At 72.2% G+C, this 115,343-nt stretch carries 92 protein-coding genes, 1 tRNA gene and 1 other RNA gene (1 of these 94 running past the window's edge); 61 read left to right on the top strand and 33 right to left on the bottom strand.

Going from position 1 to position 115,343, the window contains the following annotated elements; all coding sequences use genetic code 11:
* Positions 1-134 precede the first annotated feature (134 nt).
* From ACZ6Y1_RS23705 to ACZ6Y1_RS23730, 6 genes are read right to left on the bottom strand one after another with little or no spacing between them, the layout of a single operon-like run.
* Positions 135-731 (bottom strand): Uma2 family endonuclease, encoded by a 597-nt coding sequence (locus ACZ6Y1_RS23705; RefSeq protein ID WP_469633153.1) that lies wholly within the window; start codon positions 729-731, stop codon positions 135-137.
* A 47-nt stretch (positions 732-778) separates the two neighbouring features.
* The gene (locus ACZ6Y1_RS23710; protein ID WP_469633156.1) at positions 779-2,092 is read right to left on the bottom strand and encodes a DUF58 domain-containing protein; all 1,314 of its coding nucleotides are present in this window, start codon (positions 2,090-2,092) and stop codon (positions 779-781) included.
* Complete coding sequence (locus ACZ6Y1_RS23715) at positions 2,092-3,090, bottom strand: AAA family ATPase (RefSeq protein ID WP_469633159.1); 999 nt, start codon at positions 3,088-3,090, stop codon at positions 2,092-2,094. The genes ACZ6Y1_RS23710 and ACZ6Y1_RS23715 overlap by 1 nt, the downstream gene beginning before the upstream one ends.
* Positions 3,087-4,457 carry a DUF4350 domain-containing protein gene (locus ACZ6Y1_RS23720; protein ID WP_469633162.1) on the bottom strand — a complete coding sequence of 457 codons (1,371 nt, stop codon included), beginning with the start codon at positions 4,455-4,457 and terminating at the stop codon, positions 3,087-3,089. The genes ACZ6Y1_RS23715 and ACZ6Y1_RS23720 overlap by 4 nt, the downstream gene beginning before the upstream one ends.
* The gene (locus ACZ6Y1_RS23725; RefSeq protein ID WP_469633165.1) at positions 4,454-5,122 is read right to left on the bottom strand and encodes a DUF4129 domain-containing protein; all 669 of its coding nucleotides are present in this window, start codon (positions 5,120-5,122) and stop codon (positions 4,454-4,456) included. Before ACZ6Y1_RS23725 ends, ACZ6Y1_RS23720 begins: the two co-directional genes overlap by 4 nt.
* A gap of 7 nt (positions 5,123-5,129) precedes the next feature.
* Positions 5,130-6,386, bottom strand: a complete 1,257-nt coding sequence (locus ACZ6Y1_RS23730) for a DUF7847 domain-containing protein (RefSeq protein ID WP_469633168.1) — start codon at positions 6,384-6,386, stop codon at positions 5,130-5,132.
* Positions 6,387-6,621: 235 nt separating this feature from the next.
* On the opposite strand from ACZ6Y1_RS23730, the gene mtrA reads away from it, so the two are divergent.
* The 6 genes from mtrA (at position 6,622) to ACZ6Y1_RS23760 (ending at position 13,858) form a co-directional block, all read left to right on the top strand.
* Positions 6,622-7,311, top strand: a complete 690-nt coding sequence (mtrA, locus tag ACZ6Y1_RS23735; protein WP_469633172.1) for a two-component system response regulator MtrA — start codon at positions 6,622-6,624, stop codon at positions 7,309-7,311.
* A gap of 1 nt (position 7,312) precedes the next feature.
* Positions 7,313-9,265, top strand: coding sequence for an MtrAB system histidine kinase MtrB (gene mtrB / locus ACZ6Y1_RS23740; RefSeq protein ID WP_469633175.1), 1,953 nt, complete (start codon positions 7,313-7,315; stop codon positions 9,263-9,265).
* Complete coding sequence (locus ACZ6Y1_RS23745; protein ID WP_469633178.1) at positions 9,255-11,096, top strand: LpqB family beta-propeller domain-containing protein; 1,842 nt, start codon at positions 9,255-9,257, stop codon at positions 11,094-11,096. The genes mtrB and ACZ6Y1_RS23745 overlap by 11 nt, the downstream gene beginning before the upstream one ends.
* A gap of 87 nt (positions 11,097-11,183) precedes the next feature.
* Positions 11,184-11,900 (top strand): ComF family protein, encoded by a 717-nt coding sequence (locus ACZ6Y1_RS23750; RefSeq protein ID WP_469633181.1) that lies wholly within the window; start codon positions 11,184-11,186, stop codon positions 11,898-11,900.
* A 314-nt stretch (positions 11,901-12,214) separates the two neighbouring features.
* On the top strand, positions 12,215-12,910 hold the full coding sequence (gene hpf, locus ACZ6Y1_RS23755; protein ID WP_469633184.1) for a ribosome hibernation-promoting factor, HPF/YfiA family: 696 nt from the start codon (positions 12,215-12,217) through the stop codon (positions 12,908-12,910).
* 189 nt (positions 12,911-13,099) lie between these two features.
* Positions 13,100-13,858 carry a response regulator gene (locus ACZ6Y1_RS23760; protein WP_469633187.1) on the top strand — a complete coding sequence of 253 codons (759 nt, stop codon included), beginning with the start codon at positions 13,100-13,102 and terminating at the stop codon, positions 13,856-13,858.
* 351 nt (positions 13,859-14,209) lie between these two features.
* Here the strand turns inward: ACZ6Y1_RS23760 and ACZ6Y1_RS23765 are convergent, their stop codons facing one another.
* The 3 genes from ACZ6Y1_RS23765 to ACZ6Y1_RS23775 are packed head-to-tail and all read right to left on the bottom strand — an operon-like array spanning position 14,210 to position 16,575.
* Positions 14,210-15,379, bottom strand: coding sequence for a winged helix-turn-helix domain-containing protein (locus tag ACZ6Y1_RS23765; RefSeq protein WP_469633189.1), 1,170 nt, complete (start codon positions 15,377-15,379; stop codon positions 14,210-14,212).
* A 9-nt stretch (positions 15,380-15,388) separates the two neighbouring features.
* Complete coding sequence (locus tag ACZ6Y1_RS23770) at positions 15,389-15,970, bottom strand: GNAT family N-acetyltransferase (protein ID WP_469633192.1); 582 nt, start codon at positions 15,968-15,970, stop codon at positions 15,389-15,391.
* A gap of 20 nt (positions 15,971-15,990) precedes the next feature.
* On the bottom strand, positions 15,991-16,575 hold the full coding sequence (locus ACZ6Y1_RS23775) for a GNAT family N-acetyltransferase (protein ID WP_469633195.1): 585 nt from the start codon (positions 16,573-16,575) through the stop codon (positions 15,991-15,993).
* Positions 16,576-16,814: 239 nt separating this feature from the next.
* Here ACZ6Y1_RS23775 and secA point away from each other — a divergent pair, with 239 nt between their 5' ends.
* The gene (secA, locus tag ACZ6Y1_RS23780; RefSeq protein ID WP_469633198.1) at positions 16,815-19,616 is read left to right on the top strand and encodes a preprotein translocase subunit SecA; all 2,802 of its coding nucleotides are present in this window, start codon (positions 16,815-16,817) and stop codon (positions 19,614-19,616) included.
* A 125-nt stretch (positions 19,617-19,741) separates the two neighbouring features.
* Here the strand turns inward: secA and ACZ6Y1_RS23785 are convergent, their stop codons facing one another.
* Positions 19,742-20,200, bottom strand: a complete 459-nt coding sequence (locus ACZ6Y1_RS23785) for an Rv3235 family protein (RefSeq protein ID WP_469633201.1) — start codon at positions 20,198-20,200, stop codon at positions 19,742-19,744.
* Positions 20,201-20,504: 304 nt separating this feature from the next.
* On the opposite strand from ACZ6Y1_RS23785, the gene ACZ6Y1_RS23790 reads away from it, so the two are divergent.
* From ACZ6Y1_RS23790 to ACZ6Y1_RS23800, 3 genes are all read left to right on the top strand, one after another.
* Positions 20,505-21,005 (top strand): DUF6912 family protein, encoded by a 501-nt coding sequence (locus ACZ6Y1_RS23790; RefSeq protein WP_469633203.1) that lies wholly within the window; start codon positions 20,505-20,507, stop codon positions 21,003-21,005.
* A complete protein-coding gene (locus tag ACZ6Y1_RS23795) occupies positions 21,002-21,661 on the top strand; it encodes an HAD family hydrolase (protein WP_469633205.1) in 660 nt (219 codons plus the stop codon). Before ACZ6Y1_RS23790 ends, ACZ6Y1_RS23795 begins: the two co-directional genes overlap by 4 nt.
* 388 nt (positions 21,662-22,049) lie before the next feature.
* Positions 22,050-27,002, top strand: a complete 4,953-nt coding sequence (locus ACZ6Y1_RS23800) for an NAD-glutamate dehydrogenase (protein ID WP_469633208.1) — start codon at positions 22,050-22,052, stop codon at positions 27,000-27,002.
* A 124-nt stretch (positions 27,003-27,126) separates the two neighbouring features.
* On the opposite strand, the gene ACZ6Y1_RS23805 is transcribed toward ACZ6Y1_RS23800, so the two are convergent.
* Both ACZ6Y1_RS23805 and ACZ6Y1_RS23810 read right to left on the bottom strand, forming a co-directional pair.
* Complete coding sequence (locus tag ACZ6Y1_RS23805) at positions 27,127-27,918, bottom strand: ABC transporter ATP-binding protein (protein ID WP_469633211.1); 792 nt, start codon at positions 27,916-27,918, stop codon at positions 27,127-27,129.
* On the bottom strand, positions 27,911-28,837 hold the full coding sequence (locus ACZ6Y1_RS23810) for an ABC transporter permease (protein WP_469633213.1): 927 nt from the start codon (positions 28,835-28,837) through the stop codon (positions 27,911-27,913). Before ACZ6Y1_RS23810 ends, ACZ6Y1_RS23805 begins: the two co-directional genes overlap by 8 nt.
* A 133-nt stretch (positions 28,838-28,970) precedes the next feature.
* Between ACZ6Y1_RS23810 and ACZ6Y1_RS23815 the strand changes: the two genes are divergently transcribed.
* Positions 28,971-29,603, top strand: a complete 633-nt coding sequence (locus ACZ6Y1_RS23815) for a TetR/AcrR family transcriptional regulator (protein ID WP_469633217.1) — start codon at positions 28,971-28,973, stop codon at positions 29,601-29,603.
* 736 nt (positions 29,604-30,339) lie between these two features.
* Positions 30,340-30,693, top strand: coding sequence for a hypothetical protein (locus tag ACZ6Y1_RS23820; RefSeq protein ID WP_469633220.1), 354 nt, complete (start codon positions 30,340-30,342; stop codon positions 30,691-30,693).
* A 1-nt stretch (position 30,694) separates the two neighbouring features.
* On the opposite strand, the gene ACZ6Y1_RS23825 is transcribed toward ACZ6Y1_RS23820, so the two are convergent.
* The 5 genes from ACZ6Y1_RS23825 to ACZ6Y1_RS23845 form a co-directional block, all read right to left on the bottom strand.
* Positions 30,695-32,992 (bottom strand): bifunctional glycosyltransferase/CDP-glycerol:glycerophosphate glycerophosphotransferase, encoded by a 2,298-nt coding sequence (locus ACZ6Y1_RS23825; protein ID WP_469633223.1) that lies wholly within the window; start codon positions 32,990-32,992, stop codon positions 30,695-30,697.
* A 268-nt stretch (positions 32,993-33,260) separates the two neighbouring features.
* Positions 33,261-34,175, bottom strand: coding sequence for a carbohydrate ABC transporter permease (locus ACZ6Y1_RS23830; protein ID WP_469633226.1), 915 nt, complete (start codon positions 34,173-34,175; stop codon positions 33,261-33,263).
* Positions 34,172-35,482, bottom strand: a complete 1,311-nt coding sequence (locus ACZ6Y1_RS23835; protein ID WP_469633561.1) for a carbohydrate ABC transporter permease — start codon at positions 35,480-35,482, stop codon at positions 34,172-34,174. The genes ACZ6Y1_RS23830 and ACZ6Y1_RS23835 overlap by 4 nt, the downstream gene beginning before the upstream one ends.
* Complete coding sequence (locus ACZ6Y1_RS23840; protein WP_469633229.1) at positions 35,479-36,852, bottom strand: ABC transporter substrate-binding protein; 1,374 nt, start codon at positions 36,850-36,852, stop codon at positions 35,479-35,481. The genes ACZ6Y1_RS23835 and ACZ6Y1_RS23840 overlap by 4 nt, the downstream gene beginning before the upstream one ends.
* A gap of 110 nt (positions 36,853-36,962) precedes the next feature.
* Complete coding sequence (locus ACZ6Y1_RS23845) at positions 36,963-40,088, bottom strand: FHA domain-containing protein (RefSeq protein WP_469633231.1); 3,126 nt, start codon at positions 40,086-40,088, stop codon at positions 36,963-36,965.
* Between the two features lie 427 nt (positions 40,089-40,515).
* Here ACZ6Y1_RS23845 and ACZ6Y1_RS23850 point away from each other — a divergent pair, with 427 nt between their 5' ends.
* Together ACZ6Y1_RS23850 and ACZ6Y1_RS23855 are read left to right on the top strand one after the other, a co-directional pair.
* Entirely contained in the window at positions 40,516-42,270 is a 1,755-nt protein-coding gene (locus tag ACZ6Y1_RS23850; RefSeq protein WP_469633235.1) for a serine/threonine-protein kinase, read from the top strand.
* A 160-nt stretch (positions 42,271-42,430) separates the two neighbouring features.
* On the top strand, positions 42,431-43,684 hold the full coding sequence (locus ACZ6Y1_RS23855) for a serine/threonine-protein kinase (protein ID WP_469633238.1): 1,254 nt from the start codon (positions 42,431-42,433) through the stop codon (positions 43,682-43,684).
* A gap of 635 nt (positions 43,685-44,319) precedes the next feature.
* On the opposite strand, the gene ACZ6Y1_RS23860 is transcribed toward ACZ6Y1_RS23855, so the two are convergent.
* A complete protein-coding gene (locus ACZ6Y1_RS23860) occupies positions 44,320-45,390 on the bottom strand; it encodes an isopenicillin N synthase family dioxygenase (protein ID WP_469633241.1) in 1,071 nt (356 codons plus the stop codon).
* A 314-nt stretch (positions 45,391-45,704) separates the two neighbouring features.
* On the opposite strand from ACZ6Y1_RS23860, the gene prfB reads away from it, so the two are divergent.
* Complete coding sequence (gene prfB / locus ACZ6Y1_RS23865; RefSeq protein WP_469633243.1) at positions 45,705-46,814, top strand: peptide chain release factor 2; 1,110 nt, start codon at positions 45,705-45,707, stop codon at positions 46,812-46,814.
* 90 nt (positions 46,815-46,904) lie between these two features.
* On the opposite strand, the gene ACZ6Y1_RS23870 is transcribed toward prfB, so the two are convergent.
* Positions 46,905-47,099: a hypothetical protein gene (locus ACZ6Y1_RS23870; protein WP_384583702.1), complete on the bottom strand. Its 195-nt coding sequence runs from the start codon at positions 47,097-47,099 to the stop codon at positions 46,905-46,907.
* Positions 47,100-47,337: 238 nt separating this feature from the next.
* Here ACZ6Y1_RS23870 and ftsE point away from each other — a divergent pair, with 238 nt between their 5' ends.
* The 5 genes from ftsE (at position 47,338) to ssrA (ending at position 51,236) form a co-directional block, all read left to right on the top strand.
* Positions 47,338-48,027 (top strand): cell division ATP-binding protein FtsE, encoded by a 690-nt coding sequence (gene ftsE, locus ACZ6Y1_RS23875; protein WP_030771648.1) that lies wholly within the window; start codon positions 47,338-47,340, stop codon positions 48,025-48,027.
* A 17-nt stretch (positions 48,028-48,044) separates the two neighbouring features.
* Positions 48,045-49,016 carry a permease-like cell division protein FtsX gene (ftsX, locus tag ACZ6Y1_RS23880; protein ID WP_469633246.1) on the top strand — a complete coding sequence of 324 codons (972 nt, stop codon included), beginning with the start codon at positions 48,045-48,047 and terminating at the stop codon, positions 49,014-49,016.
* 67 nt (positions 49,017-49,083) lie between these two features.
* Positions 49,084-50,259, top strand: coding sequence for a S41 family peptidase (locus ACZ6Y1_RS23885; RefSeq protein WP_469633249.1), 1,176 nt, complete (start codon positions 49,084-49,086; stop codon positions 50,257-50,259).
* Positions 50,260-50,277: 18 nt separating this feature from the next.
* The gene (smpB, locus tag ACZ6Y1_RS23890) at positions 50,278-50,763 is read left to right on the top strand and encodes an SsrA-binding protein SmpB (protein WP_469633252.1); all 486 of its coding nucleotides are present in this window, start codon (positions 50,278-50,280) and stop codon (positions 50,761-50,763) included.
* Between the two features lie 84 nt (positions 50,764-50,847).
* Positions 50,848-51,236, top strand: a transfer-messenger RNA (tmRNA) gene (ssrA, locus tag ACZ6Y1_RS23895).
* Positions 51,237-51,304: 68 nt separating this feature from the next.
* Here ssrA and ACZ6Y1_RS23900 read toward each other — a convergent pair.
* From ACZ6Y1_RS23900 to ACZ6Y1_RS23910, 3 genes are all read right to left on the bottom strand, one after another.
* Positions 51,305-51,562, bottom strand: a complete 258-nt coding sequence (locus ACZ6Y1_RS23900; protein WP_469633255.1) for a type II toxin-antitoxin system Phd/YefM family antitoxin — start codon at positions 51,560-51,562, stop codon at positions 51,305-51,307.
* 118 nt (positions 51,563-51,680) lie between these two features.
* Positions 51,681-52,943, bottom strand: coding sequence for an SH3 domain-containing protein (locus tag ACZ6Y1_RS23905; protein ID WP_469633257.1), 1,263 nt, complete (start codon positions 52,941-52,943; stop codon positions 51,681-51,683).
* Positions 52,944-53,052: 109 nt separating this feature from the next.
* A complete protein-coding gene (locus tag ACZ6Y1_RS23910; protein WP_469633260.1) occupies positions 53,053-54,354 on the bottom strand; it encodes an MFS transporter in 1,302 nt (433 codons plus the stop codon).
* A gap of 84 nt (positions 54,355-54,438) precedes the next feature.
* Between ACZ6Y1_RS23910 and ACZ6Y1_RS23915 the strand changes: the two genes are divergently transcribed.
* From ACZ6Y1_RS23915 to ACZ6Y1_RS23950, 8 genes are all read left to right on the top strand, one after another.
* Positions 54,439-55,404 carry a LysR family transcriptional regulator gene (locus ACZ6Y1_RS23915; RefSeq protein WP_469633262.1) on the top strand — a complete coding sequence of 322 codons (966 nt, stop codon included), beginning with the start codon at positions 54,439-54,441 and terminating at the stop codon, positions 55,402-55,404.
* Positions 55,405-55,501: 97 nt separating this feature from the next.
* Positions 55,502-56,872 carry a nitrate/nitrite transporter gene (locus ACZ6Y1_RS23920; protein ID WP_469633265.1) on the top strand — a complete coding sequence of 457 codons (1,371 nt, stop codon included), beginning with the start codon at positions 55,502-55,504 and terminating at the stop codon, positions 56,870-56,872.
* Positions 56,873-56,974: 102 nt separating this feature from the next.
* A complete protein-coding gene (locus ACZ6Y1_RS23925; protein WP_469633268.1) occupies positions 56,975-58,144 on the top strand; it encodes a uroporphyrinogen-III synthase in 1,170 nt (389 codons plus the stop codon).
* Positions 58,145-58,148: 4 nt separating this feature from the next.
* Positions 58,149-58,697: a GNAT family N-acetyltransferase gene (locus ACZ6Y1_RS23930; RefSeq protein WP_469633270.1), complete on the top strand. Its 549-nt coding sequence runs from the start codon at positions 58,149-58,151 to the stop codon at positions 58,695-58,697.
* 118 nt (positions 58,698-58,815) lie between these two features.
* Positions 58,816-59,376 carry a CGNR zinc finger domain-containing protein gene (locus ACZ6Y1_RS23935; protein WP_469633273.1) on the top strand — a complete coding sequence of 187 codons (561 nt, stop codon included), beginning with the start codon at positions 58,816-58,818 and terminating at the stop codon, positions 59,374-59,376.
* A 1,693-nt stretch (positions 59,377-61,069) separates the two neighbouring features.
* On the top strand, positions 61,070-63,481 hold the full coding sequence (locus tag ACZ6Y1_RS23940) for a HelD family protein (RefSeq protein WP_469633276.1): 2,412 nt from the start codon (positions 61,070-61,072) through the stop codon (positions 63,479-63,481).
* A gap of 505 nt (positions 63,482-63,986) precedes the next feature.
* Positions 63,987-65,390, top strand: a complete 1,404-nt coding sequence (locus tag ACZ6Y1_RS23945) for an NAD-dependent malic enzyme (RefSeq protein ID WP_469633279.1) — start codon at positions 63,987-63,989, stop codon at positions 65,388-65,390.
* A 382-nt stretch (positions 65,391-65,772) separates the two neighbouring features.
* Complete coding sequence (locus tag ACZ6Y1_RS23950) at positions 65,773-66,054, top strand: HU family DNA-binding protein (RefSeq protein ID WP_007264399.1); 282 nt, start codon at positions 65,773-65,775, stop codon at positions 66,052-66,054.
* A gap of 279 nt (positions 66,055-66,333) precedes the next feature.
* Here ACZ6Y1_RS23950 and murA read toward each other — a convergent pair whose 3' ends face one another.
* On the bottom strand, positions 66,334-67,677 hold the full coding sequence (gene murA / locus ACZ6Y1_RS23955) for a UDP-N-acetylglucosamine 1-carboxyvinyltransferase (protein ID WP_469633283.1): 1,344 nt from the start codon (positions 67,675-67,677) through the stop codon (positions 66,334-66,336).
* A 264-nt stretch (positions 67,678-67,941) separates the two neighbouring features.
* Here murA and ACZ6Y1_RS23960 point away from each other — a divergent pair, with 264 nt between their 5' ends.
* The 16 genes from ACZ6Y1_RS23960 to ACZ6Y1_RS24035 all read left to right on the top strand — a co-directional run bounded on the left by ACZ6Y1_RS23960 (position 67,942) and on the right by ACZ6Y1_RS24035 (position 87,697).
* Complete coding sequence (locus tag ACZ6Y1_RS23960; protein ID WP_469633286.1) at positions 67,942-68,502, top strand: YqgE/AlgH family protein; 561 nt, start codon at positions 67,942-67,944, stop codon at positions 68,500-68,502.
* A 28-nt stretch (positions 68,503-68,530) separates the two neighbouring features.
* The gene (locus tag ACZ6Y1_RS23965) at positions 68,531-68,815 is read left to right on the top strand and encodes a DUF3039 domain-containing protein (RefSeq protein ID WP_030010729.1); all 285 of its coding nucleotides are present in this window, start codon (positions 68,531-68,533) and stop codon (positions 68,813-68,815) included.
* Positions 68,816-68,984: 169 nt separating this feature from the next.
* Positions 68,985-70,625 (top strand): beta-N-acetylhexosaminidase, encoded by a 1,641-nt coding sequence (locus tag ACZ6Y1_RS23970; protein WP_469633290.1) that lies wholly within the window; start codon positions 68,985-68,987, stop codon positions 70,623-70,625.
* Between the two features lie 457 nt (positions 70,626-71,082).
* Entirely contained in the window at positions 71,083-71,922 is an 840-nt protein-coding gene (locus ACZ6Y1_RS23975) for an FAD binding domain-containing protein (protein ID WP_469633564.1), read from the top strand.
* Entirely contained in the window at positions 71,919-74,390 is a 2,472-nt protein-coding gene (locus ACZ6Y1_RS23980) for a (2Fe-2S)-binding protein (protein ID WP_469633293.1), read from the top strand. The genes ACZ6Y1_RS23975 and ACZ6Y1_RS23980 overlap by 4 nt, the downstream gene beginning before the upstream one ends.
* Before the next feature lie 38 nt (positions 74,391-74,428).
* Positions 74,429-76,726: a xanthine dehydrogenase family protein molybdopterin-binding subunit gene (locus tag ACZ6Y1_RS23985; RefSeq protein ID WP_469633567.1), complete on the top strand. Its 2,298-nt coding sequence runs from the start codon at positions 74,429-74,431 to the stop codon at positions 76,724-76,726.
* A gap of 181 nt (positions 76,727-76,907) precedes the next feature.
* A complete protein-coding gene (locus ACZ6Y1_RS23990) occupies positions 76,908-77,387 on the top strand; it encodes a hypothetical protein (RefSeq protein WP_469633296.1) in 480 nt (159 codons plus the stop codon).
* Entirely contained in the window at positions 77,387-78,823 is a 1,437-nt protein-coding gene (locus ACZ6Y1_RS23995) for a WXG100 family type VII secretion target (RefSeq protein ID WP_469633300.1), read from the top strand. Before ACZ6Y1_RS23990 ends, ACZ6Y1_RS23995 begins: the two co-directional genes overlap by 1 nt.
* 27 nt (positions 78,824-78,850) lie before the next feature.
* Positions 78,851-80,032 (top strand): type VII secretion-associated serine protease mycosin, encoded by a 1,182-nt coding sequence (gene mycP, locus ACZ6Y1_RS24000; protein ID WP_469633303.1) that lies wholly within the window; start codon positions 78,851-78,853, stop codon positions 80,030-80,032.
* A gap of 39 nt (positions 80,033-80,071) precedes the next feature.
* On the top strand, positions 80,072-80,497 hold the full coding sequence (locus ACZ6Y1_RS24005; protein ID WP_469633306.1) for a hypothetical protein: 426 nt from the start codon (positions 80,072-80,074) through the stop codon (positions 80,495-80,497).
* Positions 80,498-80,508: 11 nt separating this feature from the next.
* On the top strand, positions 80,509-82,857 hold the full coding sequence (locus ACZ6Y1_RS24010; RefSeq protein WP_469633309.1) for a hypothetical protein: 2,349 nt from the start codon (positions 80,509-80,511) through the stop codon (positions 82,855-82,857).
* Between the two features lie 179 nt (positions 82,858-83,036).
* Positions 83,037-83,558 carry a hypothetical protein gene (locus tag ACZ6Y1_RS24015; protein WP_469633312.1) on the top strand — a complete coding sequence of 174 codons (522 nt, stop codon included), beginning with the start codon at positions 83,037-83,039 and terminating at the stop codon, positions 83,556-83,558.
* Between the two features lie 138 nt (positions 83,559-83,696).
* Positions 83,697-84,122, top strand: a complete 426-nt coding sequence (locus tag ACZ6Y1_RS24020) for a hypothetical protein (RefSeq protein WP_469633315.1) — start codon at positions 83,697-83,699, stop codon at positions 84,120-84,122.
* Between the two features lie 9 nt (positions 84,123-84,131).
* The gene (locus tag ACZ6Y1_RS24025) at positions 84,132-86,447 is read left to right on the top strand and encodes a hypothetical protein (protein WP_469633317.1); all 2,316 of its coding nucleotides are present in this window, start codon (positions 84,132-84,134) and stop codon (positions 86,445-86,447) included.
* Between the two features lie 75 nt (positions 86,448-86,522).
* Entirely contained in the window at positions 86,523-87,191 is a 669-nt protein-coding gene (locus tag ACZ6Y1_RS24030) for a hypothetical protein (protein WP_469633321.1), read from the top strand.
* A gap of 299 nt (positions 87,192-87,490) precedes the next feature.
* A complete protein-coding gene (locus ACZ6Y1_RS24035) occupies positions 87,491-87,697 on the top strand; it encodes a hypothetical protein (RefSeq protein WP_469633324.1) in 207 nt (68 codons plus the stop codon).
* 189 nt (positions 87,698-87,886) lie between these two features.
* Here ACZ6Y1_RS24035 and ACZ6Y1_RS24040 read toward each other — a convergent pair.
* Positions 87,887-87,958: transfer RNA gene (locus tag ACZ6Y1_RS24040), tRNA-Cys, on the bottom strand.
* Between the two features lie 179 nt (positions 87,959-88,137).
* Here ACZ6Y1_RS24040 and ACZ6Y1_RS24045 point away from each other — a divergent pair.
* From ACZ6Y1_RS24045 to ACZ6Y1_RS24060, 4 genes are all read left to right on the top strand, one after another.
* The gene (locus ACZ6Y1_RS24045) at positions 88,138-89,607 is read left to right on the top strand and encodes an MFS transporter (protein ID WP_469633326.1); all 1,470 of its coding nucleotides are present in this window, start codon (positions 88,138-88,140) and stop codon (positions 89,605-89,607) included.
* 885 nt (positions 89,608-90,492) lie between these two features.
* Entirely contained in the window at positions 90,493-92,277 is a 1,785-nt protein-coding gene (locus ACZ6Y1_RS24050) for a DEAD/DEAH box helicase (protein WP_469633329.1), read from the top strand.
* 368 nt (positions 92,278-92,645) lie between these two features.
* A complete protein-coding gene (locus ACZ6Y1_RS24055; protein WP_469633333.1) occupies positions 92,646-93,287 on the top strand; it encodes an IclR family transcriptional regulator in 642 nt (213 codons plus the stop codon).
* A 353-nt stretch (positions 93,288-93,640) separates the two neighbouring features.
* The gene (locus ACZ6Y1_RS24060; protein ID WP_469633570.1) at positions 93,641-94,426 is read left to right on the top strand and encodes a YlbL family protein; all 786 of its coding nucleotides are present in this window, start codon (positions 93,641-93,643) and stop codon (positions 94,424-94,426) included.
* Here ACZ6Y1_RS24060 and ACZ6Y1_RS24065 read toward each other — a convergent pair.
* The 4 genes from ACZ6Y1_RS24065 to ACZ6Y1_RS24080 all read right to left on the bottom strand — a co-directional run bounded on the left by ACZ6Y1_RS24065 (position 94,353) and on the right by ACZ6Y1_RS24080 (position 97,198).
* Positions 94,353-95,651 carry an MFS transporter gene (locus ACZ6Y1_RS24065; protein WP_469633337.1) on the bottom strand — a complete coding sequence of 433 codons (1,299 nt, stop codon included), beginning with the start codon at positions 95,649-95,651 and terminating at the stop codon, positions 94,353-94,355. The genes ACZ6Y1_RS24060 and ACZ6Y1_RS24065 overlap by 74 nt on opposite strands.
* A complete protein-coding gene (locus ACZ6Y1_RS24070; protein ID WP_469633339.1) occupies positions 95,648-95,851 on the bottom strand; it encodes a hypothetical protein in 204 nt (67 codons plus the stop codon). Before ACZ6Y1_RS24070 ends, ACZ6Y1_RS24065 begins: the two co-directional genes overlap by 4 nt.
* Positions 95,852-96,030: 179 nt before the next feature.
* Complete coding sequence (locus ACZ6Y1_RS24075; protein WP_469633342.1) at positions 96,031-96,636, bottom strand: ArsR/SmtB family transcription factor; 606 nt, start codon at positions 96,634-96,636, stop codon at positions 96,031-96,033.
* 85 nt (positions 96,637-96,721) lie between these two features.
* A complete protein-coding gene (locus tag ACZ6Y1_RS24080) occupies positions 96,722-97,198 on the bottom strand; it encodes an Lrp/AsnC family transcriptional regulator (RefSeq protein ID WP_469633347.1) in 477 nt (158 codons plus the stop codon).
* Between the two features lie 130 nt (positions 97,199-97,328).
* Between ACZ6Y1_RS24080 and hppD the strand changes: the two genes are divergently transcribed.
* Positions 97,329-98,483, top strand: a complete 1,155-nt coding sequence (gene hppD / locus ACZ6Y1_RS24085; protein WP_469633350.1) for a 4-hydroxyphenylpyruvate dioxygenase — start codon at positions 97,329-97,331, stop codon at positions 98,481-98,483.
* A 400-nt stretch (positions 98,484-98,883) separates the two neighbouring features.
* Here hppD and ACZ6Y1_RS24090 read toward each other — a convergent pair whose 3' ends face one another.
* Entirely contained in the window at positions 98,884-100,386 is a 1,503-nt protein-coding gene (locus ACZ6Y1_RS24090) for a tetratricopeptide repeat protein (protein ID WP_469633352.1), read from the bottom strand.
* Positions 100,387-100,482: 96 nt separating this feature from the next.
* On the opposite strand from ACZ6Y1_RS24090, the gene ACZ6Y1_RS24095 reads away from it, so the two are divergent.
* Positions 100,483-101,874, top strand: a complete 1,392-nt coding sequence (locus tag ACZ6Y1_RS24095) for an FAD-binding oxidoreductase (protein WP_469633355.1) — start codon at positions 100,483-100,485, stop codon at positions 101,872-101,874.
* Between the two features lie 26 nt (positions 101,875-101,900).
* On the opposite strand, the gene ACZ6Y1_RS24100 is transcribed toward ACZ6Y1_RS24095, so the two are convergent.
* Positions 101,901-102,383 (bottom strand): SsgA family sporulation/cell division regulator, encoded by a 483-nt coding sequence (locus tag ACZ6Y1_RS24100; protein ID WP_469633358.1) that lies wholly within the window; start codon positions 102,381-102,383, stop codon positions 101,901-101,903.
* Positions 102,384-102,659: 276 nt separating this feature from the next.
* Between ACZ6Y1_RS24100 and ACZ6Y1_RS24105 the strand changes: the two genes are divergently transcribed.
* Positions 102,660-104,195 (top strand): RDD family protein, encoded by a 1,536-nt coding sequence (locus ACZ6Y1_RS24105; protein WP_469633361.1) that lies wholly within the window; start codon positions 102,660-102,662, stop codon positions 104,193-104,195.
* Positions 104,196-104,291: 96 nt separating this feature from the next.
* Positions 104,292-105,038, top strand: a complete 747-nt coding sequence (locus ACZ6Y1_RS24110) for an RDD family protein (protein ID WP_469633363.1) — start codon at positions 104,292-104,294, stop codon at positions 105,036-105,038.
* 76 nt (positions 105,039-105,114) lie between these two features.
* Here the strand turns inward: ACZ6Y1_RS24110 and ACZ6Y1_RS24115 are convergent, their stop codons facing one another.
* Complete coding sequence (locus ACZ6Y1_RS24115) at positions 105,115-105,405, bottom strand: hypothetical protein (protein ID WP_469633366.1); 291 nt, start codon at positions 105,403-105,405, stop codon at positions 105,115-105,117.
* 482 nt (positions 105,406-105,887) lie between these two features.
* Between ACZ6Y1_RS24115 and ACZ6Y1_RS24120 the strand changes: the two genes are divergently transcribed.
* The gene (locus ACZ6Y1_RS24120; RefSeq protein ID WP_469633573.1) at positions 105,888-108,242 is read left to right on the top strand and encodes an immune inhibitor A domain-containing protein; all 2,355 of its coding nucleotides are present in this window, start codon (positions 105,888-105,890) and stop codon (positions 108,240-108,242) included.
* A 70-nt stretch (positions 108,243-108,312) separates the two neighbouring features.
* On the top strand, positions 108,313-108,657 hold the full coding sequence (locus ACZ6Y1_RS24125; protein WP_384595964.1) for a hypothetical protein: 345 nt from the start codon (positions 108,313-108,315) through the stop codon (positions 108,655-108,657).
* On the opposite strand, the gene ACZ6Y1_RS24130 is transcribed toward ACZ6Y1_RS24125, so the two are convergent.
* Together ACZ6Y1_RS24130 and ACZ6Y1_RS24135 are read right to left on the bottom strand one after the other, a co-directional pair.
* Positions 108,654-109,256 (bottom strand): isochorismatase family protein, encoded by a 603-nt coding sequence (locus tag ACZ6Y1_RS24130; RefSeq protein WP_469633371.1) that lies wholly within the window; start codon positions 109,254-109,256, stop codon positions 108,654-108,656. The genes ACZ6Y1_RS24125 and ACZ6Y1_RS24130 overlap by 4 nt on opposite strands.
* Before the next feature lie 353 nt (positions 109,257-109,609).
* Positions 109,610-110,938, bottom strand: coding sequence for a nicotinate phosphoribosyltransferase (locus ACZ6Y1_RS24135; protein WP_469633374.1), 1,329 nt, complete (start codon positions 110,936-110,938; stop codon positions 109,610-109,612).
* Positions 110,939-111,018: 80 nt separating this feature from the next.
* Here ACZ6Y1_RS24135 and clpS point away from each other — a divergent pair, with 80 nt between their 5' ends.
* The 7 genes from clpS to ACZ6Y1_RS24170 form a co-directional block, all read left to right on the top strand.
* A complete protein-coding gene (gene clpS, locus ACZ6Y1_RS24140) occupies positions 111,019-111,333 on the top strand; it encodes an ATP-dependent Clp protease adapter ClpS (RefSeq protein WP_376658539.1) in 315 nt (104 codons plus the stop codon).
* Complete coding sequence (locus ACZ6Y1_RS24145) at positions 111,333-111,938, top strand: DUF2017 domain-containing protein (protein WP_469633379.1); 606 nt, start codon at positions 111,333-111,335, stop codon at positions 111,936-111,938. The genes clpS and ACZ6Y1_RS24145 overlap by 1 nt, the downstream gene beginning before the upstream one ends.
* A 399-nt stretch (positions 111,939-112,337) precedes the next feature.
* Entirely contained in the window at positions 112,338-113,777 is a 1,440-nt protein-coding gene (locus tag ACZ6Y1_RS24150) for an amino acid permease (protein WP_469633382.1), read from the top strand.
* Positions 113,778-113,854: 77 nt separating this feature from the next.
* Positions 113,855-114,277: a M67 family metallopeptidase gene (locus tag ACZ6Y1_RS24155; protein ID WP_469633385.1), complete on the top strand. Its 423-nt coding sequence runs from the start codon at positions 113,855-113,857 to the stop codon at positions 114,275-114,277.
* Between the two features lie 77 nt (positions 114,278-114,354).
* Positions 114,355-114,462: a putative leader peptide gene (locus ACZ6Y1_RS24160; protein WP_312847437.1), complete on the top strand. Its 108-nt coding sequence runs from the start codon at positions 114,355-114,357 to the stop codon at positions 114,460-114,462.
* 81 nt (positions 114,463-114,543) lie between these two features.
* Positions 114,544-114,822 (top strand): MoaD/ThiS family protein, encoded by a 279-nt coding sequence (locus ACZ6Y1_RS24165; RefSeq protein WP_469633388.1) that lies wholly within the window; start codon positions 114,544-114,546, stop codon positions 114,820-114,822.
* Positions 114,822-115,343, top strand: the 5' portion of a protein-coding gene (locus tag ACZ6Y1_RS24170) for a PLP-dependent cysteine synthase family protein (RefSeq protein ID WP_469633390.1). The gene runs 429 nt beyond the window's last position; the window shows 522 of its 951 coding nt (coding positions 1-522); its start codon is at positions 114,822-114,824; the stop codon falls past the right edge of the window. The genes ACZ6Y1_RS24165 and ACZ6Y1_RS24170 overlap by 1 nt, the downstream gene beginning before the upstream one ends.

Here is a 115,343-nt window from a genome sequence, read left to right on the forward strand (position 1 = left end):
GGGGACCCTGTGGGAGAGTAGGACGCCGCCGAACAATCATTGTGGGAAAGCCCCGCACCAGCCCTTCAGGGTTCGGTGCGGGGCTTTTCTGCGTTTACGAGCCGACTCGCACGTTGATGGGCTCCGGCGGCCGGTCACCAGTCTGCGGGGTAGCTTTTGAGGCTGCTCGTGTCGAGGGTCCAGCGGCCGGCGGTGACGGTGTCGCCGAAGGCGTAGGGGACCGTCTTGCGGTAGCGGATGCCGTCGGGCCCTGATGTGGGGTCGCTGTGCACCGTGACGGTCTTCTTGTCCTTGCGGGGATCGACGACGACATACAGAGGGACGCCCATCCGCGGGTAGTCGTGCAGCTTGTCACGGATGTCGGTGAGCGAGTTCGTGCGTGACACGACCTCCACCACCAGCAGGACGTCGCGGGAGTTGACGACCTTCGCGCTGTCGTCCGTGTCCTCTTCGGCGATGACCATGAGATCGGGGACCTTGGTCAGGCCGGTTTCGGGATCGCCCATGTTCGTGTCGTTGAGGGCCATGACCTCCGGGGTCTGTGCCTCGATCTGGCGGCGCAACCGCACCACGTTGAGCCCGTGAGGAGCCGTCGGGCTCATCATCGTGAGGAAGATCTGACCGTCGTTCGTCTGCACCTTCCACTGGTCTTCATGGTGCTCGGCCAGCTCCGCGAGCTGCTCTGCGAAGTCATGCAGGCGGCGCATCTGCTCAGGGGTGAAGTCGGCCATGTGTCCTCCTGGTAGGTGCCCTGCCAGCGTAGCCAGGTCGGGGACTTCTAGAGGCGGCCCGCGGCCTTGAGGGACAGGTAGGCGTCGGCCAGGGCGGGGGCCAGGGTGTCCGGGGTGGCGTCGACCACGTGGACCCCGTGGCGGGTGAGCTGGTCCGCGGTGCGGCGGCGCTGGGACTGGGACTGGGTGCCGGCCGCGGCCTCGTAGACCGCGTCGGCGTCGCCGCGGGACGCGGTCATGGCGGCGACATGGGGGTCGGCGACCGAGGCCAGCAGGACCGTGTGGCGGGCCGTGAGCTGGGGGAGGACAGGTAGCAGGCCCTCTTCCACCGGGGCGGCGTCCAGGCTCGTCAGGAGCACCACCAGGGAGCGGCGCGGGGCGCTGCGCAGGATGGTGGAGACCATGGTGCGGGAGTCCGTCTCGACCAGTTCCGGTTCGAGGGTGGCCATCGCGTTGACGAAGGACGGCAGGACGTCGGCGGCCGCCCGGCCCTGGACCTGGGCGCGGGGGCGGCGGTCGTGGGCCAGGAGGTCCACGCGGTCGCCGGCGCGGGTGGCCAGGGCGGCGAGGAGCAGGGCCGCGTCCATGGCGGAGTCGAGGCGGGGGGCGTCGCCGACGCGGCCCGCCGAGGTGCGGCCGGTGTCCAGGCAGATCAGGATGTGCCGGTCGCGTTCGGGGCGCCAGGTGCGGACGGCCACCTTGTTCTGGCGGGCGGTGGCGCGCCAGTCGATGGAGCGGGTGTCGTCGCCGGGGACGTAGTCGCGCAGGCTGTCGAACTCGGTGCCCTCACCGCGTGTCAGGACGCTGGTGCGGCCGTCGAGTTCCCGCAGTCGGGCGAGACGCGAGGGGAGGTGCTTGCGGCTGGTGAAGGGCGGCAGGACGCGGACGGTCCAGGGGACGTGCTGGGAGCCCTGACGGGCGAGCAGGCCAAGGGGACCGTACGAGCGGACCGTGACGCGGTCGGCCTGGCGGTCGCCGCGGCGGGTGGGCCGCAGGCGGGTGGTGAGCCTGCGGCGTTCCCCCGGGGGGACGGTCAGGGCGTGTCGGGAGGCGGGGCCTTCCGTGCCCGGGAGCCAGCTGCTGGGGGGCCACGCGTCGCGGACGCGGGCGCGGAGCGTGCGGCTGCCCGGGTTGGTGAGGGTGAGGTGGACGTCCGCGGTCTCGCCCAGGCGGACCGAGGTGTCGCCCGAACGGGTGAGGAGGAGCGGGCGGACGGACGCCGCGAGGGCGTAGTCGACCGCGCAGGCCAGCGCGAGCGGGGCGTTGACCGCGAGCATCCCCGTCCAGCTCGGTTCGAGGATGCCGACGGGGATGCTGCCGAGGGCCGCCAGCAGGGCGGCGCGTCCGGTGAGGGCCGCCATCAGCGCGGAACGGGGACGTGGGAGAGGATCGCGGTGATGACCGAGTCCGCGGTGACGCCTTCCATCTCCGCTTCCGGGCGCAGCTGGACGCGGTGGCGCAGGGTGGGGAGGGCGAGGGCCTTCACGTCGTCGGGGGTGACGTAGTCGCGCCCGGTGAGCCAGGCCCAGGCGCGGGCGGTGGCGAGCAGGGCGGTCGCGCCGCGGGGGGAGACGCCGAGGGTGAGGGACGGCGATTCGCGGGTGGCGCGGCAGATGTCGACGACGTACCCGGCGATCTCCGGGGAGACGGTGACGTGGGTGACGGCCTCGCGGGCGGCTTCGAGTTCCGCGGGTCCCGCGACGGGGCGGACGCCCGCGGCGTGCAGGTCGCGGGGGTTGAAGCCGGCGGCGTGCCGGGTCAGTACGCCGATCTCGTCCTGGCGGGAGGGCAGGGGGACGGTGAGTTTGAGGAGGAAGCGGTCGAGCTGGGCTTCCGGGAGGGGGTACGTGCCCTCGTACTCGACCGGGTTCATGGTCGCGGCGACGAGGAAGGGCTCGGGAAGGGGGCGCGGGGTGCCGTCGACCGTGACCTGGCGTTCCTCCATGGCTTCGAGGAGGGAGGACTGGGTCTTGGGGGGCGTGCGGTTGATCTCGTCCGCGAGGAGGAGGTTGGTGAAGACCGGGCCGTTCTGGAAGGAGAACTCGGCGGTCCGGGCGTCGTAGACGAGGGAGCCGGTGACATCGCTCGGCATCAGGTCGGGGGTGAACTGGACGCGCTTGGTGTCGAGTTCGAGGGAGGCGGCGAGGGCCCGCACGAGGAGGGTCTTGGCGACGCCGGGGACGCCTTCGAGGAGGACGTGGCCGCGGCACAGGAGGGCGACGACGAGACCCGTCACGGCCGGGTCCTGCCCGACGACGGCCTTGCCGATCTCGGTGCGGAGGGCTTCGAGGGAAGCGCGGGCGCTGTCAGCGGTCGAGGCCGGGGCCGGGGCCGTGGACTCGGTGGCCGGGTACGTCATGACGTACGGACCTCTCTTTCGAGGGCGTCGAGGTGGTCGGCGAGCGCGACGAGTGCCGCGTCGTCGGAGGGTGCGGGGCCGAAGAGCAGGCCGGTCACGTCGTGGGTGGCGCCGGGGAGCCGGGCGGAGACCGCCGGGGCGAGGGCGGCGGGGTCGTGGGCCTGGGTGTGCGCGACGCCGGTGAGGGCCGCGAGGCGCTCGCGGGCGGCGGCGCGGAGCACGGTGGCGGCGCGGTCGCGGGCGCGGGCCTTCCGGTACAGGCGGGCGCGGCCCTCGGTGGCCTCGGAGGCGCGGATGGCGACGGGGAGCTTCTCGGTGACGAGGGGGCCGAGCCGGCGGGCGCGCCAGAGGGCGGCGATCGCGGCGGCCAGGAAGAGCTGGAGCAGGGCCCAGGACCAGCCGGCGGGGATGAGGTCGAGGAAGTCCGGGCGTTCGCCGGCGGCGCGGCTGTCGGCGTCGGAGTCCTCCAGGGTCGGCATGTACCAGACGAGGTCCGGGCGGGAGCCGAGGAGCTGGAGGGCGAGGGAGGCGTTGCCTTCCTCGGCGAGGCTCTGGTTGAGGAGGACGCCGGCGGAGCCGAGGACGACGGTGTCGCCGCCTTTGGTGCCCGTGGGGAGCACGAGGAGGGTGGGGTGGCCGCCGGAGGGATAGCAGGCGGTGGCCCCGGCCGCGGCGGTGGTGTAGCGCAGGCCGTCGCCGAGGGCGGCCCGGCCGGCGGTGGCGGCGGCGGGGAAGGCGCAGGAGGGGTCGAGGTTCTTCGCGCCGGCGTCGCCCTTGGTGTGGACGCCGGGTGCGAGCTCGGTGAGGGAGTGGCTGGTGGGTTCTATGAGGATGGTGCGGCCGCCGGAGAGGTCGGCGGCCTGGTGGAGCCGGCGGCGCTGGGTGGCGCCGAGCCGGTCGGGTTCGGTGACCAGCAGGGTGGTGCGGGGGCCGGCCGCGGCGGTGGCCTCCCGGGCGGTGGTGACGACGCGTGTGGTGACCCCGCGCTCCTTGAGCAGCTCGGAGACGGCTCGGCTGCCGTAGGGGTCGGGGGAGCGGGGGTCGAGGAGGCCGTGGCGGGTGCCGGAGTTCAGGGCGGCGAGCACGGTGACGCCCGCGGCGAGCACGCCGAGGAGGATCAAGCCGGTGCGGATCCGCTGCGCTCGGCTCCGGCGTGGGGGGCGGGCGGCCTGCGGGCCGCCGGGGGTCTGCGGCGGGCTGGGCGGGGATCCGGCGGGGCCGGTGGGTGCGGGGGCCGGCCCGCCGGGGGTGTGCTTCCCGGTGGGAGCGGGCCGGGGCGCCGCCGCCCCGGGCGCCGGGGCGTTCCCGCTCCCGGCGGGACCGGGGGTTGCGTTGACCTCGGCCGGGGGCTCGTTGGGCGGGGTCATGCGGCGGGTCCCGTCAGGAGGGGCTTGGTGCGGGTCAGGGTGGTGTCGAGGGCGCGCAGGCGGGCGTAGGTGTCGGCGTCGGCGGTGCGGCCGCCGTAGGTGACGTCGTCGAAGACGCGGGCGGCCGCGCGGAGCTCGGCGGTGTGGTCCGGGAGGGATGCGGCGGCTTCGGCGGCGGCTTCGTCGGCGGTGCGGCCCGGGCGGGGTTCGAGGAGGGTGCGTTCCTCCAGGGAGCGGACGACGGCGCGCATGCGTTCCTGGACGGCTTCGGTCCAGCGGCCGGCGGCGGCGTGGGCCTCGGCGGCCGAGCGGTGGTCGGCGGCGCTGCGGATGCCGTCGTCGAAGAGGGCGCTGGTGGAGGTGGCGGTGCGGCGGGGGGTGCCCAGGCGCCACCACAGGGCGCCGACGGCCAGGAGGACCAGGACGGTGATGGCGAGCAGCCCGAAGCCGCCGCCGGGGGAGGCCCCGGAGGCGGAGGCGAGCAGGTCGTCGACCCATTCGAAGAACTTGCGCAGGGCGCGGTCGAACAGGCTCGGGTCGTTCTGGTGGTAGAGCGGCTTGGACAGTTCGCGTTCGGCCGCCTCACGGGCGGGGTCGCGCGGTGTCGTCACCGGTGGTGTGGCCGCGGTCGCCGCGGCGGTGATGAGGCCCCCCGTGCTCATCATCTGCGGGTCAGCCTCCGTAGTTCTCTACACCCGCCGCGCGGGCGAGCTCCAGGTCGAGGCCTTCGCGGCGGATGCGCTGGTCGACGTAGAGGAGGACGGTGACGCCGGACTGGATCGGCAGGACGACGGCCTGCGCGACGATCGCGCCGATGGCGGTGAGGACCAGCGGCCCCCAGGCCATCTGGGCGAGGGGGTCCTGCATGGCGGACAGGCCGTCGCCGAAGAGGGAGAAGCCGAGCATCTGCAGGGGAAGGATGATGATCGCCGCGAAGATGCCGGTGATGATCATGGTCAGGAGGGTGATGCCGAAGATCCGCCACCAGGCGCCGCTGACGAGCTTGGAGGAGCGGGCGAGGGCCTTGAAGACCGTTCCCCGCTCCAGCATCAGGGCGGACGAGGCCAGGCTGAACTTGATCCCCAGCCAGAGGAACAGCCCGAGCCAGACGAAGGCGGCGAGGACGATCAGGCCGACGTTCTCGGCGAGGGCGACGGGCACGATGAGCACCGCGCCGAGGACGACGGCGCCCACGCCCAGCAGCAGGGTGAGGCCGATCAGGCGCAGTACCTGCGGGCGGGCGTCGCGCCAGGCCTCGGAGATCGAGGAGTCCTGGCCGAGCACCGCCCGGCTGAAGATCATCGTGAGCATCGCGGTGACCACGATCCCCCCGGCGAAGTCGAGGAGCTGCACGGCGGCGCTCACCGGGAGATTGCTGCCCATGGTGCTGAGCACGTCCTCGGGCGTCACCCGGCCCCGGTCCAGGGAGAGGGCCAGGTTGTCCATCATGAACTTCTGCAGGAGCAGGCTCAGCACCTGGACCACGGTGGCCACGACCAGGGTGATCGGCAGGACCGAGCGCCAGTGGGCGCGCATGGTGGCGACCGCGCCGTCGAGGATCTCACCGAGGCCCAGAGGGCGCAGGGGGATGACTCCGGGCTTGGCGGCGGGGGGCTGGCCCCACTGGCCGGGGCCGCCCGGGTAGCCGTACTGGCCGCCGTACGGGGGCGGCTGAGGGGGATATCCGCCCCAGCCGCCGCCCTGCTGGGCGGGCGGCGGGTTCTGGCCGGGGGCCGGGCTCTGCCACTGGCCCGGCGGGGGGTTCTGGCCGGGGGCCGGGCTCTGCCACTGGCCCGGCGGGGGCTGCTCGGCGGACCACTTCGGTGCGTCGGCGGGCTGTGCGGGAGGCTGCGGCTGCCCGGCTGACGGGGCCCCCGGGCGCTCGCCGTCGGAGGACCCGGGCGTGGCCCAGCCCGGAGAGTCGTTCATCGTCGCTCCTTCACGTGCACCTGCTGTGGCGGGGGCGCTGGTCGGCTGCCATCGTGCCATGTGGGGTCCACGAACGGACCGGCCGTCCCCCCGGATCTCCGGCAGCCCGTACCTTCAATTGTCACCCGGATCCGGGGCAGACTGGTCGACCTGATCTCCACGCAGGTCCGAGGGGCGATTTCCAGCCCTTTTGGCTGTGGGACAGCTCACCGCCGGGTAACGATTAGCTAATGGGATGATGTCAACCATGAAGGGACGCGTCCTTGTCGTCGACGACGACACCGCGCTGGCCGAGATGCTCGGCATTGTGCTGCGTGGAGAAGGTTTTGAGCCGTCGTTCGTAGCGGACGGTGACAAGGCACTTGCTGCCTTCCGGGAGGCGAAGCCGGACCTGGTGCTGCTCGACCTCATGCTTCCGGGTCGGGACGGCATAGAGGTCTGCCGCCTGATCCGGGCGGAGTCCGGCGTGCCGATCGTCATGCTCACCGCCAAGAGCGACACGGTGGACGTGGTCGTGGGCCTGGAGTCCGGGGCCGACGACTACATCGTCAAGCCGTTCAAGCCGAAGGAGCTGGTGGCCCGCATCCGGGCCCGCCTGCGCCGTTCGGAGGAGCCCGCGCCCGAGCAGCTGGCCATCGGTGACCTGGTCATCGACGTGGCCGGGCACTCGGTCAAGCGTGAAGGCGTCTCCATCGCCCTCACCCCGCTCGAGTTCGACCTGCTGGTCGCGCTCGCCCGCAAGCCCTGGCAGGTCTTCACCCGTGAGGTGCTGCTGGAGCAGGTCTGGGGCTACCGGCACGCGGCGGACACCCGACTGGTCAACGTGCACGTGCAGCGACTGCGCTCCAAGGTCGAGAAGGACCCCGAGCGCCCCGAGATCGTCGTGACGGTGCGCGGTGTCGGCTACAAGGCCGGACCGAGCTGACGTGCAGTCCGGCAAGGCCCGGAGCGGTTCCCGGTGGGGAGCGCTGCGGGGCGGCAGGCTGCTCCAGGACGGGGCGCCCGGCGGCCCGCTGCTGCGGCTGTGCGTACGCCTCGTACGCCGGCCGCTGCTCCCGGCTGTCCGGCTGTGGCGGCGCAACATCCAGCTGCGGGTGGTCGCCGCCACCCTGCTGATCTCGCTCTCGGTGGTCCTCGCGCTGGGCTTCGTCGTCATCGCCCAGGTGAACAAGGGCCTCCTCGACGCGAAGGAGGAGGCGGCGCAGAGCCAGGCCGCCGGAGGCTTCGCGGTCGCACAGGAGAAGGCCAACGCCCCCGCGACCGTGGACGGGACCGACGCCGCCGACAGCAAGGTCGGGCGGGACGCCAGCACCTGGATGAACTCGCTCGTCAAGCAGCTCGCCAGTGGCGGCCAGACCGCCTTCGAGGTCGTCGCGCTCGGCGCGGGCACCGGTGAGCAGGCGCTGCCGGGCGCCCAGGGCGTCAAGGGCGCCAGGGCCTCCGGCAACGTGGACCCGACCGTCAGCGTCCCGCTGTCGCTGCGGCGCGCCGTCAACCGCGGCACCGGCACCTTCAAGACGTTCTCGCAGATCCGCTACACCAGCGGGGCCGGACAGAAGGCCCCGGAGCCCGCGCTGGTCGTCGGCAAGCGCCTCACCGACATCAACGGCGACCCGTACGACCTGTACTACCTCTTCCCGCTGACCCAGGAGGAGGAGTCCCTCACCCTGGTCAAGAGCACGATCGCCACCGCGGGCCTGTTCGTCGTCGTCCTGCTCAGCGGCATCGCCTGGCTCGTCGTACGGCAGGTCGTGACGCCGGTGCGGATGGCCGCAGGGATCGCCGAACGGCTCTCGGCAGGGCAGCTCCAGGAGCGGATGAAGGTCACCGGCGAGGACGACATCGCGCGCCTGGGCGAGGCCTTCAACAAGATGGCCCAGAACCTCCAGCTCAAGATCCAGCAGCTGGAGGACCTCTCCCGGATGCAGCGCCGCTTCGTCTCGGACGTCTCGCACGAGCTGCGCACCCCGCTGACGACGGTGCGGATGGCCGCCGACGTCATCCACGACGCCCGCGTCGACTTCGACCCCGTCACCGCGCGGTCGGCGGAGCTGCTCGCCGGACAGCTGGACCGCTTCGAGTCGCTGCTGGCGGACCTGCTGGAGATCTCCCGCTTCGACGCCGGCGCCGCCGACCTGCAGGCAGAGCCCATCGACCTGCGGGACGTCGTACGCCGTGTCATCGACGGCGCCGAGCCGCTGGCCGAGCACAAGGGCACCCGCATCCGGGTGCTCGGCGACACCCAGCCCGTCATCGCCGAGGCCGACGCCCGGCGCGTGGAGCGGGTGCTGCGCAACCTCGTCGTCAACGCCGTCGAGCACGGCGAGGGCCGCGACGTGGTGGTCCGGCTCGCGTCCGCGGGCGGGGCCGTCGCCGTGGCCGTACGGGACTACGGCGTCGGGCTCAAGCCCGGCGAGGCCACCCGCGTCTTCAACCGCTTCTGGCGGGCCGACCCGGCGCGGGCCCGCACGACCGGCGGTACCGGCCTCGGCCTGTCCATCGCCGTCGAGGACGCCCGGCTGCACGGCGGCTGGCTCCAGGCGTGGGGCGAGCCCGGGGGCGGCTCGCAGTTCCGCCTGACCCTGCCGCGCACCGCCGACGAGCCGCTGCGCGGGTCGCCGATCCCGCTGGAGCCCGAGGACTCGCGGGCCAACCGGGCCAGGGCCGCCGCCGAGGCGGCCGGCAGCGCGGCGCCGGCCAGGCCCGGCGAGGGCGGCGACCGGTCGGCGATCCCGCCCCGGTCGCCGGTGGCCGGGGCGGTGCCCGTACCCGCCGATCCGACCGCGCTGCCGGGGAACGGGGCCCGCGTCGTGGCCCGGCCCGCCGAAGAAGCCCCTGCCGAGCATGCGGAGATGGAGGACGGACCCGATGGACGCTGAGCCCAGGGGCGCGCGCATCGTACGGACGGGCGCCCTCGGCGGGGCCGCCCTGCTGCTGGCCGGCTGCGCCTCCATGCCCACCCACGGGGAGATCCGCTCCGTGCAGGGCTCGCAGGGCGTCGATTCGCAGGTGCGGGTGTTCGGCGTGCCGCCGGCGGACAAGGCCGGCGCGGCCGAGATCGTCAAGGGCTTCCTGGAGGCCATGACCAGCGACGACCCGCAGCTGGAGACGGCCCGCAAGTACCTCACCGAGGCCGCCTCGAACAGCTGGAGGCCCGGCTCCACCGTCACCGTGCTCAAGTCCGGCCTCGGCCGCTCGCAGGTCACCGGCGAGAAGGACCCCGACGGGCCCCGCTGGAAGGTCACCGGCGAGAAGCTCGCGACCGTGGACGAGCGCAGCGCGTACCAGCCGGAGACCGGCGGTCGGACCTACGACTGGGTCCTCCAGCTCGTCCAGGAGAACAAGCAGTGGCGGATCGCGAACCCGCCCAAGAGCCTCGTGCTCAGCGAGTCCGACTTCCAGCGCATCTACATGCCCGTCAACAAGTACTACTTCGCGGGCGGCGCGCTCGTCGCCGACCCCGTCTACGTGCGCCAGCGCGCCGACCCGGACTCGCGGATGGACCCGACCACGCAGACCGTGCAGTCGCTGCTCTCCGGGCCGTCCAACTGGCTCGGCCCGGTCGTCGAGTCCAGCTTCCCGACGGGCACGGAACTGCGCGAGGGCACCAAGTCCCTTTCGTACGACGGCCAGAACACACTGCGCGTGCCGCTCAACGAGAAGGCGGAGAACGTCACGCAGCCGCAGTGCAAGAAGATGGCCACCCAACTCCTGTACTCCGTCAAGGACCTGACGGGCTCCCGGCTCGACCAGGTCGAGCTGCTGCGCTCCGACGGCAAGTCCTCGCTGTGCTCCGTGAACGAATCGACGGCGGCCACGATCGCGGGGCGGCCCAGGGCCCCCGAGTACCAGTACTTCGTCGACAACGAGAAGCGGCTGGTCCGCATGAAGCTCGACGTCGCGAGCGAGGACCAGCAGCCGAAGCCCGAGCCGGTGCCGGGGCCGCTGAACACCCCCGCCGCCCCCTTCGCGGTCGGCTCGGCCGCCGTGACGTACGACGAGAGGCGCGCGGCCGTGGTCTCGGAGGACGGGCACGGCCTGTACGTGGTGCCGATGTCCGGTGTCGGCCCCATGCCGCAGGTGCCGGTGGTCACGAGCAAGGGGACCAGGGCGGCGGACACCCTGACCGCACCCAGCTGGGACGCGGCGGGCGATCTGTGGGTCGCGGACCGCGACCCGCAGCACCCCGGGCTGTGGCGGGTCCCGGGCGGGACCGGCACCCCGGAGAAGGTGCAGGTGGCGGGGCTCGGTGACCGGAAGATCACCTCGCTGAAGGCCTCCGCGGACGGCGTGCGGATCGCGCTGCTCCTGGAGGAGGGAGGCCGCAAGACCCTGTGGGTGGGGCGGATCGAACGGCCCGACGCCAAGACGGGCGCGGAGGCGGTGTCGGTGCGCGAGCTCCGCTCGGCGGCGCCGCAGATGGCGGACGTGACGGCGATGAGCTGGGCGCCCCGCGGCCGGCTGCTGGTGGTCGGCCGGGAGAGCCGCGGGGTCGTGCAGGCCCGCTACATGCTCGCCGACGGTTCGATGGTCGCGGCGACCCTGCCCGGGGCGGCCGGGCTGGAGCAGGTCGCGGTGGCCGTCTCCGAGGAGGAGGCGAAGCCCAAGCCCGTGGTCGGCCACTCCAGCGATGGCATCGTGTGGCTGCCGCCGGGGGCGCAGTGGCGCACGGTGGCGGCGGGCGGCCAGGCTCCGGTGTATCCGGGCTGACCCGGCTGCCCGGTCGCCGCTGCGGGCTGCGTGCCGGGGCCGTCCACAGGGGTGGCGGGTGGCGTCGGGCTCCGGCAGGGTGGATCCATGCGGGGGTGGTGGCAGGAGCTGGCCGGGCTGGTCCTGCCGGACGACTGTGCGGGCTGCGGCGCCGCCCGGGTGCTGCTGTGCGCCCGCTGCCGGGAGGCGTTGAGCGGGGCCGGGGCGGGGCGCGTACGGCCCTCGCCGGCGCCGCGGGGGCTGCCGGTGGTGCATGCGGCCGCCGTCTACGAGGGGCCCGTGCGGGCGGTGCTGCTGGCCCACAAGGAGCGCGGGGCGCTGCCGCTGGCCGGGGTGCTGGGCCATGCCCTGGCGGCGGCGGTGCTGGCGGGCGGAGGCGGGCCGGGCGAGGGCGAGCTGGCCCTGGTGCCCGTGCCGTCGGCGCGGCGGCAGGTCCGGGCGCGCGGGCACGATCCGGCGCGCAGGATCGCGCTGGCCGCGGCGGGGCGGCTGCGGCGGGCCGGGGTCCCCGCGCGCGTGGCCCCCGTACTGGGTCTGCGGCGGGCGGTGGCGGACCAGGCGGGGCTGGGGGCCCGGCAGCGCCTGGAGAACCTCGCGGGGGCGCTGGAGGTGCGCCGGGGCGGGGTGCGGGCGGTGGCCGGCGCGGGCGTCGTCCTGGTCGACGACCTCGTGACCACCGGGGCCACGCTGGCGGAGGCGGCCAGGGCGCTGCGGACGGCGGGGCTGGGGGCGGCGGGAGGTGCCGCGCGGGCCGCTGTGGTCGCTGCGACGGCAGGCTACTCGAAGAGAGCAAAAGTCCTGTGAATAGATTTGGAACTGCTGGGGAAGGCCCATCGTTGCAGGTAGTAAGAGAGATCAGTGACGGGATCGGAAGAACGTCCCGGTAGCGGGTGCCGACAACCGTCATAGAGGGATATGTTCGGTTGTAAGGACTGGCGAGCCTTGGGCCCCACGCATCGCGGTCTCTCGACTCCGAAGTCGGTGGGGTGTAGATCTTGCCGATGGGGGAGGAGGAGGTGGAAGTCGCCAAGTCCGTGGCTCCGGCCTTCACCGGAGCCTGGTGCGAAAGGGATGCGCTTCGCCCCATGAGGCGGAGCTGTCCGGGAACGGAGTTCTGCGTGGACATCGTCGTCAAGGGCCGTAAGACCGAAGTGCCCGAGCGGTTCCGCAAGCACGTGGCCGAGAAGCTGAATCCTGAGCGGATCACCAAGTACGACGGCAAGGTGATCAGCGTGGACGTCGAGGTGTCCAAGGAGCACAACCCGCGTCAGGCCGACCGTTCCGACCGCGTGGAGATCACCCTCCGCACGCGGGGCCCGGTGATCCGTGCCGAGGCTGCGGCCACCGACCCGTACGCGGCGCTGGACCTGGCTCAGGACAAGCTGGAGGCCCGGCTGCGCAAGCAGCACGACAAGCGCTACACGCGCCGCGGCAGCGGACGTATCCCGGCGGCGGAGGTCGCCGACGTCGTACCGGGTGCCGCAACACTCAACGGCAGTGGCCAGCCGGTCGGTGAGGAGAAGACGAACGGGGTACCGATCACCCGGATCGGATCCATCGAGGTGCAGGGCGAAGGCCCCCTCGTCGTCCGCGAGAAGACCCACTCGGCCGCACCCATGTCGCTCGACCAGGCCCTCTACGAGATGGAACTGGTCGGCCACGACTTCTATCTGTTCGTCGACGCCGATTCCAAGCTGCCCAGCGTCGTCTACCGCCGTCACGCCTACGACTACGGCGTCATCCACGTGAACCCCGACGGGGCCTCCAGCTCGGAGGAACCGCGCGGCGGCGCCGGCGGCGCGCTCGGCGGCTGACACCACCCTTCGTTGCCCCTGCGGTTCGCTCATGCGTCCGCAGGGGCACCTGTGTGACGGGTATGCGCCACGCATGGCCGTCCGACGCCCCCGGGTCGTGGCGCGGGCATGGAATCATGGCGGTCAGTCAACCGATGGCGGTGTTCGTCCGGTTGGTCCGGCGGTTGAGCACATGCAGGGGGTGGAACGATGGCGGACAGCTTCGGGCCGGTACGCGGTGACGGCGGCGCGGACTGTCGTGACGCGGACGGGGCGGCTGCGGGGGAAGCGGCCGGTTCGCGGGGCGGGGAGCCCATCCGGGTGCTGGTGGTCGACGACCACGCGCTGTTCCGGCGCGGGCTGGAGATCGTCCTCGCGCAGGAGGAGGACATCCAGGTCGTCGGCGAGGCCGGGGACGGGGCGGAGGCCGTGGACAAGGCGGCCGACCTGCTGCCGGACATCGTGCTGATGGACGTACGGATGCCCCGGCGCGGCGGGATCGAGGCGTGCACCTCGATCAAGGAGGTGGCGCCCTCCGCGAAGATCATCATGCTGACGATCAGCGACGAGGAGGCCGACCTCTACGACGCGATCAAGGCGGGCGCCACCGGGTACCTCCTGAAGGAGATCTCCACGGACGAGGTGGCGACGGCGATCCGCGCGGTCGCGGACGGACAGTCGCAGATCAGCCCGTCGATGGCGTCGAAGCTGCTCACCGAGTTCAAGTCGATGATCCAGCGGACCGACGAGCGGCGGCTGGTGCCGGCGCCGAGGCTGACCGACCGGGAGCTGGAGGTCCTGAAGCTGGTCGCCACCGGCATGAACAACCGTGACATCGCCAAGGAGTTGTTCATCTCGGAGAACACCGTGAAGAACCACGTCCGCAACATCCTGGAGAAGCTGCAGCTGCACTCCAGGATGGAGGCCGTGGTCTACGCGATGCGGGAGAAGATCCTCGAGATCCGCTGATCGCCTCCGGCGCGGATCGCCTCCGGCGCGGTGGGCGGTGGGCGGTGGGCGGTGGGCGGTGGGGCGGCGGATCGGCCGACTCCGGATCCGCGCCGGCCCGCCCGCGTCGGGCCGTGACCGGGCTCGCGCCGGACCGTGACCGGGCTCGCGCCGGGCCGTGACCGGGCTTGCTCCACGCTGGGCCCGGGCTCGCCCCGGGCCGTGCCGGTCGGGGATCCTCCTGGTCCGGCCGGGCTGGGCTTGCCTGCCCGGGGATGACGGCGGTCAGGTCAGCAGGGCCAGTTCGGCGGTGACCGCCGCGGCCTCGGAGGTCCGGCCGGGCTGGGCTTGCCTGCCCGGGGATGACGGCGGTCAGGTCAGCAGGGCCAGTTCGGCGGTGACCGCCGCGGCCTCGGCGGGGTTCTGGGCGCGTTCCACGCGGACCGCGTCGCAGCCCACCCACTCCGCGGCCTCCCGCAGGGCCCGCGCCATGGCGGGGGCCGCCTTGGGCGTGGTCAGGGAGAGCTGCCGGGCGACCAGGGTGCGGCCTTCACGGGCCGGGTCGACGCGGCCCTGGAGCAGGCCGCCCGCCAGCAGCGGCATCGCGAAGTACCCGTGTATCCGCTTCGGCTTGGGGACGTACGCCTCCAGGCGGTGGGTGAAACCGAAGATCCGCTCCGTGCGCGGCCGGTCCCACACCAGGGAGTCGAACGGCGAGAGCAGCGTGGTGCGGTGGCGGCCGCGGGGGACGGTGGCCAGCGCCGCCGGGTCGGCCCACGCCTGCTTGGCCCAGCCCTCCACCTCGACCGGGACCAGCCCGGAATCCGCGACCACCGCGTCGAACTGCTCCCCCTTCAGGCGGTGGTAGTCCGCGATGTCGGCGCGGGTGCCGACACCCAGGGACTGCCCTGCCAGCGCGACGAGTCGGCGCAGGCACTCGCGGTCGTCGAGGTCGTCGTGGAGCAGGGCGTCGGGGACGGCCCGCTCGGGCAGGTCGTACACCCGCTTCCAGCCCCGGCGCTCGCCGCACACCACCTCACCGGTGTCGAGCAGCCACTCCACCGCGATCTTGGTCTCGGACCATTCGAACCACTCTCCGCCGTTCTTGGCGCCGCCCAGCTCGGTGGAGGTCAGCGGGCCGTCGGCCTTCAGGCGGTCCAGGACCGCCCTGGTCGAGGCCTCCTTGTCCTGGAGGTGGTGCCAGCGGTGGCCGCGGGCCCGGCGGGCGCGGCGCCGGAAGGCGAAATGCGGCCATTCCTCGATGGGCAGGATGCAGGCCGCGTGCGACCAGTACTCGAACGCGTGCCCGTCGGACCAGTACGCCTTCTCGACCGCGTCCCGGCCGACGGCGCCCAGGCGCGCGTACGGGATCAGCTCGTGCGAGCGGGCCAGGACGGAGATGGTGTCGAGCTGCACGGCGCCCAGGTGGCGCAGCACGCCGCGGACCCCGCCGCGGCGGTCGGGAGCCCCGAGGAAGCCCTGCGCGCGCAGGGCGATCCGGCGGGCCTCGTCGGCGGACAGCGAGAGCGGGGTCGAGGTCATCTCCGGAGCCTAACGGCGGCCACCGACAGCGGGCAGGTACGCCAGCCGGGACGGCAGACCCAGGTCCGAGGGGAGCAGGGCGCCGGCCCAGCAGTCGCGCAGGGTGCCGCGGTGTTCCATGCCCGCGCGCCGGACGCCCTCCACGACGAAGCCTGCCTTCTCGGCGACGGCACGGGAGGCGGTGTTGCCCACCCCGGCCCGCCAGACCAGGCGGACGCAGCCGGCTTCGGTGAAGGCCCAGCGGGCCACGGCCCGCAGCGCCTCCGTGACGTAGCCGTTGCCCCGGTGCCCGGCGACGGCCCAGTAGCCGACCTCGTGGGCGTGCGCGCCGCGCGGGACGACGCCGAGGGCGGCGACCAGCGGGCCGTCGGCGCCGAGGCGGACGGCGAAGTTGAACTCGGTGTCCTCCCGCCAGCCGCGCGGGACCGTCTCCGTGACGAAGGCGCGCGCGTCCTCGTGCCGGTACGGCAGCGGGACGGGGATCCAGCGCTGGATCTCGGGGTCCTGGCAGGCGGTGTGCACCTCGGCCGCGTCCCCGGGGGTGTGGGGGCGCAGCACGAGGCGCTCGGTCGTCAGCGTGATCGGCTCCATGACCGGCGGGTGCCCCGGTACTAGGCGGAGGCCGACGGCAGGTACGGCCGGTGGGAGGGCAGGCCGAGGTCGGAGGGGAGCAGGCCGCCGATCAGGCAGTCGAGCATGGCGCCGCGGTGCTCGATCCCGGCGCGCAGGGTCCCCTCCAGGCGGAAGCCGGCCTTCTCCGCGACGGCCCTGGAGCCCGCGTTCTCGACCTGGGCCCGCCATTCGAGGCGGGGCGCGCCGACCTCGGTGAAGGCCCAGCGGGAGACGGCGCGGACGGCCTCGGCCATGTATCCGCGGCCCCGGTGCTCCTTCGTCGCCCAGTAGCCGATCTCGTACGCGCGCACGTCGAACACCTTGTGCACGTGGACGCCGACCGCCGCGACCAGCGGCCCTCCGGCGCCGAGGCGCACGGCGAAGCTGTAGCCGGTGTCCGCACGCCAGCCGGCTGGGACCAGCTCGTTCACGAAGGTCCGGGCGTGCTCGCGCGCGTAGGGGGAGGGGACCGCGGTGTAGCGCTGGATGTCCGGGTCCTGGCAGGCCGCGTACACCTCGTCCTCGTCGGCGGGGAGGAACGGGCGCAGAACGAGCCGGTCGGTGGTCAGTGTCGTGGGCTCCATGAGCGGATTCTGCTGCCATCGCGCGTCGCCGGGCGAACACTTTTCGGGAATCTCGCGGGGGAAGCGGCACCTTCCGTGTCACCCGTACGTTCTCAATACGGGCACCCGCGCCCTCGCGGGTACGGCGGACCTCCCGGCGCGACCACGTCCTCGCTTACGATGGCCGTTGCGGTGGGGCCCACCTGCCGTGCCCGTGTACGTACAGTGCCCAGGCCCGACCGGCAAGGAGACAAACCTCGGTGTCCGTCTTCAACAAGCTCATGCGTGCAGGCGAAGGCAAGATCCTGCGCAAACTGCACCGCATCGCGGACCAGGTCAACTCCATCGAAGAGGACTTCGTCAACCTCTCCGACGCCGAGTTGCGGGCGCTCACTGACGAGTACAAGCAGCGCTTCCAGGACGGCGAGAGCCTGGACGACCTGCTGCCCGAGGCCTTCGCCACGGTGCGCGAGGCCGCGAAGCGCGTGCTCGGCCAGCGTCACTACGACGTACAGATCATGGGTGGCGCGGCGCTGCACCTCGGCTACGTGGCCGAGATGAAGACCGGTGAGGGCAAGACCCTCGTCGGCACGCTGCCCGCGTACCTGAACGCGCTGTCCGGCAAGGGCGTCCACCTGATCACGGTGAACGACTACCTGGCCGAGCGCGACTCCGAGATGATGGGCCGCGTCCACAAGTTCCTGGGCCTGTCCGTCGGCTGCATCCTGGCGAACATGTCGCCGGCGCAGCGCCGCGAGCAGTACGACTGCGACATCACCTACGGCACGAACAACGAGTTCGGCTTCGACTACCTGCGCGACAACATGGCCTGGTCGAAGGACGAGCTCGTCCAGCGCGGCCACAACTTCGCCGTGGTCGACGAGGTCGACTCGATCCTCGTCGACGAGGCCCGCACCCCGCTGATCATCTCCGGTCCGGCGGACCAGGCAACGAAGTGGTACGCGGACTTCGCCAAGCTCGTGACCCGCCTGACCAAGGGCGAGGCCGGCCAGCCGCTCAAGGGCATCGAGGAGACCGGCGACTACGAGGTCGACGAGAAGAAGCGCACCGTCGGCATCCACGAGGCCGGTGTCTCCAAGGTCGAGGACTGGCTCGGCATCGAGAACCTCTACGAGTCGGTGAACACGCCCCTCGTCGGCTACCTGAACAACGCCATCAAGGCGAAGGAACTGTTCAAGAAGGACAAGGACTACGTCGTCATCGACGGCGAAGTCATGATCGTCGACGAGCACACCGGCCGTATCCTCGCCGGCCGCCGCTACAACGAGGGCATGCACCAGGCGATCGAGGCGAAGGAAGGGGTGGACATCAAGGACGAGAACCAGACCCTCGCCACGATCACCCTGCAGAACTTCTTCCGCCTGTACTCGAAGCTGTCGGGCATGACCGGTACGGCCATGACCGAGGCCGCCGAGTTCCACCAGATCTACAAGCTCGGCGTCGTCCCGATCCCGACGAACCGGCCGATGCAGCGCGTGGACCAGGCCGACCTGATCTACCGCACGGAGGTCGCCAAGTTCGCCGCCGTCGTCGACGACATCGCGGAGAAGCACGAGAAGGGCCAGCCGATCCTCGTCGGTACGACGTCGGTCGAGAAGTCCGAGTACCTCTCCCAGCAGCTGTCCAAGCGCGGCATCCCGCACGAGGTCCTCAACGCCAAGCAGCACGAGCGCGAGGCCGCGATCGTGGCCCAGGCCGGCCGCCGCGGCGCCGTCACCGTCGCCACGAACATGGCCGGCCGCGGTACCGACATCAAGCTCGGCGGCAACCCGGACGACCTCGCCGAGGCCGAGCTGCGCCAGCAGGGCCTGGACCCGGAGGAGCACATCGAGGAGTGGGCGCACGCCCTTCCCGCGGCGCTCACCCGGGCCGAGGCGGCCGTGAAGGCCGAGTTCGAGGAGGTCAAGGCCCTCGGCGGGCTGTACGTGCTGGGCACGGAGCGCCACGAGTCGCGCCGTATCGACAACCAGCTGCGCGGCCGCTCCGGCCGACAGGGCGACCCGGGCGAGTCCCGCTTCTACCTGTCGCTGGGCGACGACCTGATGCGCCTGTTCAAGGCGCAGATGGTCGAGCGCGTCATGGCCATGGCCAACGTGCCGGACGACGTGCCGATCGAGAACAAGATGGTGACGCGCGCGATCGCGTCGGCCCAGTCGCAGGTCGAGACCCAGAACTTCGAGACGCGCAAGAACGTCCTGAAGTACGACGAGGTCCTCAACAACCAGCGCGAGGTCATCTACAGCGAGCGCCGCCGCGTCCTGGAGGGCGAGGACCTGCAGGAGCAGGTCAAGCACATGATGGACGACACGATCGACGCGTACATCGCGGCCGAGACGGTCGAGGGCTTCGCCGAGGAGTGGGACCTGGAGCGCCTGTGGGGCGCCTTCAAGCAGCTCTACCCGGTGAAGGTCACCATCGAGGAGCTGGAGGACGCCGCGGGGGACCGCGCGGGCATCACCGCCGAGTTCATCGCGGAGTCCATCAAGGACGACATCCACGAGCAGTACGCGGCGCGCGAGAAGGCGCTCGGCTCCGACATCATGCGCGAGCTGGAGCGGCGCGTGGTGCTGTCGGTGCTGGACCGCAAGTGGCGTGAGCACCTGTACGAGATGGACTACCTGCAGGAGGGCATCGGCCTGCGGGCGATGGCCCAGAAGGACCCGCTGGTCGAGTACCAGCGCGAGGGCTTCGACATGTTCAACGCCATGCAGGAGGGCATCAAGGAGGAGTCCGTCGGCTACCTGTTCAACCTGGAGGTCCAGGTCGAGCAGCAGGTCGAGGAGCTTCCGGTGCAGGACGCGGCGCCTTCGCTGACGAAGGAGCCGGTGCCGGCGGCGCGTCCGGAGATCCGGGCGAAGGGGCTGGACGCTCCGCAGCGGCCGGACCGGCTGCACTTCTCCGCCCCGACGGTGGACGGTGAGGGCGGGGTCGTCGAGGGCGACTTCGACGATGCCGGTGGCGACGGCTCGGGTGACGGTCTGACGCGGGCGGAGCGGCGGAAGGCGGCCAAGGCCTCCGGCGGGCGTCGCCGCAAGAAGTGACCCCTGCGGGGTCGAGCTCGTCGGCCGGGGCCGGACACCACTCGTGGTGTCCGGCCCCGGCCGCGTTGCGTTCCCGCCCCTCCGCGGCGCCGTTGCCGGGGGCGCTGCCCCCGGACCCCCGGTCCTCAAACGCCGGACGGGCTTGTTTTTGTGGCCGGACCCTGGAGTTCCACCGCCGCGCAGCGCCAGCGGAGGTCCGGGCCCTGTTCCAGGCGGAAGGCCATCGCCGTGATGCGGTCGCCCGTCGCGATGCGGGCGAAGGCCTCGATGACGCCCGGGCCGGGGGTGAAGCGGCCGCACTGGCGGATGACGGGGCTGAGGCGGGTGCGGAGGTGGTCCGCCGGGGCCAGGGCGATCAGCTGCTCGTAGGCGGGGCCGACGGTGTGGCCGAGGAGCGAGTGGACCGGGCGGCGGCCGCTGACCACCGCGAGCAGCAGGTCGGCGAACCAGTGGTGCGGGCCGGGCCGTACGGTGCGCGGAGGGCGGCGCTGGTCGCTGCGGCCGGCGGGGCGGGTCCGGGCCCGCGCGCCCGGGCGGCGGCGGGCGGCGTCCCCGCCGATCGTCGTGCGCAGCGTGGTGTCCATGGCGATCTGCCCCCGTCAGGCCGGGCCCGGTGCGGTACCGGGCGGTAACTTGATGGGGATCTTCTACGGCCGCCGATCACGGTCCGCAATCGCACGGGGTGCCGGGGGGCCGCCCGGCCCGGTTCACCTATCCGAGTGCGCGGCGGTGCCCGGCTGCGCCGCGGCCCGGGGCCGGGGCGGACGGAGGTGGACGCGTGGGGGCCGTGCCGCGACGCCCCGAAGGGGTACGGCGGCCGTCCCCCACTCGGACGCAGGGCGACAGCCGTATCCTGGGGGCGTTTCCGACTACCGAAAGCAGCCGGCCATGCGCGTGTACGTCCCCCTGACCCTCCCCGGGCTCGCCGAGGCGCACAAGGCGGGTGAGCTGGGGCCCGCCCCGCTGCGTGCGTACGCCGTCACGCCCGGGCTGCGCGAGTGGTACGTGTCCGACGACATCGAGGAGCTGGAGTACGCCGCCCTCGGCCGGGCCGCCGCCGCCTCCCTGCGGATGCTGGCCCAGGACGAGGAAGCCCCGCGCAAGCGGGTCGTGGTCGCGCTCGACGTGGACGACAAGGCCGTCACCTCCACCCCCGGGGTCGACGAGGCCACCCTCGGGCAGGTCGGCCTGGCCGCCGCCGTGCGACTGACCGTGGCCGCCGCCGTGCACGTGGACGCGGATGACGCCCGGGACGACGTCGCCGCCGCCGCGGCCGCGCTGGAGGCCGCCGACGGCGGGGACGACGACGCGCAGTTCACCGTGGACGGGGCCGAGGACCACGAGCTGCTGTGGTTCGGAGTGCAGGAGATCCCGGGGCTCCTGCGATGACCAGCCACATCGTGTGGGACTGGAACGGGACGCTGCTGCACGACATCGACGCCGTCATCACCGCGACCAACGCCTCCTTCGCCGAGCTCGGCTTCGCGCCGATCACCCTGGAGACGTACCGCGACCTGTACGTCGTGCCGGTGCCCAAGTTCTACGAGCGGCTCATGGGGCGGCTGCCCACCGACGAGGAATGGGTCGTCATGGACGACACCTTCCACCGGCACTACTGGGCCGCCGCCGAGGACTCCGGGCTCGCCGAGGGCGCCCGCGAGCTGCTCCGGGACTGGCAGCGGGCCGGGCTCACCCAGTCCCTGCTGTCCCTCGCGCCCCATGAGAAGCTCGTCCCCCTCGTACGGGCGCACGGCATCGACGGGCACTTCCTGCGCGTCGACGGCAGGACCGGCCCCTCCCACACCTCCAAGGCGGGGCACCTCGTACGCCACATGGCCGCACTGGACGGGACGGGTGTGACCGCCGGGCGTACGGTCCTCATCGGAGACGCCGTGGACGACGCGCTCGCGGCCGCCCACGTCGGCGCCAGGGCCGTGCTGTACACGGGCGGGTCCCACAGCCGCGCCAGTCTGGAATCGGCCGGTGTACCCGTCGTGGACACCCTGGCAGAGGCCGTTCGGACAGCTCGGGAACTGGCCGAATAGCGTCTGGACAGCACCGGTGCGGGACACCTGCACGGACTCCCGTCGCAGTCGCTGGCCAGAGTGTCAAAGTTCCACCCCGAGATTTGTACAGATGCAGTGAATGACGACCTGGGGGTGGGGCGAGATAGCCTAGTACCCGTGATCAGCGCGATAGTCATCGGCGGCACTGGAGCCTCCGGCATGCGCCCGGCGTACGACCGTACCCGGGCCTTCGCTGATTCCCGCTGCCGGGACCTCCTGCCGAACGTGGCTGATTCCCTCCCGGCAGCCTCCCCCGACGACCTAGCGTCGATATCGATCACTGACGGACATCCCGCCCCCGAGCGGCACTCCGTCATTCCTTCCTTCACCTACGTCACGCAATGGCGCGCGACAGGAGCCAGAGGACATGCAGACCAAGCTGGACGAAGCAAAGGCCGAGCTGCTCGCACGGGCGGCCCGGGTAGCTGAGAACAGCCCGGCCGGGGGGCTACTTCCGACTGGGTCCGAGCAGGGAGAGCGTGCCGACAGGGACACGGTGCTCTCCTACCTCCAGCGCTACTACCTGCACACGGCCCCAGAGGACCTCACGGACCGCGACCCGGTCGACGTGTTCGGGGCGGCGCTCTCGCACTACCGCCTCGCCGAGAACCGTCCGCAGGGCACCGCGAACGTACGCGTGCAGACCCCCACGGTGGAGGAGAACGGCTGGACCTCCAGCCACTCGGTCGTCGAGGTCGTCACCGACGACATGCCCTTCCTCGTGGACTCCGTCACCAACGAGCTGTCCCGCCAGGGCCGCGGCATCCACGTCGTGATCCACCCGCAGGTCGTCGTCCGCCGTGACGTCACCGGCAAGCTCATCGAGATCCTCGGCCCCGACTGCGACGCGCACGGCCCCCGCACCGCGCGCCCCCACGACTCCCTCGTCGAGTCCTGGATCCACGTCGAGATCGACCGCGAGACCGACCGCGCCGACCTCAAGCAGATCACCGTCGACCTGCTGCGCGTCCTGTCCGACGTCCGCGAGTCCGTCGAGGACTGGGAGAAGATGCGCGACGCCGCGCTGCGCATCGCCGACGGCCTGCCCGAGGAGCCCACCGCCCCGGACCTGCGCGAGTACGAGCTCGAAGAGGCCCGCGAGCTGCTGCGCTGGCTCGCCGACGACCACTTCACCTTCCTCGGCTACCGCGAGTACAACCTCGTCGACGGCGACGCCCTGTCCGCCGTGCCCGGCACCGGCCTCGGCATCCTGCGCTCCGACCCGCACCACAGCGGCAAGGACGACGGCCACCCGGTCTCGCCGTCCTTCAACCGGCTGCCCGCGGACGCCCGCGCCAAGGCCCGCGAGCACCGCCTGCTGGTGCTGACCAAGGCCAACAGCCGCTCCACCGTGCACCGCCCCTCGTACCTCGACTACGTGGGCGTGAAGAAGTTCGACGCGGACGGCAACGTCGTCGGCGAGCGCCGCTTCCTCGGCCTGTTCTCCTCCGCCGCGTACACCGAGTCCGTGCGCCGCGTGCCCGTCATCCGCCGCAAGGTCGCCGAGGTCCTGGAGCGGGCCGGCTTCTCGCCGTCCAGCCACGACGGCCGCGACCTGACGCAGATCCTGGAGACCTACCCGCGCGACGAGCTGTTCCAGACCCCGGTCGACCAGCTCCAGTCCATCGTCACCTCGGTCCTCTACCTGCAGGAACGCCGCCGGCTGCGGCTGTACCTGCGCCAGGACGAGTACGGGCGCTACTACTCGGCCCTCGTCTACCTGCCGCGCGACCGCTTCACCACCGGCGTCCGGCTGCGGCTGATGGACATCCTCAAGGAGGAGCTCGACGGCATCAGCGTCGACTTCACCGCCTGGAACACCGAGTCGATCCTCTCCCGCATCCACTTCGTCATCCGCGTCCCGCAGGGCAAGGAACTGCCGGTCCTGACCGAGGGCGACGTCGAGCGCATCGAGGGCCGTCTCGTCGACGCCGCCCGCTCCTGGGCCGACGGCTTCTCCGAGGCCCTGGTCGCCGAGCTCGGCGAGGAGCGCGCCGCCGAACTGCTGCGCCGCTACGGCACCTCCTTCCCCGAGGGCTACAAGGCCGACCACTCGCCGCGCGCGGCCGTGGCCGACCTGTGCCACCTGGAGAAGCTCTCCGCCAGCGACCGCCCGTTCGCGCTCTCCCTGTACGAGCCGGTCGGCGCGGGCCCCGGCGAACGCCGCTTCAAGATCTACCGGACCGGTGAGCAGGTCTCGCTGTCCGCGGTCCTGCCCGTGCTGCAGCGCCTGGGCGTCGAGGTCACCGACGAGCGCCCGTACGAGCTGCGCCGCTCCGACCGGGTCAGCGCCTGGATCTACGACTTCGGTCTGCGGATGCCGCTGCCGACGGGCAACGGGGACAACTACCTCGGCGACGACGCCCGCGAGCGGTTCCAGGAGGCCTTCGCGGCCGTGTGGACCGGCGACGCGGAGAACGACAACTTCAACAGCCTCGTGCTGAGTGCCGGGCTCACCTGGCGGCAGGCCGTCGTCCTGCGCGCGTACGCCAAGTACATGCGCCAGGCCGGCTCCACCTTCAGCCAGGACTACATGGAGGACACCCTCCGCAACAACGTCCACACCACCCGGCTGCTGGTCTCCCTCTTCGAGGCGCGCATGTCGCCCGGCCGCCAGGCCGCCGGCAGCGAGCTGGTCGACGCCATGCTGGAGGAGCTGGACGGGGCCCTGGACCAGGTCGCCTCGCTCGACGAGGACCGCATCCTGCGCTCCTTCCTGACGCTGATCAAGGCCACCCTGCGGACCAACTTCTTCCAGCTGAACGACGCGGGCGAGCCCCACTCGTACGTGTCGATGAAGTTCGACCCGCAGGCCATCCCGGACCTGCCGGCGCCGCGACCGGCCTTCGAGATCTGGGTCTACTCCCCGCGCGTCGAGGGCGTCCACCTGCGCTTCGGCAAGGTCGCCCGGGGCGGCCTGCGCTGGTCCGACCGTCGCGAGGACTTCCGTACGGAGATCCTCGGCCTGGTCAAGGCGCAGATGGTCAAGAACACCGTCATCGTCCCCGTCGGCGCCAAGGGCGGCTTCGTCGCGAAGAACCTCCCGGACCCGTCGGTGGACCGCGACGCGTGGCTCGCCGAGGGCATCGCCTCGTACAAGATCTTCATCTCGGCGCTGCTCGACATCACCGACAACATGGTCGCCGGCGAGGTCGTGCCGCCGAAGGGCGTCGTCCGCCACGACGAGGACGACACCTACCTCGTCGTCGCCGCCGACAAGGGCACCGCCACCTTCTCCGACATCGCCAACGGGGTCGCGGAGTCCTACGGCTTCTGGCTCGGTGACGCCTTCGCCTCCGGCGGTTCGGCCGGCTACGACCACAAGGGCATGGGCATCACGGCCCGTGGCGCGTGGGAGTCCGTCAAGCGGCACTTCCGCGAGCTGGGCCACGACACGCAGGCCCAGGACTTCACGGTCGTCGGTGTCGGCGACATGTCCGGCGACGTGTTCGGCAACGGCATGCTGCTCTCCGAGCACATCCGCCTGGTCGCCGCGTTCGACCACCGGCACATCTTCCTCGACCCGAACCCGGACGCGGCCGTCTCCTACGCCGAGCGCCGCCGCCTGTTCGACCTGCCGCGCTCCTCGTGGGCCGACTACGACACCTCGCTGATCTCGGCGGGCGGCGGCGTCCACCCGCGCAGCGCGAAGGCCGTCCCGATCACCGCGCAGGTCCGCGAGGCCCTGGGCATCGAGGCGGGCGTCACCAAGATGACCCCGGCCGACCTGATGAAGGCGATCCTGCAGTCCCCGGTGGACCTGCTGTGGAACGGCGGCATCGGCACGTACGTCAAGGCCACGGCCGAGACGCACGCGGACGTCGGCGACAAGGCCAACGACGCCATCCGCGTCAACGGCTCCGAGGTCCGGGCCAAGGTCATCGGCGAGGGCGGCAACCTGGGCCTGACCCAGCTCGGCCGGATCGAGTTCGCCCACCACGGCGGCAAGGTCAACACCGACGCCATCGACAACAGCGCCGGCGTGGACACCTCCGACCACGAGGTGAACATCAAGATCCTGCTCAACGCCGTCGTCGCCGACGGGGACATGACCGTCAAGCAGCGCAACAAGCTGCTCGCCGAGATGACCGACGAGGTCGGCTCGCTCGTCCTGCGCAACAACTACGCGCAGAACACGGCGCTGGCCAACGGTTCGGCGCAGGCCCCGAGCCTGCTCCACGCCCAGCAGCGCTTCATGCGCCGCCTGGAGAGCGAGGGGCTGCTCAACCGCGAGCTGGAGTTCCTGCCCACGGACCGCCAGATCCGCGAGCTGCTCAACACCGGCAAGGGCCTGACCCAGCCGGAGCTGGCCGTCCTGTTCGCCTACACCAAGATCACCGTGGCGGACGAGCTCATCCACACCGAGCTGCCGGACGACCCGTACCTGCGCCGCCTGCTCCACGCGTACTTCCCGGGCGCCCTGCGGGGGAAGTTCCCGGAGCAGATCGACGCGCACGCGCTGCGCCGCGAGATCATCACCACGCTCCTGGTCAACGACACCGTCAACACCGGTGGTTCGACCTTCCTGCACCGCCTGCGCGAGGAGACCGGGGCGTCCCTGGAGGAGATCGTCCGGGCGCAGCTCGCCGCGCGTGAGATCTTCGGCCTGGCCGAGGTGTGGGACGCGGTGGAGGCGCTCGACAACAAGGTCGCCGCCGACGTCCAGACCCGGGTGCGGCTGCACTCGCGCCGTCTGGTCGAGCGCGGTACCCGCTGGCTGCTGAACAACCGGCCGCAGCCGCTCCAGATCACCGAGACCGTGGAACTCTTCCAGGCCCGGGTGGAGCAGGTCTGGGCCGAGCTGCCCAAGCTGGTGCGCGGCGCCGACCTGGACTGGTACCAGTCGGTGATGGACGAGCTGACCGGCGAGGGCGTGCCGGAGGAGCTCGCGGCGAAGGTGGCAGGGTTCTCCTCGGCCTTCCCGACGCTGGACATCGTCGCCATCGCGGACCGCACGGGCGTGGACCCGCTGGGTGTCGCCGAGGTCTACTACGACCTCGCCGACCGCCTGGACATCACCCAGCTGATGGACCGGATCATCGAGCTGCCGCGGTCCGACCGCTGGCAGTCCATGGCCCGCGCCTCCATCCGCGAGGACCTCTTCGCGGCGCACGCGGCCCTGACCGCGGACGTGCTGTCGGTGGGCGACGGGGACGCGACTCCCGAGGAGCGCTTCAAGGCGTGGGAGGAGAAGAACGCGGCGCTGATCGGGCGTGCGCGGACGACTCTGGACGAGATCCGGGGGTCGGACGACTTCGACCTGGCGAACCTGTCGGTGGCGATGCGGACGATGCGGTCGCTGCTGCGGGCGCACAGCTAGTCGGAAACGGCGGGCGGCCCCGGACCACGGTTGGTCCGGGGCCGCCCGTCTTCATGTCCGGATGCGGCGCCGCTACGGGGGCTCCGCCCCGGGCCCCGCGCCTCAATCGCCGGCGGGGCTGGATTCAGCGGCCCGCGGTGAAGGCCTCGTACGCGTCGCAGACTTCGGCGGCGGGGCCGTCCATGCGTATGACGCCCGCCTCCAGCCAGATCGCGCGGTCGCAGGTCTCGCGGACCGTGCCGATGCCGTGGCTGACCAGGAAGACGGTGCCGGCGCGTTCGCGCAGTTCCTCGATGCGGGCCTGGCTGCGCCGCTGGAAGGCGGCGTCGCCCGTGGCCAGGGCTTCGTCGATCATCAGGACGTCGTGGTCCTTGGCGGCGGCGATGGAGAACCGCAGGCGGGCGCCCATGCCGGAGGAGTACGTGCGCATGGGCAGCGAGATGAAGTCGTCCTTCTCGTTGATTCCGGAGAAGTCGACGATGTCCTGGTAGCGCTGCTTGATCTGCTCGCGGGTCATGCCCATGGCGAGGCCGCCGAGGACGACGTTGCGTTCGCCGGTCAGGTCGTTCATCAGGGCGGCGTTCACGCCGAGCAGGGACGGCTGGCCGTGAGAGTAGATGCGGCCCCGGGCCACCGGCTGGAGGCCGGCGATCGCGGCCAGGAGGGTGGACTTGCCCGAGCCGTTGGTGCCGATGAGGCCGATGGCCTCGCCCTCGTACGCGGTGAAGGTGACGCCCTTGACGGCGTGCACCTCGCGGATGCCGGGGGCCGGCGTGCGGGAGAAGATCCGGCTCAGGGCCGCGGTGGCGCCGCCCTTGCGGCCGCCGCCGTTGACCTTGTAGACGACGTGGACCCCGTCGGCGATGACGGTGGGCACGCGGGTGCCGGTGGTGGGGGTGGTGGTGAGCTCAGCCACGGCCGTACTCCTCCTCGGCCTTCCAGAAGTAGACGAACCCGCCGGCTCCGGCGAGCAGGGCCCAGCCGATGGCGATCAGCCATGCGTGGTGGGGGAGCGAGTGCGCCTGGAAGCTGTCGATCAGCGAGAACCGCATCAGGTCGATGTAGACGGCCGCCGGGTTGAGCTTGAGTGCCATCGACACCCAGTGCGGGAGGCGGTCCGTGCTGAGCATCTGGTCGATGGACCACATGACGCCGGACGAGTACATCCACGTCCGCAGGACGAAGGGCATCAGCTGGCTGACGTCGGGGCTCTTGCTGCCGATCCGGGCCATGACCATGGCGACGCCGGCGGCGAAGACCGCCATCAGCAGGAGGGCGGGCACGGCCAGGAGCCAGGCCGGGCCGGGCCTCTGGCCCAGTACGAGCAGCAGGAGGACCAGCGCGCCCATGGTGACGAGCAGCTGCTGGAAGAGCTGTACGACGGTGGAGATCGGCAGGCTCGCGCGGGGGAAGTGCAGGGCGCGGACCAGGCCGAGGTTGCTGTGGACGGAGCGGGTGCCGGCGTTGATGGAGCTGCCGATGAAGTCCCAGACGAAGACGCCGGTGATCAGGAACGGCACGTAGTCGGGGACGCCGTGGCTGGCGCGCATCACGATGCCGAAGATGAAGTAGTAGACCGCCGCGTTGAGGAGCGGGGTCACCAGGTGCCAGACCTGGCCGAGTTTCGCGGTGCTGTACTGCGCCTGCATGCGAGCGGTCGCGTACGCCGTCACGAAGTGGCGGCGGTGCCAGAGCTCCGCGACGTAGCGGAGGAGGGTGGGGCGGGCGCCGCTGAGGGTCAGGCCGTGCGCGGCCGCGAGTTCCGCGAGCTGGGCGGAGGTGGGGCGGGAGGCCTGCGGGGATTCGGGATGCGCGGGTGCCGTCGAGGTGGTCACGAGGGTCGCTTTCGCCGGGGTCGGGGCGTCCGCGGCGATGGAACGGGTCCGTATCGTCGCTACGGCGAGGGTAGGGCGCGGCACGTCGGAACGCAACCGTATCGTCGTTGCGTGGCGCGGTTATGCTCTGTGCATGACCACGGACCCCGCCGCCTCCTCCGCCGCCCCCTCTTCGCCCGCCAGGAGGGCCCCCGCGGGGGCCGCCGTGCTGCGGGAGGACGTGACCGAGGCGATCCGGGCCGCCGTGGTGGAGGAACTGGCCGCGGTGGGCTTCTCGAAGATGTCGATCGAGGGGATCGCGCGGCGCGCGGGCGTCGGCAAGACGGCGGTGTACCGGCGCTGGAAGTCGAAGCTGCACCTGGTGCTGGACCTGGTGGGGGCCTTCGCGGTGGACGGGCTGCCGGTGCCGGCGACGGGCTCGCTGTACGGGGACGTACGGGCCCTGCTGGAGGTCATGTCACACGTGCTGCGGCACCCGGTGGCGTCGGCGGTCATCCCCGACCTCCTGGTCGAGGCGGCGCGGAACCCGGAGATCGCGGACGCGGTGCGGGGGGCGCTGCTGGACGGGCAGAAGCGGATGGCGGAGGGGATCGTCTCCGCGGCCGTCGCGCGGGGTGAACTCGTCGAGGGGACGTGCCCGGACCGGGCGCTCGATCTGGCGATCGGGCCGTTGTACTGGCGGCAGGTGGTCGTACGGGACTCCGTCCCCGGGGGGTACCTGGACGAGCTGGCGCGGTCGGTGGTGGCGGGGCTCCGGGCCGTCTGAGCGGTCGGTCCGTCTGCCCTGCGGGCCGCCTTCCGTGGGGGGCGTCTGACCCGTGCGGGCCGTCTGATCCTTGGGGGCCGTCTGACCCGTGCGGGCGGGCCGGATCGGCGGCCGCCGGGCTGGCCGCTGCGCGGGGCTGGTCCCCTACCCGCCCTTCCACCGTTCCCTGGGGCTCCGCCCCAGACCCCGCGCCTCAAACGCCGGCGAGGCTGGATCGGGGGCCGGCCCCAGACCCCGCGCCTCGAACGCCGGCGGGGTTGGGGCGGGGGCTCCTGGCCCCGCGCCTCGAATGCCGGCGGGGCTGGGGCTGGGGCCGGCCCCAGACCCCGCGCCTCGAACGCCGGCGGGGCTGGGGCGGGGGCCGGCCCCAGACCCCGCGCCTCGAACGTCGGCGGGGTTGGGGCGGGGGTCGGCCCTGGCCCCGTGCTTCGAATGCCGGCGGGGCTGGATCGGGGGGTCCGTCCCAGGCGCCGCGGCGAGGCTGGATCGGGCCGCCACCCGGCGGTAGCGGGGCCCAGCCCCTCCGGCGTTTGAGGAGCGGGTCTGGGCGGAGCCCAGGGGCTGCCTAGCGGCACCTCGGTCGCAACAGTGGCGTCGACGGGTTCTGATCGGCCGATCGGGGGACGAGGGATCGATTCCTCGGGTGCGGGAGGTTGGGGCGCGCCCGGGCCGCGCGGGAGTGTGGCGGCGGATGCGGGCCCGGGTCCGGGTCCGGACACGCCCCCAGGAGCAGTCCATGCGTACGCGCAACGCCGTCGTCGCCGGTCTCGGCGCCCTCGTGCTCGGTCTCACCCTCCCCGCCTCGCCCGCGGCCGCCGCGACCGGCGAGTTCCGGTACACGTACAGCGGGCTCGACGGCCGCCCGCAGACCGCCGTGCTGGAGGACCCCGTGGGCGGTGAGTGCATCACGCTCCCGGAGGTCGCCGACCCCGCCTCCAGCAGCCCCGCGCACTCACCGCGCAACCGCACCGACGCGACGGCGACCGTCTTCACCGGCCCCGACTGCGAAGGCGACTACTTCACCCTCCGCCCGTTCACCGGGTACGGAAGCGCCCGGCTCACGCTGCGGTCGGTCGTCTTCAGCCGCTGATCTACGGCCAGCGCGACGGACTCAGCGAGGCCAGCGGCGGTTCGGGGAGCGGGCCCCCGGTCGCCGCCGGGCAGGGGCGGCGGTCCTCCGGCGGGACGACCGGCGGGACCGCGTCCGGCTGGCCGAGGAAGACGCGGCGGACCACCCGCTCCGCCGCGTGCCCGTCGTCGTACGAGCAGAACCGCGCGCGGAACGCCGCTCGCAGCTGCGCCGAGCGCGAGCCCTGCCAGTGGCCGGTGGTGAAGATGTCGACGAGTTCGTCCTGGGTGCGGGCGATCGCGCCCGGCGGGCAGGCCCGCAGGTCGAAGTAGGTGCCGCGGGCCGCCTCGTACGCCTCCCAGTCGTCCGCGTGGATCACGATCGGCCGGTCCAGCGTGGCGTAGTCGAACATCAGGGACGAGTAGTCGGTGACGAGCGCGTCCGAGGCCAGGCAGAGCTCCTCGACGGAGGGGTGGGCGGAGACGTCGATCAGGCGTGGGTGGGGGTCCGCCGTCCACGGGGCGTCCGCGTACGTGAGGTGGGTGCGGGCCAGCAGCACGAAGCGCGGCCCCAGATCGCGCAGCACCCGCTCGAAGTCGAGGTGGTCGGGGCGGCTGCGCCGGTAGTCGCGGTGCGTCGGCGCGTACAGGACCGCCGTCGAGCCGGCCGGGATGCCGAGGCGCTCGCGCAGCTCCAGGACCTCGGAGCGGGTCGCCCGGTGGAAGGGGTCGTTGCGCGGGTAGCCGTATTCGAGGGTGGTGTAGGAGGCGGGGACCGCCCTCTCCCACACCAGGGTGGAGTGCCGGTTCGCCGACAGCAGGTAGTCCCACTGGTCGGCGCCGCGCAGCAGGCCCGCGAAGTCGGTGGTGGGGGTGGCGGCCGGGCGGTCCTGCAGGTCCAGGCCGACGCGCTTGAGCGGGGTGCCGTGCTGGGTCTGGAGGAGGACCTGGCCCGGCCGTTTGACCAGGGCGCGCTCGAAGTTGACGTTCGTGGTGAGGTACGTGGCCCTGGCGAGGGCGGTCCAATAGGCCGCCGAGCCCGGCCGCAGCGCGGTCGTCTCCCGGGGCAGCGTCGCCTGATGCTCGGGGTCGCAGATCCACGCCGTCCGCATCCGCGGCGCCAGCTCCCGCAGCTTCGCCTCGATGGCCGCCGGGTTGCAGGCGTAGCCGCCGTGCCAGTACGCGGAGAAGACGGCCAGCTCAGGGCGGAGCGGGAGCAGGCGCTGGGTGCGGTAGTGCAGGCGCAGGGCGCTCTCGCGCAGCCCCCGCCAGAGACCGCGGGCGCCGCGGCCCGTCGCCGGCGCGGCCGAGCGCAGCACCGACAGCAGCCGGTACGTGCGCCGCGTGCCCAGCCGCATCAGGGCGTGGCGCAGCCGGTCGGTGCGGGAGAGCGACAACGGCAGCGCACTCGCGCGGACAGGGGCCCGGTAGCGGCGCAGGAGGGCCGAGGCCCGCTGGAAGAACTCGGCCCGCGAGGCGCGCGGGAGGCGGCGCGGGTCGGCGTACAGGGTGCAGAAGTGCTCGGCCATCCGCCGGTGCACGGCGGGGCGCCAGCGCTCCAGCTCGGGGCGGCCGGCGAGGTAGCCGAAGACCCGGTCGTACTGGTCGAAGACGTCGAGGTGGCGGCGGCCGGCCGTGGTCGGGATCGAGCCGCTGCGGCGCTGCCGGTGGTGCACGCAGACCCGGTCCAGGACGGCGACGGACTCGGCTGCCAGCAGCGCCGGGTAGGTCCAGGGGGTGTCCTCGTAGAAGCCGGGCGGGAACTCCAGTCCCTCGCGTTCCGCGTACTCGCGGCGGTAGGTCTTGTTCCACACCACCATCGGCATGCCGAGGAGGGCGGGGCGGTCGGCGAGGCGGAAGCTGGCCGGACCGTCCTCGCGGAGGCGGGGCGAGAGGCCGCTCGGGACCAGCTCGCCCGTCCAGAGGGCGCGCGCGTGGTCGTGGACCAGGACGTCGGGGGAGCCGGTGGCCTTCAGCCGGTCGGTGAGGGCCTGCAGGGCGCCGGGGGCGAGGACGTCGTCGCCGTCGAGGAAGACCAGGTAGTCGCCGGTGGCCCGGGCCAGGCCCGCGTTGCGGGCGGGGCCCGGGCCGAGGTTGTGCGGCAGGTGCACGGCGGTCACGCGCGGGTCCCGGGCCGCGTACTCGTCGATGATGGAACCGCAGGCGTCCGGGGAGGCGTCGTCGACCGCGATCAGCTCAAGATCCGGGTACGACTGCGCCAGGACCGAGTCCAGACTCTCCTGGAGGTAGGCCTGGACCTTGTACGCGGGCACGATGACGCTGAACCGGGGCACGGCACATCCAGGGGTCGGCGCGGGCATATTGCCCAGGAACCCCTGGCGTGGCGACCGGGTTACGCAGAGTGCGGCATTCGGGTTACTCAGCGTCAACACCCCACGTCAACCGGGCTCGTGGTGTTGGGGGATGTGGGACAGAGGCGCCGCCGGACGGGTGGCTCGGACATCAACGGCTCGCGCAGCGTCCCAGGGGTGCGAGTCCCGGCCACCGGCCGGAGGCGGATGCGTGAAGCCCGGAAGCCCGCTCACGCGAGCTGAAGGGAATCCCTGCGGTTCGGCGCGGGGAGGATCGTCACTTGACCGCGCCCGCCATCACCCCCGTCACGAACTGCCGCTGGAAGGCGAAGAAGACGACGAGCGGTACCACCATCGACAGGAAGGCGCCCGGCGCCAGCACGTCGATGTTGTTCCCGAACTGCCGTACCTGCTGCTGGAGGGCGACCGTCACGGGCGGGTTCGCCGAGTCCGCGAAGACCAGCGCCACCAGCATGTCGTTCCACACCCACAGGAACTGGAAGATGCCGAGCGAGGCGATCGCCGGGCCGCCCAGCGGCAGCACCACCCGCGCGAACAGCCGCAGTTCGCCCGCCCCGTCGAGACGGGCCGCCTCCAGCAGCTCGCGCGGGATCTCGGCGAAGAAGTTGCGCAGCAGGAACACCGCGAAGGGCAGCCCGAAGGCGGTGTGGAAGAGCACCACGCCCGCGGTCGTCTCGAACAGGCCGATGGTGCCGAAGAGTTCGGACACCGGGATCAGCGCCACCTGCACGGGGACGACCAGCAGCCCGACGACGACGAGGAACAGCCAGTCCCGGCCGGGGAACTCCAGCCACGCGAAGGCGTATCCGGCGAACGCGCCCAGGGTCACCACCAGCAGGGTGGCCGGGACGGCGATCGCGAACGTGGCCATGAGGGAGTGGGTGATGGTCTCGTCGGCCAGCAGCCGCTCGTAGTTGCCGGTGGTCAGCCGGGCGGGCGCCGTCAGCACCTGCCACCAGCCGCCCTTGTTCAGGTCAGTGGGGGACAGGAACGAGGAGACCAGCAGCCCGAGCGTGGGCAGCAGCCAGAACAGTGCGGCCAGGACGAGGAAGACCCGTACGGCCCCGCCGGCCGCCCGGGCCGCCAGGCCGCCCGCGGTGAGCCCGGTGCGCGTGCGTGACGGTTTCGCCGCTCCCAGGGCAGCCACCGCGGTCGCGCCGGAACGGGTCATCGGGATCCCTCCTTGCGCAGCCGGCGGATATTCACGAGCATCACCGGCACCACCAGCACCAGCAGCAGGACGGCGATCGCACTGCCCAGGCCCGCATCGGCGTCCGTGCCGAAGGAGGTGCGGTACAGCTGGAGCGCGAGGACGTTGGCGTCGTCCTGCACCGCGCCCGGTGCGATCACGAAGACCAGGTCGAAGACCTTCATGACGTTGATGACGAGCGTGACGAGCACGACGACCAGCACCGGCGCCAGCACCGGGACGGTGATCCGGCGGAACACCTGCCACTCGTTCGCCCCGTCCACCCGCGCGGCCTCCAGCAGCTCCCGCGGTACGGCCGCCAGCCCGGCCCCGATCAGCACCATCGCGAACCCGGCCCACATCCACACGTACGCCCCGATGACCGCAGGGGTGACCAGCGCCGGGCCCAGCCACTCCACCCCCGCGTACGCCTCCCGGAAGTTCGCGGCGGGCAGGCGCAGCACGGCGCCGTCGGCCGCCGCGGGCAGCGTGAAGGTGCCGTCGGCGCGGGTCGTCGCCGAAGCGACGACCCTGCCGTCCTTGACCGCCTCGATCCGCATGCCGGAGAACGCCGACTCGCTCGGATCGACCGCGTTCGTCCGCCCGCCCCCGCCCCGCGTGAAGTCCTGCCAGGCCGTCCCCGTGACCTTGCCCGGCTCGGCGGCCGCGGCCTTCGCCGTACGGGTGCCCTCGGGCAGGGACTCCGGGGCCACACCGACCAGCGGGAGCACGGCCGGGGTGCCCGCCCGGACCGGAACGCGGGTCACGAAGGCGCCCCCGTCCGCCGGGACCAGCGGGGAGTCGCGGCCCGGGCGGGCCTTGGGGAACGCCGAGGACTCCGCGAAGGTGTCGTGGACCCCGACCCAGACCGCGTTGGCGATGCCCCGGTCCGGATCGTGGTCGTAGACCAGCCGGAAGATGATGCCCGCCGCCAGCATCGAGATCGCCATCGGCATGAACACCAGCAGCTTGAACGCCGTTCCCCAGCGCACCCGTTCCGTCAGCACCGCGAATATCAGACCGAGGGCGGTGGCCGTCGTCGGCGCCAGGACCACCCACACCGCCGTGTTCTTCAGGGCGGTGCGGATCGTGCCGTCCTGCAGGATCTCGCGGTAGTTGCCCGCGCCCACGAAGGTGTCCCCGGAGCGGTCGAAGAGGCTGCGGTAGACCGAGTAGCCGATCGGATGGACGACGAGCGCGCCCAGCAGTACGAGCGCCGGGAGGAGGAACGCCGCCGCGATCAGGCGGCGGCGCCGGGCCTCCCGCGAGGTGGCCGCCACGGGGATCAGTTCCCGTAGGCCTTGGCCGCGTCCGCCTCCAGTTTCGCCTGCGCGCCCGCCACGTCCGACGGGTTCGCGAGGAAGTCCTGGAGGGCCTTCCACTCGCCCGCGCCCGGGGTCCCGCCGAAGGCGGACGGGGCCTGGTCCGACATGTCGAAGCGGAAGTCGTCGCCCGCCGCGATCAGGGCCTTGGCGATGTCGCGCTGGATGTCGTTGGGGTAGGCGCCCGGGTTCACCGCCCGGTTCGGGGAGACGAAACCGCCCTCGCGGGCCTGGATCTGCGCCGCGTCCGCCGAGGCCAGGAAGGTCAGCAGCGCCTGCGCGCCCTTCGAGGGCTTCAGCGCGACCGCCACGTCACCACCCGAGACCACCGGAGACTTCGCGCCGACCGCCGGGAAGGGGAAGACCAGGGCGTCCTTGCCCACCTTCGCGTCCGTCTGCGCGATGTTCACCGCCACGAAGTCGCCCTCGTAGACCATCGCGGCCGCCGGCCGGTCCCCGCCGGTGAAGGTCTGCGTCACCGACTTCGGGAACTCCGTCGCCAGGGCCCCGCTCGGCCCGCCCGCCAGGAAGTCCTTGCGCCCGAACAGCTCGGCGAGCGTGGTCAGCGCCTGCTTGACGCTGTCGTCCGTCCACTTGATCTGGTGCTTGGCCAACTGGTCGTACTTCTCCGGCCCGGCCTGCGAGAGGTAGACGTTCTCGAACCAGTCGGTGAGGGTCCAGCCGTCCGCACCGGCCACGGAGACCGCCGGGGTACCGGAGGCCGAGAGCGTGTCCGCCGCCGTCAGCAGCTCCTTCCACGTCTTCGGCGGCTGTACCCCGGCAGCCTCGAAGGCCTTCGCGTTGTACCAGATCAGCGACTTGTTGGCGGCCTTGTAGTACACGCCGTACTGGGTGCCGTCGACCGCGCCGAGCTTCTTCCAGCCCGGCGAGTAGTTCGCGTCGAGCTGCGCCTGGGCCTCCGGGCCCACCGGCTGCGCCCACTTGTTCTGCACCGCCGAGACCAGCGCCCCCACCTGGGGGAGCAGCGCCACGTCCGGCGGGGCGCCGCCCGCGATCTTCGTGCCGAGGAAGGTGACGATCGGGTCCTGGGCCGGGACGAAGGTGACCGTCGCGCCCGTCCGCTTCTCGAACTCCTTCAGCACCTTGGTGAAGTTCGCCTGCTCCGGGCCCGTCCAGACGGCCGCGACCTCCAGCTTCTCGCCGGGCAGTTTCGGTAACTGCACCGTCGGCGAGGCCGTCGCGCCCTCGGGGGGATCCGAGGCCCCGTCCTTCTTCCCGGACCCCCCGCCGTCGCCGCACGCGCCGAGCAGGAGCGCGCCCGCCGCGGCAAGCGCCGCCCAGGTGAGTGTCGTACGGCCCGTTCCGTGCTCGCGCATGGTTCTGCCCCCGATGCCCGCTGTGTGTCCTGCAGTGTGTCCTGGACCACAAGGTCTACGCCGATCCGCGCGCCCCGCGCAATACCGCCTCGCGGGGGACGCGGCCGCATCTACGGGGCGGGCGGGAACAGCACGGGTACCGCCGAGACCAGGTGCGAGGCCCGCTCCAGGGCGCTGGCCAGCAGCGCGAGGTCGGTGGGCCCGTTGCCCAGTTCACGCACCGGGCGGCGGGCCGGGGGATCGCCCATCCGCTCCCACTCCACCGGGACCACAGTGGGCCGCAAGGTCGCCGTCCGGGGGATCCGGCCGGTCACCCGGCCCGCCTGGAAGGGCACCGTCCGCCCGTCCGCGTGCCGCAGCAGGCCGCGGCCCGGCCCGGGCTGGTCGGGCGCGTCCAACTCCACCCGAAGGGTCGTCAGCCGGGCGAGGAGGGTGTCCGCGGTCCGGTCCGGACGGCCGGTCGTGGCCACCAGGTGCACGCCGAGCCGCGCGCCCTCGCGGGCCACCGCCTCCAGCGCCCGCACCACCGAACCGGCGGCGGGCCGGCCCGTGGCACCGAGACCCGGCGCGACCAGCGCGTCGAAGTCGTCCACCAGGACCACCAGCCGGGGCAGCGGAGTGGGCCCCGCGGGATCGGTGCGGGTGGCGGAGGAACGCAGCCGCAGCGTGCCCGTGCGCGGCGTGTCGAGGTCACCGCGCAGCTCGCCCGCGCTGGGCTGGCGGGGGGACACCATCCGGTCGGCGACCTCCCGGCCGCCGTACTCCCGGCCGATGCGTTCCCGGGCCGCGTGCCACTCCGAGAACGGCACCCCGTCCAGCAGCTCGGCGCGGCGCTTGAGCTCCGCCCCCAGCGCCTGGGCGAACTCCCGCATCCGCAGCGGGTCGGAGGCCACCAGGTGGGCGGAGACGTGCGGGAGTTCCGTGCAGGGCAGCAGGCCGTCCCCGCGCTCGCCGCCGGCCCCGTCGAGCAGGACCAGGCCGAGCCGGTCGGGCCGGGCCGCCGCCGACAGCGAGGCCGCCACCGAACGCAGCAGCTCCGTGCGGCCGCTCCCGGCGGGCCCCTCGATGAGCAGGTGCGGCCCGTCCTGCACCAGCTCGGCGCCCACGGGCCCGCGCCGGCCGCCGCCCAGCACGATCTCGGCGAGGCCGCCCATGCCCTGCCCCTGGTCGGTGGAGGCGGCCCAGCGCGCCATCAGCGAGGCCGGGGTGGCCCGGGCCAGCCCCAGCTCGTCGAGCAGCCGCGCGGTGGCGGGCAGCGCGGCGGCGGCCGGGCGGTAGGTCTCCGCGGAGCCCTCGGTGGTGCGCAGGGGAGCCAGTGCCCGCGCGAAGCGCTCGGCCCAGGCGGCGGATACGGCGTCGGCGGTGGCGGTGGCCCCGGCGGGCACCGGGCGGCCGCCGCCGGTCGTGAAGGTCCGTACGGCCGTGGCCACGTCCCCGCTGAGCAGGGCGACCGCGCCGCAGTCCCGGAAGGCCGGGGAGGCCGCGCAGGCGGCCTCGTACGTCTCGGTGACCGGGGAGGCGGGGGTCGAGGCCGGGGCCTCGGCGAGCGCGAGCACGTGGATCCCGGCGGCCGTGCCGTGCGAGGCGATCCGCCCGGTGAGGTCCCGCAGCGGGCCCGCGCCGGGATCGCCGTCGACGACGAGCAGGGTGTAGGGGCCCTCGTACACGGCGGCTGCCCGCCGGACCTGGTCGGCGTCGGCGGCGGCCCAGTGCGGGCCGAGCGGGCCGTCGTCCAGGCGCCGGGTCAGTTCGCCCGTGCGGGCGGCCGCCTGCTCGCGGTCGTAGGCGAGGAGCAGCCGGCAGTCCTGGCCGTGCGCGGGCCGTACGTGGGGCAGCCAGCCGAGCCAGCCCCAGTCCCGGCGGCGGTCGGCGAGGGCGCGTGCGCGGTCGGTGGACAGCAGTACGATCTCCAGCTGCCCGGGCGCGTGCAGCGCGGCGAGCTGCGCGATCACCCAGCGGGCGACCCCGGTCAGCCGGGCCCGGGGGCCGGCCAGGCCGAGCCCCCCGACGGCGGGCAGCGACACCCGGCACCCGGCGCCGAGCCCGACCTCCAGCAGCCGGGGGTGGCCGGCCGTACGCGACCACAGGCGCTCGGTGGGCGCCAGGGCGGCCAGCAGCAGTGCGGCGGGGTCGTCCGCGTCGGGCACGGCGGCGGTCTCGGCCGGTTCCTGCGGCTCCTCGGCGACGTCCTCCCCGCGCACCCACTTCCGCGCCCAGGCGCCTATCCCCTTGCGGCGCGCCCTGCCGGGGGGCGTCCCGGGGCCGTTGGCCCCCGCGGTGCCGTGCGACGTCCCGCCCGGTCCGGCCGGCCCGGCCGCGCCCTGCGGCGCACCGCCGTGGGTCCCGGGGCCCGGGACCCGCCCGGCGTCGCCGGAGGGATCCGTGCCACCGGGGGCGTCCGCGCCGCGCGGTGCACCGCCGTGGGTGTCCGGGCCGGCCGCGCCCTGCGCTGGTCCGCCCTGGGGCCCGGGGCCGTGCCCCGTCGCCTGCCCGGCGCCGCCGGGGCCCGCGGGGCCGTTGGCGCCGGGGGCGTTCGGGGGCGTTCCGGCGGGGGTGCCCGAGGGGCCCGGCAGGCCGGGGGCGGGCGGGGCCGACAGGGAGAGGTGGCCCTCCAGGTCCGGGGTGACCTGGCGGGGCGCGGACGCGGCCGGCGGGGCCAGGCGGAGCGTGGACTCGCCGACCCGGAGCAGGGCTCCCGGCGGCAGGGAGACCGGCTGCGGGCCCACCGGGGCGTTGTCCAGCGTGGTGCCGTTCGTGGAGTCCAGGTCGGCCACGGCCACCCGCCCGTCCCGCAGCACCGTTACCGCGCAGTGCAGCCGCGAGACGTCCGGGTCGTCCAGCGGGACGTCGGCGTCGGCGGAGCGGCCGATCCGGATCTGCCCGCTGTGCAGCAGGTGCACCCCGCCCGCGTCGGGTCCGGCGACCACGTGCAGCTCCGGGGCGCCGAGGCCCTCCTCCGGCAGGACGTCCGGCACCGGCACGTTCAGCGAGAGCACCGCCCCGTCGACGAGCGGCGGCTCGCCCAGGACCCGCCGCTGGAGGTCGAGCCGCTCCGAACCGGCGTACAGCACGACCGTGCCCCCGGTGTCGGGTCCGCCCACGGTGGCCGCCAGGCCGGAGGCCACCGCGGCCAGCACGGTGCCGACGGGCGCGGTGACGAGCACGTCACAGCTGGCTGGGGCGCTCGCGGCCTGGTGGCCGCTGCGCGACCCGAGGACGGTCAGCCGGATCTGCATCGCCGTCAGCGGTCCCTTCTGCGCGGGGGGCGCGGTGAGTGCGCCCGGCAGGGGATGGACGGGACGGGCATGACTGCCCGCTCGTCGCCCCCCGCCCGGCACGGACGCGTCGTCCGGTCAGGTCTGCCGGAAGACCGGGCTCCCGTCCCGTGCCTTCCGTACGTGTGCATCCTCGCACCTGTTACGGACAACACGCCCGGCACCCGCCGACAAATGATCTTGATCGATCAGGCGACGGGCGCGACCTGGCCGAATGCAGAGCAAAAACGCCAGGGGCATACGCCCCGTACGTCACCCTTCGTACATACGTGCGGCAACCAACCTCACGTGACCCGCGTCTTGCACAGGGACACCCCCTAGAGTGGGCCGGAAAACCGATCGACAGCAGATCCACCCAGAGATCGACACAGCAGCAGGGAGCGCGAGCGTGCGGCCAGTCGGCAGCAAGTACCTGCTCGAGGAGCCGCTCGGGCGCGGCGCCACGGGCACTGTCTGGCGTGCTCGCCAGAGGGAGGCCGCGGGCGCCGAGGCGGCCGTGGCCGGCCAGCCCGGCGAGACCGTGGCCATCAAGGTCCTCAAGGAGGAGCTGGCCCAGGACGCGGACATCGTCATGCGCTTCCTGCGGGAGCGCTCGGTCCTGCTGCGCCTGACCCACCCCAACATCGTCCGCACCCGCGACCTCGTCGTCGAGGGCGATCTGCTCGCCCTCGTCATGGACCTGATCGACGGCCCGGACCTGCACAAGTACCTCCGCGAGAACGGCCCGTTCAGCCCGGTCGCCGCGAGCCTGCTGACTGCCCAGATCGCGGACGCCCTCGCTGCCAGCCACGCCGACGGCGTCGTCCACCGCGACCTGAAGCCCGCGAACGTGCTCCTCGACGAGCGCGGCGGCCAGATGAAGCCGATGCTGACCGACTTCGGCATCGCCCGCCTTGCGGATTCCCCGGGCCTGACCCGCACCCACGAGTTCGTCGGCACCCCCGCCTACGTCGCCCCCGAGTCCGCCGAGGGCCGCCCGCAGACCTCCGCCGTCGACATCTACGGCGCCGGCATCCTGCTCTACGAACTGCTCACCGGCCGCCCGCCCTTCGCCGGCGGCACCGCCCTCGAAGTGCTGCACCGCCACCTCAGCGAGGAGCCCCAGCGCCCCTCCACCGTGCCCGAGCCGCTGTGGACGGTCGTCGAGCGCTGCCTGCGCAAGGAGCCGAACGAGCGCCCCAGCGCCGTCAGCCTGGCCCGCGCCCTGCGCGTGGTCGCCTCCGGCATCGGCGTGCACTCCTCGGCCGCCGAGGTCGAGGCCGCGCTGGGCGTCGGCGCGCTGCTCGCCCCCGACCCCTCGCCCGCGCCGGTCCCCGAGACCCCGGGCGCCGCCGACGCCACCCAGGTACTGCCCACCGGCGCCGCCGCGCCCGTGGGAGCGTACGACCCGAACGCGATGACCAGCGTCATGCCGCCGGTCGGCGCGGCCGACGCGACCACGGTGCTGCCGGCCGGACCGGCCGGGCCGGGCGCGGGCCCCGGCGCCGACCCGACCTCGGTCATGCCGCCCGTGCAGCGGCCGGACCAGCCGCACCCGTGGCAGTCGCAGCTGCAGGCCGCGCGTGACCGCAACGAGCAGACGCAGATGCACTACCTCGACCCGAGCGAGGACCCGCTGCGCCGCCGTCCGCAGCGCCAGGCGCCCCCGCCGCCGCAGCAGCAGCCGTACCGCCAGGCTCCGCCGCCGCAGCAGCCTCCCCAGTACCGGCAGCCGCAGCAGCAGCAGTACGCGCCCCCGCCGCCGCAGCACTACCAGCCCCAGCCCCAGCAGCAGCGGCAGCCGCAGCCGTACCAGCAGCCGCAGGCGCCGCAGCAGCCCCAGTACCGCCAGCCGCAGCAGCGGCCCCCGCAGGCTCCGCCGCCGCAGCAGGCCCCGCGGGAGCCCCGCGAGCCGCGCCGGCGCAGCGCCAACCCGGTGCGGATCCCGGGTCTCGGCTGCCTCAAGGGCTGCCTGGTGCTGATCCTGCTGTTCTTCGTAGCGGGCTGGCTGATCTGGGAGTTCACCCCGCTCCAGGAGTGGGTCGGCACCGGCAGGGGCTGGTTCGACCAGCTGTGGACCTGGGGCTCCGACGCCGTCGACTGGATCAGCACGATCGGCGACGCGGCCGGCTCCGCGGGGTCCGGTACGCCTCCGGCGCCCTGAACCGGACCCCCGTAGCGCCGACTTCGTGGATTTGTCGACTTCTGGGGCCCGTTTTCGCCCGCAGAAGTGAAGGTCACCGCGAATCTGGGCCCCTGCTGGCCGCCAACCCCCACCCGGCCGCGTAGCTTTGGTGCGTACGCCAGCCGCTGAGGGAGCAGTCGTGGCACGGAAGATCGGCAGCCGGTACACCGCGCACCAGATCCTGGGGCGCGGCAGCGCGGGCACGGTGTGGCTGGGCGAGGGGCCTGACGGGCCCGTCGCCGTCAAACTGCTGCGCGAGGACCTCGCGTCCGACCAGGAACTGGTCGGACGGTTCGTCCAGGAGCGCAGCGCGCTGCTCGGCCTGGAGCATCCGCACGTGGTCTCGGTCCGCGACCTCGTCGTCGACGGCAACGACCTCGCGCTCGTCATGGACCTCGTACGAGGAACGGACCTGCGCACGCGCCTCGACCGCGAGCGGCGGCTCGCCCCCGAGGCGGCCGTCGCGATCGTCGCGGACGTGGCCGACGCGCTGGCGGCCGCGCATGCGGCCGGGGTCGTCCACCGGGACGTCAAGCCGGAGAACGTCCTGCTCGACATGCAGGGCCCGCTCGGCCCGGGCGGTGCGCACCCGGCGCTGCTCACCGACTTCGGCGTGGCCAAGCTGATCGACTCGCCGAAGCGGGCCGCCGGGGTGCGGGCGTCGGCCCCGACGACCCGGATCATCGGCACCCCGGACTACCTGGCCCCGGAGATCGTCGAGGGCCTGCCCCCGCGCGCGGCGGTCGACATATACGCCCTGGCCACGGTCCTGTACGAGCTGCTGGCCGGCTTCACGCCGTTCGGCGGCGGCCACCCGGGCGCGGTGCTGCGGCGGCACGTCACCGAGACCGTCGTCCCGCTGCCCGGCATCCCCGACGAGCTGTGGCAGCTGATGGTGCAGTGCCTGGCGAAGGCCCCCGCGTCCAGGCTCCGGGCCTCGGAGCTGTCGGTGCGCCTGCGCGACCTGCTGCCGCTGCTGGCCGGGATGCCGCCGCTGGACGTGGACGAACCGGACGACGCGGAGCCGGAGCCGGACCCCGCGGAGGACCGGGCCGCTCCGGCCGAACCCGTCCGGCGGCGGGGCGTGGTCCCCCTGGTCCCCGGGTCCGCGACGGACTCCAACCGGGACACCCACACCTCCATGCGGGTGCCCGGGCCGGACGAGCTGGCGGGCGGCGCGCTGGGCACGGCCCGGGTGCCGCGTCCGGCGGGCGGCCACCGGCCGGGCTCCGCCCGGCACCGTGCGGAGGCGGCCCGCAAGCGGAGGCTGGCGCTGTCGGGTGCGGCCGTGGCGCTGACCGCTGTGGTCGGCCTGGGCGCGTGGTTCGCCGTGTCCGGCGACGACCCGGCCCCCCGCCCGGACAACAAGCACTCCAGCACCCGCACCCCCTAACCCTGCGGCCCGCCTCCTGGGGCTCCGCCCCAGACCCCGCTCCTCAAACGCCGGAGGGGCTGAACTCCGCCCCCGGCGGCGCCCAGAACCCGGCGAGTCCGGATCCGCCCCCGGCGGCGCTTCGAACCCGGCGAGGCGGCGTTCGTCTCCGGCGGCGCTTCGAAGCCGACGAGGCCGGGTCCGCCTGCGGCGGCGCCTCAAACGCCGGCGGGGCTGGCTCTGCCTCCGGCGCGCCTGAAATTCGCCCTGCGGCCGGTCCAGCCGCGCCGACTGGGTTTTGCCTCCGGCGGACCCTCAAACGCCGGGGCGACTGGGTTTGCCTCCGGCGCGCCTGAAATTCGCCCTGCAGCCGCGCTTGGCGGACGGCGGAGCGAAATCCAGCCCCTCCGGCGTTTGAGGAGCGGGGTGCGGGGCGGAGCCCCGGGGCTTTGAGCCGCACGGTCCCGCCGCGCACGGGCCGCCCCCGGCACTCCGCGACGGCCGCACGGTCCCCCCACGCACGGGCCCGGGCGGAGCCCCGGTGCCGGGGATGCGGGGCCGGGCCGCCCACGCCACGGGACGGGCGCACGGTCCCGCCGTGAACGGGCTCGGGCGGAGGGCGGTGGCCCGTGGCGGGGGTGTGGGGGACGCCCCCGCTACGCCGGGACGACCAGTTGGGGGTGCCAGCGCCGCGCCACCGCCGGGTGGGCCCGGATCCAGCCCTTCAGCTCGTTGCGGCCGTACTCGGCGTGCAGCGGGTTCGACGCGTCGTGCAGCACCCCCGGCGCCGCCCGCAGGTACGCCCCCGGCACCGTGTCGATCACCGCGTCCAGCCGCGGGTTGTAGAAGAACGGCACCGAATATCGCTCCACCGCCCCCGGCGGGCTGACCACCCGGTGGTCCGTCGCCCTCAGGTAGCCCTCCGTGGCGATCTCCAGCAGCTCGCCCAGGTTGACCACGAACGCCCCCGGCAGCGGCGGCACGTCCAGATAGCGCCCGTCCCGGACCACCTGGAGCCCGCCCACCGAGTCCTGGAGGAGCAGGGTGAGGAAGCCGTAGTCCTTGTGCGCGCCGACCCCCTGGTCCGCGCCCGACGGGGCCGAGCCCGGGTAGCGGATCAGCTTCGTGTGCAGGTGAGGGCGGTCCGCGAAGGCCGCGTCGAAGAAGTCCGCCGGAGCGCCGATCGAGGCGAGGAGCTCCTTGAGCAGCCGGTGGGCCACCGCCGCGAGACGGGACTGCCAGTCCAGGACGACCGTACGGAGCTCCGGGAGCGCGGCCGGCCACTGGTTCGGGCCCTCCAGCCACAGGTACGCCGGGTCGCCCGGCCCCAGCACCGGCGCCGGCCGCTCCGCACCGACGTCCAGCTGGTCACGCCAGTCGGAGGCCCCGCCCGTCAGCTCGTGCCCGATCCGGGTGTAGCCACGGAAGTGCGGCGAGTTCAGGTTGCTCACGGCGAGCCGGTCGGCCTCCGGGAGGGCGAAGAAAGCCCTGGTCAGCTCAAGGATGCGGGCGCTTTCGGCAGCGGTGACGCCGTGCCCGGTCAGGTGCAGGAACCCGGTGTCCCTGGCCGCGGCGTGCAACTGCTCGCGGAAGTCGTCCCGCCGGGCGGGATCGTCGGCCTGGGAGAGGTCCAGGACGGGGAGGGACCGGGTCGGGAGGGACGAGGAGGCCGAGGAGGTAGAGGAGGCCGAGGAGGTCGAGAAGGGCGGAGTGTGCGCGGACGGCATGACGGCTCCGTTTCGGGATGTCACGGGGTCCTGTTCCCCAGAGGTGGCGGGGGCCGCGGGTGGGGTGGGCCGCCGGCAGGGGTGGCGCCGGGGCCGCTGTGCCGCGTACAGGACCAAGTCGGATCGGGGCGGATCAGGCTTGGGACAGGTCCGGCGGCAGACAGCTCGACGTCGTGACACGCATGTGGTCCACATGACGGCGCCTGACGAGAAGAACGGTCATACGCTGAGCGTACGCCCGTGCGACCCGCCGCCGGGACGGGTGATTCGGCCTGCCCGGACGGCCTCCTCCGATGACCGGCTACGCTGGACCCGTGGCAGTCGTCGATGTTTCCGAAGAGCTGAAGTCCCTCTCCTCGACCATGGGGTCGATCGAGGCCGTCCTGGACCTCGACAAGCTGAGGGCAGATATCGCCGTGCTCGAGGAGCAGGCCGCCGCGCCGTCCCTGTGGGACGACCCGGAGGCCGCCCAGAAGATCACGAGCAAGCTTTCGCACCTCCAGGCGGAGGTCCGCAAGACCGAGACCCTGCGCGGGCGGATCGACGACCTCGCGGTGCTGTTCGAGCTCGCCCAGGAGATGGACGACGCGGACACCCTCGCCGAGGCCGAGGCCGAGCTGGTCTCCGTCCGCAAGGCGCTGGACGAGATGGAGGTCCGGACCCTGCTCTCCGGCGAGTACGCCGAGCGCGAGGCCCTGGTCAACATCCGCGCCGAGGCCGGCGGCGTCGACGCCTCCGACTTCGCCGAGCGCCTCCAGCGCATGTACCTGCGCTGGGCCGAGCGCCACGGCTACTCCACGGAGATCTACGAGACCTCGTACGCGGAAGAGGCCGGCATCAAGTCGACCACCTTCGTGGTCAAGGCCCCGTACGCCTACGGCACCCTCTCCGTCGAGCAGGGCACCCACCGCCTCGTGCGCATCTCGCCCTTCGACAACCAGGGCCGCCGCCAGACCTCCTTCGCGGGCGTCGAGGTGCTGCCGGTCGTCGAGACCAGCGACCACGTCGAGATCGACGAGTCCGAGCTGCGCGTGGACGTCTACCGCGCCTCCGGCCCCGGCGGCCAGGGCGTCAACACGACCGACTCGGCCGTGCGCATCACGCACCTCCCGACCGGCATCGTGGTCTCCTGCCAGAACGAGCGCTCGCAGATCCAGAACAAGGCCAGCGCCATGAACGTCCTCCAGGCCAAGCTGCTGGAGCGGCGCCGCCAGGAGGAGCAGGCCAGGATGGACGCCCTCAAGGACGGCGGCAGCTCCTGGGGCAACCAGATGCGCTCCTACGTCCTGCACCCGTACCAGATGGTCAAGGACCTGCGGACGGAGTTCGAGGTCGGCAACCCGCAGGCGGTGCTCGACGGCGAGATCGACGGCTTCCTGGAGGCCGGGATCCGCTGGCGCAAGCAGCAGGAGCAGACCGCGTAACGAAACGCGCGCACGGCCAGGAACGGACGGAGGGCCCGGACACCAGTGGTGTCCGGGCCCTCCGCCATGCACGGCATGTGAGCGCCGGGCCTACGCGGTCTGCTGAGCCACCAGCACGAGCGCCGCCACGAGGATCACCATGAGCACGATGAGCATCGCCGGATTCAGGCCGGAGAAGGGGCCTTCCTGCTGCTGGAGGCGCTCCCTGTTCGCCCGGCACACCGGGCAGCGGCCCTGGCTGACGGGTGCGGCGCAGTTGGCGCACACCAGCCGGTCATATGTCATGCGCTCCTCCTCTCGTCCTCGCGGTCCTCTTACTCGTGTACAACGGCATGAGGAGCCGGTCCGTTCCCCCTACCACTGTGCCAGCTCCGAGGACATTCGGCGCGGCCCGTCCGGGCAATCGCGGTCACAGACCCCCCTGACCCGGGGACATATGGGGCAAGTCCGGTTGCCGGGTCCACACCTCGCGCCCGTTCGCGTATGGTCACGCACACCTACTCCCGGCGACCGTGGTGCACCCGTGATCCGATTCGACAGTGTCTCCAAGTCCTACCCGAAGCAGAGCCGCCCCGCACTCAGAGAAGTCTCCCTCGACATCGCGAAGGGCGAGTTCGTCTTCCTCGTCGGCTCCTCCGGCTCCGGCAAGTCCACCTTCCTGCGGCTGATCCTGCGCGAGGAGCGGGCGAGCCACGGCCAGGTGCACGTCCTGGGCAAGGACCTCGCCAAGCTCTCCAACTGGAAGGTCCCGCAGATGCGGCGCCAGCTGGGGACCGTCTTCCAGGACTTCCGCCTGCTCCCCAACAAGACGGTGGCCGAGAACGTCGCCTTCGCGCAGGAGGTCATCGGCAAGCCGAGGGGCGAGATCCGCAAGGCCGTCCCGCAGGTCCTGGAGCTCGTGGGCCTCGGCGGCAAGGAGGACCGCATGCCCGGCGAGCTCTCCGGCGGCGAGCAGCAGCGCGTGGCCATCGCCCGCGCCTTCGTCAACCGGCCGGCCCTCCTCATCGCGGACGAGCCCACCGGCAACCTCGACCCCCAGACCTCGGTCGGGATCATGAAGCTGCTGGACCGGATCAACCGGACCGGCACCACCGTGATCATGGCCACGCACGACCAGCAGATCGTGGACCAGATGCGCAAGCGCGTCATCGAACTCGAACAGGGCCGACTCGTACGCGACCAGTCGCGCGGCGTCTACGGCTACCAGCACTGAAAGGCCCTTGAGACGTCATGCGCGCCCAGTTCGTCATGTCGGAGATCGGCGTCGGTCTCCGGCGCAATCTCACCATGACCTTCGCGGTCATCATCTCCGTGGCCCTCTCGCTGGCCCTCTTCGGCAGCTCCCTGCTCATGCGCGAGCAGGTGAGCAAGATGAAGGGCTACTGGTACGACAAGGCCAACGTCACGCTCTACCTCTGCAACAAGCAGGACGCCCAGGAGGCGGGCGAGGCCGCGGCCAAGAAGCCCGACGGCTCGGCGGCGGCCGCCACGGGCGTCGCCACCTGCGCCAAGGGCGCGGTCACCGAGGACCAGAAGAAGCAGATCGAGTCCGAGCTCAAGCAGATGTCGCTGGTGAAGTCCGTCGCCTACGAATCGGCGGACGAGGCCTACAAGCACTACCAGGAGCGGTTCGGCAACACGCCCCTGGCCTCCTCCATCACCCCGGACCAGATGCAGGAGTCCTTCCGGGTCAAACTGAAGGACCCGGAGAAGTACAAGGTCGTCACCTCCGCCTTCGTGGGCCGCGACGGCATCCACACCGTCGACGACCAGCGCCAGGCCATCGACGACCTCTTCCGGATCCTGAACTACCTCAACATCGGCGCGCTCGCCATCATGCTGATCATGCTGATCGTGGCGCTGCTGCTGATCGTCAACACCGTGCGCGTCTCCGCCTTCAGCCGCAGGCGCGAGACCGGGATCATGCGGCTGGTCGGCGCGTCCAGCTTCTACATCCAGGTCCCCTTCATCATGGAGGCCGCCGTCGCCGGGCTCATCGGCGCGCTCTTCGCGTGCGCCATGCTCGTCTCCGGCCAGTACTTCGTGATCGACCACGGTGTGGGCCTGCGCTACAAGATCCAGCTCATCGACTTCCTGGGCTGGTCCGCGGTGATCGGCAAGCTCCCGTACGTCCTCTTCATCGGACTGCTGATGCCGTCCGTTGCGGCCTTCGTGGCCCTGCGCAAGTACCTGAAGGTGTGACGAGCGCCCCGCGAGCGGTCCGGGCAACCACCCGTACCGCGGCGGGGCTTGTCCTAGACTCGGCGCCATGCTGGGCTTGCCGAGTGTTCCCGCCTCCAGTCTCCGGCCCCGCGACCTGCGTCGCGGGGCCGTCTTGACGTTGGCCTTCCTCGCGTCCGTCACCGCGGCCGCGAGCACGGGCTGCTGGGACCGGGCCGAGGACTCCGCCGCCTTAGTGGCGCAGGCCGAGCCGCCCCGCACTGCCGGCACCGCCGACCGCGAGGCCGTGGCGCGGGCCGTGGCCGAGGCCGTCGCCGAGGGCAAGTCCGGCAAGAAGGCCGCCCAGGAGATGGTCAGCCGCAGCGGGGACCGCTGGGGCACCGTCTACGACCAGGGCGAGTACGCGGCCTTCGCCGAAGGCCTCGACGGCCGCTGGACCGGCGTCGGGCTGTGGGCCCAGCGGGCCCGCGACGGCGGGATCCAGGTCGACAAGGTCCAGCCCGACGGCCCCGCCGCCCGGGCCGGCCTGCGCGCCGGGGACCGGCTGCTGAGCGTCGACGGGCACGCCGTGACCGGCCTCCCCGTCAACGACGTGATCGCCCTGCTGCGCGGCGAGGCCGGCACCCCCGTCGTACTGAACCTGAGCCGCGACGGCGCGGACCTCACGGAGACCGTCCGCCGCGAGCAGCTGCGGACCGAGCCGGTGACCGTACGGCAGCTCGCGGGCGGCATCACCGTCATCAAGGTCGCCTCCTTCTCCCGGGGAGCCGGGGAGCGGGTCAAGGCCGCCGTCCGCGCCGCCCCGCCCGGCGGCGGGGTCATGCTCGACCTGCGCGGCAACCCGGGCGGGCTGGTCACCGAGGCGGTGAGCGCCGCCTCAGCCTTCCTGGACGGCGGGCTGGTGGCCACCTACGACGTACGGGGGGAGCAGCGCGCCCTCTACGCGGCCCCGGGCGGGGACACCGGGCGGCCGCTGGTGGCCCTCGTCGACGGCGGCACGATGAGTGCGGCGGAACTGGTCACGGGCGCCCTGCAGGACCGTGGCCGGGCCGTGGCGGTGGGCAGCCGCACCTTCGGCAAGGGCTCGGTCCAGATGCCGACGGAACTCCCCGACGGCTCGGTCGCCGAACTGACGGTCGGCACGTACCGCACGCCGGGGGGCCGCAGCCTGGACGGGAGCGGGATCACCCCCGACGTGGCGGCGGGCGAGCGGGTGGAGGAGCGGGCGACCGCGGTATTGGGTGGCCTCGGGGTGGGTCCGTAGTGCGAAAATGACCGCACTATGGCTAAGGAAAAAGGGCGCAAGCTGATCGCCCAGAACAAGAAGGCGCGGCACGACTACGCGATCCTCGACACCTACGAGTGCGGCCTCGTGCTCACGGGCACCGAGGTCAAGTCCCTGCGCCAGGGCCGGGCCTCGCTGGTCGACGGCTTCGTGTCGGTGGAGAGCAACGAGGCGTGGCTCTACAACGTCCACGTGCCGGAGTACAGCCAGGGCACCTGGACCAACCACAGCGCCCGCCGCAAGCGCAAGCTCCTCATGCACCGCGAGGAGATCGACAAGCTGGCGCGCAAGGCGGAGGAGTCCGGTCACACGGTCGTGCCGCTGTCCCTGTACTTCAAGGACGGCCGGGCGAAGGTGGAGATCGCCCTGGCGAAGGGCAAGAAGGAGTACGACAAGCGCCAGACGCTCCGCGAGAAGCAGGACACCCGCGAGACCCAGCGCACGATCTCGGCGATCCGCCGCAAGCAGCGGGGCACGGTTTAACCTCCTGGCACGCGGTGGTCCACTTCGCGTACCATGGCGGCAGCACCACCCCCTCGGGGGCGGAGCACTTTGAAAAATCAACATGGGGATGATCGGTTTCGACAGCGGATGTCGATGCAGGGGAAGCGAGCCGAGGAAGCGGCAATGATCTCGTAAACCACCTGTCGCAAAAAATAATCGCCAACTCCAAGAGCGATAACTCCCGCTTCACCCTCGCTGCCTAATAACAGTGAGCTGAAGCCTCTGTGAGGAGCGTCAGCCCGGAAGTGGTCCCGGTCCGGATCCTGGCGTCAATTAGGGATCTAAACCTCTAGCCCCGGTCACGGGGGGTAGAGGGAAACCAAACAGTGACTGAGCCCGTCGGAGACTTGTCCGCGTGATCTCCGGGGCCGAGAAAAGCGCAGCGGAATGCGCTCGGAGAAGCCCTGCTTCTGCACCGTTGGACGCGGGTTCGATTCCCGCCATCTCCACTCATCCCATGTGGGCAAAGGCCCCGCAGCCTCTCGGCTGCGGGGCCTTCGTCATGAGCCGACGACCATGCCTACGTGACCGGGTCCGGGCCGGTCGGCAGGCTCCGGGTCTGACCCCGGCGGTCCCGCTCGACCGCTTCCATCAGCCGTTGTGCGTTGGCAGGGGAGCGCAGCAGGTAGACCGTCTCCTGCCAGGAGTCGTAGTCGTCGGCGGACATGAGGACGGCGTCGCCGCTCTTCGAGGTGATGCGTACCGGGGCGTGGTCAGTGTTGACGCGTTTGATCAAGGTGTACAGAGTCGCCCTGGCCTCGCCGGCGCTGATGGACACGGAGTCCTCCCCTCCTGGCGGTATGGGTTCACGGTACGAGACCGGCACGCGAAACGCCGTGTGCGAAGGCCCCGCGGCCGGGACGGCCTGCGGGGCCTTCGTCTTGCGGGGAGGGGTGTCAGGAGCAGTACGGGATCTTGTTGAGGTTCAGCGCGTAGCGGGCGGCGATCCAGCCGCGGCCGTCATCGAGCTTGTACCAGATCGAATTGCCGTCGACGTTCTGGCCCTTGACCTTGCACTGCACGTTGACCACCGTGCCGTTGGACACCGCGCCGAGCCTCCCGTACTGGGTGCCCGGACCGGAGCGGACGCCGAGGCTCTTGCCCGGCTTGACGATGCGGGCCTTCGGCTGGTGCGTGGGCTTCGGGGGCTTGTGGTCCTGCGGCGGCTTGTGGTGGTGCGGCGGCTTGTTGTCGTGGTGGTGGCCGCACTTGCAGTCGCCCGGCTTGCCCTTGTCGCCCTTGGGTCCGGTCGGTCCCGTCGGGCCGGTCGCCCCGGTCGCGCCCGTTGCGCCGGTCGCGCCCGTGGGGCCCGTCGGTCCCTGGGGGCCTCCGGAGGGGCCGGTCGGCCCGGTGTCACCCTGCGGGCCCTGGGGTCCGGTCGGGCCAGTGGGGCCGGTGTCGCCCTGAGGTCCGGTGGGGCCGGTGTCGCCCTGGGGTCCCTGGGGTCCGGTCGGGCCGGTGTCGCCCTGGGGTCCGGTCGGCCCCGTGTCGCCTTGCGGGCCCTGGGGGCCGGTGGGGCCGGTGTCGCCCTGGGGTCCCTGGGGTCCGGTGGGGCCAGTCGGTCCGGGCGGGCCGGGCTTGCCGTGGTGGCCGTCGTGGCCGGGCCTGCCGTCGTGGCCGTGGTGGCCGTCGTCGCCCTTGTCGCCCTTGTCTCCCTTGGCGCCCTTCGGGCCGGTCACCGGGGTGGAGACCGCGAACAGGGCCGGGGCCTCGGTGCCCGTCGCCCACGCGCCGCCGCCCAGCGTCGTGCCCTCCGGAGCGTTCCTGTCCACCCGTACGGTCACACCGAGCTGGGTCTGCGCCTTCGCCGGGAAGCGGAAGCCGGCGCGGGTGCCCGCGTTGCAGGTCAGCTGACGGGCATCGGCCGACCGCGTGCACGAGGTCGCCGCGCGCTTGCCGTCCCAGTAGAAGCGGGCCTCGGGGAAGGTCGTCCGTTCGGGGGCGGTGATCCGGAAGGTGCTGCTCAGGGCCGGTTGCGACCCGCCGAGGGCCGCGATGACCACGCGGCCCGTCCTGCCGGGGGCGATCGACGGAAGGTACGGCTGGGAGAACCGGATGGAGGACGAGTCGGCCAGGGCCGGAACGGCCGGCACCAGAGCGGTCGCGGTGACGGCCGCGACGATCAGGGCCGAGGACACGGAGCGGGAAGCAGACAGCAAGGGGTGTTCCTCCGCACAGGGAGAGGCGTTGGGGGAAGACATCCCAGTTATTGCCGATCATGAGCGGCGCCGGTGAGTACCACGCGGGCACGATCACCCGGCCGCCGGATCAAATACGATTCTTCGCCCGCCCCGTCACGGCGGCCCCCAGCGCCGCCAGTGCGGCCGCCGCGGGCAGCAGGTACGCCGTCCGCGGGCCGGCGTGGTCGACCACCAGGCCCGCACCGGCCGAACCGGCCGCGATCCCGGCGAGGATGGCGGTGACCGCGAGGGTCATGCCCTCGTTCAGCCGGCCCTCGGGCGTGAGCGCGTGGACCCGGGACATCGCCGTGACCATCGTAGGGGCCGTCGCCATCCCGGCGAGCAGCAGCGCGGCGCAGAAGGCCGCCAGGGAGCCGCTGTTCGCCGCCGCCCACGGCAGGGCCATCAGCGCGGCCAGCACGGCCACGCAGACCCGCAGCGAGCGCGGGCGCAGGGTCCCGTAGAGCAGTCCGGCCGCGCCCGAGCCCGCCGCCTGGAGGGCCAGTACCAGGCCGGAGGCCGCGCCCAGCCCCCGCTGTTCGAGGTGGGCGATGGAGGAGACCTCCATCGAACCGAAGACCGTGCCGAGGGCCAGGAACAGCAGCAGCAACGGGGCCAGGGCGCGCAACGGGGAGCCGAGCCGGGGCACCGCCGTCACCGGGGGCTCCGTGGAACGCTGCGAGACGAAGAGCAGCATGCCGGTGAGGAGCAGGGCCGCCCCCGCGAGGGTGCCCGCCTCGGGGAAGACGGAGGTGCAGAGCAGGGCCGCCAGGACCGGCCCGAGCATGTACGAGAGCTCGTCGGCGGCCTGTTCGAAGGACATCGCCGTGTGGTGGGCGGCGGGGGAGCCGCGCAGCAGGTGCGTCCAGCGGGCGCGGGACAGTCCGCCGATGTTCGGGGTCGTCGCGGTCGCTGCGTAGGAGGCGAAGAGGGTCCAGGCGGGCGCCCCGGTACGGACGCACACGATCAGGGACAGCGAGCCGAGGACCGCGATCAGCGTCGCGGGGAGCGCGATCCGGGCCTGCCCGTGGCGGTCGACCAGCCGGGCGGTCCACGGCGCGACCAGCGCGGTGGCGGCCAGACCGGTCGCCGTGACCGCGCCGGCGAGGGCGTACGAGCCGCGCTGGCCGGCGATCATCATGACCGCGCTGACCCCGAACATGCCCATGGGGAGCCGCGCGAGCAGGTTCCCGGCGGTGAATGCGCGGGCACCGGGGAGGGCGAACAGGCGGCCGTACGGCCCGCGCGGCCGGGTCCGGCTCCGGGGCCGGCTCCGGAGCCGGACCGGGGCGGGACCCGGGCCGGCGATGACGAGGGTCGTGCCGGTGACGGTCATCCGGGGGGAACGGGCGGGAGCGGTCGCGGCGGTGGCGGTGGCGGTGGCGGGCATGGGACGAGCCTCGCGCCGGGCGGCCCCCGCGGTCCAACACCTGTTCGGAGCCCATTCACATCATCCTGTTGTTAACCTCGCCGAGTGATAGCCCGTGATGTGGAACCCCGCCTGCTGCGCGGGTTCGTCGCCGTCGCCGAGGAACTGCACTTCACTCGCGCCGCCGCTCGCCTCTACGTCGCCCAGCAGGCCCTCAGCCGCGACATCCGCCGGCTCGAACGCACCCTGGGCGCCACCCTGTTCGTACGGACCACCCGCGCCGTCGAGCTGACCCCCGACGGGGAGCGACTGCTGGCCCCGGCCCGGCGGGTGCTCGCCGCGCACGAGGAACTCCTCGCCGCCTTCGCCGCCCCGCGCGCCCTCCTCGTCGACCTCAACACCGACGGGCCCTGCACCCCCCGGACCGTGCTGGAGCGGGCCCGCGAACTCGCCCCGGACTGCGAGCTGATGGCCCGCTTCGAGAGCGGGCTCACCTACGCCGCCGGCGAGATCGCCGCGGGCCGCCTCGACGTCGCCTTCGGGTACGCGGACGGCCTGGACCCGGCCCTGCGGGCGGGGCTCGCCGTGATGCCCGTACGGTACGAGCCGCTCGCCGTGCTGCTGCCCGAAGGGCACCCGCTGGCCGCGCTGGAAGCCGTACCGCTCGACGCGCTCGCCGGGGAGACCGTGTACGCGGGCGCCGGGAACCCTCGGACCGCCGAGTGGACGGGGCTGGCGCGCGAGCTGTTCGCGGGACGGGGCATCGCGCTCGCACCGCCCGCGCCGGTGGCGATGGGCAAGGAGGAATTCCGGCGGGTCATGGCCAAGACCGGCAACCCCGTGCTGGTCACCGTCGACTTCCTCGACATGCCCGCGTCCGTGAAACGGCCGCTGACCGACCCGCTGCCGCTGTCCCCGCTGTCCATGGTCTGGCGCAGGGGCCTCACCCATCCCGGGCTCGACGCCCTGCGCACGGCGGCCGCCGGCCTCGCCGCCGAGCGCGGCTGGCTGGACCTGCCGCCCGGCAGCCGGCTGCCGAAGGGACTCACACCCCGCCCCGGCGGCGGGTGAGAGCAAGGTTTCCCGGCGGTCATCCGGCGGAGACCGGGGCCGAAACGCGCCGTTCCTACGGTCGTCACCACGGACGCGACAGCAGTGGAGGCGTGTGATGACCGGTACGAGCGCACCGCGCAAGGGGGGCCGCTGGATCGAGCGGTGGGACCCCGAGGACGAGACCTTCTGGAAGGAGACCGGCGAGCGCACCGCCCGCCGCAACCTCGTCTACTCGGTGTTCTCCGAGCACATCGGGTTCTCGATCTGGTCGCTCTGGTCCGTGATGGTGCTCTTCATGGGCCCCGCCTACGGGATCGACCCCGCCGGGAAGTTCTTCCTGATCGCCACCGCCACCTTCGTCGGCGCGCTCGTCCGGGTCCCCTACACCTTCGCCGTCGCCCGCTTCGGCGGCCGGAACTGGACCGTCTTCAGCGCGCTGCTGCTGCTCGCCCCGACCGTGGCCGCGCTGGTGGTCATGGAACCCGGCACCTCCTACGGCACCTTCCTGCTGGTCGCCGCACTCACCGGCGTCGGCGGCGGCAACTTCGCCTCCTCGATGACGAACATCAACGCCTTCTTCCCGCTGCGCCAGAAGGGCTGGGCCCTCGGACTGAACGCCGGCGGCGGCAACATCGGCGTACCCGTGGTGCAGCTCGCCGGACTCCTCGTCATCGCCACCGCCGGGGCCGGCCACCCGAGGATCCTGCTCGGCGCCTACATCCCGCTCGTCGTCATCGCGGCGGTGCTGGCGTACGCCCGGATGGACAACCTGGCGCCCGTGAGCAACGACACCGGCGCCGTCCGCGAGGCGGTCAAGGACGCGCACACCTGGATCATGGCCTTCCTCTACATCGGCACCTTCGGGTCCTTCATCGGATACAGCTTCGCCTTCGGGCTCGTGCTCCAGACCCAGTTCGGCCGCACCCCGCTCCAGGCCGCCTCGCTGACCTTCGTCGGACCGCTGCTCGGTTCGCTGATCCGGCCCGTGGGCGGCGCGCTCGCCGACCGCTTCGGCGGGGCGCGGATCACCCTGGGGACGTTCGTGGCCATGGCGGCGGCGACCGGTGTCGTCGTCTTCGCCTCGCAGCGGCACTCGCTGCCCGTCTTCCTCGTCGGGTTCGTGGCGCTGTTCGTACTGAGCGGGCTCGGCAACGGCTCCACGTACAAGATGATCCCCGGCATCTTCCAGGCCAAGGCACTGGCGCGCGGCATGAGCGGCGAGGCCGCGGCCGCCTACGGGCGACGGCTCTCCGGGGCCTCCATGGGGCTGATCGGGGCCGTCGGAGCACTGGGCGGACTCGGCATCAACCTGGTCTTCCGGGAGGCCTTCCTGAGCTCCGGATCGGGCACGGCGGCCTTCGCCACCTTCCTCGGCTTCTACGCCGTGTGCTGCGCGGTCACCTGGTCGGTATACCTTCGCCGGCCCGCCGCCCCCGTCCTCCCCGAAGCCGGGGCCGAGGCGAAGCCGCAGCTCACGTCGGTGTAACCGCGGTGAAATACCTGTGAACCGAGCCTGACACGCCACCTTGGCAGGCTCGGTTCCACCCGTACCGCCCCCCTGCGTCACTGCGTCACAAGGCAGGTCACGATGGACGACACCAAGACCGGTCCGACCGGCCCGCTCGCGGGCTTCACCGTCGGCGTCACCGCCGCCCGGAGGGCGGACGAACTCATCGCCCTGCTGCGCCGGCGCGGGGCCGCCGTCGTGCACGCTCCGGCGCTGCGGATCGTGCCGCTGGCCGACGACAGCGAACTGCTCGCCTCCACGAAGGAACTCATCGGCTGCGCACCGGACGTCGTGGTCGCCACCACCGCCATCGGCTTCCGCGGCTGGATCGAGGCCGCCGACGGGTGGGGGATCGGCGAGGAGCTGCTGGAGCGGCTGCGGGCCACCGAACTCCTGGCCCGCGGCCCGAAGGTGAAGGGGGCCATCCGCGCCGCCGGGCTCGTGGAGACCTGGTCCCCGGACTCGGAATCGCTCGCCGAGGTACTGGAACGGATGCTGGCGGACGGGGTCTGCGGGCGGCGGATCGCGCTCCAGCTGCACGGGGAACCGCTGCCCGGCTTCGTCGAGGCGCTGCGGGCCGCCGGGGCCGAGGTGGTGGTCGTCCCCGTGTACCGGTGGATGGCGCCGGAGGACCTGGCGCCGCTGGACCGGCTGCTGGACGCGGTGATCGGCGGCGGGGTCGACGCGATCAGCTTCACCTCCGCCCCGGCGGCGGCCTCGCTGCTGTCGCGGGCCGAGGAACGGGGCGTACGGGAAACCCTGCTGGAGGCGCTGCGGGGCGGGGTGGTGTCCGCGTGCGTGGGGCCGGTGACCGCACTGCCGCTCCAGGCCGCCGGGGTCGACACCGTGCAGCCGGAACGCTTCCGGCTCGGCCCGCTCGTCCAACTGCTGTGCCAGGAGCTGCCGGGCCGGGCGAAGGTCCTGCCGCTGGCCGGGCACCGGGTGGAGATCCGCGGGCACGCCGTGCTGGTCGGCGAGGAGCTGCGGCCCGTACCGCCGGCCGGGATGGCACTGCTGCGGGTGCTCGCGCGGCGGCCCGGGTGGGTGGTGTCCCGCGCGGACCTGCTGCGGGCGCTGCCGGGGGCGGGCCGCGACGAACACGCGGTGGAGACGGCGATGGCCCGGCTGCGGGTGGCGCTGGGGACGCCGAAGCTGATCCAGACCGTGGTCAAGCGGGGATACCGCCTGTCGCTGGACGCGGGCGGGGAGGTCAAGTACGGGGACGCGCCCAGGGGTCAGGGGCTAGCGTGAAGGGATGATCTTCAACGGGGTTGAGATGAGGGGCCTGGAGCTCGGCGACGCCGCCGCGCTGGCCGAGGCGTTCGCGCGGAACAGGGCGTACATGCAGGCGTACGAGCCGGTCAGGCCGGAGGTCTACTACACCGAGGCCGGGCAGCGGGACCGCATCGGTGGCATGCTCGCCGACCGGGACGGGGGCCGGCTCGTCCCGTGGCTGCTCGTCGATACGGCGGGCGGCGAGGTGGTCGGCGCGATCAACCTGGGGTCCATCGTGCTCGGACCGCTGTGCAGCGGCGGGGTGGGCTACTGGGTCGACACGGCCTGGCACGGCAAGGGGCTCGCGTCGGCCGCCCTGGCGGAGGTGCTGCGGGTCGCCCGCGAGGAGGTCGGGCTGCACCGGGTGGAGGCCGGGACGCTGGTCGACAACACCGCCTCGCAGCGGGTCCTGCAGAAGGCCGGCTTCGAGGAGTACGGCCTCGCGCCGCGCTACCTCCACGTCAACGGGGCCTGGCGCGACCACCGCCTCTTCCAGCGGCTGCTGCACGACGATCCGCCGGGGGCGTAACGGGGGAGCGGGCGGGCGGCAACGCGCCGCTGCGTGACGGACCGGTTCGGGGGCTTCCGCATGTGCGCGCGGGGCGGCAATCTGGTGGAGCGCCCCACGACGCGAGGCGGTGACGTGCATGCGGTTCGACTCAGGGCGGGTCTGCCTGGACCTGGTGGCCACCGAGCGCATCCGGGACGGCGACGCGCTGCGGACCTGGCTCGCCGGAGCCGGGCTGGTCCCCGACCGGACGCCGCTCGCCCGCGTCGGCCCCGACTGGGTGGCGGCCTTCCAGGCCCTGAGCCGGGACGTTGAGGCACTCGTACGGGCCGAACTCGACGGCACCGAACCGGAAGAGGCGGCCCTCGCCCGCGTCAACGCCCTGGCCGCGGGACCACCCCCCGGGCTGTGCGCCGTACGGGACCAGGACGGCCACCTCGTACGGGAGTTGTGCGGCGGAGTCGAATGCGGGGCCCTGCTCGCGTCGGTCGCCCGCGACGCCGTGGAACTGCTGACCGACCCGGGCGACCTCGCACTGCTGCGCGCCTGCGCCGGCGACGGCTGCGCCCGGCTCTACCTCGACACCTCCCGTGGCCACCGCCGCCGCTGGTGCTCCAGCGAACTGTGCGGCAACCGAGAACGCGTGGCCCGCCACCGCCGCCGGGCGCGGGCGGGGGCGGGGGTGGGGCCGGGGGCGTAGGGGGGCCTGCCCACCCGCCTCCGGGTGCGGGCCCCGGCACCCCAGGGCCTGAATCCCGCGGGGGACTGGGACGGGGGCCCGCCGGTCCGGAGGAGAACAGCCGACCGGAACGGGGCGATGTCCGCGCCCCGGCCGTCGGCGGCGGAAAGGGTTGGGGATTTCCCGTCAGCCTCATCGTCCTTCCGTGGCGGGACGGCCTGTCAAGGGCGCTCCTTCGTCGCGTCGCTGCGCGATGTCGCTGCGCTCCACCCTTGACAGGCCGTCCCGCCACGGAAAAACGAAGACTGCCGGGAAACCCCCAAAGAACGGGCCGGGCGGAACAACTCACAAGCGGCCCGGCCAAGATGCGCGAGGCGGTCGAGGTGGGCCACGCCGTGCCCCGGGCCGCCTGTCCGCCCTCCGGGCCGGGCCGGGCGGCCGAGACCCCTCCCCACCTCGGCCACAAGAGCCTGACCGGCAGGAAGGGCGCCCCAAATCGCTACGCGCTCCTCACGTCTCGGCGTCTGGCCCCCGTCCGGGGCTGGTCACGCCCCAGATCGCTACGCGCTTCTCGAAGACGGCGTCCACGGTCGCTTTCGGCTGGACATAGGCCGCCAACGACCACTGCACGCCCCTCGATGACGGCGTCTGCGGCCGGTCTTGGCGGAAAACGCCCCAAACGGCGGCCCTGACGAGCTGTACTCGGGTCAGACAGCGGACCGCCTGAAAGAATCTGTCGAAACGCCCCAATTAAGGCCTTATGGGTATGAGTGGCAGGTGGGACTTGAGCTCTGTAGGGGATACAGCTCGGCCAGGCCGAGGTTCCGCCCTTCCGGTCCCTCCCCGGCCCCTTTTTGCCGTCTCTTTCAGCCCCATCGTCCCCATCGGCCCCAGACAGGGGCTAGACGCCGTCGCGGAGAAGCATGCAGCGATCGTGGGCGGCCTATGTTCAGCCCCGAACGACCGTGGACGCCGTCAAACAGGAGCGCGTAGCGATCTGAGGCGAGATCAGCCCCGGATGGGTCGCAGTCGCCGTCGTTGAGGAGCGCGTAGCGATTTGGGGCGCCCTTCCTGCCGGTCAGGCTCTTGTGGTCGAGGTGGGGAGGGGTCTCGGTCGCCTGCCCGGCCCGGAGGGCGAGCAGGCGGGCCGGGGAGGGGCTCGGCCGCCCCCACCGCCTCGCGGATCTCTGGCTGGGCCGTTCATGGCCTGTTCCGCCCGGCCCGTTCTTTTGGGGGTTTCCCGACAGTCCTTGTCTTTCCGTGGCGGGACGGCCTGTCAAGGGTCGCCGAAGGCGATCGCGCAGCGACGCGACGACGAAGGAGGAGCGCCCTTGACAGGGCGGCCCGACGCGGAAGGACAGTGGGACTGACGGGAAATCCCCAACCCTTCCTCGCTCCCGACCGGCCGGGGCACCGCCGAACCCGCGCCCCCACCCCCGGCCCGCCCCTCGGCGCAGCGCGCGCGAAGACCGCCCCGCAACCCCCGCCCGAACCGTCGAAGCCCCCTCCCCGGACGACGCCCGCCACGCCCCCACCCGCACCCGGGGGCGGGTGGGCAACCGCCGACCCGGAGGGGCGGGCTGCGGGGGTGAAGGCGCCGAGCGCGCGTGAACCCGTACGTCCCCCACCCGACCCGTACCGGATCGGGCGTGCGGACAGGGGGCCGGTTCGCGTACGGTTGACGGTCGCCCATGCACGTCAGAAGGGGGCCTTGGTGGCCGCGCAGAATGCCGCTGTCGACAACACGGCGGATTCCGTCCGCGATCGGGAGATCGCGGTCGAGCAGACGCATCTCGACCGGGTGTACCGGCGCCTCGAGGAGAAGATCCACGAGGCCGAGTTCCTCATGAACGACGCCGCCAAGCGCGGCCAGGTCGGCACCCCCGGGTCCCTGGCCGAGCGGGACGCGCAGGTCTTCCGGGCCGGTATCCACCTGAACCGGCTGAACAACGAGTTCGAGGACTTCCTCTTCGGCCGGATCGACCTGGTGCTCGGCAAGGACGGGGAGCGCGGCCCGGACGGCGCGTACACCTCCATCGAGCCCGCCGACGACGCGATCCGCGAGGACCTGACCGCCGAGATCGCCGAGACCCTGCACATCGGCCGGATCGGGGTCCTGGACTCCGACTACTCGCCGCTGGTCATCGACTGGCGGGCGCCGGCCGCCGCGCCGTTCTACCGGTCCACCCCGAAGGACCCGGGGCGCGTCGTGCGGCGGCGCGTGATCCGCTCCAAGGGGCGCAAGGTGCTGGGCGTCGAGGACGACCTGATGCGCCCGGAGATCACCGCCTTCCTCGGCGGCGAGGAGCTGCCCGCGATCGGCGACGGTGCGCTGATGGCCGCGCTCGGCCGGGCCCGTACGCACTCCATGCGGGACATCGTCTCCTCCATCCAGGCCGAGCAGGACCTGGTCATCCGCGCCCCCGCCGCCTCGGTCGCCGAGGTCGCGGGCGGCCCGGGCACCGGCAAGACGGCCGTCGCCCTGCACCGTGCCGCCTACCTCCTCTACCAGGACCGGCGTCGCTACTCCGGCGGCATCCTGATCGTCTCGCCGACCCCGCTGCTCGTCGCGTACACCGAGGGCGTCCTGCCCTCGCTCGGCGAGGAGGGCCAGGTCGCCATCCGGGCGCTCGGCTCGCTGGTCGACGGCGCGGAGGCGACCACGTACGACGACCCGTCCGTGGCCCGCATCAAGGGCTCCTCGCGCATGCTCAAGGTGCTGCGCAAGGCCGTGCGCGGAGCCCTCGAGATGGGCGACGCCCCCGAGCGGCTGCGCGTGGTGGCGTTCGGGCGGCGTCAGGAGCTGGAGGCCGACGAGCTGAACCGGATCCGGCAGAACGTCCTCGGCGGCAGCGCGCCCGTGAACCTGCTGCGCCCGCGCGCCCGCAAGCTGCTGCTCGACGCGCTGTACGCGAAGACGGGCGGCGCGAGCCGGCACAGCGACCCGGAGCTGGCCGCCGAGCTGAGGTCCGCCTTCGACGAGGACATCTCGACGGAGGACGTGTTCATCGACTTCCTGAACGCGTGGTGGCCGGAGCTGACCCCGCGCGCCGTCCTCGCCGCGATGGCCGACGAGCGGCGGCTCGGCCGCTGGTCGCGCCGGGACCTGAACCCGCGCGAGGTGCGCCAGCTGGCCCGCTCGCTGCGGCGCGTCGGCCCGGACGGCAAGGGCCCGCTGTCGGTGCACGACGTGGCGCTGCTCGACGAGCTCCAGCAGCTGCTGGGGGCGCCGGCCCGGCCCAGGCGGAAGCGGGAGATGGATCCGCTCGACCAGCTCAGCGGGCTGGAGGAGCTGATGCCGACCCGCGAGGAGACCCAGTGGGAGCGGGCCGAGCGGCTGGCGGCGGAGCGTACCGAGTACGCGCACGTCATCGTCGACGAGGCGCAGGACCTGACGCCGATGCAGTGGCGGATGGTGGGCCGCCGGGGCCGTACCGGCACCTGGACGGTGGTGGGCGACCCGGCGCAGTCCTCGTGGACCGACCCGGACGAGGCGGCGGCGGCGCGCGACGAGGCCCTGGGCAGGCGGCCGCGCCGGCGGTTCACGCTGACGGTCAACTACCGCAACCCGGCGGAGGTCGCCGAGGTCGCGGCCCGGGTGCTGCGGCTGGCGATGCCGGGGATGGAGCCGCCGTCGGCGGTGCGTTCCACGGGCCTGGAGCCCCGTTTCACGGCCGCGGACGGCGATCTGGGCGCCGTGGTCCGGGAGGAGACGCGGCGGCTGCTGCAGCAGGTGGACGGCACGGTGGGCGTGGTCGTGGCCATGGACCGGCGCGCGGAGGCCGCGGGCTGGCTCGCGGACCTCGGCGAGCGGGCGGTGGCGCTGGGCAGCCTGGAGGCCAAGGGCCTGGAGTACGACGCCACGGTGGTCGTCTCCCCGGCGGAGATCGCGGAGGAGTCCCCGGCGGGTCTGCGGGTGCTGTACGTGGCGCTGACGCGCGCGACGCAGCAGCTGACGGTGGTCTCGGCGGCGGACCGGGACGAGCCCGACGCGGACGGCGTACCGGCACTGCTACGGAGCGAGAGCCAGGGCCAAGACCGGGACCGGGGTCAGGGCCGGAGCCGGAGCCAGGGCCGGGGCCAGGGCCAGAGCAAGGGCCAGAGGCAGGGCGGGGGCGGCAACTAGGGGAGCCGGGCCCCGGAGCCGGGCCGGTCTGGGGCCCCGGTGCGCGGAGCGGTTCGTAGGGCCGTATGGGCCGCGGCCAGGAGCGTGGTGCTCTGAATCGACCTCCGCACCGGGGATGACATCGGGCGATCCTTTGTTAGCCTGGGTACGGCACCGACTCGATCCAAGCCCCCGGGCCCAACCTTCGTCGCTCAGAGCGACCACTTGCCGCGAGGCGAGCATGGCGGGTCGGTGTCATAGGCGTATGAAGCAACAGGTCCGCGCCCTCCACCAGTGGAGGGCGCGGACCTGTTTTGTATGGACCCCCCATTCCGAACCCCCTCTGTTATCTCGTATGGTGGAAGAGTCTTTCCGAAGTTTGTAGCTGGTTACCTTGTACCGGCTGGTAGGTGGGACGATCGGACAACAGGTCCTGCCGCACCTGTCATCGCCTGTCATCGTTCGGGCGGTGCCGCGCGGGACCCTGCGTGTACAGCGAACCAGGGACAGAAGAGGAAAATCGGCCATGGCAACGGCGCCCAGCGTCTCGTATTCGATGACGGTCCGCCTGGAAGTGCCCGCGAGCGGTACCGCGGTCTCCCAGCTCACCACCGCCGTGGAGTCCTCCGGTGGTTCCGTCACCGGTCTCGACGTGACCGCCTCCGGCCACGAGAAGCTCCGCATCGACGTCACCATCGCCGCCACCTCCACCGCGCACGCCGACGAGATCGTCGAGAAGCTGCGCGGGATCGAGGGCGTCAGCCTCGGCAAGGTCTCCGACCGAACCTTCCTGATGCACCTCGGCGGCAAGATCGAGATGTCGTCCAAGCACCCCATCCGCAACCGTGACGACCTCTCGATGATCTACACCCCGGGCGTGGCCCGCGTGTGCACGGCCATCGCCGAGAACCCCGAGGACGCGCGCCGCCTCACCATCAAGCGCAACTCCGTCGCAGTCGTGACGGACGGCTCCGCCGTGCTGGGCCTGGGCAACATCGGCCCGATGGCCGCCCTGCCCGTCATGGAGGGCAAGGCGGCCCTCTTCAAGCGCTTCGCCGGCATCGACGCCTGGCCGATCTGCCTCGACACGCAGGACGCCGACGAGATCGTCGCCATCGTCAAGGCCATCGCCCCCGGCTTCGCCGGCATCAACCTCGAGGACATCTCCGCGCCGCGCTGCTTCGAGATCGAGGCCCGGCTGCGCGAGGCCCTGGACATCCCCGTCTTCCACGACGACCAGCACGGCACCGCCATCGTGGTCCTCGCCGCCCTGACGAACGCACTTCGCGTGGTGGGCAAGGCAGTTGGCGACATCAAGGTCGTCATGTCCGGCGCCGGCGCGGCCGGTACGGCCATCCTCAAGCTGCTCCTCGCGGCGGGCGTCAAGAACGCCGTCAGCGCCGACATCCACGGTGTCGTGCACGCGGGCCGCCCCGACCTCGTGGACGCGGCCGCCGACTCCCCGCTGCGCTGGATCGCCGACAACACCAACCCCGAGGGCTACACGGGCACTCTGAAGGAGGCCGTGGTCGGCGCCGACGTGTTCATCGGCGTCTCGGCCCCGAACGTGCTCTCCGGCGAGGACGTCGCCGCGATGGCGGAGGGCGCGATCGTGTTCGCGCTCGCGAACCCGGACCCCGAGGTGGACCCGGCGGTCGCCCGCCAGACCGCCGCCGTCGTCGCCACCGGACGCTCGGACTTCCCGAACCAGATCAACAACGTGCTGGTCTTCCCGGGTGTCTTCCGCGGTCTGCTCGACGCCCAGTCCCGGACGGTCAACACCGAGATGATGCTGGCCGCCGCCACCGCCCTGGCCGACGTCGTCGGCCAGGACGAGCTGAACGCCAACTACATCATCCCGTCGGTCTTCAACGACAAGGTCGCGGGCGCGGTCGCCGGAGCCGTCCGCAAGGCCGCCACGAACGCCTGAGCCCGCCGGGCGGGCCGGGTTGCCCGCCGAAGGGCCGTGAGGGCGGTCTGTGACGGCCCTCACGGCCCGTCGCTCCCGGCGCGTCGCGAGATGCGGGCCAGGTGGGCCGCCTCTAGGGTTGCGGGGATGCCCGCGGGTTCCGCCGTCCGCCTCCGCTTCGTGCGCAGCGGTGTGGACGGAGCGTCACCGAGGCGTGACTGTGGCGCTTTTCGTGTGACCCCGGCGGGTGCCGGATTGGCTTTCCCGCCGCTGGTGGGGGCAGGATGCGTAACCGGGCGAGAGGGTCTGACGTTCAGACCCGGGTCCGGGGACTGTCCTAGGGCCCTGGCAGCATCGGCTTCGATCTCACGCCTCTAAGGCAAGTTGAACACGGGAGTACAACATGAACCGCAGTGAGCTGGTGGCCGCTCTGTCCGAGCGCGCCGAGGTGACCCGCAAGGACGCCGACGCCGTTCTGGCCGCGCTCGCCGAGACCGTCGGCGAGATTGTCGCCAAGGGCGACGAGAAGGTCACCATCCCCGGCTTCCTGACCTTCGAGCGCACCCACCGTGCCGCTCGCACCGCGCGCAACCCGCAGACCGGCGACCCCATCCAGATCCCGGCCGGCTACAGCGTGAAGGTCTCCGCGGGCTCCAAGCTCAAGGAAGCCGCCAAGGGCAAGTAGTACGCCCTTGTGCCGAGGTCCGCACAGGCCCTCGGGACGGCAGTGGTACGCAGAACGGCCCAGGGCGGCCGCCCCCGAGCGGGGCGGCCGCCCTTCGGCCTTCCAGGGCCCCTGGCGCGCCCCTCCACGGCCTCCACGCCCCCGCCCGCGTCCCGCCACGTCCCTTCACGCCCCACCACGCCGTGAGGCCCCGTCAGGGCCCGTGCCGGGCACGGAAAAGCCCCCCTGGCCCCTTGCGGGGCCCGGGGGGCTTTCGTCCGTACGGCCGGGCCGTACGGGTCAGACCAGGTCGCCGCCCGGGAGTTCGACCTTCGCGCCGAGCTCGACGAGCTTCTCCATGAAGTTCTCGTAGCCGCGGTTGATCAGGTCGATGCCGTGGACGCGCGAGGTGCCCTCGGCCGCCAGCGCCGCGATCAGGTACGAGAAGCCGCCGCGCAGGTCGGGGATGACGAGATCGGCGCCCTGCAGCTTGGTGGGGCCGGAGACGACCGCCGAGTGCAGGAAGTTGCGCTGGCCGAACCGGCAGGCGCTGCCGCCCAGGCACTCGCGGTACAGCTGGATGTGAGCACCCATCTGGTTGAGCGCCGAGGTGAAGCCGAGCCTGGACTCGTACACCGTCTCGTGGACGATCGAGAGGCCGGAGGCCTGCGTCAGGGCCACGACCAGGGGCTGCTGCCAGTCGGTCTGGAAGCCGGGGTGGACGTCGGTCTCCAGCGCGATGGCGTTGAGCGGGCCGCCCGGGTGCCAGAAGCGGATGCCGTCGTCGTCGATCTCGAAGGCGCCGCCGACCTTCCGGTACGTGTTCAGGAAGGTCATCATCGAGCGCTGCTGGGCGCCGCGCACGTAGATGTTGCCGCCGGTGGCCAGGGCCGCGGAAGCCCAGGAGGCGGCCTCCAGGCGGTCCGGGAGCGCCTTGTGGTTGTAGCCGCCGAGACGCTCGACGCCGGTGATCCGGATGGTCCGGTCGGTGTCCATGGAGATGATCGCGCCCATCTTCTGCAGTACGCAGATGAGGTCCTCGATCTCGGGCTCCACGGCGGCGTTGCTGAGCTCGGTGACGCCCTCGGCCAGCACGGCCGTCAGCAGCACCTGCTCGGTCGAGCCGACCGAGGGGTAGGGCAGGCGGATCTTGCAGCCGCGCAGCCGCTGCGGGGCCTCCAGGTACTGGCCGCCCTCGCGCTTCTCGATGGTCGCGCCGAACTGGCGGAGCACGTCGAAGTGGAAGTCGATCGGCCGGCCGCCGATGTCGCAGCCGCCCAGGCCGGGGATGAAGGCGTGGCCGAGGCGGTGCAGCAGCGGGCCGCAGAACAGGATCGGGATGCGCGACGAGCCCGCGTGGGCGTCGATGTCGGCGACGTTCGCGCTCTCGACGTGGGTCGGGTCGAGCACCAGCTCGCCCGGCTCGTCGCCGGGGCGGACCGTCACCCCGTGCAGCTGGAGCAGCCCGCGCACGACCCGGACGTCACGGATGTCGGGAACGTTGCGCAGCCGGCTGGGTTCACTGCCGAGCAGCGCGGCGACCATGGCCTTGGGCACGAGGTTCTTCGCACCGCGGACTCGGATCTCGCCCTCGAGCGGGGTGCCGCCGTGGACAAGCAGTACATCGTCACTGATGCCGGTCATGAATCTCGCGTTCCGGAGAGGGGGTGGGCGGGGGGCGAGTGACAAGGGTAAGGGCCACCACCCCCTTGTTCGTAAGGGTGACGTGGCCGTAGGACTGTCATTAATTCGGCACAACACCCTCCGTATCCACCACATGGCGGAGTGTTGCGTTCCGCCTGCGCCGTCCACGCGCCCTCCTGCCTGCTGCCGTGCGCCCTGAGCCGCGTGCGATTCGATCTCGCCGTCGGCTCCCCGCGGAAGGCGAATGTGCGGGATCATGTCGGCATGACCGAGGTGTCCTCCCTCACAGGGCGGCTGCTCGTGGCCACCCCCGCCCTCGCGGACCCGAACTTCGACCGCGCGGTGGTGCTGCTGCTCGACCACGACGAGCAGGGCTCGCTCGGCGTGGTCCTCAACCGGCCGACGCCCGTGGGCGTCGGCGACGTACTGCTGCCCTGGGCGCCGCTGGCAGGCGATCCCGGCGTGGTCTTCCAGGGCGGTCCCGTCGCGCTCGACTCCGCGCTCGGCGTGGCCGTCATCCCCGGTGAGGAGGGCCCGCTCGGCTGGCGCCGGGTGCACGGGGCCATAGGCCTGGTCGACCTGGAGGCGCCGCCGGAGCTGCTCGCCTCGGCGCTGGGTTCGCTGCGGATCTTCGCCGGCTACTCGGGCTGGGGCCCGGGCCAGCTGGAGGAGGAGGTGGGCGACGGCGCCTGGTACGTGGTGGAGTCGGAGCCCGGTGACGTGTCCTTCCCCGACCCCGAACGGCTCTGGCGGGCGGTGCTGCGCCGCCAGCGCAGCGACCTCGCGATGGTCGCCACCTATCCGGACGACCCGTCGCTCAACTGACCCGTGCGGGGATCGGTACCCTGGCTTTATGAGCACTCTTGAGCCCGAGCGCGGGACTGGTACGGGGACCCTCGTAGAACCGACGCCACAGGTGTCCCACGGCGACGGCGACCACGAGCGCTTCGCCCATTACGTCCAGAAGGACAAGATCATGGCGAGCGCGCTCGACGGCACCCCCGTCGTCGCGCTCTGCGGCAAGGTCTGGGTGCCGGGCCGGGACCCGAAGAAGTACCCGGTCTGCCCCATGTGCAAGGAGATCTACGAGTCCATGGGCCCCGGCGGGGACAAGGACAAGGGCGGCAAGGACAAGTAGTCCGGCCCCGAGCGGACCGGACGGGCAGGACCGGGGCCCCCGGGCCGCACCCAGGTGCGGCCGGGGGCCTTTGCCGTGCCCCGGGCGCGGGCTAGGGTCGGCCCGACGAGCACTCTGCGGAACGGCCGTTGCGCACAGTGCAACGAGCTGTCGCGAAGGGCTGCCGCGCATGGACCTGATCCCCGCACCACAGGTTGCCGTCTTCGACGAGGACGGGCGCCGTTACGCGTTCGGGCCCGAGCCCGTCCTCGACGCCGGACCCGGCACGCAGGGCGTGGCGCGGCTGCTGCGCCGGGAGCTGGGCGCGGCCACCGGCTGGAGCCTGCCGGCCGCGGGGCCAGGCGCGGTCGCGGACCTGAGGCTGCGCCTGGACCCGGAGTGCGAGCAGCGGCCGGGGCCGGAGGCGTACGGGATCACCGTCGATGCCGCGGGGGTCGAACTGACCGGCGCGAGCGCGGCGGGACTGTTCCGGGGCTACCAGACGCTGCGCCAGCTGCTGGGCCCCGACGTCTACCGCAAGGCGCCGCTGCCCGGGCGGGCGTGGACCCTGCCCCACGGACGGATCGCCGACCGCCCGCGGTTCGCGTGGCGCGGGCTGATGCTCGACGTGGCCCGGCACTTCACGCCCAAGGACGGCGTGCTGCGCTACATCGACCTGATCGCCGCGCACAAGCTCAACGTGCTGCACCTGCACCTGACGGACGACCAGGGCTGGCGGATCGAGATCAAGCGCCACCCGCGGCTGACCGGGGTCGGTGCGTGGCGGCCCCGCAGCCGGTGGGGGCACCGGGCCTCGCCGCTGTGGAACGAGACCCCGCACGGTGGCTTCTACACCCAGGACGACATCCGCGAGATCGTCGCGTACGCGGCGGAACGGCACGTACGGGTGGTTCCGGAGATCGACCTGCCGGGACATTCGCAGGCCGCGATCGCCGCGTACCCGGAGCTGGGCAACACCGACGTCGTGGACACCTCGGCGCTGGGGGTGTGGGACGACTGGGGGATCAACGAGAACGTGCTCGCGCCGACCGAGGCGGTGCTGCGCTTCTACGAGGGCGTCTTCGAGGAGGTGCTGGAGCTCTTCCCGGTGGAGGTCTCACCCTTCGTGCACGTGGGCGGGGACGAGTGCCCCAAGGCGCAGTGGAGGGCCTCGGCGGCCGCGCAGGAGCGGATCCGCGAGCTGGGGGTGGACGGGGAGGACGGGCTGCAGTCCTGGTTCGTCCGGCACTTCGACGGCTGGCTCGCGGAGCGCGGCCGGCGGCTGATCGGCTGGGACGAGATCCTGGAGGGCGGGCTGGCGGACGGCGCGGCCGTCTCCTCGTGGCGCGGCTACGCGGGCGGGATCGCCGCCGCCGAGGCCGGGCACGACGTGGTGATGTGCCCCGAGCAGCAGGTGTACCTGGACTACCGTCAGGCGGACGGCGCGGACGAGCCGATGCCGATCGGGTACGTCCGCACATTGCAGGACGTGTACCGGTTCGACCCGGTACCGCCGAAGATGTCGGAAGCGGCCGCGGCCCGGGTGCTGGGCGCGCAATCCAACCTGTGGACCGAGGTGACGGAGAACCAGAGCCGGGTCGACTACCAGGCGTTCCCGCGGCTCGCGGCCTTCGCGGAGGTCGTGTGGTCGTGGCAGCCCGCCCCGGAAGAGCGTGATTTCGCCGGGTTCGAGCACCGGATGGCGGCGGCGCACTACGCGCGGCTGGACGCGCTGGGCGTCGACTACCGGCCGCCGGGCGGGCCGTTGCCGTGGCAGCGGCGGCCGGGGGTGCTCGGGCGCCCCCTGGAGGGGGAACCCCCGATCGCGTGACGATCGTGTGACATCGGGCGGTGCGGAGGGCGGTGCGGCGGGCGGTGCGGCGGGCGGTGCGGAGGGCGGCGCGGCGGGCGGTGCGGCGGGTGCGCCACCGGTGCCGGAAATCGGAACTCTGTCTGGTTTTCCTCCTATACGGGGAAAAACGGGCCGCCGGAAAGGGGGCCCCGAGGCGGCCGGGAGGCGGCGCGCAGGTGCTCCGTGACGGCCCGGCCGCCCCCGGCCCCCGCCCCGGCCGACCCTCGCGCGGGGCGGCCCGGAAGATGTGCCAGAGTTGCCACGTCCCGGCGGTGAGCACGTACCGTACGGCGGACAGGCGTGAGCGCCAGGACCGGGACATCGGGAAGGGGCAGCTGGGTTGACCACGCACGCACCGCAAGCACCGCACGCGTCGGATGCGCCGCACGGCGCGCAGGGCCAGCATTCGGCGCAGGCCCCGCACGCGACGCCGTCCGTGACGCTGCCGACCTCGCTCGACGAGGCCGTGGCGGCGCTCACCGCCATGCCCGCCGCCGTGCCCGTCGCCGGCGGCACCGACCTCATGGCCGCCGTGAACGCCGGGCAACTGCGGCCCGCCGCGCTGGTCGGCCTGGGCCGGATCAACGAGATCCGCGGCTGGCAGTACCAGGACGGCCACGCCCTGCTCGGCGCCGGTCTGACCCACGCCCGCATGGGACGCCCCGACTTCGCGGCCCTGATCCCCGCCCTGGCCGCCGCCGCACGCGCCGCAGGACCGCCCCAGATCCGCAACGCGGGCACCCTCGGCGGCAACATCGCCACGGCCGCGCCCACCGGCGACGCCCTGCCCGTACTGGCCGCCCTGGAGGCGGTGCTCCTCGTCGCCGGACCGCTCGGGCAGCGGGAGATCCCGGTCTCGCACCTGTTGGCGGGCCGCGAGATGCTCCGGCCCGGTGAACTGATCGGCTTCGTACGGGTGCCGCTGCTGCACGCGCCGCAGGTGTTCCTCAAGGCCACGGGGCGTACGGGGCCCGGGCGCGCGGTGGCGTCCGTGGGACTCGTACTGGACCCGGCCCGCCGGGGCGTGCGGTGTGCGATCGGAGCGGTGGCCCCGATGCCGCTGCGTCCGCTGGAGGCCGAGCAGTGGGTGGCCTCGCTGATCGACTGGGACGGGGACCGGAGCCTGGCCCCCGAGGCGCTGGAGGCCTTCGGCGAGTACGTCGGGGCCGCCTGCGTGCCCGACCAGGGCGACCCGGTGGCTCCCGGCGTGCTGCACCTGCGGCGCACGGTGGCCGTGCTGGCACGGAGGGCCCTGGGGAGGGCGCTGACCTCATGAGCGGGAACGAGAACGAGAACGTGACCCAGGGCAACGCCGGGAACGACGCGAACGACACGAACGGCACGAACGGGAACGGCATGGCGGGTTGGGGCTGGGAGCCCGTCCCGCAGGGCGGCGAGTACGACTCGGACGTCACGGCCTTCGTGAAACTGCCGCAGGACATGCTGGACGCGCTCGGCACCGGGGAGCCGCTCGCGGCGCCCGGCCACGGCTACGTGCCGCCGCCGATGATCGTGCCGCTGGGCTCCGCGACCACGGACCCGTCCGCCACCGGCACCTGGACGATGCCAGTCCAGTGGCCCGAGGCGGGGGACTCCGGCGCGGCCGACCAGGGCTCGTCCGGGCCCACGCCCGCGCCTGTGGGCGGCCCGATCCCGGCGTCGGTCCCGATCCCGGCCGCGGTGGCGGCGGCCTTCGCCGAGGCCGAGCCGGAGCAGGCGCAGCAGCCGGTGCACGACCCCGGGGCGACGGCGGAGTGGCGGTTCCAGGACGAGGCCTCGACGGGGCAGTGGGCGGTGCCGGCGTACTCGGAGTACGCGGAGTACGGCGAGCACGGCGAGTACGGGGCGACGCCGGAGGCACCCGGACCGGCCGGGCTTCCGGTTGAGGAAGGCGACTTCCGGCCGTCGGCGGCGCCGGCGCCGAGCGCGCTGGACGCCGACTGGAGCCAGGCCCCGGCGACGCTGCCGGGCGGCGCCCCGGCGCCGTGGGCGTACCTGACGCAGGACACCGGCACCCTGCCGGGCACCGATGCGGCCGCGGCCGCATCGGCCGCCGCCGCGGCCGCCACCGCGGCGACCTCCGGCCGGCTGCTCGGCGGCCCCGGGGTGGGCACCGCGCCGCGCGGCCCGCGGGTACTGGGCGGCCCCGGCGTGGGCACCCCGCTCCCGGAGGACGTGCCGGCCCACCCGGCCCCGCACGACATCGACGCCGCCCACGGCCCGGCGCAGGACCGGGCCGAGGGGGCGCGGGCGTCGGAGCACGCCGAGTTCGCGGCGCACCCGGGATTCGCGGGCCCGGGCGGGCACGCGGACTTCGGCGGGCACGCGGGACGGACCGGCCACGTGGATCTCGCGGGGCACGCCGACTTCGGCGGGCACGCCGAGCAGGCGGCGAACGAGGGACCGGCCGAGCCCGCGGGGCACGCCGGGCAGGCGGTGCGGGCCGAGCAGGAGGTCCACGCGGAGTACGGGGACGCCGCGGAGTACGCGGACCCCGCGAAGCAGACGGGTCACACCGGTCACACGGGCCACACGGCTGACACGGGGTACACGGGTCACAGCGGTTACACGGACGAGGCCGGCCACACGGGTCACACAGGGCACGTCGACCACACAGGGCACGTCGACCACACAGGGCACGTCGACCACACTGGCCACGTCGACCACACCGGCCACCTCGGTCAGACCGGGCACGTCGGTCAGACCGGCCCCGCGGAAGGGGCCGTGCACACGGACCCGACCGTGTATGCCGAGCACGCCGACCGCACCGGGCACTCGGAAGACGCCGGGCACACGGAGCGCACCGGCCACGCGGAGTTCGTGCCGTCCGGGAGCACCGAGGGGCGGGGCTTCGACGCCTTCGGGAACGGGGCCGCTCCGGCCCCGGCGGGGTCCGGGCCGGTACCGGACGAAGCCCCGGCCGCCGACGCAGCAGCGACAGCCGAAGCCGAAGCCGCCGCCGACGCGGGCCCGCACGCGCCCGCGGACGGCCCCCGGTCCGACTCCGCCGACGCGGACGAAGCCGCCGGGCCGCACCCGGAGGACACCGCCGCCGCGCCCGCCCCGGATGCGGAAGCCGCCGACGGTGCCCTGTCACCCCCGGACGCCGACCCCACCGGAGGTGTACCGGCCGAGGGGCCGGCGTACGAAGAAGAGAACGAACACCCCCAGGCCTCCTACGTGCTGCGCGTGAACGGCGCCGACCGCCCCGTCACCGGGGCCTGGATCGGCGAGTCCCTGCTCTACGTGCTGCGCGAGCGCCTCGGCCTCGCCGGCGCCAAGGACGGCTGCTCGCAGGGCGAATGCGGGGCGTGTGCCGTGCAGGTCGACGGCCGGCTCGTCGCCTCCTGCCTGGTCCCGGCGGCGACGGCCGCCGGCAGCGAGGTCCGCACCGTCGAGGGTCTCGCGACGGACGGGGAACTTTCCGATGTGCAGCAGGCGTTGTGCAGGTCGGGTGCGGTGCAGTGCGGGTTCTGCGTGCCCGGCATGGCGATGACCATCCACGACCTGCTGGAGGGCAACCACGCCCCCAGCGAACTGGAGACCCGCCAGGCGCTCTGCGGCAACCTCTGCCGCTGCTCCGGCTACTCGGGAGTCGTCGACGCCGTGCGCGACGTCGTGGCCGAGCGCGCGGCAGCCGCGGCGGCCACGGCGAGCGGCGAGTCCGCAGCTTCGCCGGAGCCGCGCATTCCGCACCAGGCAGCGCCCGGCGAGGGCGGCATCCACCACGGAGGCACGGCGTGAGCGGGCAGGACGCGGCGACGGCGACGACGACGAACATGATGGTGACCGCCCTGGCGGCGCCCACCGACCCCGCCGACCAGCAGGTCCCCCGCGGAATCGGCGCCTCCGTCCCCGCGGCCGACACCCGGGCCAAGACCGAGGGCACCTTCCCCTACGCCGCCGACCTGTGGGCCGAGGGCCTCCTGTGGGCCGCCGTGCTGCGCTCCCCGCACGCCCACGCCCGGATCCTCTCCATCGACACCACGGCCGCCGCCGCCATGCCCGGCGTCCGCGCCGTCGTCACCCACGCCGACGTCCCCGGCGCCACCACGCACGGCCGCCGGATCGCGGACCGGCCGGTGTTCGCGCACGACGTCGTACGCCACCACGGCGAGCCCATCGCCGCGGTCGCCGCCGACCACCCCGACACCGCGCGCCTCGCCGCGGCCGCCATCGCCGTCGAGTACGAGCTCCTCGACGCGGTCACCGACCCCGAGCAGTCCTTCGGCGCCGCCCCGCTGCACCCCGACGGCAACCTCATCCGGCACATCCCGCTCCGCTACGGCGACCCGGAGGTCACCGGCGAGGTCGTCGTCGAGGGCCTCTACCGGATCGGCCGCCAGGACCCCGCGCCCATCGGCGCCGAGGCCGGGCTGGCCGTACCGCGCCCCGACGGCGGCGTGGAGCTGTACACCGCCTCCACCGACCCGCACATCGACCGCGACCTGGCCGCTGCCTGCTTCGGGCTGGACCCGGACCGCGTACGCGTCGTCGTCACCGGCGTGCCCGGCGCGACGGCCGACCGCGAGGACGCCGCCTTCCAGCTCCCGCTCGGCCTGCTCGCGCTGCGCACGGGCTGCCCGGTCAAGCTGGCCGCGACCCGTGAGGAGTCCTTCCTCGGCCACACCCACCGCCACCCGACCCTGCTGCGCTACCGCCACCACGCGGACGCGGAGGGGCGGCTGGTCAAGGTCGAGGCGCAGATCCTGATGGACGGCGGCGCGTACGCCGACTCGTCCTCCGAATCCCTGGCCGCGGCGGTGGCGTTCGCCTGCGGCCCGTACGTCGTCCCGCACGCCTTCGTCGAAGGCTGGGCGGTCCGCACCAACAACCCCCCCTCCGGCCACGTCCGCGGCGAAGGCGCCATGCAGGTCTGCGCGGCGTACGAAGGCCAGATGGACAAGCTGGCGGCGGCCCTCGGCATCGACGGCGCGGAACTGCGCATGCGCAACGTCCTGGCGACGGGCGACCTGCTGCCCACCGGCCAGACGGTGACCTGCCCGGCCCCGGTCGCCGAACTGCTCCGCGCGGTCCGTGACTTCGAGCTCCCCGCCCTCCCGAAGGACACCCCGGAGGACGAGTGGCTGCTGCCGGGCGGCCCGGAGGGCGCGGGCGAGCCGGGCGCGGTCCGGCGGGGCGTCGGCTACGGCGTGGGCATGGTGCACATGCTCGGCGCCGAGGGCACCGACGAGGTCTCGACCGCCACCGTCAAGGTGGTCAACGGCGCGGCGACCGTCATCTGCGCGGCCGTCGACACCGGCCAGGGCTTCGCGACCCTCGCCCGTCAGATCGTCCAGGAGGTCCTGGGCGTCGACGAGGTGACGACGGCCCCGGTCGACACGGACCAGCCGCCGGCGGGCCCGGCGGCGCACGGCCGCCACACGTGGGTGTCGGGCGGCGCCGTCGAACGCGCCGCGAAGATGGTCCGCACGCAGCTCCTCCAGCCGATGGCGCACAAACTCGGCATGTCCACGGAACTGCTCCAAATCGCGGATGGCCGGATCACGTCGTACGACGGTGCCTTCTCGATGACGGTCGCGGAGGCCATAGAAGGCAAGGAGCTCTGGGCGACGGCCCAGTGCCGCCCGCACCCCACGGAGCCCCTGGACGCCGACGGCCAGGGCGACGCCTTCGTAGGCCTCGCGTTCTGCGCGATCCGCGCGGTGGTGGACGTGGACATCGAACTCGGCTCGGTGCGCGTGGTCGAACTCGCCGTGGCCCAGGACGTGGGCCGCGTCCTCAACCCCCGCCAGCTGGAAGCCCGTATCGAAGCGGGAGTCACGCAGGGCGTGGGCGCGGCCCTGACGGAAAACCTCCGCACGGTCGCGGGCCTGGTCCGCCACCCCGACCTGACGGGCTACGCCCTGCCGACCGCGCTGGACGCGCCGGTGGTCCGCATCGTCAAACTGGTCGAGGAGCGGGACGTGGTGGCCCCGTTCGGCGCGAAGGCGGCGAGCGCGGTCCCTGTGGTGACGGCCCCGGCGGCGGTAGCCTCGGCAGTACGCGCGGCCACGGGCCGCCCGGTGAACAGGCTCCCGATCCGGCCATCGGCGGCGGTCGCGGCGCCCAACTCGTGACCGTGTGACCCACATTGCACGTGCAACCCGGAGTTGGGGCTGTCGGTGCCGGTGGATAGAGTGATCGGTCAGAGTGTGTACGGGCGCGTCTGAATTGCGTGCGAACACGCGCGAACGGGGACGGGGAGCGGCGCTGACGAGTGCCGTGACCACGGGGAGACGGGGAGTCGGGGAGGCCGACGTGTTGCAGATTGAACCGGGGATGCTCGGGGCGGGGTATGCGAGGGCGCTCTCCGTCGAGTACGACTCGCTGAGCGAGTACAAGAAGATGGTCGACACGCTGCTGGACGACCTGACCGGCGGAAACGCGGACCACAAGAAGCTCGCGGACAGCACCCTCCCGGCTGCCAAGCTCGGCAAGGACTTCAAGGAGGTCGGCGACCTCTTCAAGGCGTACGACACCGTCATCACGGAGCTGCAGAAGCTGTCGAAGGGGCTGGCGGATCAGATCGAGGCCCTGGGCATCGCGGTCCTGTCGGCGGGCAAGGGCTACAGCGGCGTCGATGAGGAAACGAAGCGGCGCATGGCGGCCATCGCCAGGCAGGCGGAGAAGGAGTACGTGCCGGAGCGCGACCCGTGGCTTGAGGAACAGCGCAGGCTGAAGGCGGCCAACCAGCCGCCGAGTACCCCTTCGGTTGACACGTCAGGCGGCACTATCTGATGGCAACGAATTTTGACGGCACCCCGCACCAGCAGCTGCAGGCGATGATCGCTTCGATCGACCCGAAGGCGGTGCAGGCACGGGCGGACCAGCTGAAGAAGGCCTCCGAGGACATTGCCAAGATCGCGGAGAAGCTGAAGAACCACGTCGTGACCGGCTGGGAGGGCGAAGGAGCCACCAAGTTCCAGGAGTGGGTCGGCCGCGCGGGCAACGCGACGCTGCGTCTGAGCGAGTACAGCGCGACGGGTGCGACGTACATGGGCACGGCCGCCCAGAAGATGGCCGAGGCCCAGGCCATGCCGAAGTACGACTCGGCCGCGGCTGAGGAAATCGCGCTGCTCCGCAAGTTCCACAACGACCCGGACGCGCCGAAGCCCGACCCGGCCGTGGTGAAGCGGCTGGACGCCGACCATCGCGACGCGGTCCGGCTGATGAACAACCTGGCGCAGTCGTACGAGGAATCGGCGAAGAGGATGAGCGCGGCGGAGATTCCTACGTTTCCGCCGCCGCCGAAGGACTTCGTCCCTGACATGCGTAGTGGTGTGGACGAGATGGCTCGCCCTGGCGGCGAAACTGGATCCGGGAGCTACGGACGAAGCTCTTCGTATGCACCCGGTGACAGCGGCTCTTCGAACGGCTCCGGTTTGATCCCCGGATACCAGCCGCAGCCGGACAGCACCGTGCCCCGGACGGCGGGGCCGTCCCCCCTGCCAGGGCGCTTGGACCAAGAAGTAAACGTGGGCCTCGACACGGTCGGCACGCTTCCTCCGAACCCGACCCTGCCGCCGGTGACGTCCGGACCCAGTACACCGCCGCCTACAGGGCCTGGTGGGGCACCTCCTGTCGCTGTCCCGCCTGTTTCTCTCCCGCAGCTTGGTGGGCCGAAGTCGGTTCCTGGAGTCGGCCCTGGTGTCTTCGGGCCCAAGACCCCGCTTCCGGGTACGAGTGGCCCACTCGGCAAGGCCGGCGGTCTCCCAGGCTTGCCTCCCCGTGACACGGGCATCATGGGCGGTCGTCAGGTAACCACCAACAGCCCGAACGCACGCATCCCACGTGGCACGGTCATCGGCGAAGGCCCACAGGCGGGCCGCGGATTGGGCGGCGGATTCGGTCATGCCCCCGGTGGCTCCCACGGGACGGGAGGGTCCCCGGCAGGCCGTCGCCTGGCCACGGAACCCGGCGGTGTCGTGGGCGGGCGTCAGCCCGCTGGCGGCCGTCCGACCACAGGCGGTCAGCCGTTCACGCAGGGCGGCTCGGGTCTCGTACGCAACGGTTCCGGTGGAGTCGGCGCGGGTGCCCTGGGCCAGGCGGGAGCGGGTGCCCGCACTCCGGGCAATCGACGTGAGGACCAGGGGGGCGACCGCCCCGATTATCTGGCCGAGGACGAAGAGACCTGGCAGGGCAACCGTCGCGTTGTCCCACCGGTGATCGACTGAGCAGAACGGACATGGCACGGGATGCACATGCGTAAGGCGACCGCGGCTCTTGTGGGTCTCCTGCTGGCCGGGGTCGCCGCGACCCCGGCCCATGCAGAGACCATTCGCTCGCAGCAATGGCATCTCGACGCCATGAAGGCTGACGAAATCTGGAAGACCAGCACGGGCAAGGGCGTCACAGTCGCTGTGATTGACACTGGTGTCAATCGCATCCCGGAGTTGGAAGGGCAAGTCCTACCTGGTGCGGTGTTCCCAGTCGGTGATGCGCCGGGCGACAGGGACAATGACTACGACGGTCACGGTACGAGCATCTCGGCGGTGATCGCAGCCACCGGGAAGCACCCAAGCGGCGACGGAAGTTACGGCCTTGCCCCCGGTGCCAAGATTCTGCCGATCCGCGTGCCTGATGTGCTGGACGGAGCCAAGACTCCTTCGAAGGTGGCGGCTATTCGATATGCGGCAGACTCGGATGCCAAGATCATCAATTTGTCCAATGGCACTAGTGGGACACCCGAGGATGATCGAGAGCGAGCCGAGGCGGTCAAGTACGCCCTTTCTAAGGGAAAGTTGATCTTCGCCGCTGTCGGCAATAGCGGAGATTCGACCAACGAAGTCGAGTACCCGGCCGGGACGCCCGGAGTGGTGGGCGTAGCCGCAGTGGATGCCAAGGGCGAGGCCACGAAGGAGTCGCAGCACGGTCCGCAGGTGGACCTGGCGGCCCCCGGCATCGACATCGTCACGGCTTGCAAGAGCAAGACGGGACTGTGCAAGACCCACGGCACCAGCGACGCGTCAGCCCTCGCCTCCGCCTCCGCCGCCCTCATCTGGTCCGCCCATCCCGACTGGACCAACAACCAGGTCCTCCGGGTCCTCCTGAACACGGCCGGCAAGCCCACCTCCGGCGCCCAGCGCAACGACTACATCGGCTACGGCGTTGTCCGGCCCCGCATCGCCATCGCCACCCCCGGCGACCCCGGCCCGGCCGACGTCTACCCGCTGCCCGACCTGGCGGCGGCGACTGCCCCCGGAAGCAAGACCCCGCCCGGCTCCCCGGACGCCAAGGCCCCCGACACCGCCTCACCCGCACCGGCGCCCCAGGCCGACGCGAAGAAGGACGGCAGCCTCCTGCCCTGGATCGGCCTCGGCCTCGGCGCCTGCGTGCTGATCGGCGGCGCCGTCACCGCGGTCGTCGTACGCCGTAACCGCTGACCCCCATGCCCTGAGACCCGCCCCACAGGAGTTCATGCGATGTCGTTCGACGAGGAATGGGCGTCGGCGCGTGCCACGGCCGCAGCCAATGTCTCCATGCGGCTCAACCACGTACCGATGGACCCCGGCGGTAGCGGCGGTGGCGGGGACCTGGAACTGAATCAGGACCACATCGGCGCGATCGGTTCCGAGGCGTTCAAGCTGCACTCCCGGCTCCAGACGGACGGAAAGCACGCCGCCACCGCAACCACGGAGGCGGCGGGTGCGCTCACCAAGGAGAGCTTCGCGAGCGGGGCGGCGCTGCTCAAGGTCAACACCACCTGGGAGGCGCAGGTGAAGACCCTGGTCGCCGCCTGCGCGAACATCTCCAACGGCCTCAACTACTCGCTCAAGTCCCACGCCCAGGACGAACAGCAGCTCCAGGCCGACTTCACCGCATCCGCGATCGACAAATACCTCAAGTAGGCGGAGTCCGCATGCTGACGTACGAGAACGTGTTGAACGCGCCCGTCGACAAGCTGCAGACGGCGGTCACCGACTGGAAGGCCATGGTCGGCAAGCTGGACGAACTGGCCGAGGCCGCTCGCAACGGCATGAAGGCGAAGGCCGACAAGGCGGAGTGGAGCGGGGTCACGGCCGGGGTCGGGCGGTCCTTCGTCGACAAGACGGCCAAGGAGTTCGAGGACGCCGCCAAGGAGGCCAAGGGCATCCACGCAGCCCTGACCGAGGGCCTCGCCACCTTCAAGCAGTCCAGGGAACAGCTGAAGAAGATCGCCACGGAGGAAGCCCCGGCAGCCGGATTCCAGGTCGATGCCACCGGCCGGGTCACGGCCATCCCGCCGGCCACCGAGGGCGAGCGCAACGCGGCCCGGCACGATCCCGACTACCAGCGGTCCCTGAGCGAGAACCGCGGCCTGTGGCAGCAGAAGATCGACGCCATCATCGAGAACTGCGACGACGTCGACCGGTCGCTGGCCCGCATGCTCGGTGCCAACGTCACCGACGGGCACGACTTCAGCGGTCCGAAGTACGCCACCCTCGACGCGGAACAGGCCGGCCGAGCCGCTGATCTCGCGAAGAAGGGCCGGGAGATCAGCCACGACGAGCTGGTGGAGCTCAACGAGCTATTGGCGGACAACGCCAAGGTGCCGGAGTTCTCGAAGAACTTCTACGAGACCCTCGGCCCCAAGGGCGTGCTCCAGTTCTTCGGCTACCTGTCCACCGACACCTACGACTACTCCGAGCTCGACGAACAGCGACTCAAGGACGTCCAGGAGCTCCAGAAGAACCTGGGCCTCAACCTGGCCACCGCCACCAACTCCAAGAACGAGCCGCACCTGCCGGACAGCTACGCGCAGGAGCTGCGCAAGCTGGGCACGCAGCACATCCCGCTCGCGAAGTACGACCAGAACCCGCCGTACGGCTACCAGTTGCTCGGCGGCATCATGCGCTACGGCAATTACGACCCCAAGTTCCTGGTCCCCATCGCCGAACACGCCACGCAGGTCCATGCGAAGGACCCGGACTTCTTCAATTCGACGCGGCACATCAACGGGTACGGCAGGAACCTGTTCAACCCGTCCGGGGTCAACGGCGCCGGCTATGACCCGGTGGTCAGCTTCCTGGAGGCGATGGGGCACAGCCCGGAGGCGGCGACCCAGTTCTTCGACCCGGAACGCAAGCCGCAGGCGTACAGCGAGGATGGAACCGCCAAGGGTGGCGAGCCCAACCTGGGCAAGGACGCCAAGGGCAAGCCGGTCACCAACTACCTCGACTTCTTCGGCAATGAGAAGTACGACTACACCATCGACATGGAGGGTGTGAACTTCGATGACTTGAAGAAGGTCGAGAAGTACATGCCTGACGCCCTGGGCCACGCCTTGGAGGCGGCGACGCTCGGCCACGCGTGGGACGACCCCAAGCCGGAGCTCAACCGGACCGAGGCCGGGGCGCGGGTGATGGAGGCAGCCGCCGCAAAGTACGGAGGCGACGCCGCCTTGCTCAAGCACCAGGAGGTGCTCGCGGACAGCCTGGGGAACATGACCGCCGGGTACATCGACGACGTCAACCGTGCACTGAGCGCGGACCCGGACCACAGCGTCTTCGGCCCGCGCGACGGTGACAAGCAGGCGCACGTGGACTTCGGCCGCGAAGGCGCCCGTGATTTGATCGCCGCCCTCGGGCAGCACCCTGACGCTTACGCGACCGTGTCCACCGCGGAACGCATCTACGCCTCGAGCGTCCTCGAGAGTGAAGGCGAACACAACGGCGCGATCGACGAGGGGCGGGCCCGGGCGACGATCCGTACCACCGCCGAGGTGCAGGGCATCCTCGACGAGTCCAGGGCAGGACAGGTCCAGGCGGTCGGCGAGAAGGTGCACGAAAAGTACGAGAAGGCGCACGAACAGCGTTCTTCCTGGATCGAATTCGGGACGACGGCGGCCGTCGCCGCCGGTGTCGCCTTCCTGCCCGCCACCGCGGCCGCTGCCGGAGCCGCGGCGATCCTGGTGCCTCTGGCTGTCGACGTCGGCAGCGGTGCCGTGGAACAGGCCGCTTCGCAAGTCATCGGAGAGTGGTCCGACGAGGCGGTCGAGAAGCACAAGGACAAGATCGACGGCGAGACGCACGACAGCAACAAGGCCATGTTCCAGGCGGGCGAGCACAGTGCAGAGGCGCCGATGCAGAAGTTCATGGCGCGCCACAACATCGATCCGAACAGTGATTTCGGCAACGACTTCACCGAGTCGATGCGCCTCGGATATCAAACCGGCAACTCCATCGCCCGTCAGCAGGGGCACGAGGGGCAGACGGAGGGCGTCAAGTGAAGGGGGCTCCGATTCCGCGTCAACTGGCGGGCCAGGCAGTCGGCCTTGCGATCCTGGGCACGACGGTCGTCGGCTGTTCCGCCAGTCAGCCGGAACCGACGTCCCGGAGCACTGCCTCTCACACCCTCCCCGTCGGCCAGGTTTGCGCCGGACTGTTCCCGGACGAGGGAGGAAAGGCATTGGAGCGTGTCCTCGAATCCACCGGGTTCCGGGTCCGGGAGGAGAAGAGGAACCCCGACGTGCGGGCCGTCGCTCAGGCGATGGAGGACGCCTACCGTTCCGGCAAGAAGATCCGGGATGCCCCACAACCGGTCTGCGAGGTCGCGGGAGCGGACAAAGGGTCTCGCATCCCCACCGTGAGAGTGATGTTCACTGCTTACAGCAAGCAGGCCGCAGACCCGGCCGACCTCCCGGGAGCGGGCGCCCGCGAGGCTCGGGTCTCGACCCGGGGGAAGCACGTCGACCTCACGTTCGACTGTGTCAGTTCGCGTGTCGGCTCCACTCAGGACGTCCCTCTGCAGATCACGCTGGCGTTCCAGGAACGTTGGGACGAGAGCAAGGGCGAGGCTGTTCTCGGCCAGGACTACCTGGTTGCCACCCATTCCGCTGCCCTGGCCGTTGCCAAGGAACTCGGGTGCGCGAAAGACGGTGGTCTCCCCGCCCGGGCGGACGGCCTGCCGAAGCCGGAGAGCGGTTCCTGAGACCCGTGACGGGACTCGAACAGGCGTTACAGTGCCTGGTGATCGACGGTGCCGTCACCGCAGTCGTCGTCCGCCGCAACCGCTGACACCACTCACCCCCACTTCCCCCACGACCTGACACCCACAGGAGTTAACGCGATGTCGTTCGACGAGGAATGGGCGTCGGCGCGCGCCACTGCGGCCGCCAATGTCTCCATGCGGCTCAACCACGTGCCGATGGACCCCGGCGGTAGCGGCGGTGGCGGGGACCTGGAGCTGAATCAGGACCACATCGGTGCGATCGGGTCCGAAGCGTTCAAGCTGCACAGCCGGCTGCAGACCGACGGCAAGCACGCCGCCACCGCGACGACCGAGGCGGCGGGTGCGCTCACCAAGGAGAACTTCGGGAGCGGGGCGGCGCTGCTGAAGGTCGGCAGCACCTGGGAGAGCCAGGTGAAGACCCTCGTGGCCGCCTGCGCGAACATCTCCAACGGCCTCAACTACTCGCTCAAGTCCCACGCCCAGGACGAGCAGCAGCTCCAGGCCGACTTCACCGCGTCCGCCATCGACAAATACCTGAAGTAGGCCTCCCGCATGCTGACGTACGAGAACGTGATGCACGCCCCGCTGGACAAGCTCCAGACGGCGGCCACCGACTGGAAGGCCATGGCCGACAAGCTGGACGAGCTGGCCGAGGCCGCTCGCAACGGCATGAAGGCGAAGGCCGACAAGGCGGAGTGGAGCGGGGTCACGGCCGGGGTCGGCCGGGCGTTCGTCGACAAGACGGCCAAGGAGTTCGAGGACGCGGCCAAGGAGGCCAGGGGCGTCCAGCAGCTCCTCAGCGACGGCCACACCACCATCAAGACGGCCCAGGACGCCTTGAAGAAGGCAGTCCAGGAGGAGGCGCCCGCCGCCGGGTTCCAGGTGGACGGGGCCGGCAAGGTCACGGCCATCCCGATGGACCCGAAGACCGAGTTCGCGGCGCGGCACGACCCGGACTACGCCGAGTTCAAGCGCAAGCAGGAGGAGAACCGCAAGGCCTGGCAGGCGAAGGTGGACCGGCTCGTCGAGGACGTGGCGGACGCCGACGACTCCCTGGCCCGTGCGCTGCGCGCCAACGTCTCGGACGAGCACAACTTCAGCGGGCCGAAGTACACCACCCTGGACGGCGAACAGGCCGACCGCGCCGCCGACCTGATGAAGAAGCTCAGCAAGGAGCCGGGTGGGGTGGCGCGCAACCCCGAGGCGCTGCGCGAGCTGGAGGACCTGCTCGACGACAACCGCAACGACCCCGAGTTCGCGCCGGACTTCTACCGCAAGCTCGGCCCCGAGGGCACGCTGGAGGCGTACGCGAAGCTGTCCATCGACGCGTCGACGCTGGGCGAGGCGGGCAAGGACCGGCTGGCGATGGTCGGCAACATCCAGAACGACATGGGCGCGATGCTGGGGCTCGCCACGCAGAAGGATTCGCCGAACCACCTGGACGCGGCCTGGACGACCGACCTGATGAAGGCCGGCCGCAAGGAGATGCAGGTCACGGGCGACCTGACCAGCAAGATCTACGGGTACCAGGCGCTGGGCGCGCTGCTGCACGAGGGCAAGTACGACAAGGACTTCCTGACCTCGGTCGGCCGGGACATGGTCGCGTTCGACCGGGAGCACGCGAAGGACTGGGAGCACGGGGCCCCGTACGACCCGAAGACGGTGCTCAGCCAGGCCAAGGACGGAAGCCGCGGCTTCTATCCGCTGACGGGGCTGATGGACGCGATGTCCCACAACCCGGACGCGGCGACGGCCTTCTTCAACGAGCCGGTCCGCCAGGACAGCAACGGCGACGGCATCGTGACGGCGGCCGACAAGGCCGTGGACGGGCAGCACGGCAAGGCGCGGGGCATGGTCGACTACATGCTCGACAAGGAGTCGTGGGCGGACGCCTTCGACCGGGCTCCGGGGCACCCGTACGGCGAAGCGGGCCCGGGCCAGGAGGCGCTCGGCTCCGCCCTGGAGGCGGCGGTCAGCGGGCGCGCGGCGGGCGACGAGGACGCGAAGCCGGTGCCGCACACCAAGGAGATGGCGTCGATCATGGAGCGGGTCGTCGAGAAGGTGGGCGACGACCCGTCCCTGGTGGCGCAGGACCCGGACGACGAGGACAAGAAGCCGCGGCTGGGCCCCCTGGCGGGGCACTTCGGCAACATGGCGGCGGAATACATCCCGGACCTCCAGGCGTCCGCCGAGAACGGCGGCAACCAGATCAAGGTCAGCGGCGAGATGGCGGAGTTCAACAAGGCGACGATGTCCCGCTTCCTCGGCGCGGTCGCCCAGGATCCGGAGGCCTACGGCGCCATTACGAACGCCAACCAGGCGTTCACGGCTGTCCTCGTCACCGACGTGGTCCAGCACCCGGGCGCGCACGGCCTCATGGACGCGGCTGTGGAGAACGCCGTGCAGCCTGGCGGCCAGATCGCGGGAATGCTGACGGAGGCCCGCGCCCAGGGCATGCACGCCGAAACGGCCCACACGAACGAGGAGTACGTGAAGGGCGTCGAGGACGGCGCCAAGTGGATCAACCGCGGCATCAGCGCGGCAGGTGGCAAGTACCTGGAAATGGTGCCGCTGGCCGGGGACATCGTGGAATGGGTTCAGGAAGACGTCACCGAGCTCTTCGTCGAGGACGCCAAGGAGAAGGGCAAGGAGAGGACTGCCACCACCGAAGAGGCTGTGGCGAAGATGTACGCAGAAGCCGAAGGGCAGACGAGCGAGGCGGCAAGCAAGGCCGTCCTGCACGCGGCTGCCGGCTCGGGCCTGTCCCAGCAGGATGCCAACACGCTGGCTGGTGTGGCGTCCAAGGAATCCAAGGTCGCCCATTCGGTCGGCCGTGACTTGGTGGACAGTTCGAAGGCGCCGTCCTGATGCATGTGGCGAGACCAGGCCGATGTACGTTCAGCCGATGAAGGACGACCAGGATCTCCCCCGCAAGGAGCTGAAGTGCGCGCCCTGAAGGTTTCCACTGCTCGCCTCGCGGCGCTCGCGGTAATCGTGGCCGTGGTCGCAGGATGTACCACGTCTGACCCTGAACCCAAGGCATCGCGTTCGGTGAAGGCTCCGGAAGTGGGTCTTACGGAAGCGTGCCCGGGGTTGATCACGGATGCCGCCGGTGAGGCTCTGAAGGACGTTCTGCAGTCCTCGTACCTGGTCAACGACGATGGGCAGGCCATCGGTGTCACGGCTATGGGCAAGGCACTTGAGGACGCCTACCGCGCAGGGCCGAAGGCCGGGGAGGTCGCCGTTCCCGCGTGCACGGTTGCTGGAAGCGTGGGTAGAGGAACGCGGATGGGGGAGATCCGCCTCGCTGCCGTGAGCGGGAATGCGGGCGCGCCCGGCACCAGCCAGTCCGCTGTGCGGGTGACGCAAGCGGAGAAAGAGCGAGGCGTGGCGTTCGACTGCGTCAGTTCCCGTGTCGGCTCAACACACGAAGCACCGCTGCGGATCACGGCCTACTACAAGGACCGAAACGACGACAGTAAGGGAGACGCCCTGCTTGGCGAGCATTACCTGGTCCTAGCGCACTCCGCCGCACGGGCGATCGCCAAGGAGCTGGGATGCGAGAACAACGGCGGCCTGCCGGACACGGCGTCTGCACTCCCCAGGCCGTGACGCGGGCATTGAACCGACCCTGGACAACCGCGGCGAGATCGCGGGGGCGGTGAGTGCAACCACAGACGTCACCGCCTGCGGTCCGTACGCCAAAATGCGCCCATTTGCGTGAATTGCTAGCTTGGAATAGCGAGCGTAGGCCCAGCGATACAGGGCCTGCCCGATGGGCCGCGTGACCGACCTCGCACCCGCACCTGGTGGCACCGTCATCCTGACGGCGCAACGTGACGTGCCGTCGGCGGGGGTGGAGATCAAGCCGGCCAGTGCTCCAACCGAGTCGATCGTGAAAGGGAAACCGAATGCGCATTCGACGAATCTTCGCCGCCGTCATCGCCACGGCAGCCCTCGCCGGACTCGGCCTCTCAGGCGTCGCCACCGCCACCGCCGCCACGCAGGGTGCCGCAACCTACGTCACCCCATCTGAGTGCAAGCAGGGCGGCGGAACGGCCGATCTGACGGACAACGTCTGCAAGGGCGGTACCTACGACGGGGAGAAGATCGACTGACCCCCCCAAGGCGCCCCGCAGCCACCCGCCGCGGGGCGCTCCCGTACGAGTGCTGCCGAGTGAGCTCGGCCGTACGAGTTGCGGGGCGTGGCGGCCCGTCGGGCGGGCCGGCTCGCATCTTGGGGAGGGCGAAAGGGCGGCACCCCGTCGGGGGTGCCGCCCTTTCGTTCCGCCTGGTCAGGCGGCCAGAAGCCGTGACCGGAATCGAACCGGCGTAACTCGCTTTGCAGGCGAGTCCCTAAACCACTCGGGCACACGGCTGTGTGGTGGTGATGGACATGACCGTATGAGGGTCGGTGGTGGCGGGGAAGGGTTTCCCCGGGGGTGCAATGTGACTGCCATGCGGCGTTCACAGTCCGGGGGACCAGGGCTTCAGGCGGAGGGCGGGATCCGTCTGAATGACAGGGTCGAAAAGCGGCCACGCGCCTTACTCTGGGGCGATGAGTGCCCTTGAACGCCGCCTGCCCCGGATATCCGCGCCCCGCCCGGCCCCGTCGCCGGGCGGGATCCTCGGCCCCGCGTACCGGACGCTCAGTGTCGGGATCATCTCCGTCGTCTTCCTGATCGCCTTCGAGGCGACCGCCGTCGGGACGGCCATGCCCGTCGCCGCGCGGGAGCTGCACGGGGTCGGGCTGTACGCCTTCGGGTTCTCCGCATACTTCACCACCAGCCTGTTCGGGATGGTCCTGTCCGGGCAGTGGGCCGACCGGCAGGGCCCGCTGCGGCCGCTGACCGTCGGGATCGGGGCCTTCGCCGCCGGCCTGGTGTGCTCCGGGACCGCGCAGGTCATGGGCGTGTTCGTGCTGGGGCGGGCCGTTCAGGGCCTCGGTGGCGGGCTGGTCATCGTCGCGCTGTACGTGGTGGTGAGCAGGGCGTACGAGGAGCGGCTGCGGCCCGCGATCATGGCGGCCTTCGCCGCGAGCTGGGTGGTGCCGTCGATCGTCGGGCCGCTGGCGTCCGGGACCGTCACCGAGCACCTCGGGTGGCGGTGGGTGTTCCTCGGGATTCCGGTCCTCGTGGTCGTGCCGCTGTGCGTGGCGCTGCCGGCCATTCGGCGGACCGCCTCCGGGCCCGTGGGCGGGGAGCCGGTGGCCTTCGACCGGCGGCGGATCCGGCTGGCCCTGGGGATCTCGGTGGGCGCGGGACTGCTGCAGTACGCCGCCCAGGGGCTGGAATGGTGGTCGGTGGTGCCGGGTGCGGCCGGTGCGGCGCTGCTCGTGCCCGCCGTGCTGGGGCTGCTGCCGCGCGGGACGTACCTGGCGCGGCGCGGGCTGCCGTCGGTGGTGCTGCTGCGCGGGGTGGCCGCGGGGTCGTTCATTGCGGCGGAGAGCTTCGTGCCGCTGATGCTGGTGACCCAGCGGGGGCTCAGCCCGACCATGGCGGGGTTCTCGCTCGCGCTCGGCGGGGTGACCTGGGCGGGCGGCTCGTGGGTGCAGTCGAAGGGGCGGATGGTTCCGTACCGGGAGCGGCTGATGGTGGCCGGGATGGTGATGGTGGCGCTGGCCATCGCCACGGCGCCGGCCGTGCTGATCGAGTCCGTCCCGGTCTGGACGGTGGCGGTGGCGTGGGCGGTGGGGTGCCTGGGGATGGGTCTCGTCATCGGCTCCACGAGCGTGCTGCTGCTGAAGCTGTCGGCGCCGCACGAGGCCGGGGCGAACTCCGCCGCCCTGCAGATCTCGGACGCGCTGGCCAATGTGGTGCTGCTGGCGGCGGGCGGGGCGGCGTTCGCCGCGCTGGGCGGGGGATCGGTGGGCGCCGGGCACGAGGTGGCCGCGGGCGCCGGCGGTGCCGCGCACCCGGCGGCGTTCCTGGTGGTCTTCCTGCCGATGGCCTGCGTGGCGCTGGTGGGGGCGTGGGTCGCCACCCGGCTGGACGGGCGGCCGGACCTCCCTGCGCGGTCCGAGCCCTGACGGCCCACGCGGTCCAGGGCGGCCTGGGCCGGTCATGGCGACCTGGGCCCGTTCATGGCGGCCTGCGGCCTGCTGCCTGCGGCCTGCGGCCTGCTGCCTGCTGCCTGCGGCCTGCGGCCTGCTGCCTGCTGCCTGCGGCCTGCGGCCTGCGGCCTGCGGCCTGCGGCCTGCGGCCTGCGGCCTGCGGCCTGCGGCCCTGGCAGCCCTGGCGGCCCTGGCCGGACCGGGCGTGCTGGCAGGCCCAAGATCGTGTCGGCCCGCCGGGGTTCGGCCGCTCGGGATCGTGCCGGCCCGCGGGGGTTCGGCCGCCTGGGGTCGTGCTGGCCCGCGGGGGTCAGGGCGCCCGGGGTCGTGCCGGACGCGGGGGTCAGGGCGCCCGGGGTCGTGCCGGACGTGGGGGTCAGGCCGCCCGGGTCGTGCCGGCCCGCCGGGGTCGGGCCGCCCGGGGTCGTGCCGGACGCGGGGGTCAGGGCGCTCGGGGTGTGCAGGCCCGCCAGGGTTCGGCCGCCTGGGGTAGGGCTGGGACGCCGGGGTCGGGCCGCCCGGGGTCGGGCCGGACGCGGGGGTCAGGGCGCTCGGGGTGTGCAGGCCCGCCAGGGTTCGGCCGCCTGGGGTCGGGCTGGCGCCGGGGTCAGGTCGCCCAGGATCGGGCCGGACGCGGGGGTCAGGGCGCCCGGGGTCGGGCCAGCCCCCGGGGTCAGGGCGCCCAGGGGCTGCCGGGCCCGCCGGGTTCGGCCGGACGGTGAGACACCGGTGTGACCCTCGCCGCACCGCCCGAGGTCACGGGCCTGTCCCTCCGCGAGGGGCGGGCCCGGGCCGGTAGGGTGGCCCGGTTGTCCTACGTACGACTGTTGTTGAACTGCCGAGAGCGACGAACCGGGGACCGTGACTACTACCGCCTCCCACCACCTCTCACCCGCCTTCCCCGGCCGTGCGCCGTGGGGCACCGCCAGCAAGCTGCGTGCCTGGCAGGAGGGTGCCCTGACCCGGTACATCGAGACGCAGCCGCGTGACTTCCTCGCGGTCGCGACCCCCGGCGCAGGCAAGACCACCTTCGCGCTGACCCTCGCCTCGTGGCTGCTGCACCACCACGTCGTGCAGCAGGTCACCGTGGTCGCGCCGACCGAGCACCTGAAGAAGCAGTGGGCTGAGGCGGCGGCCCGGATAGGCATCCGGCTGGACCCCGAGTACTCGGCGGGCCCGCTCAGCAAGGACTACCACGGCGTCGCCGTCACTTACGCCGGTGTCGGCGTACGCCCCATGCTGCACCGCAACCGCTGCGAGCAGCGCAAGACCCTGGTGATCCTCGACGAGATCCACCACGCCGGCGACTCCAAGTCCTGGGGCGAGGCCTGCCTGGAGGCCTTCGACCCGGCGACCCGGCGGCTCGCGCTGACCGGTACGCCCTTCCGGTCCGACACCAACCCGATCCCCTTCGTCACCTACGAGGAGGGCAACGACGGGATCCGGCGCTCCTCCGCCGACTACACCTACGGGTACGGGAACGCGCTCGGCGACGGCGTCGTCCGGCCCGTGATCTTCCTGTCCTACAGCGGCAACATGCGCTGGCGCACCAAGGCCGGCGACGAGATCGCGGCCCGGCTCGGCGAGCCGATGACCAAGGACGCCATCTCGCAGGCCTGGCGCACGGCGCTGGACCCGCGCGGCGACTGGATGCCGAACGTCCTGCGCGCCGCCGACCAGCGGCTGACGGAGGTCAGGAAGGGCATTCCCGACGCGGGCGGGCTCGTCATCGCCTCCGACCAGGACTCGGCCCGCGCCTACGCCAAGCTGATCCGCGAGATCACCGGCACCAAGGCGACCCTGGTGCTCTCCGACGACACCGGCGCTTCGAAGAACATCGACACCTTCAGCGGGAACAACGACCGCTGGATGGTCGCGGTCCGCATGGTGTCCGAGGGCGTCGACGTGCCGCGCCTCGCGGTGGGCGTGTACGCGACGACGATCTCCACCCCGCTGTTCTTCGCCCAGGCGGTCGGCCGCTTCGTGCGATCACGCAGGCGCGGTGAGACCGCATCCGTGTTCCTTCCGACCATTCCTTATCTCCTCGGTTTCGCCAATGAGATGGAAGTCGAGCGCGACCACGTCCTCGACAAGCCCAAGAAGCAGGGCGAGGAGGATCCGTACGCCGAGTCCGAGAAGGAGATGGACGAGGCGAACCGGCAGGAGGACGAGGACACCGGCGAGGACGAGCAGATGTCCTTCGAGGCACTGGAGTCCGACGCGGTCTTCGACCGGGTGCTGTACGACGGTGCCGAATTCGGCATGCAGGCCCACCCCGGCAGCGAGGAGGAGCAGGACTACCTCGGCATCCCCGGACTGCTGGAGCCGGACCAGGTGCAGATGCTGCTCCAGAAGCGGCAGTCGCGGCAGATCGCGCACAGCCGCCGCAAGCCGGACTCAGAGGCGGACCTGCTGGAGCTGCCCGCGGAACGGCGGCCGGTGGTCTCCCACAAGGAGCTGCTGGAGCTGCGCAAATCGCTGAACACGATGGTCGGCGCGTACGTCCACCAGAGCGGCAAGCCGCACGGCGTGATCCACACCGAGCTGCGCCGGGTCTGCGGCGGCCCGCCGAGCGCCGAGGCGACGGCCGGGCAGATCCGGGAGCGGATCAAGAAGGTGCAGGAGTGGGCCACCCGGATGCGGTGAGGCTCCGCCGATCGCTACGGAGTGTCACGGTTTTCGGTGCGGAGCATCGTACGGGCGGCGGCCGGTCCGGGTCTCCGGCCCGCCTGTGCGGTCCTACAGGCGGGCTCCGCCCGGCGAACGCCGAAACGGTTCGGCGGGCGTTCAGGAACCGGCATAAACGGGTTGTAGGCGCCCGGATTCTGGACGAGGCCTTCCGCTGAGCGGACCTGCTCGCTAATGTCCCCGCATCAACGCACCGTGGCAGCGCCGCCGCGGGAGCGCAGCCGGTGCAATGGCCGCTACCGGCGGCCTCTCCGTGCGTCGCCGCGGGACCGGCGACGTACGTCACCCGAGAGTTACCGCCGCTCACCGAAAGAGGGAGAGGCGTCGTGACCGCGGAAACCTCCCAGACTCTCGACAGAGGGCTCAAAGTCCTCAAACTGCTCGCCGACACCGACCACGGTCTGACTGTCACCGAGCTCTCCAACCGCCTCGGTGTCAACCGCACCGTGGTCTACCGGCTCCTCGCCACGCTCGAACAGCACGCCCTGGTCCGCCGTGACCTCGGCGGCCGGGCGCGCGTCGGGCTCGGGGTGCTGCGGCTGGGGCGGCAGGTGCACCCGTTGGTGCGCGAAGCCGCGCTGCCCGCGCTGCGGTCCCTCGCCGAGGACATCGGTGCCACCGCGCACCTGACGCTCGTCGACGGGTCCGAGGCGCTCGCCGTCGCCGTCGTCGAGCCGACCTGGACGGACTACCACGTCGCCTACCGGGCCGGCTTCCGCCACCCGCTGGACCGCGGGGCCGCGGGGCGGGCCATCCTGGCCGCCCGTCAGGGTTCGCTGATCGAACCGGGGTACACGCTGACCCACGGCGAGCTGGAGGCGGGCGCCAGTGGCGCTGCCGCGCCGCTGGTGGGCATCAGCGGGCTGGAGGGCAGCGTGGGGGTCGTCATGCTGGCCGACGCGGTGCCGGAGCGGGTGGGGCCGCGGGTCGTGGACGCGGCGCGGGAAGTCGCCGACGCCCTTCGCTAGCCGCGGGCCGGACGGTTGCCGTCTCCGTGCGGCGCCGTTGCCGGGGGCGCTGCCCCCGGACCCCCGCGCCTCAAACGCCGGCGGGGCTGGGTTTGCCTCGGCCCGGCTGGGTTTGCCGCCGGCGGGGAGTTGGGATTGCCTTGGCCCGGCTGGGTTTGCCTCGGCCCGGCTGGCTTTGCCTCGGCCCGGCTGGGTTTGCCGCCGGCGGGGAGTTGGAATGGCCTTGGCCCGGCTGGGTTTGCCTCGGCCCGGCTGGGTTTGTCGCCGGCGGGGCTGGATTTTCTCCGGCGGGATGTGCCCTTGGCCGGGGCGGTGGGGGTGCCCGATAGATTGGGCGGGTGCTCTCTCGTCTCATGCGTCTGTCGCGTCCCGCCGCGCTCGCCGTCTGCGCCGTGCCCGTGGTCGGCCTGTTCGCCGTCGCGGCGTTCGCGCCCCTGCCGTTCGTGATCGCCCAGCCCGGGCTCACGGCCGACGTGCTGGGTGAGCGGGACGGCAAGGCCGTCATCTCCGTTTCCGGTGCCCCGACCCGGGACACCAAGGGGCAGCTGCGGATGACCACCATCCAGGCCACCGGTCCCTCCACCACGGTGAACCTGCCCGATCTCGTCGGCGACTGGTTCGACCCCGCCCGGGCGGTCATGCCCAGGGAGGTCGTCTACTCCTCGGGCGGAAGCGACAAGGAGATCGAAGAGCACAATCTGGAGGAAATGGCCAAGTCCCAGTCGGCCGCCTCCGACGCCGCCCTCGCCTACCTCCACAAGAACCCCCAGGACGTGAAGGTCGATCTCAACCTCGCCGACGTCGGCGGCCCCAGCGCCGGCCTGCTCTTCTCCCTCGGCATCGTCGACAAGCTCGACGGCGACGGCAGCGGCGGCGACCTCACCGGCGGGCGCACCGTCGCCGGTACGGGCACCATCACCCCGGACGGCAAGGTCGGCGCCGTCGGAGGGGTGGCGCTGAAGACCCAGGCCGCCCGGCGCGACGGGGCGACCGTGTTCCTCGTACCGAAGGCGGAGTGCTCGGACGCGCGCTCCGAACTCCCCGAGGGGCTTCGGCTGATCCCCGTCACCTCGCTGACGGACGCGGTGAACTCTCTTCGCGCGCTGAACCGGGGAGAGGACTCGGTTCCGTCCTGCTGAGGGCGGACCCGGCCGCCATCGCGCGCCAGGCCGGAAAGACCAGCGGGGCCAGCGTCGTCAGGAAGTAGACGCCGCCGAACGCCAGCAGCGCGTGCGCCGCCCCGAAGCCGTCGACCAGCAGACCGGCGGCGAGGCCGCCCACCGGCATGGTCAGCTCGCAGCCCGCCGTGGTCACCCCGGAGACGCGGCTGCGCAGCCGCTCCGGCACCTGCTCGTACATCACCGTGGACAGGATCGGGTTGAGCATGCCCGCGCCGAGCCCGGCCAGGGCCATCGTCACCGCGAGCGGGAGCGTGGTGCCGGTGCACGCGGCCACCACGTAGCGGGTCGCCCCGGAGGCGAGGAAGGCGGCCGCGAAGACGGTCCTGCGGGGGAAGCGTTCGCCCCACGCCCCGTAGAACAGGGCGCCCAGCAGCGCCGAGCCGCCGAAGAGGGCGACCAGCAGGCCCATGGCGGTGGCCCCGCCGAGGGCGTCCCGGGCGTGCACGGGCAGCAGTACGGAGGACCAGCCCTGGTCGAGGCCGTTGGTCATCATGACCATCACGGTGATGCCCATCAGCAGCCGCGAACGCGTCAGGAAGGTCCAGCCCTCGACGAGTTCGGCCCGGTAGACGGCGAACGAGACCTTCTCGCCGGTGCGTTGGGGCTCGGCGGCCGGTACCCCGCGCAGGAAGGCGGAGACCAGCAGCGCCGACGCCCCGAAGGTCGCCGCGTCCAGCAGCAGTACGGTCTCGGCGCCGAAGGCGGCGATCAGCACGCCCGCCACCGCGGCCCCGATCATCCGGGCCCCGCGCGAGACCGCGTCGTACAGGCTCGCGGCCCGGGTGACGGTGGTACCGGCGTGCTCGGCGAGGTCGGGCAGGAGTACGTAGCGGGCGGTCAGGCCGGGGGTGTGCACGAGGCCGCCGAGGGCCATCAGGGCGCACAGCATCCAGAACTCCAGCACGCCCGCGTGGTGCAGGAGCGGGATCGCGCCGACCGCCAGCCCGCAGATCACGTCGGAGACGGCCGAGACCCGGCGGCGGCCGAGCCGGTCGATGACCGGTCCGCCGACGAGGGCCGCCACGACGATGGGCAGCGTCGCGCAGAAGGCGACGACGCCGGCCCGGCCGGCGCTGCCCGTGGTCTGGAGCACGAACCACGGGACGCCGATCAGGGTGAGCGAACTTCCGGCTATGGAGACGGTGTTGGCGGCCAGCACCGCCGTGAAGGGCCGCCTGCTCATGCGGCGTGGCGGTGCCGCAGGCGGGTGTGGGCGTGGGCCGGCCGCATCAGGCGGACGCCGGCGGCGATCAGGGCCTCGCCGAGCCGGTCGCGCAGGGCGGGGGCGGTGTCCGCCCCGGCGGCGAGGTGCCGGGCGGCGGCCTCGGCGGCCAGTTCGGCGGTGCGGGCGGCGTGGTCGGCGATGTGGGTGAAGGCGTGCACGGCAGGACTCCTTCTGGGAACGGGGTGCGGGTTCGCGGCACGGGTCGCCGCGGGGTCAGGGCCTGTCTCTGGGGGCTGGCCCGGGGGACGTTGCGAAAGTCCTGTGCGGCGGGACTTTCGCAACACCCCCTAGTGCCGTGCCGGGCAGCGCGACCTGGTGAACCTTTCCGGTCACGGCACTAGTTGCCGCTGCGGCGGGGGAAGGCGTGCGTGTGGACGCGTACCGTCTCCATGCCCTCGACCGGCGGCAGATCGCGGTAGGCCTCGACCAACTCGTGCATCTTGCGGACCAGTTCGATGCTCTGCTCGGGCGTCAGGCGCAGCGTGAAGTCGCTGAGGTCCGAGGCGCGGCGCCACTCCCTGGACCAGCTGTGCGCGTCGCCGAGGAAGGTGTTCATCTCCTGCGTGTGGATCGTCGCGATCTCGTGCAGGAAGGCATCGGCGGCGCCGCGCGTCTCCGCGTCGGCGTCGAACATCAGCGACTCGTCGAACGCGGTGCCGTCATGAGCGGCCCGCCACCAGCGTTCGCGGCCCTTGCCGTGTTCGGGCGCGTCCTCGACGAACCCGTGCGCGGCGAGCTGGCGCAGGTGGTAGCTGGTGGCTCCGCTGGACTCCCCGAGCCGCTCGGCGAGCTGGGAGGCGGTGGCCGGGCCGTCCTGGCGCAGCGCGGCGAGCATCCGGATGCGCAGGGGGTGGGCCAGGCCGCGCAGTGAACGGGCGTCGAGGGTACGGACTTTGGGCTGGGCGGGTTCGTCGGGCCGGTTCGGCTCGGGCTTCTCGGGCATGGCTCAACAGTAGGCTTGCAAAGATCTCTATGCAAGGGTTTCTTTGCAACGCCTTCTTTGGAACTTCTCGCTCCGTGGCCGTGCCTCAGTCGTCGTCGTCCTCCGCCGCCTGCTCGACCAGCGGGATGATCCGCAGCGGCACCGGGTTCTCCATCACGATCGCCGTCGAAGCCCGGACGATCCCCTCGAAGCCGACGACGCGGTCGATCACCCGCTGCAGATCGGCGTTGGACCGGGCCACGAGCCGGCACAGCATGTCCCCGTGCCCGGTGGTCGTGTGCAGCTCCAGCACCTCCGGCACCCCGGCGAGGTGGGCCCGTACGTCCGCGCCCTGACCCTGCTTGATCTCCAGGGTGGCGAAGGCCGTCACCGGGTACCCCAGCGCCGCCGGATCCACCTGGGGGCCGAAGCCCCGGATGACCCCGTTCGACTGGAGCCGGTCGAGCCGGGCCTGCACCGTCCCGCGGGCGACCCCCAGGCGGCGCGAGGCCTCCAGCACCCCGATCCGGGGCTCGCGGGCGAGCAGGACGATGAGACGGCCGTCGAGTTCGTCGATGCCCATGGGTGCCTCCGTGGCGTATGAGTAGTCATAGTGCACAGATCTTTCAGTCATCCTGGGCCTGTGCTGGTCAATCTGTACAGCAGAAATGGAAACTATTGCGCAGCTTGTGGATCGGCGGGACTCTGCGCTCATGACTGAGTCTCTGGCGAACCTCGAAACCACCCCCCACACCGCGCGTGAGGCAGACCCCTTCCCGGTGAAGGGCATGGACGCGGTCGTCTTCGCCGTCGGCAACGCCAAGCAGGCCGCGCACTACTACTCCACCGCCTTCGGCATGAAGCTCGTGGCGTACTCCGGACCGGAGAACGGCGTCCGCGAGACGGCCAGCTACGTCCTGACCAACGGCGGCGCGCGCTTCGTCCTGACGTCGGTGATCAAGGCGACGACCGACCACGGCCGCTTCCTCGAAGAGCACGTCGCCGCCCACGGCGACGGCGTGATCGACCTCGCGATCGAGGTCCCGGACGTGCGCGCGGCGTACGCGTACGCCGTCGAGCACGGCGCGCGCGGCCTGGAGGAGCCGTACGAGGTCAAGGACGAGCACGGCACGGTGACGATGGCCGCCATCGCCACTTACGGCCAGACCCGCCACACGCTCGTCCAGCGCGACGGCTACACCGGTGTCTACCTGCCCGGCTACGTCGCCGTCGCCCCGATGGTCGAGCCCCCGGCCAAGCGCACCTTCCAGGCCATCGACCACTGCGTCGGCAACGTCGAACTCGGCCGCATGGACGAGTGGGTCGCCTTCTACAACAAGGTCATGGGCTTCACGAACATGAAGGAGTTCGTGGGCGACGACATCGCGACCGAGTACTCGGCGCTCATGTCGAAGGTGGTCGCGGACGGCACCCTGAAGGTGAAGTTCCCGATCAACGAGCCGGCGATCGCGAAGAAGAAGTCGCAGATCGACGAGTACCTGGAGTTCTACGGCGGCGCCGGCGTCCAGCACATCGCGCTGGCCACCAACGACATCGTGGCGACCGTGCGGTCGATGCGGGCGGCGGGCGTGCAGTTCCTGGACACCCCGGACTCGTACTACGACACGCTCGGCGAGTGGGCGGGCGAGACGCGGGTTCCCGTGGAGACCCTGCGCGAGCTGAAGATCCTCGTCGACCGTGACGAGGACGGCTACCTGCTGCAGATCTTCACCAAGCCGGTGCAGGACCGGCCGACGGTCTTCTTCGAGATGATCGAGCGGCACGGGTCGATGGGCTTCGGGAAGGGCAACTTCAAGGCCCTGTTCGAGGCGATCGAGCGGGAGCAGGCCAAGCGGGGCAACCTGTAGGTCGCGCCGTCCGGGCCCCCGGCTGCCGCCGTCCGCGTGCCGCCGCCGGGGGCCTGCCGCTGCCGTCCGCGTGCCGCCGCCGGGGCCCTGCCGCTGCCGTCCGCGTGCCGCCGGGGCTCCGCCGGTGCGCCGACGGCCCCCGCCGTGGGGTCCCGCCCGTGTGCAGGCGCGCCGCCGCTGCCGGGGCTCCGCCCCGGACCCCGCTCCTCAAACGCCGGAGGGGCTGGATTGCCCTCCGGGCTGGGCTGCCCGGAGGGCAGATTCAGCCCCGCCGGCGATTGAGGCGCCGCCGGAGGCCCGATCGAGCCGCGCCGGCGGTCGAGGCAGGGGGCCCGGGGATTTCGAGCCGTGTGCCACCCCCCGGGGGTCGCGGCCCCGCGAGGGGAGGGTCGCGGCCCCGTCAGGGGGCCGTCGGCGACGGCTTCGGCACGGGCTTCGCCACCGGCTTCGGCTTCGGCAGGTCCGGCGCCACCCACGGCTTCGTCGGCAGGAGGTTCTCCGGGCCACCCGGCGGCGGCGCGGCGATCGCCGCCAGGGCCTCCTTCGCCAGCGGCCCGCGCAGCGGGGAGAAGACCGGGTTCGTGCGCAGCGCGTCCTGCAGGTAGCGGCGGGTCGCCGCCTCGTCGCCCACCCCGCGCTCGATCATCGCCCGGTGGTACGAGAACTCCGCGTTCCGCAGCCCCGCCTCGGTCGCCTTCGTCGCGTACTCCAGCGCCGCCGGATCCTCGCCCGCCTTGTGCAGCGCCCACCCCAACGCGTCCGCCACCTGCGCGCTCTTGTGCCGCGACCACTCCTCCGAGAGCCGCCGCACCGCCGCCGCCGGATCGCCGTGGTCCGCCTCGTACAGGCCCAGGACCACGTCCTCGTCGACCCCGTTCGTGGCCTCACGGGCCGCCAGCGTGCCCAGCATGTCGTACGCCGCCCGCGCCTCCTCCCCGCGTCCCAGCGACTCCAGCAGCTCGCCCAGCTCCCGCGCCACCTGCGGCACCGGAGCCCGCCCCAGCGCCAGCCGGTAGTCCCGGACCGCCTCACCGTCCCGCCCCAGCGCGCCCAGCGCCCGCGCCCGGCCGGCGAGCGCCTGGGCCTGCGCCGGGTCGGCCCGCAGGGCCCCCTCGTAGTGGTCAAGCGCCTGCTGGGTGTCGCCCCGCTCCCAGAACAGCTCCCCGAGCCGGAACAGCGCGTACGCCTTCTCCACCGGCGTCTTCGCCTCACCGGCCGCCTGCTCCATCGCCAGCGCCGCGTCCTCGCGCCAGCCGCGGTCCCGGTACACCTGCGAGGCCCGTACGTACGCCACCAGCCCCGGCCGCAGCTCCAGCAGCCGCTCCATCGCCTTCTGCGCGCCCTTGTAGTCGCCGAGCCCCGAGTACGCGTCCACCAGTACCGGGTACGCCGTCCACTGCTTCGGCGCCTGCGCCCGTACGAGCTCGCCCCACTTCTTCGCGGTCCCGAAGTCCCGGCGGGCGTTGGCGAGGGTGCCCATGCCCGTCATCGCCTCGAAGTTGCCCTTCTCGGCCGGGCGGAGCTCCAGCGAGCGCTTCAGCGACTTCTCCGCCTTCGGGTACCAGCCCGAATCGGCCGTGCGGCGCGCCTGCTCCAGGTAGGCGGCGCCGAGCACCGCCCACGAAGCCTCGTCGTCCCCGTGTTTGGCGAGCCACTTCTCCCGGTCCGCGACCAGCGCCGTCAGGTCCACCGCGGCCACGGGCGCGCCCATGCCGACCGCCGACGCGGCCCGTTCGCTCGGCCCCGGCGGGCGGGCGTCGTCACCGGTCTTGGCCGGCCTGATCAGCAGGGCCCCGGCGATCAGGACCACCGCGACCGCGGCCGGCACGAGCGTCTTGCGACCGGTGAACGTCACGGGCGGCGCAGGCTGCTGGGCTTCCTCGACGATGTCCATACGCTCCATGGAGTCACTGTGCGTCAATATGAAGAGTTCGCCGGGGTGTCCGAAGGGCGTCGCGGCCGTGTTCACACCGATGGCCCCGACTGCCACTCTGGTCGCATGGATGACGATGTGGACCACGGACTCGCCCGTCTGCGCGCGACCCTGCTGGACGGACTCCCCGCCGAGGCGGTGATCACCGACCCCGGGGTGACCGCCTCCTACGCCACCGACATGGCCAGCTTCTGCGCCGCCGGAGTCCCCGCCGTCGTCGTCCTGCCCAGGACCGTCGAACAGGTCCAGCACGTGATGCGCACGGCCACCGCCCTACGCATCCCCGTCGTCCCGCAGGGCGCCCGTACGGGCCTGTCGGGCGGAGCCAACGCCTCCGACGGCTGCATCGTCCTCTCGCTCGTCAAGATGGACCGCATCCTGGAGATCAGCGCCGTCGACCGCATCGCCGTCGTCGAACCCGGTGTCGTCAACGCCGTCCTCTCCCGCGCCGTCGCCGAACAGGGCCTGTACTACCCGCCCGACCCCTCCAGCTGGGAGCAGTGCACCATCGGCGGCAACATCGGCACCGCCTCCGGCGGCCTGTGCTGCGTCAAGTACGGGGTCACCGCCGAATACGTCCTCGGCCTCGACGTGGTCCTCGCCGACGGGCGGCTGCTGCGCACCGGCCGGCGCACCGCCAAGGGGGTCGCCGGCTACGACCTCACCCGGCTCTTCGTGGGCTCCGAGGGCAGCCTCGGCATCGTCGTCCAGGCCGTCCTCGCCCTGCGGCCCGCCCCGCCCCGGCAGCTCGCGCTGGCGGCGGAGTTCCCCTCCGTCGCCGCCGCCTGCGAGGCCGTCTGCGCCGTCATGGAGGCGGGCCTGACCCCCTCGCTGCTGGAGCTGATGGACCGTACGACGGTCCGCGCCGTCAACGCCCTCGGCAGGATGGGCCTGCCCGAGGCCACCGAAGCGCTGCTGCTGGCCGCCTTCGACACCCCGCACGCGCCCGGGGACCTCGCGGCGGTGGGGGAGCTGTGCACGGCCGCCGGAGCCACCGCCGTCGTACCCGCCGAGGACCAGGCCGAGTCCGAACTGCTGCTCCAGGCGCGCCGGATGGCCTTCCCCGGCCTGGAGGCGCTGAAGCCCGCGACGATGATCGACGACGTGTGCGTGCCGCGCTCGCGGCTCGGCGAGATGCTCGACGGGACCGCCGCCATCGCGCGCGAGCACGACCTGCTCATCGGGGTCTGCGCGCACGCCGGCGACGGCAACACCCACCCGATCGTCTGCTTCGACCCCGCCGACGAGGACGAGACGCGGCGGGCCCGCGAGTCCTTCGGCGAGATCATGGCCCTCGGGCTCTCGCTCGGCGGCACCATCACCGGGGAGCACGGCGTCGGCGTGCTGAAGAAGGAATGGCTGGCCCGCGAACTGGGGCCGGTCGGACTGGAGATGCAGCAGGCGGTCAAGGCCGCCTTCGACCCGCTGGGCCTGCTCAACCCGGGCAAGCTCTTCTGACCGTGCCACGCGTGACGCGTCACGCGTCACGCGTCCCCGTCGCCCGACTCGTCCGAGGGCCACGGATCGCGCATCCACAGCTCGTCGGCCGGGGTCGGGGCGAGCAGCTCGGCCAGGGCGTCGTCCAGGCCCAGCCGCTCGGCCTCGGTCCCCGGCGGGACCACGCGCAGGGTGCGCTCCAGCCACGCCGACACGGAAGTGGCCGGGGCCTCCAGGAGGGCGTCGCCGTCGGGTGAGCTGAGCGCCATGCAGAGCACGGCCTTGTCGTCGACCCGGGTCGGCCAGATCCGCACGTCCCCGTGACCGCACGGCCGGAACACCCCCTCGACCAGCAGCTCGCGGGCGAAGGTCCAGTTGACGGGGGTGCTGGAGCCGGTGTGGAAGGTGATGTGCACGGCGTACGGGTCGTCGGTGAGGTAGAGGAACCGGGCGGGGACGGCGACGCTGCGCTCGGGGGACAGGACCAGCTTGAGTTCCAGCTCGCGCTCGATGACGGGGTGGTGGTGCATGGCGGCCTCACTTCGGGGTGTCGCTGTGAGACCGGGATCTGGCCCCACACCCGGAGAGAGCGCGGATGCGCCGGGGTATGACGCGACTTCGGGAGATTGGCCGAATTCTGTCGGCTGACCGAAAGTCGTTGTACGAAACATTCGCCCGAAGGTTTGGATTCTCCCGTTACCACCCCTACCGCACACGGGTTCTTGGCTATGGTCCTCCCTTGCGCAAGCCTCAAGCCACGATCGGAGTTGGGGACATTGACGGCCTCCCCTGGTGACGGAGAGCACGTGGCCCGTGAGGGCTACTACCCGGATCCGTCCATCCCCGGGTACGTCCGCTACTGGAACGGCCTGTCCTGGGTGCCGGGTACGAGTCGCCCCGCGGCGGCGGTCCCGGCCGCGCGCTCCGAGGAGACCGGACCGGTGTTCCTGGACGCACCTGCGGTACCTGCGGTGTGGCAGGCCGATCCCCTGCACCAGGCGGGCTTCGGCGGCCCCCGCGACCGCCGCGTCTCCTGGGGCTCCGCGGAACCCCGCCCAGGCGTCTCCCTGGCCCGTCCCCCGGCCCCCGAGCCCCTGCGGGAGGACCCCGGAATCCCGCCCCGCCGGGCCCGGGAGGACGCCGCCGCCGACCTCGGGAGCGCGGTGGGCGCCGAGCCGCCGCTGCGCCGGGGGCGGGAGGGTACGGAGCCGTCCCCGCCGCCCCCGGGACCCGGCCCGGCGGACGCGGAAGTCCCCCTCCGTCGGGGCCCGGAGCCGCTGGACTCGCTGTTCGGCCTCGGGGACGCCGTGGACGCCGAGGTCCCGCTGCGCCGGGGACGGGAGGGTGCCGGGACGTCCCCGCAGGGCGCCGGACACGACCACGCCCTCCCCTCCGACCCCTGGAACCGCCCGGCCCCCGAGACGCCCCGGCGGCCGCGGCCGCCCGGCCCCGGCGAAACCACCGCGACCCCGCCCGCCCCGGCCCCGCCCGCCCCGGCCCCCGCGTGGCCCGAAGCCGCCGGAGCCTCCATGTCCGGCATGACGTCCTCCTGGCCCGAGGCGGAACCCCGCCGCGAATCCGCCCCGCCCGTAGCGTCCCGCCCGGAGGAGTCGTGGCCGCCCCGTGAGGCGGGCACCCGCCCGCTCCTGCCGCAGCCCGCGGACGCCGCCCAGCCCCGCGAAGACACAAGGCGGCCCGCGCAGGCCGCCCCGCCCCGCGAGGCGGCGGCCCGCCCCGAGGCGTGGCCGCCGCGCCCGGGCGGCAGCCGCCCGGTGCTGCCACGGCCCGCCGAGGACTCCCCGCCGCCCCGCGCGGCGGAGCCGGCGCCCCGCGAACAGAACCCCAGGGCCGTCTTCGAGCGGATGGCCGAGCACGCCGTCCGCCCCGCCGGGCTCGGCCGGCGGTTCACGGCCCGCGTGCTGGACTCCCTCGTCTACGCGGCCGCCGCCTACGCCGCCGCCCGGCCCCTGCTCCCCGGGGCCACCGCCCACGTCCAGGCGAAGGTGGACGCCGCCCGCGCGGGCGGCCGCCCCACCACCGTCTGGCTCCTCGACGCCACCGTCACCGGCCAACTCGGCCTGGTCCTCGGGGCCGTCCTCCTCTTCGGGATCCTCTACGAGGCCCTGCCCACCGCCCGCTGGGGCCGCACCCCGGGCAAGGCGCTCCTCGGGGTCAGGGTGCTGGCCACCGCCACCCTGCGCCCGCCCCGCTTCGGCGCGGCCCTGCGACGCTGGCTGGTGTACGCCTTCCTCGGCCTCCCCGGCAGCCTCGCCGCCCTCGCGAACCGCCCGCGCCGCCAGGCCTGGCACGACAAGGCGGCCAAGACCTACGTGTCCCGCTGAGCCCGCCGAACCCGCCCCGCCCTGCCCCGCAAGCCCCGTCCCCCGGACGGACGCGGTCCCGTTGCGGGGGCGGCGGAGCCGGGTTCGACTCGGGCCATGAGCACCGACCAGCCGCCGCCGGGCGAGCCGCCGGAGGACGACCCGTTCCTCAAGAAGCCCCAGGGACCGACGCCTCCGTCGGGTGGTTCGCCGTACGGCTCGCCGCCCCCCGGGGGCGGCGGCTATCCACCCCCGCCCTCCGGAGGCGGAGGCGGAGGCGGCGGCGCGGGCGGCGGCGGATACCCGCCCCCTCCGCCCCCGCACGGCGGTGACCCGTACGGCGGGAGCAACGGCTACGGCATGCCCGATCCACTCGCCGGCATGCCCCCGCTCGCGGACTTCGGCAAGCGGCTCGCCGCGCGCGTCATCGACGTGATCATCGTCGCCGTGCCGCTGTTCCTCATCCAGCTGGCCGTCGGCGACCGCAACCGCTACACGGTCGAGACGAACAGGGGCGAGGACGTCACGGAGATCGTCACCAAGTCCTACAGCGGCAGCGGCCTGCTGATGACCCTGATCTCGATCGTCGCGTACGTCGGCTACGACTGGTGGTTCACCAAGAAGAACGGCCAGACCGTCGGCAAGAAGGCGCTGGGCCTGCGCGTCGCGATGCTCAATGACGGCAGCGTCCCGAAGGACGGCCCGGCCCTGTCCCGGGCCGCGGTGCTCTGGCTGCCGACGCTGATCTGCTGCTTCTGCCTGTGGCCGCTCGCGCTGATCGTCTCGATCCTCGTCGACAAGCCGTACCGGCAGGGCCTGCACGACAAGGTGGGCAAGACCGTGGTGGTCCAGGTCACCAGGTAAGCGGCCGGCACGGTACGCACGCACCACGCTGCGGGCGGTCTCCCTCCGGGGAGGCCGCCCGCTCCGCGTCGTACGGTCAGTGGTGCACGGGCTGTTCGGCGACGGCCTCCGCCCCGGCCCCCGCCCCGGCCCCCGCCTTGGCCTGTGCCCCGGGCCGGGCGGCGGCACCCGCACGGGCCGCATGGCGCCCGCGCCGCGCGGGCGAGGGTACGGTGACGGCGACGAGCAGACCGAGGGCGAGGGCGGCCGCGGAGATGACCGCGACCCCGAGCCCCGTGCTCGTCTGCGAGAGCAGCAGCATGGCGATCGTCGACACGATGACGGTGGCGGACCCGTAGGCGAGCTGTGCGGCAGTCGGACGCGGCATGGCGATATCCGTCCTCAGGGAGGGGAGGGGGAGTCGGCTCAACTAGGTCGCGCGTCAAGTGACTCTACGACGGGAGATGCCCGAGCGGAACCGCCAGTAAGCGTGACCTAACCCACGGTGCCGGAGCACGGGGGGCGCACGGGGGTCATTTTTCTCACCACCTCCCCGGCCGACGGGGCCAGTCGGGCCCGGAAGGCGCCAAATGCCCGGCCGGGAAGCGCCCTTCGCCCCGTATGGGAGCGGAACGTCCGGATAGCGGAACTCGCTGACCGCATAGTGCAGTTGTAAGGAACAAGTCAAGGTCTGTCTTTTCTTCGGCCCGTCCGGTCAAATGTCGTCACTTGAGACGCGCGCCGCGCGGAACCCCCCTGCTCCGATGGAGACGTTCCGACCGTCCATGCGGCCGCGGGAGGGGAACACATCAAGTGACCAGCAATTCCGCCAGGAGCCGCGCCATGCGCGCCGTGGCCATCGGCGTCACCATGGCTGCTTGTGCGACGAGCGCCACCTTCTTCGCCGTCACCGCGGCCCAGGCCCAGGAGAGCCGTCCGAGCGTCTCCGCCGCCGACCGCCAGGACCCGACCGCCCCCTCGAAGGTGGTCGAGCACGACCTCAAGGGCCCGTTCAGCGAGCAGCGCGCCGCCCAGCGCAAGGCCGCCCTGGACCAGGTCCTCCAGGGCAAGAAGAACGTCGAGCAGCGCGGCGCCTCCAAGGTCGTCAAGCTCGACGACAAGAAGTACGTCGAGCTCGGCCGCGAGAAGACCGACAAGATCTTCACGATCCTCGTCGAGTTCGGCGACCAGGTCGACAACACGACCATGTTCGACCCGGACGGCCCCGGCCCCAAGCCGGCCGTCCCGAAGTACGGCGGCACCCCCGGTCCGCTGCACAACACGATCGCCCAGCCCGACCGTGCCAGCAACAACAGCACGGCCTGGCGCAAGGACTTCAGCCGCCAGTACTTCCAGGACCTGTACTTCGCGTCCGGTTCGGGCAAGGACTCGCTGAAGACCTACTACGAGAAGACCTCCTCGGGCCGTTACTCGGTCGACGGTGAGGTCGCCGACTGGGTCAAGGTCCCGTACAACGAGGCCCGTTACGGCTCGAACTACTGCGGCCAGAGCAACTGCGGCAACGTGTGGGACACCGTCCGCGACGGCGTCACCGCCTGGGTCGAGGCCCAGAAGAAGGCCGGCAAGACCGACGAGCAGATCAAGGCCCAGCTGGCGCAGTACGACCAGTGGGACCGCAACGACTTCGACGGCGACGGCAACTTCAACGAGCCCGACGGCTACATCGACCACTTCCAGATCGTCCACGCGGGCGAGGACGAGTCGGCCGGCGGCGGCGTCCAGGGCAAGGACGCCCTGTGGGCGCACCGCTGGTACGCCTACGGCACCGACGCGGGCAAGACCGGCCCGGCCAACAACAAGGCCGGCGGCACCCAGATCGGCAACACCGGCATCTGGGTCGGCGACTACACGATGCAGCCCGAGAACGGCGGCCTCGGCGTCTTCGCGCACGAGTACGGCCACGACCTCGGCCTGCCGGACCTCTACGACACCTCCGGTGGCGGCGAGAACTCGGTCGGCTTCTGGTCCCTGATGTCGGCCGGCTCCTGGCTGGGCACCGGCAAGGACTCCATAGGCGACATGCCGGGCGACATGACCGCCTGGGACAAGCTCCAGCTGGGCTGGCTGAACTACGACAAGGCCAAGGCCGCGACGAAGTCCACCCACAAGCTGGGCGTTTCGGAGTTCAACACCAAGGACAAGCAGGCCCTGGTCGTCGAGCTGCCGAAGAAGCAGGTCAAGACCGAGGTCGTCGCACCCGCCGAAGGCGCCACCCAGTGGTGGAGCAACATGGGTGACGACCTCAAGAACACCCTCACCCGGTCGGTCGACCTGACGGGCAAGAAGACCGCCGCCCTGTCCCTCAAGGGCTGGTGGGACATCGAGGCCGACTACGACTACCTCTACACCGAGGTGTCCACCGACGGCGGCGCCACCTGGACCGCCCTCGCGGGTACCGCCGACGGCACGGCCATCCCGGCCGACGCCTCCGGCAGCCCGTCGCTCACCGGTGTCTCGGGCGCCTGGAAGAACCTCAACTTCCCGCTCGACGCCTACGCGGGCAAGAAGGTCGACCTCCGCTTCCGCTACCAGACGGACGGCGGCGCGGGCGGCAAGGGCTTCACCGCCGACGCCATGACCCTCACCGCGGACGGCTCCGCGCTGTTCACCGACGGCGCCGAGAACGGCGACAACGGCTGGACCGGCAAGGGCTTCTCCCGCATCGGCAACGGCTTCACCAAGGAGTACGACCAGTACTACCTGGCCGAGAACCGCCGTTACGTCTCGTACGACTCCACCCTCAAGGTGGGCCCGTACAACTTCGGCTTCGCCAACACCAAGCCGAACTGGGTCGAGCACTACGCCTACCAGGACGGCCTGCTGATCTGGCTCTGGGACACCTCCCAGAAGGACAACAACACCAGCCAGCACCCGGGCTCCGGTCTGATCCTCCCGATCGACGCCAACGCCAAGCCCATGAAGTGGGCCGACGGCACCCTGCTGCGCAACAAGATCCAGCCGTACGACGCGGCCTTCAGCGCCTACTCGACGGACGCGATCACGCTGCACAAGAACGGTGAGGAGCTCTTCCTCAAGCCCAAGCCCGCCCAGCTGGTCTTCGACGACCACAAGGGCAAGTACTGGTACGAGGAGAACCCGACCGGCTCGGTGAAGGTCACTGACACCAACACCAAGATCAAGATCGTCAAGGAGACCTACGACGGCGAGGTCATGACGGTCGAGGTCGCCCCCGCCGTCAAGTAATCCGGCAAAACCGCAGGTCAAAGCATGATCGGTCGTCGCCCTCTAGCGGGCGGCGGCCGATCGCGTTTAGATGCGCGGTACGAGTTTCTTATTGACGGGGGAGATGACAGCCGTGCCCGGTGGAGGTTTCGTCAGATTGCCAGGCGGCAGTGTGGTGGTCGCGCTCACGCTGCCGAGGCCGTCCGGAGAGGGCGGAAATGTCCGTGTACTCGTACACGCCGCGAACCGGGCCCGCGCCCTGACCAGGCTGCGGAACCTCGGCATGCGGGCCGTGTACCTGCGGGGCAACGCGCACCCGCCGACACCCGACGAGGTCACGGCCGTCCTGCACCACCCGGACGGCCTGCTGTGGCGCGGGGCCCCCGACCGGGCCCAGGAGCTCTGGCACCCCATCCGGGCCCTGCTGGGCACCTAGGCCGCGCCGGCCCTGCCCCCGCCCACGAGGTCCACCCCGGCCGCCCGGAGCTCCTCCAGGGCCCGTTCCGTGGTGTGGGGGGCGACGGCGGCCGTCAGGTCCAGCAGGACGCGGGTGGTGAAGCCGGCGCGGGCGGCGTCGAGGGCGGTGGCCTTCACGCAGTGGTCGGTGGCGATGCCGACCACGTCCACCTCGGTGACGTGGCGGGCGCGCAGCCACTCGGCGAGCGTGGCCCCGTTCTCGTCGGCGCCCTCGAAGCCGCTGTACGCGGCCTCGTAGGCGCCCTTGTCGAACACGGCCGCCACGGCGCCCGACGCCACGGCGGGGGCGAAGTTCGGGTGGAAGCCGACGCCCTCGGTCCCGGCGACGCAGTGCACGGGCCAGGAGGTCTCGTAGTCCGGCTGCGCCGGGGGGTGCGCGAAGTGCGACCCGGGGTCCACGTGGTGGTCGCGGGTGGCGACGACGTGCCGGTAGGCGGGGGTGGCCTGGCCGATGTACTCGGTGACGGCGGCGGCCACGTCGGCGCCGCCGGCCACCGCGAGGCTGCCGCCTTCGCAGAAGTCGTTCTGTACGTCGACGACGATCAGTGCGCGATGCATTGCGTTGCCCTTCGGCTCGGTCTGTTGCTGCGGCGGCGGGGCCCCTGCGGGGGCTCTTCCCCCACCCTGCCCCTTCCCGAAACTGGGCTCTGCCCGGACCCGCGCCTCAAACGCCGGCGGGGCTGAGCCCGCCACTGCGGGGCGACCGGCCCTCCGGGCCCCGGTGCTGCGCTGCGCGCACTTCCAGGTCCAGGCCGGCCGAAATCAGCCCCTCCGGCGTTCGAGGAGCGGGGTCCGGGGCGGAGCCCCGGTCTCTGAGGCGCGCCGGCCGGGCGGCATCAGCCCGCGTCCAGCCCCGCCGGCGTGTGAGGCGCGGGGGCCGGGGCCGGTGCCCCGGGAGGCGGCCCGCGGGGCTAGACGTACTCCGTCGGGAGCACGGCTTCGCCGCGGGAGAGCTGCGTGGCGGACAGGGGCAGGCCGGCGCGAGCCGCCCGGTGCCGGTCCCGCGCGGCCTCCAGCGGCTCACGGCCGATCACCTCGCCGGCCTTGACCAGCTGGACCAGGAGCTGCCGGTCGGCCAGGGCGGACGGGACCGGCCCGGTCCCGACGACCTCCGCCTCGGCGACCCCCTCCGCATCCACCCGGCGGGCAGCCCACTTGCGGCCCCCGATGGACGTCTTCCCGCCCGTGGACTTCTTCGCCACCGGCGCCAGCGCCGCCTTGGGGTCCGCCGAGGCGGCCCGCGCGACCAGCTTGTAGACCATCGAGCACGTCGGCTGCCCGCTGCCCGTCACCAGCTGCGTGCCCACCCCGTACGCGTCCACCGGCGCGGCCGCCAGCGAGGCGATCGCGTACTCGTCCAGGTCCGAGGTGACCACGATCTTCGTCGAGGCCGCCCCCAGTTCGTCCAGCTGCTGCCGCACCCGGTGCGCCACCAGCAGCAGGTCGCCCGAGTCGATGCGGACCGCGCCCAGCTCCGTGCCGGCCACCTCGACGGCCGTACGGACCGCCTCGGCGACGTCGTACGTGTCCACCAGCAGGGTGGTTCCGCGGCCCAGCGAAGCGACCTGCGCCGTGAAGGCGTCCCGCTCGCTGTCGTGGACCAGCGTGAAGGCGTGCGCGCTCGTGCCCACCGTCGGGATCCCGTAGCGGAAGCCGGCCGCCAGGTCCGAGGTGGAGGCGAAACCGCCCACGTACGCGGCCCGCGACGCGGCGACCGCCGCCAGCTCGTGGGTGCGCCGCGCGCCCATCTCGATCAGCGGCCGGTCGCCCGCCGCCGAGGACATCCGGGAGGCGGCGGCCGCGATCGCCGAGTCGTGGTTCAGGATCGACAGGATCACCGTCTCCAGCAGCACGCACTCGGCGAAGCTGCCCTCGACCCGCAGGATCGGCGAGCCGGGGAAGTAGACCTCCCCCTCCGGGTAGCCCCAGATGTCGCCCGAGAAGCGGTACGAGGCCAGCCAGTCCAGCGTCCGCATGTCGACGACGGCCCGCTCGCGCAGGAACTCCAGCACCGCGCCGTCGAAGCGGAAGTTCTCCACCGCGTCGAGCACCCGGCCGGTGCCGGCGACGACGCCGTAGCGCCGTCCCTCGGGCAGCCGCCGGGTGAATACCTCGAAGACCGAGCGGCGGTCGGCGGTGCCGTTGGCCAGGGCGGCCTGCAGCATCGTCAGCTCGTAATGGTCCGTGAAGAGCGCTGTCGACGGCACGTCCACCGGCAGGCCCAGGTCCGCAGGGTTCATGACAGGGATGCTAGCGCACATTTCGTCAAAGTGACGAGATGTAGGACCCGTTTGTGCGACGACCCCGTTACGGTGGCAGCATGGGACGAGTGAGTGTTGCTCCCATTGAGATCGAACGCACCGAGTCGGCCGAAGAGACCTTCGCGGTCCCCGAACCCGACGTCCCCTGGGTGACCCTGGTGCACAACGACCCGGTCAACCTCATGAGCTACGTGGCGTACGTGTTCCAGGCGTACTTCGGCTATTCGAAGGACGTGGCGCACAAGCTGATGCTCGACGTCCATCACAAGGGGCGGGCGGTCGTGTCCAGCGGCACCCGCGAGGAAATGGAGCGCGACGTGCAGGCCATGCACGGCTACGGCCTGTGGGCGACCCTTTCGCAGGACCGCGTCTGATGGGCGGCGGGACCTTCGAAGCACTGAAGGGCGGCGGCGCCGCCATCGCACTGGACGAGATCGAGATCTCCATCCTGCGCTCCCTGGCCGTCCAGCTGCTGGAGCTGATCGGACCCGGCGAGCCCGAGCCGGCCGAGGACGCCGACCCGCTGGCCGCGCTGTTCGCCGAGGGGCCCTCGGAGCCCCCGTCCGACCCCGCGCTGGCCCGGCTCTTCCCCGACGCCTACGGCTCCCCGGACGGCAGCGGCGACGAGGGCGTGGACGCGGCCGAGCTGAAGGCCCGGTCGGCTGAGTTCCGCCGGTTCACCGAGAACGACCTGCGCACGCGCAAGCGCGAGGACGCCCTCTCCGTCGTACGCAGCCTGGACGGGCTCACCCCGGCCGGTGACGGGGCGGCAGTGCTGGAACTGACCGGCGAACTGCCGCTGCGCTGGCTCGGCGCGCTCAACGACCTGCGCCTGACCATCGCGGCCCGCCTCGACATCACGGAGGACGACGAGAGCGCGGCGCTCTTCCGGCTGCCGGACGACGATCCGCGCAAGCCGATGGTGATGGCCTACCTCTGGCTGGGCGGCCTCCAGGAGACCCTCATCGAAACCCTCTGAGGGGGGACCGGGCATCCCCAGGGCGCTTGGAGGCCCCCCAGGGACCCCCCGGGACCCCCCAGGGACCCCCCGGGGACCCTCAGGGGAGCCTCAAACCACCACATCGTTCGCTCAGCGGACGCTCAAATCCGGATAACGATCAGATCACCGCGCTGCGGTGATCTGATGCATTTCTGCACCCTTGTCCCGGATTTCCGGTGTCCTGCGTCACATTCCGCCCCCTCGGCCGCCCGTAATGGCGTGATAAATCTTCACGACCGCCGGGACGCACCCCTGTTCCGCGGCCCGCTTGAACCGGCTGATCGCCGGCGTGCAGCTCCATCCGTATCCGGGGGGATCGAGGACCCGATCCGCAGCCAATGAAGGCGCGGGTCGGCGTGGAGAAAGGCGCACCAAAACATGACCTCTGTGCAGGTCGAGCAGAACGACAGGACGCCCGGCGAGGGCGCACCGGCCGAGGGCGGCGAGGGATACCACCGCGCGCTCGGCGCCCGCCAGATCCAGATGATCGCGATCGGCGGAGCCATCGGCACCGGCCTCTTCCTCGGTGCCGGCAAGGCCATCTCCAAGGCCGGACCGAGCCTGATCCTGGCCTACGCCATCGTCGGCGTGATCATCTTCTTCATCATGCGGGCCCTGGGCGAACTGCTCATGTACCGCCCGGTCGCGGGGTCGTTCTCCGACTACGCACGCGAGTTCCTCGGCCCCTTCTGGGGCTACGCCACCGGCTGGACGTACTGGCTGTTCTGGGTGGTCACCGGCATCACCGAGGTGACGGCCGCGGCCAAGTACATGTCCTACTGGACCGGCGACGCCTTCCCGCAGTGGGCGTACGCGCTGATCTTCACGGTCGTCCTCTACGCCGCGAACCTCATCTCCGTGAAGCTCTTCGGCGAGCTGGAGTTCTGGTTCTCGATGGTCAAGGTCACCGCCATCGTCGGCATGATCCTTATCTGCGCGGGCATCCTCACCATCGGCTTCTCCGACGCCGCCGCCACCGCCTCCGTCTCCAACCTGTGGAACGACGGCGGGTTCTTCCCCAAGGGCATCGGCGGCACCCTGATGACCCTGCAGATCGTGGTCTTCGCGTTCCTCGCCGTGGAACTGGTCGGCGTCACCGCCGGCGAGTCCAAGGACCCCGAGAAGACCCTGCCCAAGGCCATCAACACCGTGCCGTGGCGCATCGCCGTCTTCTACGTCGGCGCCCTGATCATGATCCTGTCGGTCGTCCCCTGGCACGAGTTCCAGCCGGGCGTCAGCCCCTTCGTCGCCGCCTTCGAGAAGATGGGCCTCGGCATCGGCGCCGCGATCGTCAACTTCGTCGTCCTGACCGCCGCGCTCTCCTCCTGCAACTCGGGCATGTACTCCACCGGCCGCATGCTGCGCGACCTCGCGCTCAACGGCCAGGGCCCGAAGGTCTTCACCAAGCTGACGAAGAACGGCACCCCGCTCATCGGCACCACCTTCTCGGCCTCGCTGATGCTCGTCGGCGTCTGGATCAACTACGTCGCCCCCGGCAAGGCCTTCGACTACGTCGTCTCCTTCGCCACCATCTCCGGCATGTGGGCCTGGATCGTGATCCTGGTCTGCCAGATCCGCTACCGCGCCAGGGCCGACCGCGGCGAGCTGCCCGCCTCCCCGTTCAAGACGCCCGGCGCCCCGTACACCAGCTACGTCTCCCTCGCCTTCATCGCCATGGTCATCGTGATGATGGGCATGGACAAGGACTCCCGGGTCTCGCTCTACTGCGCCCCGCTGTGGGGCCTGATCCTGGGCCTGTCCTACCTGGCCCTGAAGTCCCGCGACCCGCGTGCCGCCGCCTTCACCAAGGCCTCGTAGCGGCACCCTGTCCACCATTCGGGCCCTTCCGTACCACACCTCGGTACGGAAGGGCCCGTCTGCTTATCCTGTCGCTCATGCTGACCCTCACCCAGGCCCTGTACGACCAGATCGTCGAGCACGCCCGCCAGGACCACCCCGACGAGGCGTGCGGCGTCGTGGCCGGCCCGGCGGGCACCGGCCGGCCCGAGCGGTTCATCCCGATGCTCAACGCCGCCCGGTCGCCCACGTTCTACGAGTTCGACTCGAAGGACCTGCTGAAGCTCTACCGCGAGCTGGACGACCGCGACGAGGAGCCGGTGATCGTCTACCACTCGCACACCGCGACCGAGGCCTACCCCTCGCGCACGGACGTCACCTACGCCAACGAGCCCGGCGCCCACTACGTCCTCGTCTCCACGGCGGACAAGGACGGCCTCGGCGAGTTCCAGTTCCGCTCGTACCGGATCGTCGACGGCGTGATCACGGAGGAAGAAGTGCAGGTCGTAGCCACCTACTGACCACTATGTGAGCAGTCTGCGTCCACGATGCGGGATCACACTCCAAACGGGGGACCGGGAATCGTTAACATGACCGCATGGTTTCCCACGACGTGAGCATCGAGACGCCCGGCAGGCTGCTGCTCGTGGCGCGGCTGCACGTCGACCTGTGCCGCCTCGCCAGCGCCATCTGTCCTGCCGTCTGAGCACCGGGCCCCTTCCGCGCGGGGGCCGCACCAACGCGCGCCCACACACTTCCTCGCCCCTTCACGACACTGGAGCCTGCCATGGCCATCGAGGTCCGCATCCCGACCATCCTCCGCACCTACACCGACGGCGAGAAGTCCGTGAACGGCGAAGGCGCCACCCTCGCCGAGCTCTTCGCCGACCTGGAGACCCGCCACAAGGGCATCGAGGAGCGCATCGTCGACGGCGGGCAGCTGCGCCGCTTCGTGAACGTCTACCTCAACGACGAGGACGTCCGCTTCCTCGAGGGCATCTCCACCGCGCTCAAGGACGGCGACAACGTCACCATCCTCCCGGCCGTGGCCGGCGGCGCTGTCTGATGCGTTACGACTCCCCGCTGGCCGCGGTGGGCAACACGCCCCTGGTCCGGCTGCCCCGGCTGTCGCCGTCCGAGGACGTCCGCATCTGGGCCAAGCTGGAGGACCGCAACCCGACCGGCTCGATCAAGGACCGCCCCGCGCTCCACATGGTCGAGCAGGCCGAGAAGTCCGGCCGCCTCTACCCCGGCTGCACCATCCTGGAACCGACCTCGGGCAACACCGGTATCTCCCTGGCGATGGCGGCCAAGCTCAAGGGCTACCGCATCGTCTGCGTGATGCCGGAGAACACCTCCCAGGAGCGCCGGGACCTGCTGGCCATGTGGGGAGCCGAGATCATCTCTTCGCCCGCGGCGGGCGGCTCGAACACCGCGGTGCGCGTCGCGAAGGAACTGGCGGCCGAGCACCCGGACTGGGTGATGCTCTACCAGTACGGCAACCCGGACAACGCGGGCGCCCACTACGCCACCACGGGCCCGGAGATCCTCGCCGACCTGCCCTCGATCACCCACTTCGTGGCGGGC

The organism is Streptomyces sp. NPDC053432 (genome assembly GCF_055585365.1).

Coding starts and splice junctions, on each gene's coding strand:
- ACZ6Y1_RS23705 (WP_469633153.1), bottom strand. CDS start 731: ATGGCCGACTTCACCCCTGAGCAGATGCGCCGCCTGCATGACTTCGCA.
- ACZ6Y1_RS23710 (WP_469633156.1), bottom strand. CDS start 2,092: ATGGCGGCCCTCACCGGACGCGCCGCCCTGCTGGCGGCCCTCGGCAGC.
- ACZ6Y1_RS23715 (WP_469633159.1), bottom strand. CDS start 3,090: ATGACGTACCCGGCCACCGAGTCCACGGCCCCGGCCCCGGCCTCGACC.
- ACZ6Y1_RS23720 (WP_469633162.1), bottom strand. CDS start 4,457: ATGACCCCGCCCAACGAGCCCCCGGCCGAGGTCAACGCAACCCCCGGT.
- ACZ6Y1_RS23725 (WP_469633165.1), bottom strand. CDS start 5,122: ATGATGAGCACGGGGGGCCTCATCACCGCCGCGGCGACCGCGGCCACA.
- ACZ6Y1_RS23730 (WP_469633168.1), bottom strand. CDS start 6,386: ATGAACGACTCTCCGGGCTGGGCCACGCCCGGGTCCTCCGACGGCGAG.
- mtrA (WP_469633172.1), top strand. CDS start 6,622: ATGATGTCAACCATGAAGGGACGCGTCCTTGTCGTCGACGACGACACC.
- ACZ6Y1_RS23745 (WP_469633178.1), top strand. CDS start 9,255: ATGGACGCTGAGCCCAGGGGCGCGCGCATCGTACGGACGGGCGCCCTC.
- ACZ6Y1_RS23750 (WP_469633181.1), top strand. CDS start 11,184: ATGCGGGGGTGGTGGCAGGAGCTGGCCGGGCTGGTCCTGCCGGACGAC.
- ACZ6Y1_RS23760 (WP_469633187.1), top strand. CDS start 13,100: ATGGCGGACAGCTTCGGGCCGGTACGCGGTGACGGCGGCGCGGACTGT.
- ACZ6Y1_RS23765 (WP_469633189.1), bottom strand. CDS start 15,379: ATGACCTCGACCCCGCTCTCGCTGTCCGCCGACGAGGCCCGCCGGATC.
- ACZ6Y1_RS23770 (WP_469633192.1), bottom strand. CDS start 15,970: ATGGAGCCGATCACGCTGACGACCGAGCGCCTCGTGCTGCGCCCCCAC.
- ACZ6Y1_RS23775 (WP_469633195.1), bottom strand. CDS start 16,575: ATGGAGCCCACGACACTGACCACCGACCGGCTCGTTCTGCGCCCGTTC.
- ACZ6Y1_RS23785 (WP_469633201.1), bottom strand. CDS start 20,200: ATGGACACCACGCTGCGCACGACGATCGGCGGGGACGCCGCCCGCCGC.
- ACZ6Y1_RS23790 (WP_469633203.1), top strand. CDS start 20,505: ATGCGCGTGTACGTCCCCCTGACCCTCCCCGGGCTCGCCGAGGCGCAC.
- ACZ6Y1_RS23795 (WP_469633205.1), top strand. CDS start 21,002: ATGACCAGCCACATCGTGTGGGACTGGAACGGGACGCTGCTGCACGAC.
- ACZ6Y1_RS23800 (WP_469633208.1), top strand. CDS start 22,050: ATGCAGACCAAGCTGGACGAAGCAAAGGCCGAGCTGCTCGCACGGGCG.
- ACZ6Y1_RS23815 (WP_469633217.1), top strand. CDS start 28,971: ATGACCACGGACCCCGCCGCCTCCTCCGCCGCCCCCTCTTCGCCCGCC.
- ACZ6Y1_RS23820 (WP_469633220.1), top strand. CDS start 30,340: ATGCGTACGCGCAACGCCGTCGTCGCCGGTCTCGGCGCCCTCGTGCTC.
- ACZ6Y1_RS23825 (WP_469633223.1), bottom strand. CDS start 32,992: ATGCCCGCGCCGACCCCTGGATGTGCCGTGCCCCGGTTCAGCGTCATC.
- ACZ6Y1_RS23830 (WP_469633226.1), bottom strand. CDS start 34,175: ATGACCCGTTCCGGCGCGACCGCGGTGGCTGCCCTGGGAGCGGCGAAA.
- ACZ6Y1_RS23840 (WP_469633229.1), bottom strand. CDS start 36,852: ATGCGCGAGCACGGAACGGGCCGTACGACACTCACCTGGGCGGCGCTT.
- ACZ6Y1_RS23845 (WP_469633231.1), bottom strand. CDS start 40,088: ATGCAGATCCGGCTGACCGTCCTCGGGTCGCGCAGCGGCCACCAGGCC.
- ACZ6Y1_RS23860 (WP_469633241.1), bottom strand. CDS start 45,390: ATGCCGTCCGCGCACACTCCGCCCTTCTCGACCTCCTCGGCCTCCTCT.
- ACZ6Y1_RS23870 (WP_384583702.1), bottom strand. CDS start 47,099: ATGACATATGACCGGCTGGTGTGCGCCAACTGCGCCGCACCCGTCAGC.
- ftsX (WP_469633246.1), top strand. CDS start 48,045: ATGCGCGCCCAGTTCGTCATGTCGGAGATCGGCGTCGGTCTCCGGCGC.
- ACZ6Y1_RS23885 (WP_469633249.1), top strand. CDS start 49,084: ATGCTGGGCTTGCCGAGTGTTCCCGCCTCCAGTCTCCGGCCCCGCGAC.
- smpB (WP_469633252.1), top strand. CDS start 50,278: ATGGCTAAGGAAAAAGGGCGCAAGCTGATCGCCCAGAACAAGAAGGCG.
- ACZ6Y1_RS23910 (WP_469633260.1), bottom strand. CDS start 54,354: ATGCCCGCCACCGCCACCGCCACCGCCGCGACCGCTCCCGCCCGTTCC.
- ACZ6Y1_RS23920 (WP_469633265.1), top strand. CDS start 55,502: ATGACCGGTACGAGCGCACCGCGCAAGGGGGGCCGCTGGATCGAGCGG.
- ACZ6Y1_RS23925 (WP_469633268.1), top strand. CDS start 56,975: ATGGACGACACCAAGACCGGTCCGACCGGCCCGCTCGCGGGCTTCACC.
- ACZ6Y1_RS23930 (WP_469633270.1), top strand. CDS start 58,149: ATGATCTTCAACGGGGTTGAGATGAGGGGCCTGGAGCTCGGCGACGCC.
- ACZ6Y1_RS23935 (WP_469633273.1), top strand. CDS start 58,816: ATGCGGTTCGACTCAGGGCGGGTCTGCCTGGACCTGGTGGCCACCGAG.
- ACZ6Y1_RS23945 (WP_469633279.1), top strand. CDS start 63,987: ATGGCAACGGCGCCCAGCGTCTCGTATTCGATGACGGTCCGCCTGGAA.
- ACZ6Y1_RS23950 (WP_007264399.1), top strand. CDS start 65,773: ATGAACCGCAGTGAGCTGGTGGCCGCTCTGTCCGAGCGCGCCGAGGTG.
- murA (WP_469633283.1), bottom strand. CDS start 67,677: ATGACCGGCATCAGTGACGATGTACTGCTTGTCCACGGCGGCACCCCG.
- ACZ6Y1_RS23960 (WP_469633286.1), top strand. CDS start 67,942: ATGACCGAGGTGTCCTCCCTCACAGGGCGGCTGCTCGTGGCCACCCCC.
- ACZ6Y1_RS23965 (WP_030010729.1), top strand. CDS start 68,531: ATGAGCACTCTTGAGCCCGAGCGCGGGACTGGTACGGGGACCCTCGTA.
- ACZ6Y1_RS23970 (WP_469633290.1), top strand. CDS start 68,985: ATGGACCTGATCCCCGCACCACAGGTTGCCGTCTTCGACGAGGACGGG.
- ACZ6Y1_RS23980 (WP_469633293.1), top strand. CDS start 71,919: ATGAGCGGGAACGAGAACGAGAACGTGACCCAGGGCAACGCCGGGAAC.
- ACZ6Y1_RS23985 (WP_469633567.1), top strand. CDS start 74,429: ATGGTGACCGCCCTGGCGGCGCCCACCGACCCCGCCGACCAGCAGGTC.
- ACZ6Y1_RS23995 (WP_469633300.1), top strand. CDS start 77,387: ATGGCAACGAATTTTGACGGCACCCCGCACCAGCAGCTGCAGGCGATG.
- mycP (WP_469633303.1), top strand. CDS start 78,851: ATGCGTAAGGCGACCGCGGCTCTTGTGGGTCTCCTGCTGGCCGGGGTC.
- ACZ6Y1_RS24005 (WP_469633306.1), top strand. CDS start 80,072: ATGTCGTTCGACGAGGAATGGGCGTCGGCGCGTGCCACGGCCGCAGCC.
- ACZ6Y1_RS24010 (WP_469633309.1), top strand. CDS start 80,509: ATGCTGACGTACGAGAACGTGTTGAACGCGCCCGTCGACAAGCTGCAG.
- ACZ6Y1_RS24020 (WP_469633315.1), top strand. CDS start 83,697: ATGTCGTTCGACGAGGAATGGGCGTCGGCGCGCGCCACTGCGGCCGCC.
- ACZ6Y1_RS24025 (WP_469633317.1), top strand. CDS start 84,132: ATGCTGACGTACGAGAACGTGATGCACGCCCCGCTGGACAAGCTCCAG.
- ACZ6Y1_RS24035 (WP_469633324.1), top strand. CDS start 87,491: ATGCGCATTCGACGAATCTTCGCCGCCGTCATCGCCACGGCAGCCCTC.
- ACZ6Y1_RS24045 (WP_469633326.1), top strand. CDS start 88,138: ATGAGTGCCCTTGAACGCCGCCTGCCCCGGATATCCGCGCCCCGCCCG.
- ACZ6Y1_RS24060 (WP_469633570.1), top strand. CDS start 93,641: ATGCGTCTGTCGCGTCCCGCCGCGCTCGCCGTCTGCGCCGTGCCCGTG.
- ACZ6Y1_RS24065 (WP_469633337.1), bottom strand. CDS start 95,651: ATGAGCAGGCGGCCCTTCACGGCGGTGCTGGCCGCCAACACCGTCTCC.
- ACZ6Y1_RS24075 (WP_469633342.1), bottom strand. CDS start 96,636: ATGCCCGAGAAGCCCGAGCCGAACCGGCCCGACGAACCCGCCCAGCCC.
- ACZ6Y1_RS24080 (WP_469633347.1), bottom strand. CDS start 97,198: ATGGGCATCGACGAACTCGACGGCCGTCTCATCGTCCTGCTCGCCCGC.
- hppD (WP_469633350.1), top strand. CDS start 97,329: ATGACTGAGTCTCTGGCGAACCTCGAAACCACCCCCCACACCGCGCGT.
- ACZ6Y1_RS24090 (WP_469633352.1), bottom strand. CDS start 100,386: ATGGAGCGTATGGACATCGTCGAGGAAGCCCAGCAGCCTGCGCCGCCC.
- ACZ6Y1_RS24095 (WP_469633355.1), top strand. CDS start 100,483: ATGGATGACGATGTGGACCACGGACTCGCCCGTCTGCGCGCGACCCTG.
- ACZ6Y1_RS24100 (WP_469633358.1), bottom strand. CDS start 102,383: ATGCACCACCACCCCGTCATCGAGCGCGAGCTGGAACTCAAGCTGGTC.
- ACZ6Y1_RS24110 (WP_469633363.1), top strand. CDS start 104,292: ATGAGCACCGACCAGCCGCCGCCGGGCGAGCCGCCGGAGGACGACCCG.
- ACZ6Y1_RS24115 (WP_469633366.1), bottom strand. CDS start 105,405: ATGCCGCGTCCGACTGCCGCACAGCTCGCCTACGGGTCCGCCACCGTC.
- ACZ6Y1_RS24120 (WP_469633573.1), top strand. CDS start 105,888: ATGGCTGCTTGTGCGACGAGCGCCACCTTCTTCGCCGTCACCGCGGCC.
- ACZ6Y1_RS24125 (WP_384595964.1), top strand. CDS start 108,313: ATGCGCGGTACGAGTTTCTTATTGACGGGGGAGATGACAGCCGTGCCC.
- ACZ6Y1_RS24130 (WP_469633371.1), bottom strand. CDS start 109,256: ATGCATCGCGCACTGATCGTCGTCGACGTACAGAACGACTTCTGCGAA.
- ACZ6Y1_RS24135 (WP_469633374.1), bottom strand. CDS start 110,938: ATGAACCCTGCGGACCTGGGCCTGCCGGTGGACGTGCCGTCGACAGCG.
- clpS (WP_376658539.1), top strand. CDS start 111,019: ATGGGACGAGTGAGTGTTGCTCCCATTGAGATCGAACGCACCGAGTCG.
- ACZ6Y1_RS24145 (WP_469633379.1), top strand. CDS start 111,333: ATGGGCGGCGGGACCTTCGAAGCACTGAAGGGCGGCGGCGCCGCCATC.
- ACZ6Y1_RS24150 (WP_469633382.1), top strand. CDS start 112,338: ATGACCTCTGTGCAGGTCGAGCAGAACGACAGGACGCCCGGCGAGGGC.
- ACZ6Y1_RS24155 (WP_469633385.1), top strand. CDS start 113,855: ATGCTGACCCTCACCCAGGCCCTGTACGACCAGATCGTCGAGCACGCC.
- ACZ6Y1_RS24160 (WP_312847437.1), top strand. CDS start 114,355: ATGGTTTCCCACGACGTGAGCATCGAGACGCCCGGCAGGCTGCTGCTC.
- ACZ6Y1_RS24165 (WP_469633388.1), top strand. CDS start 114,544: ATGGCCATCGAGGTCCGCATCCCGACCATCCTCCGCACCTACACCGAC.